Below are 86,374 nucleotides of genomic sequence, written 5' to 3'. Positions count from 1 at the left end.
CCACCACGGTCTCGGGCGGCACGCTGACCAATGATGGCGACGGCGACTTGCAGGGCGACGTGACGGTGGCCTCCGGCGGCGCGCTTGCGACCAGCGGCACGGCCGGGTCGGTGGACAACAGCGGCGACGTGACCGTCTCGGGCGGCACTGTGGCGGATCTGGACAACCTGTCGGGCGGCGACGTGACTGTCTCTGGCGGCACGGTGGCCGATCTGGACAATGACGGTGAGGCCACCCTATCCGGCGGTACTTTAACTCAGGTCCGCAATACCGGCAGTGCCACGCTGACCGTATCGGGCGGAACCGTGTATGAGGTGGTGAACGGCGCCACAATGTCGATGTCCGACGGCTCCGTGACGGAGCTGAGCAATAGTGGCGGCAGCGCCAGCATTTCGGATGGCACCGTGGGAAGCATTGACAACAACGGCGGAGCTACGCTGGTGGTTGGTGCGGATGCCTCCGTGTCGACGGTTGCGAACACCGGGAGCAGCACGGTAACAAGCGCCGGTACCATCGGCAGCCTGACCACGAGCGGCAGCGGGGTAATCACCAATACGGGCAACATCACCGGCACAGTCGGCCTGACCGGCAGTTCGCAAATGGACAACGACGGTGGTGTGATCGGCGGCGATGTCACGGTTGTGGGGAGCGGGACGCTGACCAACAGCGGCACCATTCAGGGCACAATCTCGGGCGCCGGTGCCAATACGATCACCAACAGCGGTGTCGTGGTCGACGCGGTGACCGTGTCCTCCGACACCACCTTCACCACCAGCGGCACCGCCGGGACCGTGACCAACCACGGCAGCACCCATGTGACAGATGGCAATGTGTCGGATCTGGAGAATAGCACCGACGGCACGCTGGAGATTGCGTCCGGCGCGACTGTTGCGACCGTGACCAATGCGGGCAGCGGCACCAGCGCGGGCGCTATTGGCAGCTTGACCAACACCGGCGGCAGCTTCACCACCAGCGGGGATGTGACCGGCACCACCACGGTGTCGGGCGGCTCTGTCACCAATGACGGTGGCAGCTTTCAGGGCGATGTCACCGTGGCGGATGGGGCAACGCTGGTGACCAGCGGCACCGCCGGCACGGTCAGCAATGCGGGCAGCACCTCGGTCACGGGCGGATCGGTGGATGATCTCGACAACAGCACCAGCGGCACGGTGTCGGTGTCCGCGGGCGCCAGCGTCGCAAGCCTGAGCAATGCGGGCACGGGGTCGAGCGCGGGCGAGGTGGGGACGCTGACGCAGACCGCCGGCAGCTTTACAAACACCGGCGATGTCACCGGCACCACCACAATCACCGGCGGCACCGTGAGCAACGATGGCGGCGACCTGCAAGGCGCGGTGAGCGTGGCCGCGGGCGCGACGCTGGAGACCAGCGGCAGCGCCGATGAAGTGACCAGCGCGGGCACCGTCGCGATCAATGGCGGAACGGTTGCGGAGCTGACCAACAGTGGCGCGGTGACAATTGCCGCCGCAGGAACGCTTGGCGCGCTGACGACCTCTGCCGGCAGCGTCGACAACAGCGGCGCCATCAGCGGTGACGTGGCCATTGCCGGTGGCACGGTGACCAGCAGCGGCTCCATTGGTGGCGCGGTGACGCTGAGCGGCGGATCGCTGGAGACGAGCGGCAGTATCGGCGGGGCGCTGACCAATACCGCCTCTCTGGTCTCGACCGGGTCCATCGGCGGCGATCTGGTGAACCAGGGCAGCGCGACGGCAAGCCTGAGCGGCAGCCTCAGCGGCACCCTGAGCACCGCGGACAGCGCCGCCGTGACCATCTCCGGGGATCTGAGCGGGCTGGCGGGGATCACCCACGACAGTTCCGAGGATTTTGTCGTCGAGGGCGGCACGACGGTCCTGGCGGCGGATGCCTCCGTTGCCAACGCGGGGACCTTTGTCATCTCCGGGGCCAGCCTGAACGGATCCGGCACCGGCAGTTTTGTCAATGCCGCCTCCGCCAGCCTGAGCGTCGGCAGCGGCGGCGGGTTGGGGCTGGACCTCAGCAATTCCGGCAGCGTCGAGGTCGTCGCGGGCGGCACCGTGACCGGCACGATCACCAACGCGTCGGGCGCGACGCTGGATCTGGACGGCAGCGTCGGCGGCGACGTCAGCAACGCCGGCGTCATGGCGCTGGCGGGCGACATCAGCGGCGGGCTGTCCAATACCGGGACCCTGACCGTGGATGGCACCGCCGAGGTGGGCGGTCAGTTCAGCAACACCGGCACGCTGACGGTGAGCGGAAGCCTTGCCCATGGCGTGTTCAACAATACCGGCAGCGATAGCGCCGAGGGCACGCCGATCTGGTCTGCGGAGATGGCCGTTTCGGACGCGGTGTTGCAGGTCGCCAGCAGCGGTGCGCTGACCTCGGGCACCCTGAACAACGCCTCCACGCTCGGGCTCAACGACGGGGCCAGCGTCACATCGGCGGTGGTCAACAGCGGCACCATCTTTGCCGATGGCAGCGTCACCGGGGCCGGCAGCTTGACCCATGAGACCGGCGCCATCATCGACCTGGCGGATGGCGACAGCGATGATGTGTTCACGGTGACCGGCGATGCGGTCCTGAACGGCACCTTCGAGGTCGACATCGTTCTGGAGGGCGAGGAGCTGACCGGAGACCAGATCGCGGTTGCGGGGGCGGTTTCGGGCCATGCAACCTTTAACCTCAACCTGTCGGATGATGATCCGAACGACCTGCTCGGCAGTGTCGATGTGCTGACCTATGGCAGCGGGGCGCTGGACAGTGTGACGGTGAACGGCCTGCCCAATTCCGGTGCGGCGGTGTTTGCGCTGGTGAACAATACCGACACCGGATCCTATCAGCTGCAGAGCGGCGCCAACCCGGCGATCGGCGGCCTGGCCACGGGGCTGGCGCTGACGCAATCGCTGATCGGCAGCGTTGTGAACCGCCCCACCAGCCCCTTTGTCACCGGGCTTGCGGTGCCGGGGGAGGAGCCTTGCGGGTTCGGCACCTGGAGCCGCGCCACCGGCGGTACGGCCACCGCGTCGGGGTCGTCGGAAACCGCGTTGGGCACCTATGAAAGCGAACTGTCGGCGGATTATCACGGCTTGCAGATCGGTGCGGATTACTCCTGCTTCGGCGGCGCCTTCAACGGCTGGGATCTGAGCTTTGGCGGCATCCTGGGCTACAACGGTGGCAGCACCAACCAGCCGGTCTACTTCTTCGATGCCAGCACCGGCGAAGTGAACACCGACATCCTGACCAGCACCAACCGCACCAGCTTTACCCAGACCTACGGCAGCGCCTATATCGCGGCATCGCGCAGCTTTGCCGACAGCGGGCGGGTGTTGTTTGCGGACCTGCAGGTGCGCACCGACAAGACCGGGTTCGATCTGGACAACACGGTGAACGGGGCGGCGCTGGATGCGGTGCGCACCCTCAGCGATGATCCGACCCTGACCCTCGAAGACCTCAGCTTTGGCGTCCGGGATCAGTCCTATGACAGCACCGGCGTGACCATTGGCGGCTCTGCCGGTCTGTCGATCCCGATCAACGAAGCCAAGGATCTGCGCATCGTGCCGACGCTGGGCTTCTCGCTGGCCAATATTGAGACCGACACGCTGTTCTTCGACAATGGCGAGCTGGAAATCGAGGAGATCGAAAGCCGCGTCGGGTTTGCCGGGCTGACCATCGCCAAGACCAAGATCGCCCCCTCCGGCACCGCGGCCTTCAACTATTTCGCCACGGCGACGGTCTATCACGATTTCGGATCACCGGCGGTGTCGAACTTCTACCTCTATGACAGCGACACCGGAGAACGGAACGGCGAGGTCCTGAGCAGCACCAGCAGCAACCTGGGCACCTATGGGGAATTGAGCGTGGGGATGAACTTTACCAAGATCCTTCAGGCCGGCAGCGCCTTGCCCGCCCGGCAGCTCGATACATCGGTCCGCCTCGACAGCCGGTTCAGCGATAAGCTGGACAGCTGGGGCCTGACGGCGCAGGTGCGGCTTCAGTTCTAGAATAATCCACCACAACGTGTTGACCGCAGGGAGGGAGGCCTTAAAGGTTGTATCGTTTCCACAAGGGGCTGCGGTCCTTGTACTACAGAAGCGATTGAACAGCATATGTCGAATTTCAGCAAAGTCGCGTGGAAAGAAGGTCTCTTTCTTCAGCCACATCATCTTCAGCAGGCGGACCGGTATCTGGAGCACCAGCTGCGCGAACGGACCGCAACCATTTCGCCCTATCCCTGGGGGGTGAGCGAGCTGCGGTTTGATCGCGACCTGGCGCAGCAGGGCAAGATCGGATTGCGCGCGGTGGCGGGGATCATGCCCGACGGCATGGCCTTTGACGCGCCAGGGTCGGTGCCGCTGCCGGTGCCGGTGGCCGTGCCCGAGGACGAGGCGCAGGGGCTGGAGGTGTGGCTGACGCTGCCCGACGCCAGTGTCAGCGGTCTCGATGTGTCGCCCGCGGCGGCCGATGCGGCGACGCGCTACGTGCTGGATGCGGAAACGGTGGTCAACAATGCCTCTGCCAGCCGCTCGGAACATCTGGTGGAAATCGCCCAGCCGCGGCTGGAACTGGTGCTGCGCAAGACGCCGCGCCCCGGTTATCAGAACATCCGGCTGGGGCGGATCATCGAGATGCGCGACGGCATCGTCACCCTCGATGAGACGGTGCCGCCGGTGGGTCTGGTGACCCGGGTGCATCCCGCCTATGAAGGCTACCTGAGCCGGGTGATCGGCTGGATGGAGGCCAAGCTGGACACGCTCGCGCGCTTTGCCTCCGATCCCAGTTCCGGCGGCGGCATGCAGGCCACCGACTATCTGATGCTGATGGTGCTGAACCGGGAATTGCCGGTGCTGCGGCATTTGCAGGGGCTGGCCAATCTGCATCCCGAACGCCTGTATGAAAAACTGCTGGCGCTGGCGGGCGAATTGTCGACCTTTGACAATGGCGCGCGCAAAGCGCCGGACTATGCGCGCTACGATCACCACGCCAGCCGCGATGCCTTTACCGCGCTGGTGCAGGACATCCAGCAATTGCTGGCACGGGACGTGGGCCGGGCGGTGCGCCTGCCGCTCAACGAGGTGCGCGCCAATTCCTATGCCGCGCTGGTCAACGATCGCAGCCTCTTTGCCAAGGCGACATTTGTAATCGAAGTGTCCTCGGGGTTGCCTCTGACGCAGGTCCAGCAAGAGTTCCCGCGGCTGTGCAAGGTGGGTCCTTCCACCGCGATGAAGCAGATCGTCAGCAACAACCTGCCGGGCATCGGCCTGGTGCATCTGCCCAATCCGCCGCGCCAGATCCGGGTGGTGTCGACCAGCGTCTATTTCCTGTTGGACAAATCCACCGAGCTGTGGCGGGAGTTTTCCACCGCGCCGGCGATCGGCATGCATTTTGCCGGCAACTGGCCTGACATGAAACTGGAATGCTGGGCCGTGCCGGAGGGTGCCTGATGTCGGATGATGACGACAAGACAGTCTTTGGCCAGCCGATTTCCCCGGTCTCTCCGCCGCAGCCGGGCGCGCCTCAGCCACCGGAGAAAACCGTGTTTGGCCAGCCGGTGCCGCCGCAGCCGCCGGGCGGAGGGTATGCGCCTGCGGCGCAGCCGCCGGCCGATGACACCTGGCATCGCGGCCCCCTAGCGCCGCAACCCTCCCCGGCGGCCCCGGCACCGCCGCCGGCACAGCCGCGACCCCCGGTGCAGCAGCCCTACTACGCGCCCGGCACCGGCCAGGCGGCGGGCAATGGCATCTTTCCCGAGATCGGTCAGGCGGCCCAGCCGCAGGCCGCCCAGCAACAGCCCCGGATTGCGCTTGCCGATGCGTTGAAGGCGCGGGGCAGCGGCGCGGGGCAGTCCTCCAACCCGCTGATTGCGGCCGCCGCGGATCTGCTGGTGCTGCTTGGTCGGCTGCGCACCGGGCTGGTCGAGATGCAGGCCGGACCGCTGATCGACCATGTCACCCGCGAAATCGACGGGTTCGAACGCCGCGCCCAGGACGCGGGCCTGCCGGCGCAGGACGTGATGGATGCCAAATACGCGCTATCGGCCACGGCGGATGACATCGTGCAGAACCTGCCCGGTGCCAATCGGGGCATGTGGCAGGAATATTCGATGGCGGCGCGGTTCTTCGGCGACCGGTCCTCGGGCGTGGGGTTCTTTCAGAAGATGGACGAAGCCATGCGTGCGCCCGGCCAGCGGTTTCACCTGCTGGAGCTGATGCTCACCTGCCTGTCGCTGGGGTTCGAGGGCCAGTATCGCGCCATGCCCAACGGGGCGGTGGACTGCGCCCGTATCCGCACCGCGATCTACGAGACCCTGCGCCGGGTTCAACCCCGCCCCGACGATGACATCTCGCCGCGCTGGAGCGCCGTGCCGATGGGCGGGCGCCGCAACCAGGGCAAGCTGCCGCTGTGGATCGTGCTCAGCCTCGGGGCGGTGATGGTGACGGGCATGTTTGCCACCCTGTCGACGGTGCTGACACAGCAGAGCACGCAGGTCCGGGACGGCATCCTGGCGCTGCATCGCGGCCAGCCCAGCATTGCCATCGAACGCACCCAGCCGGTGGTGCGCCCCTACGAGCCGCCCCCGAGCACCCAGATGGAGCGTCTCACCGGCGCCTTGCAGGACGAGCTGGAAACCGGCCAGATCGAGCTGGACCGCACCAATGACTGGGTGCTGATCCGGGTCAGCGAGGCGCTGCGGTTCCGCTCCGGGTCCGAAGAGCTGACCAGCGACATCTCGGCGCTGGTGGGCGCGGCGGCCCGGGCGCTGGACGAAGAACGCGGCCCGGTGCGGGTCGTCGGCCATACCGACAGCGTGCCGATGTCCGGCCGGGGCCGGTTCAAGACCAACGAACAGCTGTCCGAGGCGCGCGCCCAGACCGTTGCCGACCTGTTGGCGCAGGACCTCGCCAACCCCGACCGGATTTCGGTCGAGGGCAAGGGCGCGGTTGATCCGATCGCCGACAATTCCACCCGCGAAGGACGCGCCCGCAACCGGCGCGTCGAAATCCTGATCCCGAGAGAGAACTGACATGTACGGGCTCATCAATCTGTTTAGCCGGATGTTCCGCTGGATGAAAAAGCCCTGGGCGCGGGTGGTCTTTGCCATTCTGGGCGTGGTGGCGCTGGTGGCCGCGATCTGGTTCGGCCTGCCGATGACCGGCTTTGCGCTGGCGGCGACGATCTGGTTCCGGCTGACGCTGATCGGCCTGTTCCTGGGCATTCTGGCTCTGGTCTACGGGCTGCGCTGGCGCCGCCGCCGCCGCCGCGCGCAGGAGCTGGAAGACAGCCTGTTGCACGAACCGGTGGGCGATGCCTCGGTGCTGGCGGAACGCATGCAGGAGGCGCTTGCCAAGCTGAAGAAAGCGGGCGGCAAGAACTATCTCTACGATCTGCCGTGGTATGTCATCATCGGCCCGCCGGCAGCGGGCAAGACCACCGCGCTGACAAATGCCGGGATCGAGTTTCCGGGGCAGGAGGCGCTGCCCGACAAGGCGCAGGGCTTTGGCGGTACCCGCAACTGCGATTTCTGGTTTGCCGAGGATGCGGTGCTGATCGACACTGCCGGGCGCTATACCATGCACGACAGCGATGCGGCGGCGGACAAGGCCAGCTGGGACGCCTTCCTCGGCCTGTTGAAAAAGGGCCGCCCGGATCAGCCGGTGAACGGCGTGATCCTTGCGTTCTCGATCGAGGACATGATGGCAGGCTCCAGCGAGAGCATTGCCGCCCACGCCGCCACCGTGCGGGCGCGGCTGGCAGAGATCCACGAGGTCTTGCGCATCGACTTCCCGGTCTATGTGCTGTTCACCAAGGCCGATCTGGTGGCGGGCTTCCGCGAGTATTTCTCCAGCTTCAGCCAGAGCCGGCGCAAGGCCGCCTGGGGGGTGACCTTCCAGACCAAGGACCGCCAGCTTGAGACCTACAAACAGGCGGGGACGGAATATGACCAGCTGCTGAGCCGGCTGTCGGACGAGGTCATCGACCGCATGAACGAGGAACCGGACGGGGCCAGCCGCATCGCGATCTTTGGCCTGCCGGGGCAGATGGGCATGCTGCGCGACAACATCTGCGAGTTCCTGCGGGTGGTGTTCGAGCCGACCCGCTACAAGACCAATGCGATCCTGCGCGGGTTCTATTTCACCTCCGGCACCCAGGAGGGCACGCCGGTCGATCAAGTGCTGGGCGAGATGTCCCGCAACAGCGACAGTTCCGGCATGTTCCAGCCCGCCTTCATGTCGGGCAAGGGCAAATCGTTCTTCCTGCATGATCTGATCAAGAAGGTGATCTTTGAAGAGCGCGACTGGGTCGGCTACGACCGGGTCGCGATGCGGCGCACGGCGGTGCTGCGCAGTGCTGCGCTGATCTCCATCGTGCTGGCGACGCTCGGCTCCGTCAGCGCCTTTGGCTACAGCTACTGGCAGAACGCGACCCTGACCCGGAGCGCGGAACAGGATGCGGTGGCGTTCTTTGACGCGGCGCGCAATGAGCTGTCGCGCTCGGTGATCAATGACAGCGACCCGTCGGTGGTGATGCCCTATCTGCAGGACCTGCGCGACATGACCACCGGCTATGGCGATACGCAGGAGCCCGGCTTTTGGGAAGGACTGGGCCTGTCGCGGTATCAGGAACTGGCGGGCGCAACCCGCCGGGCCTATTCCGACGGGCTGGAGCGGATGCTGCGCCCGCGCCTGATCCTGCACATGGAAAACGCCATCCCGCAGTTGATCGCGGATGAGGAAACCGCCGAGGTCTATCGCGCGCTCAAGGTCTATCTGCTGCTCGGCGGCGAGGGGCAGGGGGACCACGCCGCCAATGATGCCGCCGTTGTCAGCTATTTCGAGACCCTCTGGCGCGGCCAGTTCAACGCCACCGGCCAGTTCGACGAGCGCGCTCAGCTGAAGGCGCATCTGACCGCGATGCTGGAAATGGACGGCGACCGGCGGCCGGAAATCGGGATCGACCCGGAAATCCTGCGCAAGGCGCGCGAGGTGATCGTCAACCTGCCGCTGGCGGATCAGGCCTATGCCTCGATCAAGGAACGTGCGGCGACGTCCGGCATTGCCGATTTCAACCTGGCCGAACGTCTGTCCGGGCAGGTGGATCAGGTGCTGGAGACCACCGATGGCACGCCGCTGGCCTCCGTCGGGGTGCCGGCGCTTTACACCTTCGAAGGCTACTGGGGGTTCTTCCTGGAAGAGCTGACATCGGCCCGCAGCCGCCTGCGCGAGGATCAATGGGTGCTGGGCGAGGCCGCAACGCGGGTCAGCTATGACACCCAGCTGGCCGGGCTGGAGGGCGAATTGCACCGGATGTACCGGCTGGAGTTCACCGCCGCCTGGAAGGAGATGCTGTCGCGCATTGCGCTTTCGGACATGTCCGAAGATCCGCCGCAATACGCGGCCCTGGCGGCGGCGGCCTCGCCGGTGGCTTCGCCGCTTTTGAACCTCGTGCAGGCGATCGAGGCCGAGACCCGTCTGGTGCGGCTCTACGATCAGCTCGAAAACCTCGATCCGGCGGCTGTGGCGGCCTCCGGCGGCGATCTCAGCGCCAATATGGGCGATGCGGTGTTCAGCCGGATCTACAGCCAGTCCGGCGTGTTCCAGCGGGTCGCGATGGACAGTTTCCGCAACAGCAGCAAGGTGCAGACCCAGGCCGGGGCCGCGGGCCAGGCCCATGGCGAGGATCTGCAACGGCGCCAGGTGGAGCGGATTTCCAACGATTTTGCTCAGTGGCACAGCCTGCTGAACGGAGAGCCGGGACAGCGGCCGATCGACATCGTGCTCGCCTCGCTGGGGGATCTGCGGGAAAATCGCCGGCAGGCCGCCGTGGCGCCGACCCCGGCGGATGAGGTGATGCTGAACGAGACGCTGCTGGCGCTGACCATGAACAACACCGCGCTGCCCGAACCGCTGGCGCGGCTGCTGAACGAGGCGGAAACCGAGTTCCGCTCCGAGGCGCAGGATGCCTCCATGGCGCAGTTGAACCGGGCGCTCAACGATGATGTCAGCCAGTTCTGCCGCGACTTCATCGCGCCGCTCTATCCCTTTGGGGGCGGGCGGCATGTGTCGCCCGCGGTGTTTGGCCAGTTCTTCGGTCCCGGCGGGCGGATGGATCGCTATTACAGCTCCTATCTGCAACCGCATGTGATCCGCACCCCGGAGGGGCTGCGTCCGGCGCCGGGCAGCGCCATCGGCCAGCGCCTGTCGCCGCAGGCCCTGCGCCAGTTCGACAATGCCCAGGCGATCCAGCTGGCGTTCTTTGCCACTGGCGCGCCGGAACCGGAGGTGGGCATGTCGGTGATCCACACCGATTCCTCGCCCTCGGTCGAATTGGCGGTGCTGTCGGTCAATGGCGCTTCGGTGCGCACGCAACCGGGCAGCAGCCCGGCGGCCCTGTCCTGGCCCGGGCAGTCCTCGGGCGTGTCGGTGCAGCTGTTCCCCGAGAAACGGCAGCGCCAGTCGACGCTCAGCTTTGCCGAGGGGCGCTGGGACATTGTCAGTTTCCTGCGGCGTGGACGCGCCCGGGTGACCGGCAACGTGGTGGACGTGCGCCACGAGATCGGCGGCCGCTCGATCAACTACCGGATCGAGTTCGACAGCACCACGGTGCCCTTCCTGATGCCGGAGCTGGCGGATTTCGCCTGCCCGGTGACGCTGGAGTAACGGTGATGACAGCAGAGATCGGCCTCTTTGGGAAACATCCGGGCTATGGAGATTTCCTGCGCGCCAATGTGGACCCTGCGGTCGGCGACCATCTGGAGACCTGGCTTGACCGGGCGCTGTCCGACATCCGCGACCAGCAGGGGCAGGCCTGGCCGACCTTCTGGCAGCAGGCGCAGGATCTGCGGTTCTGGATCGGGCGCGGGGTGCTGGGCCGCAGCCTGATGGGGGTGATGCGCTGTTCTCGTGACCGGGGGGGGCGGCGCTACCCGCTGGTGCTGATCGCGCAGGGGGCGGCGGTTCCGGCGCCGGTGCGCGATGGCGATCAGGCCCCCTATGCAGCGCTGACGGCGCATTTTTCCGCCATGCAGCCCGGGCAGGGCGGTGCCGCGCTGCTGGACGGGTTGCAGTTGCAACTGCCGCGCGAGGCCGAGGCCGAGGCCCGGATCGGCGATACGCTCTGGGCGCATCAGCCCAACGGCGATCTGGCGGCGCTGCTGGATGCGGCGCGCGGGGCGGATGCGGAGCGGGCGCTGCTCACACGCAGCTACTGGTGGTCGCCGGCGACCGAGACCCGGGCTGCGATCTGGCTCGGCTGTGCGGGCTTGCCCAGCACCGCGGCGCTGCACTGGCTGCTGGCCGGCACGCCGCTTGCGACCGGGCTTCCAACCGGGGAGGAGGCGTGATGGAGGGAGACATGGCCCTTGGGTTCGAGACCGGGCAGGCCACCGATGTGGGCTGCCGGCGCCAGATCAACGAGGATGCGTTGCTGGCGCGGCCGGATCTCGGGATGTGGGTGGTGGCGGATGGCATGGGCGGCCATGCGGCCGGGGATTTTGCCAGCCAGACCATCGTTGCGCAGCTTGATACGGTGGGTTGTGCGGTCTCGACCGAAGACCTGCTGGCCCGCAGCCTGGAGCGGTTGCAACGGGCCAACGACATGATCCGCACCCGCAGTGGCGAGCTGGGCGGCAGCACCGTTGGCGCCACCGTGGTGGCGGTGCTGGCGCATGGTCCGACCTTTGCCTGTCTCTGGGCTGGTGACAGCCGGGTTTATCTCTTTCGAAAGGGTCAGCTGGTACAGCAGACCCGGGATCACACGGAGGTAAACGCATTGCTGGCAGCCGGCACCATCACCCAGGCGGAGGCGGACACCTGGCCACGCAAAAATGTGATCACCCGTGCCATCGGAGTGGACGCCGCAGTGGCTTGCGATCAGGTGCAGGGCACTCTAGAGCAGGATGACGTGCTGCTCTTGTGCTCGGACGGTTTGACCGAACATTTGCAAGACCATGAAATTGCAGCCTGTCTGGGTAATTTGCCGCCGCAGCAGGCCTGTGATGCGCTGATCCGCGAAACCCTGGCCCGGGGGGCACGGGACAATGTGACGGTGGTGGCTGTCAGATGCGCGCCGCCCTTTGACGGGGCGCGCGCCAGTGAGGACGATATCTTGGATGATCTCGCATGACTGAGTCGGAAAGCCCGCGCGGAGGCGCAGAACGGCAGGCGTCTGACGCGGATGAAGACCGCACCAGACTGATCTCTCCCGAAGAGGCGCTGAAGCGTCCGCGTGAGGGCTCGGCGCGACCCGGTCCGCTGCCCGATCAGCAACCTGCGGCGGAGGCGGAGCAACACTCCTCCGCGCCGACGGAAATCGCCCCCTCCGCAGCTGAGGCCGCCCCAGCGGACCCCTCGCACGCGACCCCGGACCAAGCAACTCCGGCCCCCGCAGCCCCGACCGGTGGCGCCCAGACCGAACTGGCGGCAGGCACGGTCATTAACAACAACTACCGCATTCAGACCGCCCTCAAGAGTGGCGGCATGGGAGAGGTCTATCGCGGCGTCGAGGTCGGCACCGAAGACCCGGTGGCGATCAAGGCCATTCGCCCGGACCTCATCCGCGATGCGCAGGCCAGCGACATGTTCCGGCGCGAGGCACGCACGCTGCGGCTGCTGCATGATGATGCCATCGTGCGGTACTACAATTACGTGCATGACCGGGACCTGGACCGCTATTTCCTGGTGATGGAGTTCATCGACGGCATCCCGCTGTCGGATCACATCCGCCAGTACGGCGCCTTGCCGGTCGATGCCGGGCGTACCCTGCTGACCCGACTGGCCAAGGGGCTGGCCAAGGCCCATGCCAAGGGCGTGGTGCACCGCGACCTGTCGCCGGACAACGTGATGCTGGCCAGCGGCATCATCAGCGAGGCGCGGCTGATCGATTTCGGCATCGCCAAATCGCAGACCATTGCCGAAGGCACCATCGCCGGTCAGTTCGCGGGCAAGTTCAAATATGTCGCCCCGGAACAGCTTGGCCATTTTGGTGGCGAAATGGGGCCTGCGGTCGACATCTACGGGCTGGCCCTGCTGATGGCGGCGGCCCTGCGCGGCAAGCCGCTCGACATGGGCGGCTCCATCGTCGAGGCCGTGGAGGCGCGGCGTTCGATTCCCGACCTGAGCCAGGTCCCGGCAGAGTTCCGCCCCTTGCTGTCGCATATGCTGGAGCCGGATCCGAAACAGCGGCCCGGCACCATGCGCGATGTGCTGCACCTGCTGGACAACCCGGCTGCGCTGCCGGTGCATTACTATCAGGACGGGTTTGCCCCGCATGAGGTGACCCAGGGCAATCGCGGCTCGGCCTCGCCACTGTCGCTGCCGCCGCAACCCTCGCTGGCGAACCTTCAGGTGCCCAACACGGCACGCCCGGCGCATATCCCCAGTTTCCCGCCCGCCCAGCCGTCAGCGCCGCCGCCGCAACCGGTGCGCGAAACACGCGGCAGCGGCGGGCTGCTGTGGGGGCTGTTCGCCTGTCTCGCCCTGGCGGGCGGTGGGGGCTGGTACGGCTGGCAGGCAGGCTGGATACCGGGAGGTGCCGGCGCTGATCTGGCCGCACAGACGGGTCCTGACGCCAGCCCGCCCGAAGGCGAGCTGCCCATGATCAACACCGACACCCGAGAGGGGTATCTGGCCATGTTCGACACCGGCCCGTGCAGCCTGTCGACGCGCCTGTCCGCCGGACGCAATGCCGGGCGGATCGAAACCTATGCCGCCAGCGACGGCGGCTTCGAGGGGCTGCCGGTGGCCTATGAAGAACGCTTTGGCGCGCGTCCGTCGCTGCTTCACCGGGTGGTGTCCCCCGATCAATGCGCAGCCGTCGATTTTGCCCGCAGCCTTCAGGGACGCTGGCCCGATCCGGTCAGCATGTCGCTCTCTGCCGATCAGGCCGCCAGCGGAGATGCCTTGCAGGCCCGGCTGCGCAGCCAGCCCGGGCAATCGCTGTGGACGGTGCTCATCACGCCGACCGGCGGGGTGTACAACCTGACGCAGCGGCTCAAGGGCGGCAGCAACGGAGCCTATACGCTTGATTTCGGACTGACCCTGTCGTCGGAGGCGGAGGCTGCCCCCCAGCTGGTGCTGGCGGTTGCCAGCGACACGCCGCTTGCGCGTGCGGCGATCCTGCGGGACGGCGCGCAGGCGGCCAAGGTGCTGCCGGACATCCTGCAGGAGATCCGCGACAAGGGCACCGCTGCCAGTGCCGCGCTCGCCTATGTGTTGCTGTCTCCGGCAGAGACTGGACAAGACGGCGATGAAGCCGAAAACTGAGTGCCAGTGCCAGTGCCAGTGCCAGTGCAACGCGCAATAGCGCCTCTGCGGGACGGGTGATCGCTCGCAAGCACAGCGTGATACAGTCGACCCGTTTGGGACGAGTGGCGCTGGCTGGCACTACGCTGCGCAGGCCGACCGGGGCAGGGCGGCTGACAGATGAGGACGATTTTTGATGAACGACTTTCCCAAGATCTGGTTTCTGCGCCATGGTGAAACCGAATGGAATGCCGAGGGCCGAATCCAAGGGCAGCTGGAGTCGGATCTGACAGAGGCAGGCCTGCAACAGGCCCGCCGCCAGGCGGAACTGATCGACACGGTTCTTGATGCCGAAACGGTGCAAACACCTGCTATCGTCTCGCCGCTGCGGCGGGCCCAGCAGACGGCGCGTATCGCGCTTGGGGGGCGGCGGTTTGTCACCGATGCGCGTCTGGCCGAGGTGCAGGCCGGTGTGTTTCAGGGGCTGACCCGCCACGACATCGCGCAGCGCTATCCGCAGATCCACGCGCGGGCGGAAACCAATCTCGACCTGTTCTGCTCGGCACCGGAGGGCGAGGGCTATGGAGGCCTGCATGCCCGGGTTCTGGACCTGCTGCGCGCGCTCGAAGCGCCCACCGTGCTGGTCGCCCACGGCCTCTGGGGGCAGGTGTTGCGCGGGATAATCTGTGGTCTTGATTACGAGGAGATGGCGGCGCTGCCCAATGAGCAGGGCTGCATCTACGTGCTCGATAAGGGCGCGGAAACGGTGCTGCGATAGGCAGTGTCGTAATTTCCGAAAAAACCCGCTATAGCCCTCTTGCACTTTCTCTGCGCTTTGACTAAATCCCCGCTCACCGGGTCGTTAGCTCAGTTGGTAGAGCGCTTCGTTTACACCGAAGATGTCGGGAGTTCGAGCCTCTCACGACCCACCATTCTGCCCCGAAAACACGTCAAATAGTCGCGCGGACGCAGCTTGTATTGTGTGCAAGTTTCCCATTTTGCGCAGCGGGTTTCCCAAAACCAGGTAACAGTAGCACGGACTCGGTGTTGGTTTGTTCCGTGATCGCATGCCGTGCGTAGTGCTCTGACATTCGCTTGGATCGGTGGCCGAGCATCGACCGGACGCGCTCAATGCCGCCGTAAAACTCGGGCGACTTCGCCACCGCATTGGCGATCAACGTTGCATTGGTCGTGCGGCAGCCCTGAAATGTCTGTCGTGGTTCAACGGCATGGAGATTGAGGGGGACCCGCTCTTTCTTCCATGATGCCCCAAAGCCGCTACCCCGAGGCGCCTCTCTGGAACTCTTCAAGATCGGCACACTCGGATCTACGCGGTTTCTTTCTCGCATCCACTCGTTATGTTCTTACGCTTCACTGCACGCCACAATTTGCGCGCCCGTGTAGGGAACGGTTCTTCGCCCAAATATCCTCTATTTCTTTATGCAGATACACCTGCGAGCGCGGACGCTGCACAAAGAAAAAGACATTCATACGTTCTTTCTAGAGTATTGTTTTGGTCTGAAGGGCATCTGTGTCAATAAACGGTTCTGGATCAGTTGGTTTCGGAGATTGTGGGACTGATACTGGAAGTGGATAGGTGCAGGCGTTGTCGGACAAGGATCACACCAACCAACCCCAAGAGCAGGAGATCGCCAGCCGCCCAGGCCAGCCACACTCCAACTTCGCCCGTGACCAAGGGCAGTAGAAAAATCAGGGGGATCACAAACAGATAAGGTTTGGATAGACCGAGCAACAGTGACGTTCGCGCATCCCCGATGGCCTGTAAGTGAGCGCCAATGACAATCAATGGGCCAGTGAGAAAGAACGTTAGAAACGCAAGCGGCAGGATGGCGCTTAGTTCTGCGACGACCGACGGATCCGAAACGAATGCAAATCCGATCTCTTCCCTGAAATGGATCAAGCATGCTTGCAAGGTCACAGCAAAGACAAACGCCGAGCAAAGTGCAAAACGTAGGCTTATGATCACGCGATCATGGAGGTTTGCGCCATAATTGTTTCCTGTGATCGATTGCATCGCCTGGCTCAGCCCCAAAAGAGGCACGAACACGAATATCTGCAAACGCGTAATGATGCCGTAGGCAGAGACAGTTGTTGCGTAATCTCTCACGGCCAAGTGTTGCACCATCGCAATGATCGCCACTGATGCGATGGAAACGCTCAACAGACCCAGGCTCTGCGAAGCGCCAAGCGCAAAGATGTTACGCCATGCTGTAAACAGACGACCATCGAGCGCGTCGGAAATGCGCAGGCGAGTACTTTTGGAGAGCCCCCAAACATAGACGATCACCAGACCAATGGTCTGGGCGGCCGCCGTTCCAAGTGCAGCCCCCGCGACTCCAAGGCCGAGACTGACGATAAAGACGTAGTTGAACACGATATTCGCCAAAGAAACGAACAGGCTCATCATCGTCATGAAGCGGATGCGCCCTTGGTTTTGCAGCGCCCTGGCGTGAAGCGAAAGCAGGAAGGCAGGAAGAGCGGTTGAGACGGTGATCTGCAGATAGGGTATGGCAAGTCTCGCCAGGTCGTCGTCGCCTTTGGCCGCCATTTGCACAGCGGCTTCGCCGAACAAGGCAAAAAGCAGCACGAGACCTGCGCAAAGAGCCGAGGATAAACCGGTTGCGCCAGCGAAAAGGTCGCGCGCTTTTTCCAAAGCGCCTGCGCCCAGATGCCGAGCCATCACGCTGGACATGCCCGCCGAAACCAGTGTTGAGAGGGCCGCAACCCCCATGTAGAATGGGAAGATCAGCGTGACGGCTGCAAGCGCCTCGGGCCCGACGAAACGGCCGAGAAACCAAGCATCTGCGATACTGATGAAACCGTGCACCGCCAATAGTAGGATGATCGGCAAGGCGGTGCGGGCGTAGAGCGCCCCCATGCCAAGGGTCAGAAAAGGGTTCTTCGGCGTCTCCGTCATGAACAAGACACCTCGGACCCTTCTCCCGTGCCGTCGTCAAGATAGTGGCGAACGGTGAAGCCTTCGTCTGCAACAGGCGCTGCGAAATGGCCGGTCACGACGCGAAACTGTTCGTCGGTCACCGCGAACGGGTGATTACCGGCGGCGTTTCTTGCATGCAGCCTCGACAGGCACACATCGTCTGAGACGTCGAGGAAATGCAGGACGTGGGGTACGCTGGCAGCCTCGGCGATGGCTTTCAGCCATCTGCGCTGATCGCGCGTGTTTGCATGAAAGTCGAGCACGACGGAGACACCCGTCTCTAGCACCGAGATGACATGCGGCCGCACAATGTCCCGTAGCTTGGCGGAGCATCGTACGTAATCCTTCAGGGTCTGCATCTGATCGGCAAAGAGGGTCTTGAGCCAGATGTCTTCCGAAATCCGGATCGTTCCCGGTTGCGCGGCGAGCCTCTCCGCAAGGGTCGATTTTCCTGCAGCAACCTTTCCACAAAGCAGGTGCAGCGTTGGCGTATTCACGGTCATGTGCATGAGTTCCGAGTGTTTGGGTATCCGTTTGGCCAATGAGATGGGATCAAAGCGGGGGAGCAAGAAGGCGCTCCATCCAATCGCGGAGCCAGGCCTCTAGACCGAGCTGATCGGCGATGAGAAACAACGTTGGTACCGGCGCGACTGCGACCGCCGCGCAGAGGAGAAACTCTTTGAACGCAAGGGTTCGGCTATAGCCAACGGCCATCGCGATACCGCCACCGCCCCCCACGACCGTGTTGCCCGGCATATTGATCATGGCAATGAGAGACAGCCCCCGGAATCGCAGAATGCGCCGCAGGATTGGCCGGTCGCGAAACCTCTCGTGTAGAATGGCGATTGCAGGCGTGGGTTCCATGGCGTCGTCCTTGACGTTGCTGCGCCGGTACACATGCGCCTGTCGCCCCGCGGTGAACGCGATGGTCAGGCCCAGGATGGTTGCTACATAGACCGGCAGCGCCATGGAGGGTCCCAAGACAAGCAGGATGGCGAGGCCCATTTCGGCGCTTGGTACAAACGGGATTGCCAGCAACAGGACGTAGCCCAGCAAAAGGATCCAGGTTATTGATGCTGATGGCGTGCCGGTTTTGAACTCTGCCATGACCGTGGAAGGCAGCTCCAGCCAGCGGAGTAAGAGGCATACCGCACCCCCCACCAGGAATGCCAAGCCGATCACGCAAAAACGTCTTATCACGAGGGGTGCTTTGCCTGTCCGAGTGGTGGGCGCGGCAGGGGCGAGGCAGGTCATGACTGAACTTGTTTGTTTGCCGTGCCAAGTGACGCCCAAGCGATCCACGAAATTGAAGCCAGCGCAAGGAATGCGAGCGAGAAGTGCAGTACGTCGTCGAGGTCGGTCGGCGGCGCTAGGATCGCTGGGCCGGCCGTGAACACCACCGCAACAGCGGTCGCCGGACGAAGCCAGCGTGGCTCAAGCAGAAGCGACAGGAGGACCATTGAAATCGGCACAAGCGCCAAAAAACCACCAAGCAGCATCAACTCATCTGTGATCAGCGTGCCGTCGTAGTATCCGGTCAGGAGCATCTCGAGGTGCGATTTCAGAACGAACTGGTGAATGTCGCGAAAGATGATGTTCAGCAGGATGAACAGCCAGAGCGATGACAGCAGCGTGTGAGGATCGAGTTTGCGCATATCGGTATCTTCGTAATCTGGGTCTGAGGGCGTCAGGCTTGGGACGATGCCCGACGCGAGACGGCCACAGGAAATGTGCGAGTCGCCGAGGTGCGGCGGATCAAGAACTCCGCGGCCACGAGGTTGGCCCCCCACGCCGCGATCATGATCAGATCCCGCACGAGACCAAGTGGCTCGACACCGGATAGTGCCATAGCCATGATGAGGAGCATCGTTTGTGTCGAGGCCCCCTGGCCGATGGCGTAGGACCGAAGCATTGCGGCGCGGTGTCCTGCGACATTGCGGGCGCGGATCGCGAGCACCGCCCAGACAAGGGACGCAAACATAGCAAGGCTCAGAAAGACGCGTGCCCAATAGAGCAGGGGACCCTGGAGCGCTTGGGGGAAGACGTAGGACACAGTCATCCAAAGCCCGGTCAACGCGCTGATTGAGCCGGTTGCCACCACGATGCGGCCAAGGCTTCTGTGAAAGGCGGGGCGGGTCCGCCGTAAGCTCGGCAGAAACTGCACCGCGCCGGCAAGACAGAAGATCGAGCTTGCCAGGATGTGGAGGATGATCGGAACCGGGGCGATGACCGCGCGCGGATTGGGTGGCACAAGCGGTGGCGCGCCCAAAAGTTCGGGTATCCGGACAAGGGCCAGGACTGCCGGAATGAAAGAGTAGACGAGCACGATCGCTAGAAATACCCATTCGGATTTGGTGAGGCTGCGCATTATCGGATACCGGTTGTGTTGACGCGCGCTGTCGAAAGGAGGGCGCGAAAGGTGCGGAGCGAGGTCAGCGCGGACTGCTGATATCGACAATCGAGCCGTCCAAATCATGCAAAAGTACACGCATCTGGCCGTATGGCGTCAGGGTCGGCGTTTCAATGATCCTGGCGTCGAGAGCCGTCGCGCGTTCGAGAACGGCCTCGAGGTCAGCGACAACAAACGTCAGTACGACGCCTGAGGGAACCGCACGGCATGCGGCAGGCACTGTTTCATGATCTCGGCTTAGAATACCGAATTCGAAGCCCGGAAAGTCTGGGTGCGTCAGGAGGACGAACCAGTCGGAATCGAAATGACGGACGAGGCCGAGCAGTGTTTGGTAGAAGGTGGCGGCCTTGTCGGGGTCCCCGCTCAGGATGTTCGTGAATGCGCGGTACATCTTGCTGTCTTCCATGCGTTTCGCCCGGGATCGGCGCCAGAGTCGTTGGTTGGATTAATTTGGTAAGTGTGCCCATGCATCTGCGATTGGTCGATTGCCGAATACCGTTCATCTGCTATACGCAGGTGTATGAACTGGCAGGCGATCTCCTTTGACTGGAACCAAGTGCGCGCATTTCTTGCAACCGCCGAGAAGGGCTCATTCAGTGCTGCAGCCCGGGCTCTGAAGACGAGCCAACCGACAATCGGCCGACAGATCGGTGCATTGGAAGATGCGCTTGGCGTGACGCTCGTCGAACGCAGTGTGCGCGGTTTGAAGCTGACCGAAGCTGGTCGCAACCTTCTTGGCCATGTGCGTGCCATGGGCGAAGCGGCGACCCTGATCTCGATGGTGGCCGATGGCAGCTCTCAGGAGATCACGGGAGAAGTCACGGTGACCGGTACAGATTTGCTGTCAACATTTGTACTGCCAGGTGTGCTCTTGCCACTGCGGGAGGCAGCACCTGGGGTTCGTGTTCGTATTCTTCCATCGAGCGAGCAGAAAAATTTGGCAGAACGCGACGCTGACATCGCAATCCGTCACATCCGGCCAGATCAGCCGGACCTAATTGCAAGGCACCTTGGCGATTTTCGCGCCAACCTGTTTGCAACCTCGGCCTATCTTGATCGGGTGGGGCGTCCAGAGCGGTTGCGCGACATTGCCGACTTCGATTTCGTCGGCAACGCAGACCCCGAACGCCTGATGGCACCGCTGCACAACATGGGCATACCGGTGCGCCCCGAGAGCTTTGTCATGTCCAGCGCGAATGGTGTCGTGGCGTGGGAATTGCTGAAGGCCGGATATGGTGTGTCGATGCAGCCCGAAGCGCTCGCCGATGCGGAACCGACTCTTGAAAGGGTTATTGCTGATTTCCCGACGCTAAAGTTTCCGATCTGGCTCGTCACGCACCGGGAACTGCAAACGAGCCGGCGTATCCGCATCGTGTTCGACACCTTGGCGCGAGGGCTCGCGGAACGCCTGGCGAGACAAAGGCCGTCGGGCCTTTCGTCCTAAACACTCTCTCCTAGCGATGGCGTTGAATAGGTGGAGCTCGTTGGTGGTGGAGGTCTGCAGCCCATAGTGTGACCAGAAGATGAGGTCACTGAAGGAGGCGGGAAAGGGTAACCGTCACGGGGGTGGAGCCGAGCCAGACGATGACGCCTGCGGCCAGGACGAGGGCGGTACCCAGTTCCAGAACGAATTCCTGTGGGGGCTGCTTATCCCTTTTTGTTAACCGTCTACAGGCTCTGTCTGGCAAGGCGCGACCAGTTCACCCAATGGCCTTGCAGGTGAGTGTGGCGGGCATCCGGAGATGCTTGCTCGTCCTACAAGGAGGCCGACAGGATCTGGTGCATGGAAGGGCCGAATTTCTAGCGTGCGGCGCGGCGTCTCAATTGGTGGCAACGTTCCTTCGATGCGTCGTTTGCCCGGCGTTGCATTTCGTTCCTCGAAGCTTGGCCGTCGCAGCCTGATCTAAGCGGTGTACCTCATACCTGTCAGGTCATCGCCATGCGCGGGCGGTATGTTATGAGGTGCTCTCAGCGTCGGGATTGCCTCAGTTCACGACCCGATGCACGCGACAGTGAGGGTATGAAACCAGTCAAAGTCGGCCCCCTCACGAGGCTTTTGTTTTGCTTCGTGTACGAAACTGGACCGAAGCATAAACTGATACCTGTAACCAAACATAGATACCACGCTGGCAAGGAGGCAATGACCCGATAGGTTCAGCTTGGTGAAATTTCCGAGGTTTCATGCATTGGTGTATAGCTGATGTGTGAAACTGGGCAATCGACCAATCAGCAGCGCATATGCTTCTTTCACGCAACAGGGGTCTAGTACCTGAGTGTTATGAACTGAGGCAAAACCATGCAGAGCCTTTTCTTGGATGTGCTCGTGATTGGCTGCGGCGCTACATTGGTCATGGATACCGTGGCTTTTATCCTGAAACGTGCCTTTGGCGTTCAACCACTGGACTATGGGCTTGTGGGCCGGTGGGTCCACTGTCAACTTCGCGGCAAGGGGGCGCCGCGCCCGATCTCACAAGTCCCACCTTTCCGGTACGAGAGGTCCTTCGGGTGGTTTCTGCACTACCTTATCGGTGTCGTGTTCGCCCTTGTGTTTTTGACGTTGATGGGTCCCGGATGGGCGGCAACGCCAAGCTTGCTACCGGCATTGATCTTCGGCGCGCTCACAGTCGCTGCGCCATTCTTCATCCTGCAGCCCGCGTTCGGTGCGGGCGTTGCCGCACGTCGTACACCCAAGCCGGGTCTCGCACGCGCGAAGAGCCTTATGGCTCACTTAAGCTTCGGGGCAGGGATCTGGCTAGCGGCGGTGCTTTGGGCATCGCTCAAGTGACGGATCGAGCGGCACTTGCTTCTAGGTGCTCCTGCGCCCGGTGTATTGTTCGCCTCGAAATGGTGAGGGAATGTTGATTATCAACCCCTACAAGCCAGTCGATGCAGCCGCTCTGACGGAGCTCCAGTATGGGGGTGTCCACTCCACTGAGGCGCGAAACGAGGCTCCCGCAGAGAGGCCCCTCTACACCGCGCATCGATCCACGAATATGCCATGGCTCTTCGGAAAGTACGTCGAAGCCGGGCCATTTGCTCGTCAGTCTGCCAGAAAAGATTGCTCATCACGCCCCCTAAAGTTTGGGAGCTTGAAGCAAGATCGCCGGCGAACGGCAACCAAATTAATGGGTCCAGAGCCGAATATGTAGATCGCTATTGGAGCCACGAAACACTGCCAGTACCTTGGATGTTTTTTTGGGTTTGTCGTGTCACAGGTGCCCCATCTCGGTCGTCATCTTAGTGCAATGAACTGGACGAATGCATGAGAGACACCACTGAAACCCTGCGGCCGTTGCGCGATGACCATCTGGCACAGACGCCCCGGGAAATGGCCAAGCTGAATCTCGCTCTGACACCTTCCACACTCATCGAGTTGCGGGTGTCACAGAACAATCAGCACGAGTTGTTTAACAAGATGCGTCTTTCACGCCCCGCAAGACCGGTGGGACGCAGGACAAGCTCAATCTGGTTTTCTTGGGGGCGGGACGTGGCGAACACTTCTTCTTCGACGCCGAACGCGCCGTAGTGGCGGGGATAGGAAGAGTAACCGATCTCGATCTTGGAGGCGTTTGCGCAGCACGCGACAAAGATCGCCAATGTCACCTCAAGCCTGTGAAAGCCGAAAGATCCCGATGAAACGATCACTTCATTCCGTAGAAAAGATCCCCTTACCAATGGGTTCATTGCTCGAGCAATATGTTATGGGGGAGGATTTTCTGGACAGCTATGCCGTCAGCGCTCATGTGCCTGTGCGACAGGCTGCGGAAGAAATTGTGCGCTTTCCCGGCTGGGCTCGCTTGCTCGTCGGTCTGCGGAATGTTCTGACAGCACCATTTGGCCTGTCAGCCAACGGGCCCGAGGCGCCGGATAAGCTAGGCGTTTTCCCCGTCGAAGCAGAAACGAGTGATGAGATAATCGCCGGTTTCGATGATCGGCATCTGAACTTTCGCGTATCGGTACTATCGCGCGACGGCAGCGTGACTTTGTCCACATGGGTACGTCCGCACAATGCCGCTGGGCGACTATATCTCTGCGCGATTTTACCATTTCATATCGCCATCGCTCGTGACGCAGTCAGGCGTGTGGCGCGAATGGCCGATGTCACCCCACCATGAAGCTATGCTCTATCAGGGCTTTTAATGGAATGAAGCGTTCTATGCGTTCAGTCCCGGCATTTGATCGTTCACGTCAGGGTCTTCCTTTTGGCAATCACCCTGAAAGCCGTGGTCATATGCTGGAAATTATTCCTGGTCCTTAGATCTTGGTCATTGAAATCACACCTTAGGCTAAAAGTTTGCAAAGGAACTTTCTAATGGAATATGAAACAACAATTACCGTATCCTCCGCAGAAGAACTCACCAATGCGCTTAATTCCGCAACAGGTGGTGAAACGATTCTGTTGGAACCCGGCGATTACGGAGATCTCGATATCTCTCCCAAGAGTTTGGATAACTCACATGGTGTATATGACAGCACCGTCACCATTCGTTCCGCAAACCCAGATGATCCAGCTGTGTTTTCGAGCGTTGGAATCGCAGGTGGGCAGAACATCCACTTTGCGGATTTGGAATTTGAACTGACCCCAACTGAAGAAACCACCACGACGACCCGCTTGTTCAATGTGCGCAACTGGTCGCCTGATGGTCGCGACGCCAGCAACATCACGGTTGAGAATTCAAAGTTTACCGGGCAGCCCGTCCCCGAGGAGCTGGGCGGCGATCCGCTGGACCACGAAGATGTCGCGGCGCATGGTGGTAATGTTGCGGGTATGAGCACCGGGATCGCGTTTTCGGCGCGTGGTGCTGAAAATGTCACGTTTGTTGGCAATGAAATCGACGGTTTTTTTCGGGGTGCGGTGTTTACCCAAATCGATAATCTGGATGTTTCAAACAACTATGTGCATGATCTTCGTTCTGACGGCTTCGATTTCGTTGAGGTCACAAATGTCCTGATCGAAGGCAATGAGATCCGCGACATGACCCCCTGGCGTCACGAGGATGCACCCGGCCGTGGCGACCACGCGGATTTGATCCAGTTTTGGACCGCCGGCACAGATTCCCCATCGGAGAACATTATCATCCGGGGTAATATCCTTATGGCCACGGATGGAGATGGATCCCAGTCGGTCTTCCTGCGCAATGAACAGGTCGACAGAGGTTTGGCTGGCGAGGAAATGTTCTATCGCAATATTCTGATCGAAGACAATGTGGTCTACAACGCGGTGGCCAATTCCATCGTTGTGGGCGCAACGCATGGTTTGGAGATTAATAACAATACAGTCATCCAGAATCTTGATCGTGATTATGGAAGCGTGACGGTCCCATCCATCAGGCTGTCCCCTGCGTCTGTAGATGTCGCGATCCAGAACAATATCGTGCCGCGTATCGCCAACATGGAAGAATTGTTGGAGAGCGGATACACGATCTCGGGCAATTTGATTACTCAGAATACAAACCCCGGTGGGGAAATCTATGTTGGCAACATTTTCGTAGATGCGCTTTCGGGGATGTATTCTTCAATATCTGATTTACAATTTCTGCCCGATTCTGAATATGCGGGCCAAAACCTGGGGGCATCGCTCACGCAGTTTGATGCAACGCCAGACGCATTGACCCCGCTTGCCGTGGTCAGCTCGGGTGAGTTCACCGGCAACGATTTTGCCTTTTCGTTTGATGCGGGCCTGACCGCGGATGCGCAGGGCTTCACCGATGAGCGGGCAACATATGTCTGGGATTTCGGCGACGGTACCCAAGCTTCGGGGCAGGCGGTGAACCACACCTATGCCGCGCCTGGTAACTACGTGGTAACCCTCACAGTGACGGGCGAGGATGGAACGGTTGCGGTCAACGAGATCCGGGCAAACGTGGACGAGCCGACCTTGTTTGAATTGGAACTGACTGCCGATGGCCCCGTGGATGGCTCCTCCTATGGGGTGGGTCTGAGCGGCGAAGGACTGGCAGATGCGGTTGTAACATTGGAGGATGGCAGCCTTGCGTATCATCTGAACAATGACACGACGATCACGTTGGATCGCACCGCAGAGCACCTCTATAGCCAAGACCAGTTTACCTTCAGCTTGGATCTCAAACGAGACATGGACAGCGATGGTGGCGGCTATCTAATGATGTGGATTAGCTCTATGCGCTTGCGCATGAACGATGATGGCTTCCTCACGTTTGATTTCTGGAATGCTGATGAGGAGCACTATGAGCTGGTGTCCGACATCGCGATCAGTGACACCGATTGGCACAATGTCGCCATCAGCTACAATTCACACAATGAACAGGCCGTGATGTATCTGGACGGCGAAGAAATCGGCAGCGCGCATATGGAGGGGCTGACCGATGTTCAGGAAAGCTGGGGCATGCAACTCGGCTATACATTCCAAGACAACTTCGAGGGTCTGATCCGGGATGTGCGTTATTTGAACGAAGCGACAGATGGTTCTGTGCCAGAGCCCGAAGGTCCGGAAGAACCGCTCCCTGAAAATGTGATTGAACTCGAAGCGACTGGAGAAATACAGAGCGGCACCTTAGACGCGGATCTAATCCTGGGTACAGAGGTGGACGACATTGCCAAGGGGCTTGGCGGCGATGACGTTATCTACATGGGCGAGGGCAATGACCTTGTGAACGCCGGAGACGGTGATGACACGATGTACGGCGGCGCCGGCAACGACACGTTGCGTGGTTTCGAGGGCGAAGACATCGCATTCGGCGGCGAGGGGGATGACCTGATTTACGCCGATGTCGCTTTTGGTGAAGGAGGCAACGACACGTTGCGGGGCGGCTCCGGCGCAGACAGCCTGTCAGGTGGCGAAGGCCGCGACGCAATCATCGGGGGCGCGGGCGATGACGTTCTCTCCGGTGGCAATGGTGTTGATCGCCTGGCCGGCGGAACGGGCGACGATGTTCTGATCGCTGATATGGAAGATGCGCGCCTCAGTGGCGGCAGAGGCTTTGACGTCGTTGTTTTTGCAGAGGCTGCAGATGTATTTGAATTCACGGGCAGGCGCGTCGACGGTATCGAAGCCATGGACTTCACCAATGGTCTGGAGAACACGCTAAATATCACCCGCTGGTATGATATCCGGCAGTCCAATCTAAATGAACTCGCAGTGTCTGGTGATCTGGGTGATGTTGTGAACATTAGCCTTGAAATGGAGAGCGACGGTCAAGAAGAGCGCGATGGTGTCACCTATGATCGCTATATCGACGCAACGGGTGAGACCACTCTGTTGCTAGACGAAGATCTGACCGTCAACTGGTTGCTCTAGTCGGTCCAGCCTTTGAATGACGCCGGCTCTCACAGAGGTGAGGGCCGGTGTTATGTGTTATTTGGATTCGGTCACATCGACGTACGCGCATGGCCTCTGACCTGCTCCATATAGAGGCCGCGCTCATAAGTTCGCTCTGTTCAGGTTTGATGTGCTACCCAACGGACCCGCGGCCGTTGTTAGAATTTCCGCGGTTCCATCAGGTTCACGGGCCGGTGTCGTGAACTGATTTCATCAGGTCTGCCGGGGCCTTTTTCCCGATAGCCCCGTGCGGGCGTTCTTCATTGTAGGCTCTACGCCAAACCTCGAACTGTTTGGCTACATCTTCAAGGCTCATGAACCAGTGCGCGTTCATGCGTTTCCGCTCCTCTCCCAACCAGGGGTTCTCTGCGGAAACCTATAGTCAAAACCGGGGGCGTTTTCTGGGATCACATCACAGGTCATGAGGCATCTGCCTTCGGTAAAACCGGGGCGGTTCACTTACCCGACAGTGTTCTAGCTGACGTATTGGCGCACAAGATCTATTCAGACCGTTTTCATACGACTGAAGAACTTTCGCCGGTGCGCGCAGACAGATATCCCACCCGACCGCAATATGGAGAAATATCCATATGTTTGCCTCCGCCGGCTGTCGCTATCAAACGCTGACCAAACGTCAAACAGGTAACCGACCATGAAATTCACGACCATTCTAGCTGCCCTTGCGCTGACGCTATCCGCACCTGCCTTTGCGCAGGACGCCAAAGGTACCGAAAAATAAAGCGCGCCTGCATCCGCTGCGGACACCCAGGAACGCGGCACTAATCTCGGCAGAGCTGACAAAGGGACCGTTGGGGACGGCCCCAGCAGGGCCGAGCTTCTGTAGCCAATGGTTTGCTGCGCAGGTCGGCGCCAACAGGTGCAATTATCTGCCTCGTTTGCACCTGACGGACGTCGCCTGCGCGCAAAGCAACGTTAGTAGCGAGTAACCTGTTCACCTGACTTCGGGTTCGCCCCAACCGAACAGAGGCTACCAAATTCAAAAAAAACCTTTGAGAACCTGAGCCTCGCCAAATGAAAATCCATCTGAATGAGCCTAATCGCCTCATCCTGAGGGGGACAACCAGCGTCATTTCGGCCGTGTTGTGCAGTATTCTTCTTGTTGTCGTTGGGCTCAGCCTGAGCGCAGCCGTGGCCGGTTACACCGCGGGCTGGGGCGTTGCTGCTGGAGCTGTTTGCATCGGTGGAGGTATTCTATGGCTGGTCTACCACAAAACAGAAGTTGTGTTTGATCGCGCCAGCAACCTACTGACCCTACGAAAAACAATGCTGCATGGCACGCGCGAGGACATCATCACGCTGGAAAACGTGAAGCAGGCTGATGTTGATCTGAAGCGCAATGAACGTAGCAACAACCGGCTGCATGCCAGCTATTCCTACCGGCTGTGCGTGGTGACAGGCGCTGCCCAGAACCGGCATCGTGTTGCGCTGTCCCATGGTTACACAACGAGCAGGCGCCATCTTGTGACGGCGCAGAAAATCAACGACTGGCTGGGCGTCCCCGATGCGCCGATCGCCGTTGGGCCCAGCATGGCAGATGTTGCCGAAGTCATCAAAACCTTGGGTTTTGGCAAAAGCACCTGACCCGCGTATCCAGAAATTTCAAAGGTTTAAATCGTGTCTCAGTTCACGGAAACAACGCAAGTTGGCCTGTTTGCCCGGCTGAAAAACGCCATCAAAGGCATAGGGCTTGGAATCAGCTTTATCGGTATCGCTGTGTATTTTCTGTTTTGGAACGAAGGCAATGCCGTGCGTACAGCTCGGGCGCTTGCCGAAGGGGCCAACCAGGTTGTGTCGGTAGACCACAGAGTAATTGATCCGCAAAACGAAGATCGCCTTCTGCATATAAGCGGCCCGCTTGCGCTTGAGGTGCCGCTGGCGGATGTGGCGCTGGGGATGGTCGCGTCTGCACAAACCGTGCGTCTTGAACGCAAGGTAGAGCAATTTGCCTGGATCGAAGACAAGCAAACCAAGACGGAGACAAAACTAGGTGGCGGGCAGGAAAAGACCACGCGATACACCTATCGTCAGGATTGGACGGATGCGCCAGCCAGTGGAGCAGAGTTTCGGGTTCCCGAAGGACATATGAACCCGCCGATGCCAATCGCATCGAAAGTGATCCGACAGCCAGAGGGCACAATTGGTGCTTTTACCGTAGATGATGAGATTTCAGATCTGGGCGGTTCAACACCGATGCTGTTGGACGCACAGCAAGCGGAGGATGTCGCGCGCGCCCTCTCGCTGGAGCAACCGGCCAAACTGGTCGCGGGGCGGGTCGTTTTTGGTGCGGATGTCACGGCTCCGCAGCTTGGTGATATCCGGGTGAGCTATCACGCGTCTGAAATCGAGGAGGCAAGCGTGGTCGGTGTACAGCGCGGCGACACGTTGGTGCCCTACACTGCCCAAAATGGACGCAAGGTCTACTTGGTGGAAGAAGGACTGAAGACCGCGGACGAGATGTTCCAGACAGCTGTTTCCAACAACACCTTCAAAACCTGGATGTTGCGCACTGGTCTCATGGTCCTGCTGTTTTTGGGCTTCAAGGCGCTGTTCGGGGTGGTGGACGTGATTGCCAGCATTCTGCCTTTTCTGGGATGGATCACGGCCTCTGTTACCTCGTTGATCAGCGTCGCTCTTACGCTGGTTGTCGGTGGCACCACGATAGCGATTGCCTGGGTCTATTTCCGGCCTGTTCTGGCGCTCCTCATCATTGCTGTCGCTTTCGCCGGAGCTGCCGCCAGCGCCTATTGGCTGCGTAAATCAGCGCCCGAGACACCCGAGACACCCTAAATTTCCAACCTATTCCGCGTGACAGGACACAATATGAAACAGATATACCTTTCGATTGGGCTGATGTTTGGCGCAGGCGCGCTTCAAGCCGGGCAATTCTGCGAACTTGACGGCACCGAAATGTTCACCTGCACGCTGAAGGGCGGGATGCGCGGCGTCGAGGTCTGCAATGCGGTCTGGGCAGATGGCACCAAGGCGGCCTACGGGTTCTTCAAATCCAACGGGGCGGTGGAAAAAGAGATCCTGCAGGACATGGCCACGATCACCGCGTCGCCCTGGAATGGCATGGGGAATTTCATGAGCGAGTCCGTGACCTTTGATGGTGGCGGTGGCTACGCCTATGAGGTCTGGTGGGGCAGCGAACGCGCGGCAGATGCCACCGAAATGGGCGGGGTCAATGTTCTGAAAGACGGCGCGCTGATCGCCGATCTCCCTTGCGACGCAGGCAGCGTGAACAGCGACCTTTCTTCGCTCATCGAGCTGATCGAAGCGGCGCAATAAGGGCTGTTATGATGCTGCCAAGAACTCTGTCAGCGGTTGCCATTTTGATGGTGACCGGGTGGTCCGGCACAGCCAACGCACAATCTGTTTGCGGTGGCGAGGTGCTGTTTCAATGTGCAACGGACAACGCCGACTTTCGCGAGCAGATTACCGTCTGCGCAAAGGATCACAGCTATATGCTGACACGTCACGCGTTGGCGTCGGGCGAAATGTACTATGACACGCCGCTGATCGCCGATGCGAATACAACGTGGTTCAGCTGGTCCGAGGACGATCAAGTACGGCTGGAAATCGGGTTCTGGAGCACCGATCTGGCAGAGCCCGTGACCCTGCATGCGGCGGTGCCATGGGACGACATGGAGGAAACGCTTGCAGCGACCGGCGAGTACAGCATGTGGCTGCAATCGCCGCATTGGCGCGCGCAAGTCGATCAGACACTATGCACGCCGGAAACGATCTATGCCGACCCCGAGGTACTGTGGGGCGCTCAGGATACCCGCGGCCCGATTGCCGCGTTCTTTTCCCAGGATGAGATCATCCCGCGCGTAAATACGGTTGGGGTGGCACGGGTGGCTGACACATCTGGCCACCCCGAGGGCCTGCCAGTCTATGCCGCTGCACGCCCCTCGGCCGCAACCCCGATCTGGTGGATGCTACAGCCCGGCGACACCGTTGATATCATTGATCGTGAAAATGATTTCGTCGCCGTTGCCATCCCGACACTGGGCCTGACGGGGTGCTTCTTGCGGCCCGAAGCCCTTGGCCAGCCCTATAACGGGCCCTGCGCCACAGGTTGGGTCGATGGCGCCTATCTTCAGCCAATACAATAACACCGCAGGCATGTGGCGCGTGGTTCCATTTGTCCCAAGCCAGGCCCACGCCCCACACTTGTTTAAGGAGAATACAATGAAAGCACTGGTTCTAACTGCAGCCCTGACCTGCACTGCGGGCACTGCAAGTGCCTTGTGTGAGGACGCGTGGTATTTGCGGAATATGGCCTTCGACAGAGCAGGTTATTGCTTTGGCTCTGCCCTGGGTAAGTCGGTTTTTAGTGCTGAGTGTTCGACGAAATCTCCCAGCCTGAATGACTGGGATCAGCGAATGGTCAGCGCACATAAACAACTGGAAGCCAGCTATAGCTGTAAGATTAATACCAAAGCTCGCCATTTGGCCTCTTCGTTGATCGGTAAGCTGGATGATGTAGACCTCTTGCCGACGCTGTCACAGTTTGAATCCTCCTGTGTTGGGTACACTGGCGCGCCGGTCACATTGACCAGCGGGATTGGCATGCGTGACAGTTATCCTATCGGCACCATAGAGGGCGGCGCGACGGTGTATTTCCGTTTTGAACCTTGGGGCGGGTTTGAGTTCGTTGAGACGAAGACGGGAGCGGGCTGGATTCCCGAAGGATCGGTCAGCCCCGATGACTGCACTGCTTTTGCAGGGTGAGCGGGCTCATGCGTTCTAAGTTGCTTTGTCTCTTGGCCTTTGCGCCTGTCGTTGGTCATGCGGAGTGCCTGCCGCCTGAAACCCAGGCCCTATCATGCGCCTTGCCGAGTGGAGGGCGTCTGGAACTTTGCTGGACGCCGCAAGACGCCCGATTGGCGTTTGAAAAAGAGCCGGGCCTTCCCGCCGAAGTCAGCGTTCCTTTAGGGGATGTGACAGGTCTCACCGCGAATGACTGGGCGTCCTCCACACTGCGCGGCGTGGGGGCGAGCTATGAAGTTTACGTATCCGGACAGGTTGCAGGCATGAACCTGATCCGGGACGGCGGTGGAACCTCTTCATATACCTGCGCAACCGGCACAGTGAATGGATCGCTTGCGGAGCTGAACGAAGCGGCACTTTACGCCCCAGCCTCAAAGGAGAACTAAACGTGCGGTCGTTTTTGACAATATTCGGGGTCAGCCTACTGAGCTCTGCCGGAGTGGCACAGGCCTTTTGCGACGACATTCTGGCGACACAGGTGCTGTGCCTTACTGAGGATGCAGATGAAATCAAAGTCTGCAGCAGTCAGCATCCTGAAACAGGAGATCCTGTGTTTGAACTCCACGTGACGCCTCAGATCTCGGATGGTCCGATCTATCGGCTTGCCGCCGATGTACCTTTCGGCATGACGCCGGGTACGGGTGGATTCCCGTGGGATGTGCATGAGTTTTCTTTTCTGCATGAGGGCGGGCGCGCTGTACTCAGTGTGAAAACACCCATGGATACTGACGACACCTCTGGTGCGGAAATTTGGCTGGATCTATTTGGACGCGGAACCGCCCCGGATCGCAGCCTCTCTTGTATGCAGCCGGCCCTGAGTGCGGAAATCGACAACCTCTTGGCGTTGCGTCGTGTCTCAATCAATACCATGCGGACGGGGCCAAGCGCCGACAGCGCTCCGTTTTACCAGCCGAGCAAGCCCATCCCCGGAGCCACGCCCCATGGCAGCTATAACTGTCGAGAGGTCGCCGGGGTGTTGAGCAATGAAGGCACCGAAAACGGACAGATCGCGCTCTATGCGGCACCAGCGGAGGAGGCCGCGATCCTTGGCTATGCCTTTCCCTCCGATCTTGGCTCCGCTTTTGAATGCGTCTCTGAGGACGACTATTCTGGCATAATCTGGATAGATCCCAACAAAGGCGACGGTGCCGGTGGCTATATGGCCCAGCTCGATTTTGAGGCACGTCTGGCTGCCTGCTCCATGACGCCCGATGATTGGCCGCCGAACATGGCTTACTGGGGCAATTGCTCCAGCGCGTGGGTGAAGCAAGGCAATATTGCCGGGTTTGGGGGCTAACGCAGATGAAGCGCTACTTAATCGCGGTGAGTTTCGCCGCCTGTGCAGCTCCGGCCTTTGCCGGCTGTGAGGGCGGCGGGACACAGGTATTCTATTGTGACACGGAGAATGCCTCTCGCGTCCAGGTGTGCCTGCAAAATGAAACCGTTCAGTTTCTCGGCGGTCCAGACCTGTCTGACCCAGTCTATGACCTGTCCATGCCAGTGCGGTTCATGCCCTACCTTTCAACTGGTCTCGCGCAATCCGAAGAAGATTTCAGCTACATCCGTTTTTATGAAGGAAAACGGGTTTTCACTGTGGGCGTCGATCGGGATCTGGAATTCGCCTCCGTGTCTCTGGGACTGGCACATGATTTCCTGCCTGCGAACGAGGAGGCCTGTAACCCGGATTCTATTGTCGATAACTTCCACATGCTTGACCAGTTTGCTCATACTACGGGCCGGGTCGCTCCGGTTGTATCCGTTCCCGAGGTGTCACCGGACTGTGGGTCGATCCATGCACTGCGGCCTGCGGAGTGGATGGAGGACAAGGATGTCAGTCCGATCCACCTCGGGCCTGAGGAGGTCACAACCGAGGTCATCCCGGTGGATCAGAAAGTGCGCGTTTGTGGCGCTCCGGTTGAGGGCTGGCAGGGGGTACGGTTCCAGTCATATGGGTTTGAGTGCGATTTGAACGCACCGGATGCAATCGGCGCCGTGTGTAGCTCCGGCTATGTGCGCCTGTCTCAACTTGCAGAGAGCTCTGGCCCAGAGTCCGAGCTTTCCCGCCCGCAAGCGCTTGCCTGTCAGGCTGGTGGCTTTCGGTTTGTGATGGCGCGCGCCGATACCGGGGCCGTCACAATCGAAAACGATCAGCTGCGTTTGACCCTGTCACCGGGATCGGGGCTACAGACCACCACCGGCACCGGGTCTGAGCAGGTCATGCGCTTGAACGACAAGCTAACCCTTTCGGTCTCTTACGAGACGCTTGAACTCAATGTGTCCCACAGCGAGCAGGGCCAGCAATCCGGCATCTGCGTACCTGTAGATCTGAGCGAAGTGTCAAAATGATCTGAGATTTGCCCCTGCTGCGGGTTAACCCATGGCAGGACTTTGTTTTTCAAACCAGTTTTCAGGAATACCTTGATGATCTACAATCATGCTCTTGCGACAACCGTCGCATTGATCCTGTCGCATAGCGCAGCGTCTGCCGCAGATCTGGCAACCATTGGCAGCGCCAATTTTTCCCAATCTTCCGCCCAAATTCGCGCGAGTTTCGAGGCGGAGGGCTATCGCTGTGAACGCTTGGACGTGATGGAACCTGACGATGGAAAACTTGACGAAAAAGGCTGCGCACTTTGGAAGGACGAGTTTTCCTTTTCTAGCTCGGATACGCGCGTGATGTGGACGATGCGCTATCAAAAAGACAACGAGATGCGGATCCTCGTCCTTGGTGAGCAGCAAGACCTGGATCGCGTGTTGATGCTTGGCCAGGCCACGTTTTTCGAAGATGCGGCCATCGAGATGTCCTCCTCGGAATTCCTGGAGGATAGGCTTGCTGTATTGTTCGAGGTCACACCGACATTCGGCACCTTCGATACCTCCGAGGATGCGTTAGATCTGTGCTTCCTGATGACGGAAGATGCCACTGTCGTGACCCCTGAGGACTTGCCGAGTTCTGCATTGGAGGAAAACCAGAGGTTTCTTGGCTCTCCAATCAGTCCGGCAGCCATCCTCTGCGAACGTTGGATGAACCACAAACGCGATGCGGTTGTCGATTTTGCCCGATCAGATGCAGGTCCCGCCTATGCGCGTAAGATCGTGTATTACGCCGAGGGCGGCAAACCTCAACAGTACATGGATATGTTGTGGAACGTTCAGGCAACTGTGGACTGGAACAGTGGAAGCGTTCCTACTTCGGACAAATAGCATTTTGTAGCAAACAAAAGGTCACTGGCCATGAAAGGTTCCGTTCGCCGTTGAACCTTTCATGGCAATCCTCTTGTGGGTCATGCTCTTTCAGAGCGCAGCCAAGTTGACCAGCGCCCAAACCGTAGAAGGATATGCCCGGCGAGGAAACAGTGCAGAGGTGGCGGGGTGTTGCTCTCACGGCTAGAAAATTCCCCTTAACTCCTTAATAAAGATTGATATCTCGGATTTTGAATTTAATCTTGTGGCACTTCAAAATCTGTGAGATCAAACTATGAACGCCCCCTTCGACCTGATGGTGGATATAACCGAAGCGCCTTCTCTTGATGCAAAGTATGAGATTTTTTCGAGCTTCATTGAGGCGGAGTATGGCTACATCGGTGTCAACTACGTCCTTTTCACAGATACGCGGTCGCTACAGGGCATTCACAGCAACCATGTCTCAAAACGGTCGGGTCTCCCTGATGAATGGCGTGAGATCTATCAGCGAAACAACTATGCTCGGGACGACCTTGGCATGCGGATGGGTGCTTTGGCCCATCAACCCATACTCCAATCGAGCTTTTACCGTCTATTGCAGGAGGAGAAGCTGCCCCAAAATTTAGCCCGTGTGGTGGGCGGGGTGCGCGATTTCGTGTCCTCTGGAGTGGTAATCCCACTTGAGGCCAATGGTGTCAGAGCAGTCGTGGGACTTTATGATACCTCAGGAAAAATTGCCAACCATGACGCGCGTTTTGAAAGGGACAGGACGATCATCCAAACGCTCGCAACTCATCTTCACATGTGCAGTGATTGGTCGGACGACATAATACTCCAGATGGGCTTGAGCGATATGAACCTAAAGGTGCTGCGTTTGAAAGCGCAAGGCTTGCGGGTGAAGGAAATCCTATATGAAATCAAACGCGACAACCCCAAAACTGTCGATAATCACATGCAACGGGTTCGCAAGGCGTTGGGTACACGCAATGACATGGAGACTATTCAGCGTGCGGCGAAGCTTGGGTTGCTCCAAGAGGATAGCCTTCACGCTTACCAGGTTAGCCCCCAGCTTTATGACGCGCTGAGGCTACGGTGAAATCGGATCGGGACATCGTTTGTGTCAGAGATTTCATGAATCTCTCCACTGGAATGCCAAAGGTCCTGTTGGGTCTGTGAGCCGATCGGTATGCCTTGGGGATCATGACGTGCAGCACAATCGCCGCGTCGGTGCTGGTCTTTGGGAGACAGCGACCGAAGGTCCGGAACGTGCTGGCAGCCTCCTTGTGCCTGCCGCGGAGTCTGCCGCGCGCGGCGCACGACAGTCCCGCATATCTCCAAACCCCGAACGGCGACCACGTCCGCGTGCGGCCGTTGCTGCGCGACAATCGTTTCTTCACCTCTTTGACTAGGAGTAACGGTAGCAAGCAGAGGGTGACCACATTGACTGATTTAGAAAAGTGTAAGGCTTGTCGCAACGGTAAGGGGTTCGAGATCCCCATTTCGATGGCGTTTCAGCCGATCGTTTCGCTCGGGGCTGGCAAGGTTTTTGCCTATGAGGCTCTTGTGCGGGGACAAGACGGGTCCGGCGCCGGGCAAGTGTTCGAACAGGTAAACGAAGACAACCTCTATGCCTTCGATCAGACATGTCGAAAAACCGCGATCGAACATGCCAGCCGCCTGGACCTCGGGGACAGCGGGGCGCTTCTTTCGATCAACTTCCTGCCCAACGCGGTCTACGATCCAAATGCTTGCATTCGCCTGACGTTGGAAACAGCCAAAAAGACAGGCTTTCCGCTTACTCAGATCATGTTTGAGTTCACCGAAGTCGAACGGATCTCCGTACCGCATCTTCTCAATATTCTCAGCACGTATCGCCGCCTCGGTTTCCTGACTGCAATTGACGATTTCGGGTCAGGCTATGCCGGCCTCGACCTGCTGTCGCGCTTCCAGCCCGATGTGGTGAAGCTCGATGCCGGTCTGATCAGAGACATTGACGACTCAAACGTCAAACAAACCATTGTTCGGCACGTGGTCAGGATGTTGGAGCAGCTTGGTATCATCGTCGTCGCTGAAGGTATCGAGACCGAGGGAGAGTTCTCCTGTCTCTATGACCTGGGCATCGACTTGATGCAGGGCTGGCTGTTCGCCAAGCCAGGTTTTGAAAGCCTGCCCGGAGTAAAATGGCCGCAAGCCCTTGTGGAGCCGCTGAATAGCCGCCCGGCATGATTTACCCGCTGTAACGCCCATCCAGCGCTATCACATTTCACAGAAAACTGCGGGGGTTGCGCCGCGTCGCATGTGGCAGGCTGCACGCGCTATTGCGTCGCGCGGGTGCGTCGTTCCTCGGCAGAAATGGCTTCGGCCAGATGCAGGAAACTTGCCGGGTTGCCGCTGGACACGCGCCAGGCCAGGCCGACCTGCCGGTCGAGGCCGGGTTTCAGGGCGACGACGCTGACATCCCCTTTGCGGTTGTCGATTTCCGATTGCGTGTAGGATCGCGGCATCAGCGTCACCCCCATGCCGAGCGCAACCATCTGCCGGATCGCGTCCAGGCTGGTCCCGTCGATGTCATCCCGCATTCGGGCGCCGACTGATTGCGCCAAGGTCTCGACCTGTTGGCGCAGCGAATAGGCCGGGTTCAGGCTCAGAAGCTGTTCCTGCTCCAGCTCGCGCCTGTGCACCGTGCCAGCGTCAGCCAGCGGGTGGTCGCGCGGCACCACCAGATGCAATGGTTCCCGGAACATGGGGTGAAAGCAGATGTCATCCCGCAGGATTGGCGCCTGGGTGAGGATCAGGTCATGTTTGCCCGCGGCAAGGTCGTCCAGCAGGTCGCGCGAGGGGCCGTCCCGGATGATCAGTTTGAACTCCGGATAGGTTTCATGCAGGCGCTTCAGAACCAGCGGCAGAATATAGGGGCCAATGGTCGGCGACGACCCCAGTCGCAGGGTGCCGGTCAGGGTGTCATGCCGTGTTGCCGAGGCATTCACCAGCAGGTCGCAATCCGCAAGAATGCGTTCCGCCTTGGCGGCGATATCGCGGCCGGCTGCGGTCAGGATCAGCCCGTTGCGCCGCCGTTCGACCAGCGATGTTCCGACGATCTCCTCCAGCGCCGCGATCTGCAGGCTGAGCGAGGGTTGGCTGATGCCCAGCTGTCGCGCGGCGCGGCAATACTGCAGGGCGCGGCTCAGGACCACAAAATAGCGCAGGTGGCGCAAGCTGAGTTCAGGCATTCCGCCCTCCTGAATGTGGGTCCAGTAGAATAGGTAATTCCTATGCTAATCCATATTAGAATTGTATTGCTTGTGGTCAATGCCCTCCCCACATGACCTGTACCTGCATAGCAAGCACGCAGGATTGTTCGGTAAATAGGAGGTTCGAGATGAAAGACAGCCCCAAGGTCAAAGCGTTTTCCTTGGAGGTTCGGTTGACGAAACTGCGCCTGAAGCACCAAACGCTCAAAGCGAGGATCGCGCGTGAAATGAAACGCCCGTCCCCCTGCAGTGCGAGCCTGCAGATGCTGAAACGTCAGCGGTTGCGGATCAAGGACGAGATCGTCAGCTGCGCCAAACGGCTGCAGTCTCTGGGGCACACGACCTTGGCCCAGCGGGAATGGATATAGGGAGCCGCCGATGTTTCTGATGATCCCTCTCACCCACACGGCGTCGCCGCATTGGCGCAGCGGCGACCTCGACGATATGCGCCGCGCCATTCTGGACGAGGATGAAGACTGCGACGGACCCGACGGAGGCTGTCCCGATGTCATCCCCTTGACCGTTGCGTCAAGGTCCAGAACCTAGCCGGCTGCCGCTCCCCTCACGGACATGGGAGCACGGACCCCCGATCACCGTCGCCGCGTTTGCGGGCGGTGATCGGGGGTATCACCGTATCTCCGAAACACTACAGCGCGCGCCCCTCTCTGGCTTCAGCCGCGCAAGCGGGGGCGTGTTGCGCAATCAGGCAGGTGCAATGGCGCGTTCAATAGTGGCCACGTCGATCCGTGACATCTGCATCATGGCCTCAAAAGCCCGTTGCGCAGGAGCGCCTCCAGTCTCCATCGCCTCCATCAGCACCCGTGGGGTGATTTGCCAGGAAATGCCCCAGCGATCACGGCACCAACCGCAGGCGCTCTCTTCGCCGCCATTGGTGACAATGGTGTCCCAGTAGTGGTCGGTTTCCGCCTGATCTTCGGTCGAGACCTGAAAGGAAAACGCCTCGCTATGGGAAAAGCGGGTGCCACCGTTCAGGCCAAGGCAGGGGAGGCCCAAGACGGTGAAGGACACGGTCAGCACCGTGCCCGCCGTACCCCCCGGATAATCGGCGGGCGCGCGGTTGACCGCGTGCACCGCGCTGTCGGGAAAGGTCTCGGCATAGAACCGTGCGGCGGCTTCAGCCTCGGTCTCATACCAGAGGCAGATGGTGTTCTTTGCAAGTGGCAAAGTGGGACCTCCTGCTGTGAGGGTCTGGCATGGTGCGCTGTCAAAGCGGGCGCGCGGGGCAGGGGGCGTCAACTGCGCGCGCTGCAATCGAGCAGGGGCTCAAACCCGCCCCACATCATGCGCATGCCGTCAAAGGGCATGTCGGGAATGTCGGGGGCATCCTGTTTTTCGTCCATCAGCTTGATGGCCTGCAAATAGGTCTCCCGGTCGGGCCAGGTGGTCCAGCCGATGACCGGAACCTCACCGTCTTGTGCCTTGGTTGCACGGAAGAAATCGGTCTGTTTGCCCTTGGGGATATCGGTGCCCCAGGCTTCGGTGATGCTGCTGGCACCGCCGCTTTGGAACATCTGCCAGATTGGTTCGATCATGGCCTCGTATTGCGATTTGTTGTCTTCGGGCACGGCGAGCAGGAAGCCCTGATAATAGCCGGTGTCGGGCGTGTCTCCGGCAGAAAAGAGCGGGGAGAAGCCGCCAAAGATCATGCGGGCGCCATCAAAGGGCATCTCCGGCAGATCTTTCATGGCGGGGTCGTTTTCCATCTTCTGCCAGGAGGCATCCGCGGTCGCCTTGTCGGGCCATTCCATCCAGGAAAACACCACCGTTTCATCGTCCTGCGCGACCACGGCCTGATAGAAATCGGTGACTTTTCCAGTTGGCACATCGCTGCCCCAGGTCTCCACCATGCGCAAGGCGCCATAGGAGCGAAACAGCGGCCAGGCGGCCTTGGCATGGTGCAGGTACTTGTCCTTGTTGGCGGTTGGAACGGCAGCCAGGGCGCCTGTGAAATAACTCATGATGTATCACCTCGCAAAAAAGAACAGGCAGGCGAATCCCTGCTTGCAGCATCAGCGTGCCAGCGGTAGTATGAAAAAACAACTGAAAGTACCAAAAAGTGACTAAACAGGCAAAGCCCAAACGACCGCGCTACGACGAAGGCTGCCTTGCGGCGCATGCGCTGAACCTGATCGGCGACCGCTGGGCGTTGCTTGTGGTGCGCGAATTGATGTTCACGCCCAAACGGTTCCAGATGATCCGCGCCGGTCTGCCGGGGATCACCGCAAGCGTGCTCACCGGGCGTTTGACGCAACTGGTGGAAATCGGCGTGGTGCTGCATGACACGCGGCTTGGGGTCTATTCCCTGAGCGGGCAGGGGCGGGGCCTGCTGCCGGTGCTGGAATCCCTGTGTCGATGGGCGCTGATCATGCCGGGACATGATCCGTCGCGGTTCATCAGCCCGTCTGCCCTGATGATCTCCATGGGGGTGAACCTGATCCGGGAACGCGCCACGGGGTGCCGTCTGACTGCAGGCTTTGATTTCACCGATGAGGCGTTTGAGATGCGTCTGGACGGCGCGGCTCTTGAAACCCGCTTTGTGATCCCGCCGCAGGCCCCGTTTGTGATCACCGGGACGGGGAACACAATGGCGGCTGCGGTCTACGGTGCAAGGCCGCTGTCGGACCTTGTGGCGGCCAATATGGTCACCGTCAGCGGCGACATGGCGGCGGCGCAGGAGTTTCTGGCGCTGTTCCAGCTCGCAAAGACCTGATTGCGGGGTATTCTCGAGGATTTTCAGGCTCTTATTCAAAAGAGCCATTTTTTTCAGTGGAAAGCCCGGAAAATGGCATTTCTGCGCTTGACGCCCCCCGCGACCTGCGAATATTACACCCCAACGTTCAGCCACGGTGCTGGACGCAACAGCAAGCGGTTGTAGCTCAGTTGGTTAGAGTGCCGGCCTGTCACGCCGGAGGTCGCGGGTTCGAGCCCCGTCAACCGCGCCACTGTTGCCCTGCCTGAGGGGCCTCTTAGGAGGATCAGGACCGTCCCGGAGGGAACACGCTGACCGAGGTCAGCAATGAAAGTGCGGTTGTAGCTCAGTTGGTTAGAGTACCGGCCTGTCACGCCGGGGGTCGCGGGTTCGAGCCCCGTCAACCGCGCCACTTTCACCCCGCCTGTGGGGCCTGTCACAAGGCATCAGGACCGTCCCGGAGGGAACCCGCTGGCTGAGGTCAGCACTGAAAATGCGCGGTTGTAGCTCAGTTGGTTAGAGTACCGGCCTGTCACGCCGGGGGTCGCGGGTTCGAGCCCCGTCAACCGCGCCACTTTCACCCTTTCTCGTTAAAGCTCTCAAAACACAGGCATTTGACGCGCCGTGGCGCGATCACTGCGGTTTTGCCTTTTCCTGTGCGGGCGCTGGCGACACAGTGGGGATGACCCCAGCCATCCGTTGACAGATGAGAGCCAGCCCATGTCTTTGCCAGAAAGCCCCCCTGAAACCCAACCCACAATCCGCGTGATTGCGATGCCGACCGACACCAACCCGGCGGGCGATATCTTTGGCGGTTGGTTGATGAGCCAGATGGACCTTGCCGCAGGCACCATTGCCTCGCGAGTGTCAAAAGGACGGGCCTCAACCGTGTCGGTCGAAGAGATCCAGTTTCACCGCCCGGTTCTGGTTGGTGATGAGGTCTCGCTTTATGCGGAAATGCTAAAGATCGGGCGGACCTCGATGCGAATACGGGTCCGTGCGTGGCGGCGGGCCCGTCATCAGGAAGAGACCCAGCAGGTGACCGAAGCGATCTTTACCTTCGTGGCGCTGGATGACCACGCGCGCCCAAGACCGGTGCTGCGCGCGGAGGAATAAGAGCAGCGCTTATTTTAATGAACTTAGCCGTCCGATCATTAGGTTGGACAGCCCCCACCCTAGGTCGGCGGCTGTCCTTGTGGCTTAGACGGGGGCGCTGAATGCCCCCGGGACGCTTTATGCCTTGCTCAACGCGTCCAAGACACGCGCCCAGGAGCGGATACCCTTGTGAAAGCTCTCCAGGTCGTATTTCTCGTTCGGAGAGTGGATCGCGTCATCCTCATTGGCAAAGCCGATCAGCATTGCGTCCATTCCGAGGATCGACTTGAAATAGCCGGCCACCGGGATAGACCCGCCCATGCCGGAGAACACCGCCTCGCGGTTCCATTCGTCGGTCAGCGCGCCACGGGCGGCTTCAAACTCGGGGCGGGTGGTGTCGATCACATAGGCAGGCGCCCCATCCAGATCGAGATCCCATTTCACGGTGCAATCCGTGGGCAGGCGATCCTCGACATGTTTGCGGATCTTCTTGCGCAGGTCTGTCGGGTCCATGTCGCCCACCAGACGGCAGGTGATCTTGCAATGGGCCTCGGACGGAATCACCGTCTTGGTGCCCGCACCCTGATAGCCGCCCCACAGACCGTTGATCTCCAGCGTCGGGCGCGCCCATTGCTGTTCCAGCACGGAATATTTCTTCTCGCCATGCGCCTCGGTGTAGCCGGCATTGGACAGGTAGTCTTTTTCGTCAAAGCCGCAGCCTTCCCACTGGCGCAGGATATCGGCGGGCACCTCATGCACTCCTTCATAGAACCCCTCCACGGCGACGGCACCGGTTTCGGTGTCGTGGAAAGAGGCGATGATGTGGGAGATCTCGCGCAGCGGGTTGAGGCCGGGGCCGCCGTAATGACCGGAATGCAGGTCGATCTTGGGGCCGATCAGGGTGAACTCATCCTTCATCATGCCGCGCAGTTGCGACGCCACCGACGGCACCCCGCGCGCCACCATCGACGTGTCGCAGATCAGCGCAATATCCGCCGACAGCTCCTCCTTGGCCGCATTGAGGAAGGGGATCAGTGAGGGCGAGCCGGATTCCTCTTCACCCTCAAAGAAGAAGGTGATGCGGCAGGGCAGGGTGCCATGCACCGCCTGCCAGGCGCGGCAGGCCTCCACAAAGGTCATCAGCTGGCCCTTGTCATCCGATGCCCCACGGCCCCGGATCACTGTGCCATTGGCGGTCTCTTCGAGCTTCGGCTCAAAGGGCGGCGTGTTCCACAGGTTCAGCGGATCCACCGGTTGCACGTCGTAATGGCCGTAAAACAGCAGATGCGGGCCGTCGGTGTTTTCTTCGCCCACATGGCCCACCACCATGGGGTGGCCCGGTGTTTCGCGCTTTTCGGCCTTGATGCCGATGGAATTCAGATCCTTCACCAGCCAGTCAGCGGCGGCGTCGCAGTCGGCCTTATAGGCGGGGTCGGTGGAAATGGAGGGAATACGCAAAAGCTCCAGCAGCCGGTCGGTGGCGGCGGAAATATCGGAATCGATCTTATCGAGAACCGGGGTAAGGGACATGGGTCGCTCCTGAAAATAGTGCCTGCCCGCACCGGGCGCGATCACACATCGACAGGGCCGGGCGGGTCTCGGGGCGGAGCCTAGCAGCGCACTCTGACAAGGGCCAGTCGCACGATTGTATCAGAACATCGCGGGCGGTTTTCGGCGGGTGCGGTGCTTTTCAAACACCGTGTGCACGCAAAACCCGTTGCAGAACAAAGGTTTCCGATCCGCAACATCGCCCACCCCCTGCGGCGTTTTGCGCGCCGGGTGCATGGCGGCTTTGATGGTCGGCATGCTTGCCCGAAATCCAGAATGGTTCTAAAACCCCTGAAAGGTTTATTTGACCTGTATCAAGGATGGTGGGGGCCGTGACACTCTATCACGTTGATGAGGACAAGGGTGCCGGTTAAATACCGCGACAAGGATTGCGGCGGTTGCTGCCCCAGGGGGCAGGTCGGGATCAAGACGCAGCCAGGCCGGAGTGGCACCGGCAGACAGCTATGGAGATGACGGTGGACTATACCGCACAACTCGACGCAGCGATTGAACGCCTTCACGAGGAAGGCCGCTATCGGACGTTCATTGATATCGAACGCCGTCGCGGTCAGTTCCCGCATGCGGTCTGGACCCGCCCCGATGGCAGCGAGCAGGACATCACCGTCTGGTGCGGCAATGACTACCTCGGCATGGGCCAGCACCCGGTTGTGCTGAAGGCGATGCGCGAGGCAATCGACGCCACCGGTGCGGGCTCCGGCGGGACGCGCAATATCTCCGGCACCACGGTCTACCACAAGGAACTGGAACACGAGCTGGCCGATCTGCATGGCAAGGAGGCAGCGCTCCTGTTCACCTCCGCTTATATTGCCAATGACGCGACCCTGTCGACGCTGCCCAAGCTGCTGCCGGGGCTCATCATCTATTCCGACGCGCTGAACCATGCCTCGATGATCGAGGGCGTGCGCCGCAACGGCGGCGCCAAGCGGGTCTTCCGCCACAATGACGTCGCCCATCTGCGCGAGTTGCTGGAGGCTGACGATCCCGCCGCGCCCAAGCTCATCGCCTTTGAGAGCATCTACTCCATGGACGGTGATTTTGGTCCGATCGAGGAAATCTGCGATCTCGCCGATGAGTTCAACGCGCTGACCTATATCGACGAGGTGCATGCGGTGGGGATGTATGGCCCGCGCGGCGGTGGCGTGACCGAACGTGACAACCTCGCGCATCGCATCGACATCATCAACGGCACCCTCGCCAAGGCCTATGGGGTCATGGGCGGCTATATCGCGGCGTCGGAAAAGATGTGCGACGCGATCCGCTCCTATGCGCCGGGGTTCATCTTCACCACCTCGCTGGCGCCGTCGCTGGCGGCCGGGGCTGCGGCCTCCGTGCGCTATCTGAAGACCGCGCAGGAGCTGCGCGACAAACATCAGGAACAGGCGCGCATCCTGAAAACCCGGCTCAAGATGATGGGGCTTCCGATCATCGACCATGGCAGCCACATCGTGCCAGTGATGGTCGGCAACCCGGTGCACACCAAGAAACTGTCGGACATGCTGCTGGCGGATTACGGGATCTACGTGCAGCCGATCAATTTCCCCACCGTGCCGCGCGGCACCGAACGGCTGCGTTTCACGCCCTCTCCGGTGCATGGGGGCGGGGAAATGGATCACCTTGTACGTGCAATGGACAGTCTGTGGTCGCATTGTGCGCTAAATCGCGCCGAATTGGCCGGTTAATCCACAGCGAAGTGTTCTGTAAACGGAATCGTGTTATCGTTTCATCAATGAAACCTCGCTGACGAATCGGGAATCGGTTGATACAGCGGGGAATGTCGCAAAACGGCAGGTATCGATGGGACAGCAGGCATGATCGGGCGCCTTACGCAGCGCACATCCAAACGTCGTGAAGACACGTCAGAAGCCCCCCGCGGTTTTGACGATTTCGAGTTGCGACTTGGTGACATGATGCGCGGCGAACGCGCCACCATGGGCAAATCGCTCCTGGACGTGCAGCGCGAGTTGCGGATCAAGGCCTCCTACATCGACGCCATCGAGAATTGCGACCCTTCCGTCTTTGACACGCCGGGCTTCATCGCCGGCTATGTCCGGTCCTATGCCCGCTATCTGGGCATGGATTCCGAGCGCGCGTTTGAGGCCTTCTGTGCCGAAAGCGGCTTCTCCGTGGCCCATGGCATGTCGTCCGAGGCCTCCGTGCGCAAGCGCCAGGATCTGCCCGCCGCAAGTCCCAAAGGGCTGGGCGGCGATGCCTTTGCAACCTCCACGACCCCCTTTGTGCCTGTGTCCGACGGGATCTGGTCGCAGATCGAACCCCGGGCGATCGGGTCGTTGCTGGTGCTGTTCATGGTGATCGGATGTCTGGGCTACGGCGGCTGGCTGGTGCTGCGCGAGGTGCAGCAGGTGACCTTTGCGCCGGTCGACCAGACACCGGAAGTGCTGGCGGAGCTGGATCCGCTGGCCTCTGCCGCGCTCACCACAGCGGGGGCAACCACGGAAGACCCCGCCGCAGAGGCGCTGGACCGGCTCTATCGCCCGCAGGCGCTGGACGTGCCGGTGCTGGTGGCGCGCGATGCGCCGATTTCCACCCTCGATCCGCGCGCCCAGGGCAACTTTGCCGCGCCGGAGCAGCCGGGGGTTGTGCTGGCCGAAGCGCGATTGCCCGCAGATGCAGCGTCCGAAACGCAGGTGCCGCAGGTGCTTGAACCGGAGACCCCCTCGGTCGAGATGCTGGCGGTGCGCCCTTCCTGGGTCCAGGTCAAGGCCGCCGACGGCAGCGTGATCTATGAAACCATCATGGAGCCGGGTCAGACCTTCTCGGTGCCGTTGACCGAGGATGCGCCGCGCCTGCGCACCGGCGAGAGCAGCGCCATCTACTTTGCGGTGAATGGCCAGCACTACGGCCCCGTTGGCGGCCGCGGGCAGGTGACCAAGAATGTGGTTCTGTCGCCGGATGCGCTGAGCGAACGCTTCCAGGTTGCAGATCTGGACGCCGAGCAGAACCAGGCCCTGGCCACCATGGTCGCCCAGCTGCGCGCCGCCACCCAGCCGGTGCCCGGCACCGATTGACCCGCGCGGTTTGGTGCGCGCGCACCGATCAACTCTTTGACCGAGGCCCCGGACAGCCATTGCAGGCCCCGGGGCCTCGGCCTATTTAAGGCGCAAGCGACACGCAGGACGAGGCAGCCCATGTCCATGAACCACATCCGCCCCTGGCGGAACATCGAACGCCGCAAGAGCCGCCAGATCCACGTGGGCAATGTGCCCATCGGGGGCGATGCGCCCATTGCGGTGCAGACGATGACCAACACGTTGACCACCGATATCAAAGGCACCATCGCCCAGGTGCAGGCCGCCGCAGAGGCGGGCGCGGATATCGTGCGCGTCTCGGTGCCGGACGAACCCTCGGCCCGGGCGCTCAGGGAAATCGTCAAGGAAAGCCCGGTTCCGATCGTTGCCGACATCCATTTCCACTACAAACGCGGCATCGAGGCCGCCGAGGCGGGCGCTGCCTGCCTGCGCATCAACCCCGGCAATATCGGCGATGAAAAACGCGTCGCCGAGGTCATCCGCGCCGCCCGCGACCACAATTGCTCCATCCGCATCGGGGTGAACGCGGGCAGCCTGGAAAAACACCTGCTGGAAAAATACGGCGAGCCCTGTCCCGATGCGATGGTCGAAAGCGGCATGGATCACATCAAGATCCTGCAAGATCACGATTTCCACGAGTTCAAGATCTCGGTAAAGGCGTCCGACGTCTTCATGTCAGCCGCCGCCTATCAGATGCTGGCGGAGGCCACCGACGCCCCCATTCACCTCGGCATCACCGAGGCCGGCGGACTGATGTCCGGCACCATCAAATCCGCCATCGGCCTTGGCCAGCTGTTGTGGATGGGCATCGGCGACACCCTGCGCGTCAGCCTCTCGGCGGACCCGGTCGAAGAGGTCAAGGTCGGCTTTGAAATCCTCAAATCCCTCGGGCTGCGGCACCGGGGTGTCAATATCATCTCCTGCCCGAGCTGCGCGCGGCAGGGCTTTGACGTCATCAAGACGGTCGAAACGCTGGAAGAACGGCTCGAACACATCAAGACCCCGATGAGCCTGTCGATCATCGGCTGCGTCGTGAACGGGCCCGGCGAGGCGCTGATGACCGACGTGGGCTTCACCGGCGGTGGCGCAGGCTCCGGCATGGTCTATCTGGCGGGCAAGGCCAGCCACAAGATGTCCAACGACCAGATGATCGACCACATTGTCGAAGAGGTCGAAAAGAAAGCCGCCGCCCTCGATGCTGAGGCGGCGGCGGTGGAGCAGGCGGCAGAGTAACCGCCGCCCTTCATCTTTTCATAAATATCTCGGGGGTTTGGGGGCAGAGCCCCCATGTTCTCGGGAAATTGCCGGGACGCGCCGCCGCGGAGGTCACAGCGGTCGGGCGCGTCGACGGTCACATCCCTCAGCTGCGCCCGGCGCGGATCTCCTCGATCATGATCTGGATCTGATCGGCGGGCAGGTAGCCCCGCAGCATGTCCTGTTCCAGCACAAAGGTCGGGGTGCCCGAAATCGACAGGGTCTGCGCCAGGCGCCGGGTGCGTTGCAGCTGTTCTGTCACCTCCGGCGCGTCCATCTTGGCAAAGATCGCATCCGCATCCAGCGACAGCCCCTCGGCCATCCGCCGCATCGCCACCTCGTTGGGCTCGCCCTGAAAGGCGATCAGCGTATCATGGATGTCCTTGTAGGCGTCGTCCCCGGCCACCAGCCGGGTGGCAATGGCAAAGCGCGAGGACAGTACCGAGGCTTCGCCCAGAATGGGGAATTCCTTGATGACAAAGCGAATATTGTCATCCGCCGCCAGCAGCGCCTCGATCTCGGGCGCGGCCTTGCGGCAATAGCCACACCGGTAGTCCATGAATTCCACCAGGGTGATGTCCCCCTCGGGGTTGCCGCCGACCCAGGAGTAGCCGTCGTCCTGCAATTCCTGCAGGTTTGCGGTCACAAGCGCGTCGTCGCGGGCGGCATCGGCCTGGGCCTGCTGCTGTTCCAGCACATCCACCGCTTCGAGGATCACCTCGGGGTTTTCCAGAAGATAGCTGCGCACGGCGGCGCCAAAGGCCTCCTGTTCGGCGGGGCTCATATTGTCGAGGTCAAGCGCCCGGGCCGCCGGAGCGGTGAGAGAGAGCGCACAGGCCGCAATCATGGCCATGCGGGACGGGGCAATCATTTTCGTTTCCTTTTCTCGTCTTGTTCAAATGCGATCAGCACATCCTCGGCCCGTCGCCACGCGGGCGACCCTTTGGGCAGAATGGCCACCGCACGTTTTGCATGTGGGCCGGCGTCTTTCAGGCGCCCGCTCAGGGCATAGCGTTCGGCCGTGACCAGGGCGGCCATGCCGGTCTGTTTGGTCTGGGCATAGGCCAGGGACATATCGCGAAGCAAGGTTGCATTGCGAAAATCGAGACCACGGGCCTTTTCCATCGTGGCAAGTGCTGCCTTGGCATCTCCGGCCGCCAATTGCGCCCGTCCGAGGCTGGCCAGGATCAGCGGTTCGTTCGGCGCCAATTGCGCGGCGGTGCGATAGGCGGCAACGGCGGCGTCCCAGCGGCGGTTCTCATAGAGCATCTGGCCCCAGAGTTCATGATAATAGGCATCCTGCGGGCGCGCGGCCAGCAGCGCCTGCATGGTCTTCTGCGCGCCGGAAAACGCGTGCTGGCGGTGTTGTGCAACCGCCAGGCGCATCTGCTTCACATCCGCAAACGCCTCGGACGTGGCCCGCCGTTTGGTCCAGCTGGGGGCCCGGGTGAAGGCGGAGAGTTTGCCCTGCACCCGCGCCAGCCAATAGGCGGCCTCGGGGCGGGTTGCGGGACCTTCTCCGGCGCTCGCGACAAAGGCTTCGGCGGCACGCATCCGGTCACGGGACAGCGGATGTGATCGCATGTAAGGATCCTGCGAGGCGCGGCTCAGCACCTCTTGCCCGGCAAAGATCCGGTGCAGCTCGACCATGCCCTTGGGGTTGATCCCGGCGGCCGTCAGAAAACCGATGGCGGACCGGTCGGCAGAGGCTTCCTCGGCGCGGGTGTGCGACAGGAAGCTGCGCAGCGCGGAGGATTGCGCGCCAATGGCCAAGCCCGCGCCCGCGCGCCCGCCACCTGCCGCCGCCGCAAGCATGCCAAGCGCCGTCCCGAACCCCGCCGCCGTGCTGGCGGACCGCATGTTCTGGATGCGGCGCCCGATATGGCCATTGGCGATGTGGGCGGCCTCATGCGCCAGCACCGCCTGCAGCATCTCCGGCGTTTCCGCTTTGAGGATCAGCCCGTAGTTGACGAAGATCGCGCGGTGATCGATCACGAACGCGTTGAAACTGCTGTCATCAACAACAAGAATGCGCACCCGTTTCGGGCTCAGCCCGGCCGCGGCGAGGATCGGGCGCGCCAGTTCCGACAGCCCGTGTTCAATATCGGCATCGCGCAGCAGTCGGATGGATCGGGCCTGCGCGGTGATCGGCGCAAGGGTCAGCGCGGCCACCAGCACCAGACCCTGCACCTGCACAAGGCCGCGAGAGCCCCTGACCGCGCGGGACAGAAGTCGAAACAGGCGTGCACACGGGATTGACGCCAGAGAGAATACGCGGTCAAAACTCATGGCCGCACCATGGGAGATCAACATGCGAAACTCAAGCCGGTCCAAGGTCGATCCCTTCATTGTGATGGATGTGATGGAAGCCGCCCGCAAAGCGGAGGAGCAGGGCCGTCATATCATTCACATGGAAGTGGGCCAGCCCTCTACTGGCGCGCCAGAAGCCGCGCGGCGGGCGCTTGCCGAGGCGCTTGATACAGACGCCATGGGCTATACCGTGGCGCTTGGCTTGCCGGCGCTGCGCCGTCGCATCGCGCAGCTTTATGGCGAATGGTACAATGTCGATCTGAACCCGGAGCGGGTGGTGATCACTCCCGGCTCCTCGGGGGCGTTCACCCTCAGTTTCACGTCGCTCTTTGACAGTGGCGACCGGGTCGGCATCGGCGCGCCGGGCTATCCGTCCTATCGCCAGATCCTGAGCGCCCTTGGCATGCAGCCCGTCGACATCCAGACCGCGCCGGAGCATCGCCTGCAACCGGTGGCGGAGGATATTCGCGACCAGAACCTGGCCGGTCTGATGGTGGCCAGCCCCGCCAACCCCACCGGCACCATGCTCGACAAACCGGCGCTGGCGGCGCTGATGGAGGCGGCACAGGCCGAGGGCGCCAGCTTTATCTCTGACGAGATCTATCACGGGCTGGAATATGAGGCGAAGGCGGTTACGGCGCTGGAAATCTCGGACGAGGCCTATGTCATCAATTCCTTTTCCAAGTATTTCTCGATGACCGGCTGGCGCGTCGGCTGGATGGTGGTGCCCGAGGATCATATCCGCACGGTGGAACGGATCGCGCAAAACATGTTCATCTGCGCCCCGCACGCCAGTCAGGTCGCGGCCCTCGCCGCGATGGATTGCCACAAAGAGCTGGAGGCCAACCTTGCGGTCTATGCCAGGAATCGCGCCCTGATGCTGGAGGGGCTGCCCAAGGCGGGGTTCACCAAAATCGCTCCGCCGGACGGGGCATTCTATGTCTATGCGGATGTTTCGGGCCTCACCGACGACAGCCGCAGCTTTGCCGCAGAAATACTTGAAAACGCGGGGGTTGCGGTGACGCCGGGGCTGGATTTCGACCCGGTGCGTGGCGCTACCACGCTGCGGTTCTCCTATGCCCGCTCGACCGCGGACATCGAGGAAGGGCTGGCGCGGCTGAAGACCTTTATGGAGGCGCGAGGTTGATGCGACTGATTGTGGCCCGGGTCCTGACCTGCCTGATCCTGTCCTGTGTGGCGCTGTCGCCCGGGGCTGCGCAGGCGCAGGGGTTTTCCGCCCTGGCGCGTGTCCTGCCGGAGCAGAGTCGTCTGGAAGATTCCGGCGCCGGGGTGGCGCTGCAACTGGGACTCAGCCAGGGCGTGCCCTACCGGATCTTTGCGCTGGATGATCCCTATCGGCTGGTGCTGGATTTTCAGGAGGTGGACTGGACCGGGTTGCAGGCGGAGACCTTCGACCGGTCAGAGGCGATCGCGCGCGCCCGGTTTGGGAGCTATGTGCCCGGCTGGTCGCGGATGGTGCTGGAGCTGACCGGCCCCATGCAGCTGCGCACCGCCGCGATGGAAATCGACCCCGAGACCAGCGCGGCCACCCTTTCGGCGACCCTGGCGCCCACGGATGCGGAGACCTTTGCCGCGACGGCTGGCGCTCCTTATGATCCGCGTCTGGACCTGCCCCCGCCGAAGAAATTCGAACCCGCCACCCCCCGCGACGCGGACGCACCGCTGGTGGTGATGCTGGACCCGGGCCATGGCGGCCTTGACCCTGGCGCCGAGGCCGACGGCGGCATCGCCGAAAAGGACCTGATGCTGGCCTTTGCCTATGATCTGGGCGAGCGGCTGGTGCGCTCCGGCGCGTTCGAGGTGCTGCTGACGCGTGAGGGCGACTATTTCGTCTCGCTCGAACGTCGCATCGCGATGGCGCATCAGCAGGGGGCGGATCTGTTCATCTCGCTGCACGCGGATGCGGTGACCGAGGGCATGGCCCATGGCACGGTGGTCTACACCCTGTCCGATTCCGCCTCCGATGTGGCGTCCGCCAAGCTGGCCGAGCGTCACGACCGCGCCGATCTCCTGTCCGGCAGCGATCTGAGCGCCGCCGACGATGTGGTCACCGACGTCATGCTGGACCTGGCGCGGCAGGAAACCCATCCGCGCAGCACCGCGCTGGCGCGTGCCGTGATCGAGTCGCTGATGGAGCAGGGCGGCCCGGTCAACCGCCGCCCGCTGCGCACCGCCGGGTTCTCGGTGCTGAAGTCCGCCGACATCCCCTCGGTGCTGATCGAGCTGGGCTTCATGTCGAGCCCGCGGGATCTGGAACTGCTCACCGATCCCGACTGGCAGGCGCGGACCGCCCAGGGCATCCTCAATGCCTTGCTGGCCTGGCGCGACGCGGATGCTGCCCGCCGGGCGCTGGTGCGGCAATGAGGCGGGGCGGCATCAGGAATGAGCCGGGCCGCCGGTCTCTCCCCTTGCCAACCACCGCGCCCGCTGGTTTTTGCCGGTTGCGGACACACATCGGATTGTGAGCATACAGCCCCGCGCGGGTCTGCTATGCTGTCCGCCACCCCATCCGCCGGTGCGTCTTTGCGCGCCTGCGATCACGTTTTGACCCTTGTCATGTTGGCGCCTATATAGGGCGCACCGTGCGAGAGAGGCCCACACTGTGCTTAGATTCATACTGTCCATCCTTGGAGCGATTTTCAGTACCATTACCCTTGGAATCGGGGTCATGGCGCTGTCGATCGGGGCGATCTTCTGGGTCTACGGGCGCGATCTGCCAAGCCATGAGTCGCTGGCACAGTACCAGCCGCCGACCATCAGCCGGATCTATTCCGGCGAGGGGCAGCTGATCGACGAATTTGCCAAGGAACGCCGGCTGTTCACCCCCTCGAACGAGATCCCGGCGCTGGTGAAACAGGCGTTCATCTCGGCAGAGGACAAGAATTTCTACTCCCACGCGGGCTATGACGCGCGCGGCATCCTTGCGGCGGGGATCGAGGCGGTGAGATCGCGCGGGCAGAACGTGCGCGGTGCCTCCACCATCACCCAGCAGGTGATGAAGAACTTCCTCTTGTCCGGCGACCGCCGCGCCGAGCGCAAGATCAAGGAGATCATCCTCGCCACGAGGCTTGAGGAGACGCTCACCAAGGACAAGATCCTGGAGCTCTATCTGAACGAGATCTTCCTCGGGCAGAACTCCTACGGGGTGACGGCGGCGGCGCAGACCTATTTCAACAAGACCCTGGGCGAGCTGGAACCGCATGAGGCGGCGACCCTGGCCGCGATGCCCAAGGCGCCCTCCGACTATCACCCGGTGCGTGAGCGCGAACGGCTGCTTGATCGTCGCAACTACGTGCTGCGCGAGATGAAAGAGAACGGCTATATCTCGCAGGCGGTCTATGAGGTGGAGCGCGACCAGCCGCTGCGCTCGGTGCAGAACGGCGATTTCGACGCCTTCCGCACGGCGCTGCCGCCGCGGGATTACTTCACCGACGAGATCCGCCGCCAGCTGTCGGTCGATTTTGGCGAGGGTGAGTTCTTTACCGGGGGCTTCACCATCCGCGCCACCATCGACGCAGAGATGCAGGACGAAGCCGCCCGGGCCATGCGCAAGGGGCTGGAGAAATTCGACCGCTCCACCGGCATCTGGCGCGGCACCGATGTGACCCTGCCGCAAGAGGCGCTGGCGGATGAGGCCAGCTGGCGCGCGGCCCTGAGCGAAAGCGATGTGGCCCGTGACATCCTGACTGAAGAGGGCGCCTGGCTGCCCGCTGTGGTGCTGGAAGTGGCAGACAATGCCCTGACCCTCGGGATCGAGAGCGTCGAAGGCACGGGCACCGTGCCGCGCGCCGACATCAAATGGCTGAAGGGCAATTTCTTCGACAATTTCGAGGTCGGCGACGTCATTCATGCCATGGCGGTGCGCGATGGCGATGCGGTGTCGCATTGGTCGGTGCGGCAGGTGCCCGAGGTGCAGGGCGGTTTTGTCGCCATGGACGTGAACTCGGGCCGGGTGCTGGCGATGCAGGGGGGCTTTTCCTATCAGCATTCGGTGTTCAACCGCGCCACCCAGGCGCAGCGCCAGCCGGGGTCGAGCTTCAAACCCTTCGTCTATGCCGCGGCGCTGGACAGCGGCTACAGCCCGGCGACGATCGTGATCGACGCGCCGATCGAGATCAACACGCCGCAGGGGGTCTGGCGGCCGAAGAACTCCACCCACAAGTTCTATGGCCCGACGCCGCTGCGCACCGGCATCGAGATGAGCCGGAACCTGATGACCATCCGCCTGGCACAGGAGGTCGGCATGCCGGTTGTGGCGGGCTATGCGGAACGGTTTGGCGTCTATGACAACATGGGCACCTTCCTTGCGAACTCGCTGGGGTCGGAGGAAACCACGCTCTACAAGATGGTGGCAGCCTATGCGATGTTTGCCAACGGCGGCGAGCGGGTGGAGCCGACGCTGGTGGACCGGATTCAGGATCGGCTCGGCCAGACTATCTATCGTCATGACGATCGCGACTGCGTCGATTGCAGCTATACGGAACTGGAACCCGGACGTGCGCCCCAGATCGTGACCAATCGCGAACAGGTGATGGATCCGATCACCGCCTATCAGCTGACCTCGATGCTGAAAGGGGTGGTGGATCGCGGCACCGCGTCGAGTGTCATCAACCTGCCGGTGCCCGCCGCGGGCAAGACCGGCACCACCAATGACGCGCGCGATGCCTGGTTCGTGGGCTTCACCTCCAATATCGTGGCGGGGTGCTACATCGGCTATGACAACCCGCGTCCGATGAAGGGCGGGCGGGGCTACGGCGGCACCCTCTGCGGGCCGGTGTTCCAGCAGTTCATGACCAAGGCGACCGAAAAATACGGCGGCGGTCCCTTTGACGTGCCCCCCGGCGGCCACTTCATCAAGATCGACCGCTACACCGGCGGGCGGCTGCCCAATGATGCCAGCGGCGCCTATGTGGTGGCGGAGTATTTCCGCGATGGCGAGGAGCCGATCTTTGGTCTGACCTATGACGGCGGCTTTGGCATGGGATCGAACCTGCCGCTTATCGAGGAAGTCACCGAGTCCGGTCGCCAGGTCACCACCTCCAGCGGTGGCACGGCGGTGCTTGGACCCAAGGCCACCTTTGGGGATGTCTCCTCCGGCGGGCTTTACTGACACAACCGGTTTGCGCGTCGGGCAGGCGGGGGCGTTCCCGCTTGCCCGCGCTCTTGTAGTGGTCCCGGACGTGCGGTATCACCCACTCTCAAACAAGATTTCAAGGAATGTCCATGCGCGCCGAGATCCAGACCATCGTGGCCGATATCGAAAAATCGCTCGACCTGCTTGCCCAGCGGATGAACTGGGAGACGGCGGAATTCCGGCTGGAGGAATTCAACGCGCGGGTCGAGGATCCCAACCTCTGGGATGATCCCGCAGCGGCGCAGAAACTGATGCGGGATCGCCAGTCTCTGGTTGATGCGATCGACACCTACAAGGCGATCAAACAGGATCTCGACGACAGCGTCGAACTGATCGAACTCGGCGAGATGGAAGAGGACGAGGAAGTCGTCGCCGACGCCGAGGAGACCCTGAAGGCGCTGAAGGAAAAAGCCGCCAAGAAGGAACTTGAAGCGCTTCTGGATGGCGAGACCGACCCCAATGACGCCTTTCTGGAGATCAAGGCCGGCGCCGGCGGCACCGAGGCCTGCGACTGGGCGTCGATGCTGGCGCGGATGTATGTGCGCTGGGCCGAGAGCCGGGGCTTTACCGTCGACTTGCAGGAAGAGCAGGCCGGTGCCGAGGCGGGTATCAAATCCGCCACCTACCAGATCAAGGGCCACAACGCCTATGGCTGGCTGAAATCCGAAAGCGGCACCCACCGGTTGGTGCGGATTTCGCCCTTTGGTAAAGGCACGCGCGAAACATCCTTTGCCGCCGTGGGCGCCTATCCGGTGATCGACGACAATATCGAGATCGAGGTCAACCCGGCCGACATCCGCATCGACACGTATCGGTCGTCCGGTGCAGGTGGTCAGCACGTCAACACCACCGACTCTGCGGTGCGGATCACCCACGAACCGACAGGCATCGTGGTGACCTCATCCGAGAAATCGCAGCACCAGAACCGTGACATCGCCATGAAGGCGCTGAAATCGCGGCTCTATCAGCTGGAGCTCGACCGTCGCAACGCCGAGGTGAACGCCCTGCACGAGGCCAAGGGCGACGCCGGCTGGGGCAACCAGATCCGCTCCTATGTGATGCAGCCTTACCAGATGGTCAAAGACCTGCGCACCAACCATGAGACCGCCGACACCAAAGGGGTGCTGGATGGTGACCTCGACGGGTTTATGGCGGCAACGCTTGCGATGAAGGTGGCCGGCAAGAGCCGCGCCGACGCCCAGGGCGAAGACTGACGCCATGCGGAGATCTGCTCGGAAGCTGGCCACACTCACATGCTTGCTTCTGGCAGGCGGTCTTCCGGCAGTGGCACAGGATCGTGCCCCCCCTCCGGAGACAGAAGATGCGGCACTGTTGACCTTCCTTGGGGGGGATGGCTGCGTGATCGGCCCGCATAGCGCGGGCGCTGCGACGGCGGCGGGGTTTGACGGGGACGCACTGACGGCCCTCGGCGCGCGGCTTCTGGCAGACGGATCTGCAGAGAAACAAGGCGACTGGATTGTGCTCGGCCCGGAGGTCTGCACGATCCGTATTCCTGATGTCACTCCAGAGCTGACGCTGAACAGTGCCGAGGTTCAAGCCACCTTCCGACGAGACTTGTGGGTGCCTTCGCTGGCGTACCTTCAAGATTCTCCTGAGACGACAGAAACGCTTCGTGAGCGGGGCTTGTCGTTGCGTGATTTTCAGGAAGAAGGAATATCGGCTGACGAGCTGCGCGAGGTTGGCATAGACCCGGATGCCCTCGCCGAGCATAAGACACGCCCTCTTTGCGTTTCCGGGGGGGGACCTGCTTTGATCGAAGAATTGGTAGAAAGCCGTGGTTTGTCGCAAGACCAGAGCTTCCATATGGCGATGGAGTTCTTCGCAGCAGGTCTAAGTGATGGGAAAATCACGTTTTTCTCTGACAGCTTACTCGCAACCCCACCCGGTTTCATGTTGACGGTGCCCGCATGCTGGACGCCGGAGGAGCAGGCTGCGATCACCCGCAGTCATGCCATTCTGGAGCAGCATTTTGGCAGGTTCGTCAGGGCGCGCGGCGCGGAAACCTCTTGCGATACGACGAATGAGGTATCTGACGCTCTGATGGGCAGGGACGCGCATCTGCTTTGGACGCAGTTGGCCGGTCGCGAGCCTGAAAATGCCTGGATCGGATTTGAGGTGTTTTTGATCGCTCTTGGCGCCGGATGGTTCGAAGGCGCGTCAGCAACTGAAAAGGGCAGGCCGCGTCCGCCGTTGTGCCGTCTCTAGGCAGCGCGGTCCGTCGGGTGTTTCCGGCCATTGGCGCTACGTTGGCCTGACGGCCACGCCCCTTGCTGGCGCGCAGGGCTCCCGCCCCCGGTGCAGGCATCACAGATGCCCTTCCGGCGTTGGGCGTGGCAGCCCGCCCTGCGGGCGGGCTGCGGGCGCGCGGGGAGATCGGACATCCGACAGGACCCGGGGTTGGCCCGGAGAGTTTCGGGGCTTTCCAGATGGTTATCCGCACCCTAGGCTTGGTTTTGGCAGGATCAGGAGGCCAGGATCAGGAGGCCAGGATCAGGAGGAGAGTGCGATCATGCTTTGCGACAGGACGGCCAGCGCGCTTGTGCAGGACTTGCAAAACGGGGCGCTGCGGGCCGAGACACTCATGGAGGCGACGCTAGCGCGGATTTCCGAACGCAATCCGGAGCTGAACGCCATCGTCGCGCTGCGTCCGGCCGAGGATCTGATGGCAGAGGCCCGGGCGGCGGACGCGGTGCCGGTGGCAGAGCGCGGCGCGCTGCACGGTATCCCGATGGCGATCAAGGATCTGGCCAACGCACGGGGGCTGGTCACCTCTCAGGGATCGCCGATCCTGGCCGGGCAGGTGGCGGAGACGGACGACATCTTTGTCGCGCGGCTCCGGGCGGCCGGGGTGATCGTCATCGGCAAGACAAACACTCCGGAGTTTGGCCTCGGGTCGCATACCTACAATCCGGTCTATGGCCCGACCCGCAACGTGATCGATCCGACGCGGTCGGCAGGCGGGTCCTCGGGCGGGGCGGCGGTGGCGCTGGCAGCGGGGATGGTGCCGCTGGCGGATGGCTCCGACATGATGGGGTCGCTGCGCAATCCGGCCGGTTGGAACGCGGTCTACGGCCTGCGTCCGACCTGGGGCTGGGTGCCGTCGGAGCCCGCGGGAGACATGTTCCTGCATCCGCTGTCCACCAACGGCCCGATGGCGCGCACCCCGGAGGATCTGGCGCTGTTGCTGGATGTGATGGCGGGCGGGGACGCCAGATTGCCGCTGCACAGAGGGGCGCGGCCTGTGCAGCCCTTGCACGATGACGCGCCGCTGCGGCTGGGCTGGCTGGGAGACTGGGGCGGGGCCTACCCGATGGAGCCCGGGGTGCTGGAGACCTGCGAGGCGGCGCTGGCGCGGTTCGAAGCACTGGGGCACAGCGTCACGCGGGTTGCACCGCCGTTTCCGGCCGAGAAGCTCTGGCAGAGCTGGACCACGCTGCGCTCCTTTGCGGTGGCGGCCGGGCTGCGACCGCTGCTGGCGCAGCGCGACCAGTTGAAAGCGGCCGCCCGCTGGGAGCTGGAGCGCGGGATGTCCTTTGCGGCAGCAGAGATCCAGGCGGCGTCGGATCTGCGTGCGGCATGGACGCGCGCCGCGGCCCGGATGTTCGCGCAGTATGACGCGATGCTGCTGCCCACGGCCCAGTGCTGGCCGTTTCCCGTTGACTGGAGCCATCCGCAGCAGATTGCCGGGGTGGAGATGGACAGCTACCATCGCTGGATGGAGGTTGTGGTGCCGGCAAGCCTGATCGGACTGCCGGCCCTGGCTGTGCCCGCAGGCCGGGGGGCGGCGGGCCTGCCCATGGGGATGCAGATCATCGGCCCGCACAACAGCGACGCACAACTATTGGGACTTGCTGCGGCCTATCATGCCGCGGCATCCTGACAGGGACCGAGGGCTAAGCGTGCGGCATCAGCAACGGGCGGAGGCAAGAATGACAGAAACAACCGGAGCAGTTCAGACCGACCCGCGGCCAGCGGGGGTGCCGGCGCTTGGGCCGGTGACCAAAGCAACCCTGCGCCAGGCCCTGGTCAGCGGCTGGACGGATTTCCGCAGCTGCCCCCGGTACGGGCTGATGTTTGCGGGGGTCTATGTGCTTGCCGGCTGGGTCATGGCCTGGATCACGCTGCAGACCGAAACCAGCTACTGGCTGGTGCTGGCGGCGATCGGCTTTCCTCTGATCGGGCCCTTTGCTGCGGTGGGGCTCTACGAGGTCTCGCACCGTCTGGAGCAGGGGCAGGCGCTGGATGCGCGGGGTATCTTTGGCGTCATTCTGGCGCAGAGCGGGCGGCAGCTGCCCTCGATCTGTGCCATAATCGTGGTGGTCTTCATGTTCTGGTTCTTTCTGGGACACATGATCTTTGCGCTGTTCCTTGGCCATATGCCGATGGTCAATGTCTCCACCTCGATGGAGGTGTTCCTGACGTTTCAGGGGCTGACGATGCTGGCGGCGGGAACCGCGATCGGTGCCTTGTTTGCGCTGTTGATCTACATGATCACGGTGCTGGGGCTGCCGCTGCTGCTGGATCGGGAGATCGATTTTGTTACCGCGATGATCACCAGTTTCACCTATGTGCAGGCCTATCCGGTGCAGATGCTGGGCTGGGCGGTGCTGGTGGCGGTGCTGACGTTCCTGGCGCTCTTGCCCGGGTTTCTGGGGCTGCTGCTGGTGCTGCCATGGCTCGGGCACTCCAGCTGGCATCTCTATCGGCTGCTGCGCGACAGCGCCGCGTGACGCATCAGCGAAACGGCGTGCCCAGCTGCAACAGCCGCTTGTGGAAGGGAATGATGTCCGGCGCGCTGGTAAAGCCGCATCCGCGCGCGGCGGCAATGGCGGTGCTGACGTCATTGCCAAGATATTCATAGATCATCCGCAGCACCCGTTCGCCGCTCTCGCTTTCGCGGATGGTGCGGGCGACATAGCCGGTCCAGAGACTGTTTTCGGCGGCAGAGACGCGGGCGAGGTAGTTGAAGGAATAGGTCAGCGTGTTGCGGCGGCTGAGCACAAAGGCCACGCCGTCCTCGTGACAGGTCATGTAGCCGCGGTATTCGCGGGTGGGGCCGTAGGTGGACAGCCCCTGAAAGCGCATGCCGGCGCGCGGCTCATAGCCCTTCACATAGGTGATCCCGTCGATGCGGTGCACATGGACGATGCCCAGAACAAAGCTCTCTTCGCTGATGAAGCTGCGGCGGGTGAACCGGTAGAAGCCGGAGGGGAAGACATCCTCGGTGACGCGGGTGATGCCGGTGTCGAAGAAGTCCTTCAGGTAATCGCTGTGGACCACATTGCCCTGCGGCGGGGCAAGGGCCTGCACGGGATCGAGCAGGATACGGGCGTCGACATCGAAAAAACTACAGATCCGGTCCAGCACGTCCGGCCGCGGGAAGCTCTCGCCCGACAGGTAGCGATTAAACTGTGTGCGATTGATCCCCAGCCTGCGTGAAAGTTCCGAAATCGACGGGTAGTCGCGGGACAGGCTGCGCAGATTGTCCCCGAACACTGTCCTCAATTCGGCGGGAGATCGGTTATGTTTCAACATGTTTGTTCCGCAAAGTGCTGGCTGGCCCTGAACTGCATCAAGATGTGACGCGAATTGGATGCAAATGAGTTCTATGTGACGCTTAATAGTATCAATGCAGACACAAATTGCAATTCCCTATTCGACAGTTTGGGATGTTTGAGACTTCCGAATTGACGCACAATGGAGTCGGAAAAGCATGGGGAATGCTATGATCGGGGTTGTCGTCTGGGCCGATACCGCCAAGAACAAGGCGGTTATCTGGTGTGAAGATCAAAGAGATTTGGCGTATTACCTGCGTCCGTCGGAGGCGCGGGAGGGCTGTGTTCCGAACAAGGGAGACCTTGTGGAATTCGAGACCCACTACGAGGGTAATATGCGTATTGCGGAGAATGTGATGGTTCTGGAAGCCCAGACCCAGAGCACGCTTGCGGATGCCCTGCAGGCCGGAGAGCGATGGAACCGACGCGACAGCAATGGCTATCGCGGTGCACAGGTTGCGACCCTCTCGGTGCCAGAGCGTGGGGAGCGGTCCGAACTGCGCCGCAAGCCGGCACAGCGGCAGGAGCGCGAAAGCGCCACAATCCTGTCCTTCCCGGATCGCATGCGGGCCTGAGGCCTGAAGCGCTGTTCCCGGCGCAACCGTCGCGCTGCCAGAGTGCGGGGCAACCCGCTCCGCCTGTGCCATCCGGTCCCTATCGGGTAGTGACGAGGGGTGCGTGACGCGGCACAGCGACAGTCGTACCCGGAGCAGTGTCATGACCCCGACCGGGAGGCGCATTGGCGCTATCCCAGCCAATCGCGGGACGTTGGTAACGAGCATAGGCTGCAAGTCAGCGCCGCGCTAGTCGCCACCGTTCTGTCGCGAGGGCTTGGCCATCAACAGACGGGTCAAAGTGACCTCAGCCCAATGGGACGCATTTCGGAGACCAAAATGGAAAAAGCGCATCAAAGGATGCGCCTTTTTCAGGTTTTAGCCTTGGTCTGAGGCGACCAAGGCCGGTGGGGCAGGCCGCGGATGTTGGCCGCCCGGGAGAAGGGGCGTTATTCGCCGCGCAACAGCGCCGCCACGCCGGTTCGCGCGATCTTGGTCAGGCCAAGCGGGCGCATCAGATCGGCAAAGGCATCGATCTTGTCCGGGGTGCCGGTGATCTCAAAAATAAAGCTGTTGAGCGTGGTATCCACCACTTTGGCGCGGAAGATATCGGCAAGCCGCATGGCTTCGACGCGTTTTTCGCCTTCGCCGACCACTTTGACGATGGCCAGTTCACGCTCCACAAAGGGGCCCGCCACGGTGAGGTCGGTGACCTCATGCACGGGCACGATGCGGCCGAGCTGCGCCTTGATCTGTTCGATCACCTGCGGCGTGCCGGTGGTGACCACGGTGATGCGGCTCAGATGCCCGGTGTGGTCGACCTCGGCCACGGTGAGGCTGTCGATGTTGTAGCCACGGCCCGAAAACAGCCCGATGACGCGCGCCAGTACGCCGGGTTCGTTTTCCACCAGCACGGTGATCGTGTGCCGCTCCTGCACGTCGGAGAAATTCGGGCGCAGGTTATAGGCGGAGTGCTTGGTAGCACCTTTTTTGATGTGTAGGGCAGACATGTCAGTCCCTTTCCTCGAAATATCGGGGCGAGGCGCGAGCGGCGCGCCTCGCAAGCAAACCTCAGATGATCAGACCAGAACCGCGCCGCCGGACTGGATCACGCCCTGCGTTTCCGCAGCGCCCAGCAGCATTTCGTTATGCGCCTTGCCCGAGGGGATCATCGGGAAGCAGTTCTCGTGTTTTTCCACCAGGCAGTCAAAGATCACCGGCCCGTCATACTCGATCATTTCCATCAGGGCATCATCCAGATCCGCCGGATCGGAGCAGACAATCCCTTTGGCGCCAAAGGCTTCGGCGAGTTTCACGAAGTCGGGCAGCGCTTCGGACCAGCTGTGGGAATAGCGCTCGCCATGCAGCAGCTCCTGCCACTGGCGCACCATGCCGAGGCGTTCGTTGTTGAGGATGAACTGTTTCACCGGCAGGCGGTACTGGGTCGCGGTGCCCATTTCCTGCATGTTCATCAGCCAGGAGGCTTCGCCCGCCACGTTGATCACCAGCGCATCCGGATGGGCGATCTGCACGCCGATCGACGCCGGTGTGCCATAGCCCATGGTGCCGAGGCCGCCGGAGGTCATCCAGCGGTTGGGGTCTTCAAAGCCCAGGAACTGCGCCGCCCACATCTGGTGCTGGCCCACCTCGGTGGTGATGTAGCGATCCCGGCCCTTGGTCAGCGCTTCGAGGCGCTCCAGGGCATATTGCGGCTTGATGGTCTTTTGAGAGCCGGCGTAGGTCAGGCAGTTCACCGCGCGCCATTCCGAGATCTGGCCCTGCCATTTCTCAAGCGCGGCCCGGTTGGTCTTGCGCCCGCGGCTCTTCCAGACCTTGAGGATGTCCTCGAGCACATGGGCCACGTCGCCGACGATCGGGATGTCGACGCGGATCACCTTGTTGATCGAGGAGGGATCAATATCGATGTGCGCCTTTTTCGAGTTGGGCGAGAAAGCGTCGATGCGGCCGGTGATCCGGTCGTCGAAGCGGGCGCCGATGTTGATCATTAGGTCGCAGTCATGCATCGCCATATTGGCCTCGTAGAGACCATGCATGCCGAGCATGCCGAGCCATTGCTCCCCGGACGCGGGATAGGCGCCCAGCCCCATCAGGGTCGAGGTGATCGGAAAGCCGGTGGCCTCCACCAGTTCGCGCAGCAGCTGGCTCGCGGCCGGGCCGGAGTTGATCACGCCGCCGCCGGTGTAGAACACCGGGCGTTCGGCCTTCTCGATGGCGGCGACCAGCTCGGTGATCTCCTCCATGTCGCCCTTGACCACCGGCTGGTAGTGCGAGGCGGAGGGTTTTGGCGGCTGGTAGCTGCCGGTGGCGAACTGCACGTCCTTGGGCACGTCGATCAGCACCGGGCCGGGGCGGCCGGAGGTGGCGACGTGAAAGCCCTCGTGGATGGTGGCGGCCAGGGCATCGGTGTCCTTCACCAGCCAGTTGTGCTTGGTGCAGGGGCGGGTGATGCCGACGGTGTCGGCCTCCTGGAAGGCATCCGAGCCGATCATGAAGGTGGGCACCTGGCCGGTCAGCACGACCAGCGGAATGGAATCCAGCAGCGCATCGGTCAGGCCCGTCACCGCATTGGTGGCGCCGGGACCGGAGGTCACCAGCACGACGCCGGGCTTGCCGGTCGAGCGGGCATAGCCCTCGGCGGCATGCACCGCGCCCTGTTCGTGGCGCACCAGCACGTGGCGAATGTCATTTTGCAAGAAGATTTCATCGTAAATGGGTAGGACAGCGCCGCCGGGGTAGCCGAATACCGTGTCCACGCCCTGATCCTTGAGGGCTTGAACAACCATTTTTGCGCCGGTCATTTCACGTGTCATCTGCTTTGCTCCAGTTCACGACATCGTCTTTCGTCTGTGTCGCCCCGAGGCCGATCTTGATGGCGTCGGGCGCGGCGGGTTTGGCATAAAAAAGCCCCCGATTTTGAGGATCGGAGGCGCATGGGTTTGATTATGGTCTACCGTCACCGGCCCATGCGCGTGTGTCCTACGATTACGACTAGCTGTGCCATCGTCAGAGGCTCCTTCATGCGTTCCGGGGCGACATTATGGGCGGCGGCGCGGAGGGTCAACCGCAAAAATGCCAATTTGGAGGCGTGGTGTGGCGTTTTGTTTCTCTGCGGTGGGGATTTCGGACATTTTTGCCAAGAACGGGCCGGGGATTTGAAACGCTGGCGGGGCGACGGTTGCTCAGCGGGGCGCCTGCAGCGCACAGGTTCAGCAGCGCCTGTGCGCTGCCGGTTGCGAGGCGCTGCCTCGCGCTCCGAGGTTTTTGGGAAAAGGCGAAGGGACGGGCGCAGGGGCCGCCGGGCGGCAGCCCGGCGCCGGGCCCAACGGGAGCGGATCGGCCACGCCGGTCCGGCGACGGGCGGGAGCGCCCCCGTTTCGGGACGCGCTGCCGCCTGCGCCGATACCGGGCTCAGATGCCGCGTCCGGTGCCCTGCAATACGCCGTGTTCCAGTGCATAGCGGGTGAGGCCGGCGGTGGAGGAGATCCCGAGCTTGCGCTTGATGTTCTTGCGATGGGTTTCCACCGTGCGCACCGATATGTCGAGCGCTATTGCAACTTCCTTGTTGGATTTGCCCTGCGCCAGTTCCAGCAGGATGGTCTGTTCGCGCCCCGTGAGCGCCTCGCGGTTGCTGCCGGTGCCGGGCGAGAGCGATCCGGCGGCGCCGGTGCACAGGTACTGTTCGCCGCGCATGACCGCGTCGATGGCGGTCTTGATCTCTTCGGGCTGCACGTCCTTCAGCACGTAGCCCACCGCGCCATGGCTGAGGGCGGTGGAGATGTATTCCGGGCTGTCATGCATCGACAGGATCAGCACCCGGGTTTCGGGGCGGCGTTCAAGGATGATCTCGGTGGCGCTGAGGCCGCCGACATCGGGCATGTTGAGGTCCATCAGGATCACATCCGGGGACAGATCCTCGGCCCGGGCGATCGCCTCGCGGCCGCCGGAGACCGCACCGACCACATCGATGTCGGCATAGCTTTCCAGGATCGACTGAATGCCTTCGGCGACCATCGGGTGATCGTCGACGATCAGGATGCGGGTGATGTTCTGCATGGTAAGTTCCTCGCTCCCGGTCTGGACCGCGTCAGGGCAGGCGGTGAGCCGCGACCTCGTCGCCGGGGGGCAGCAGGTGGCTCAGCGGCAGGCTGGCCTCGATCACCGTGCCGCTGCCGCTCTTGCCGAGGGTCTTGCCCGGACCGGCGTTGCGAGATGACAGAATGCGCAGGGTGCCGTCAAGCTGTTCCATCCGTTCCTGCATGTTGCGCAACCCGATCCCGGCGCCGCTGCGGGCCTGCTCCGGGGGCAGTCCGCTGCCGTTGTCGGTGATTCGCATGGTCGCGCCCTTGGCATGACCGCGCAGATCCATGGTGACGCGGGTGGCTCCGGAATGGCGTTCGATATTGGTGAGCGCCTCCTGCGCGACGCGGTAGAGGGCGATCTTTGCTTCCTGGTCCAGACGGTTGCGGAACACCACCGTGGTGAACTCGGTGTCGATGCCGGTGCGGGTGGCGAAGTCATCGGTCAGCGCCTTCAGCGCCGGGCCGAGGCCGAGGTCATCCAGCACGCCGGGGCGCAGGTCGCGGCTGATGCGGCGCACTTCGGTGATCGCGGTGGCCAGCCCGTCGACGCCGCGATCCAATGGCTGCGCCACCGCGTCATGTTCGCCGCGCGAAATCCGGCGTTTCACGGTCTCCAGCGCGTAGCGCACCCCGACCAGCAGCTGGCTGATGGAATCGTGCAGTTCGCGCGCCACCCGGCCACGCTCCTCTTCCTGGGCGTCAAACACCCGCTGGGTCAGCTCCTTCAGCTTGGCATCTGCCAGACGGCGCTCGCGAATGTTCAGCAGCATGCCGGAGGCAAAGACCAGGATCAGCGCCACCAGGGTGATCGCCCCGATATAGAGAAAGGTGCGCCGCACGCGGTTTTCGACCTCCTGGCGCGAGCTGGCAATCGAGGCGAGGACATCGTCGATGAACACGCCGGTGCCGACGGCCCATTGCCAGTCCTGCAGCCCGACCACATAGGCGATCATCTGCGCTTCTTCGCCGGTGGAGGGTTTCTCCCACATGAAACTGTGCCAGCCTGCGCCCTGGCGGGCGATGTCGATGAAGGTGTCGACGATGGGCACGCCATTGCCGTCGGTCAGCCCCGACCAGTTGCGGTTGATGAACTCGGTCTGGCGCGGGCTGACAAGATTGGTGCCGTCGTAGTCATAGACAAAGAAGAACCCGTCCTTGCCATAGATCATCGCGCTCAGGGTCTGGGTCACCTTTTCCTTGGCGGCCTGGTCATCGGGGGCGGCGGGGCCGTAGATATGCATGAAGCCGTTGCGGGCCTGGGTGACATAATTGCGCAGCTCGGCCTTCTTGGCCTCGATCAGCTGCCGCTCCAGCACCTGGATTTCGCGCTCGGCCATCGAGCGGGACTGTATCGCCACCAGCGCGGCGATGCACAGGCCCGCCACGATCAGGGGCAGGGTGGCCAGCAGTGACAGCTTTTGTGCGTAGTTCGGACGAAACAGGCGCCGGATCATCGTGTGGTCCCGAATATGGCTCTTTGGGCGGGCGTGCGGGGTGCGTTTCGAATCGTTACGGCACTGGCGCGCGGAATCAAAGCCCGGAAACCTGTCGGCCCTGTGTGATCGCCCCGAACGGGCGCGTCCAAGATGTGAATGACAGCGATCCGAGTGAAAAAATCGCCGTTTCTACGTAGTACTTGGTATTCACATGTTTCACGGGCAGGGTAGGGTTGTGCCACTTCAAGAAGGCCGCGCGAGGAAGGGCGCACAATCGTGTGTCGGAGCGGCCAATACGTTTTGGGAGGAAAAGAACATGGATCGTCGATCCTTTCTGAAGACATCTGCTATGGGCGGCTCCGCTGCTGCCGCATCCGCCGCGCTGGCGGCTCCGGCCTATGCGCAGGGCAACCGCACCCTGACCATGGTCACCACCTGGGGCCGTGGCCTTGCCGGCGTGCATGACTCCGCACAGCGTGTGGCCGACAGCATCACCGCAATGACCGACGGCGCGCTGACCGTTGACCTCAAGGCCGCAGGCGAACTCGTCGGCGCGTTCGAGGTGTTTGACGCCGTGACCGCCGGTCAGGCCGACATGTATCACGGTGCCGACTACTACTTTGTCGGTCAGCACCCCGCCTATGCGTTCTTCACCGCCGTGCCGTTTGGCATGACCGCGCAGGAACTGGCGAACTGGTACTATCAGGACGGCGGCATGGAGCTGCACGACGAGCTGGGTCAGATCTTTGGTCTGAAATCCTTCCTCGGCGGCAACACCGGCGCGCAGGCCGGTGGCTGGTACTCCAAGGAGATCAACAGCCCCGACGACTTCAACGGCCTCAAGTTCCGCATGCCGGGTCTTGGCGGCAAGGCGCTGGGTAAACTGGGCGCCTCCGTTCAGAACATCCCGGGCTCCGAAGTGTATCAGGCGCTGTCCTCCGGTGCGATCGACGGCACCGAGTGGATCGGCCCCTGGGCGGACGAAAAAGCCGGTTTCCAGGAAATCACCAAGACCTACTACACCGCGGGCTTCCACGAGCCGGGTGCGGGTCTGTCCGTGGCGACCAACCGCGACGTGTTCGAGAGCCTGTTGCCGGCGCATCAGAAGGTGATCGAGATCGCCTCCGCCGAAGCGCACCAGTGGAACCTGAGCCAGTTCCTCGCCAACAACGGTGCGGCGCTGCAGCGTCTGCAGGCCGGTGGCGTCAAGGTCATGGAATTCCCCGACAGCGTCTGGGATGCCTTCGGCAAGGCGTCGATGGAAGTGCATCAGGAAAACATGGGCGACGATCTCTACAAGAAGATCTACGACAGCGCCATGGCGTCGATGAAATCCTCCTCCGCGTGGATCAACACATCGTCCGGCACCTATGTGGCACAGCGCGACCGCGTTCTGGGCTAAGGTCCCACGACACGCCTGAAACGGATCCCCCGCGTCTGATGCGGGGGATCTCTTTTGCACTCGCGGTCTGATGCGCCGCGTCGCCGGACCTGTCCGATGAAAGACGCGCCCGACCGCCTGCCTGACCTTCCGGGGGAGCCATGCAGGACGACATGAGTATTTCCTTTTTCGGCGCGATCGGCGGCTTCCTTTGGTGGCTCGCCTCGAATGTTTTTGGCGCCTTCTACAATCTCGGCTATGCCATCACCCATCCCGAGCTGTGGCTCGACTGGCTGACCTGGGCGGGCACCACCGAGGACAAGCAAGCGGTGATGCGCTTTGTCTACTACGGGGGCTCGGTCGAGTTCTTCTTTGTGGTATTCACCACCTTCCTGGTGCTGACAGGCGTCGGGATCTATTTCCGCGGCTTCATGTGGGGCATGGTGCGCGCGCTTGAGGGCTTTGCCAACGGTCTGGGTCGTTTCTTTGCCTGGGCCGGGCTGTTGATGGTGGTTCAGCAGATCATCATCGTGTTCATGCAGCGCGTCTTTGCCCGCCCGGACATGAGCTTTGGTCTCGGGATTGCGCTGGAAAAAGACATCTCCTGGTTCGCCGAAGAGCTGAAGCTCTATAACGCGCTCGTGGTGTGTTTCTGTGTCACCTACACCTTTGTGCAGGGCGGCCATGTGCGGGTGGACCTCGTCTATGCCGGGATTTCGCATCGGGCCAAACGCGTGGTCGATATGGTCGGCTCGCTGATCTTCATGATGCCGGTTGCGGTTCTGACGTGGATGTACGGCTGGTTCTTCCTGTGGCGTCACCTGATCGTGCCGAACCCCTCGGCCTCTGATGCCCTGGACCGTCTGGTGATGAAGGCCCGCGCGCTGCGCTGGAACGTTGAAACCATCGGGTTCTCGCCCAACGGCTTTGACGGCTATTTCCTCTTCAAGATCCTGCTGGTCGCCTTTGCGGGCCTCGTGTTCCTGCATGCGGTGGCGTTCTTCTACCGCTCTTTCCTCGAGTTCATCGAGGGTGAGGAGTCGGAAGGGAAATACCTCGACAAGGACAGCCTTGGCGCAGGCGAAGAAGCCTATGAAGGCGCTCATTAACTAAGGGACAGCACCCATGCTATTCGGACTTGATGGCGTCGAAATCGGCCTGATCATCGTCTTTCTCTGCCTCTTCGGGGGCATTCTCTCGGGCTTTCCGGTGGCCTTTGCCATCGGCGGCGCCGGGGTCATCTCCTTCGGGATCATCGCCGCACTGGACAGTGCTGGTCTGCTGATCCACCAGGCCATTGACACCTCCAGTCAGGCCTACCGCGATATCGTCAATTCCGGCGTGAAGCCGGATGTGATTTCCGTGTTCCGATACCCGGAGTTGCCACGGATCGGCGAACCCGTGTTCCCGCAGGGCTGGGAAGTTGCGATGGACCGCAACGTGTCCTTCATCGTGAACCGGATCAATGAGCGGGTTCTGGCAGGCGCATCCATTGAAACGCTGCTGGCGGTGTTGATGTTCGTCCTGATGGGCATCACGCTGGAACGCTCCAAGATCGCAAACGATCTGCTGACCACCATGGCGCGCGTCTTTGGCCCGCTTCCGGGCGGTCTGGCCGTGTCCATCGTGGTTGTGGGCGCGTTTCTTGCAGCCTCCACCGGGATCGTGGGCGCGACCGTTGTGACCATGGGGCTCCTGGCCTTGCCGACGATGTTGCGCAACAACTACTCGCCGGAACTGGCGACGGGTGTGATCGCAGCGTCAGGCACCCTGGGGCAGATCATTCCGCCTTCCATCGTGATCGTGCTTCTGGGCACGCTGGCCGGTGATCTCTATTCCACCGCGCAGGAAAACCGCGCACAGGAGGCAGGCTGTACGGACGCGCTGACCTATCTCGGTGAGCCTGCGGTGGTTTCCGTTGGCACGCTGTTCCAGGCGGCCCTGCTGCCGGGCATCATGCTGGCGCTTCTCTATGCGCTTTATGCCTTTGGCTATGCGCTCCTTAATCCGCACAAGGCACCTGCGGTGCAGATGGGTGCGGCCAATGAGGAGCCGATCACCCGCGGCGAAAGCCTCACCTGGTTCCTCGGCGTTCCGGCAGCCCTGATTGTCGGCACCGTGCTCCTGAGCAGCATGAATATCGTCGGCAGCCAGAACATCACCGTCTCGGCCTTCTCCGACGCGGGGCAGACTGCAAGCCTGCGTACCAATGTGGGGCCGGAATGTCAGGCGGCGATGATCGACCTGCATGGTCAGGCGGCCTGGGATGCGGCCGTGGCGGAACAGGCCGAAATCGACGCCGCCGGCGGCGTGGAAGAGGCGCATAAGCTGTCGGAAGAAGAGCTGACCACCGCGCTGGAGCATAAGATCGGCAATGCAGCCCCCATTGGCTCCGGCATTGCGACGATGATCGTGCTTCTGGGTCTGACGCTGGCGGTGGGCCGTGGGGTTGCCCCCTCGCGCGATGCCAAGCCGCTGATCCTCGGCGCCATTGGCCTCTTGCTGCTGGCGCTGGTGGATGTGCTGGCGATTTCGCCGACCACCTCGGCCTCGGCCACGGTGGCGTGGATGCTGTTGCCGACATTGCTTGCGCTTTACGGCTGCAAGGAAGCGGCGGCGCGCTGTGCCCGCAATGATCTGATCCGGGTGGTGTTCCCGCCGCTGGTTCTGATCGTCGCGGTGCTGGGATCGATCCTGGGCGGGATCACCAACCCGACGCCGGCTGCGGCGCTTGGAGCCGGTGGGGCGATCATGCTGGCGGCCTATCGTCGTCTGAAGGACGAGGGCCAATCCGGCAATATCATCATCTGGGCCACCTTCGCGGTGATCCTCGCGATCCTGACCGGCGTGAATTTCGATCTGCGCATCAATCAGGACGTGGTGCCGGCAGAAAGCTATGCGGCGTTCTTCTTTGCCTATGCCTGCTACCTGTTTGCGCTCTTTGGTCTGCTCTACGGGATCTGGGTGCTGTTCCGGGGCGGGGTGATGACGCCGATCGTGCGCGAAACGGCCAAGGTCACCTCGATGGTGTTCACCATCCTGATCGGCTCGCAGCTGTTGAACCTCGTGGTGATCTCCTTTGGCGGCGAACACTACATCCAGCAGTTCCTGAAGAGCTTTGACAATGAGCTGACGGTGTTCCTGATCGTGATGATCGTCCTGTTCATCCTCGGCTTTGTGCTCGATTTTCTGGAGATCATCTACATCGTGATCCCCATTGTCGGGCCGGTGATCTATGGCGGCTCGTTCGACCCCAAATGGGTGACGATCATGGTGGCGGTGAACCTGCAGACCTCCTTCCTGACGCCGCCCTTCGGCTTTGCGCTGTTCTACCTGCGTGGGGTGGCGCCCAAGGAGGTCACCACCGGGCATATCTATCGTGGGGTGCTGCCCTTCGTGCTGATCCAGGTGGTGGGGCTGTCGATCCTGTGGTTCTTCCCGTCGATCGTGACCCTGGTGCCGGCGCTGATCCCGAACTGATCGGACATTCCAACCAAACGGAAAAAGGCCCCGCTGCGGCGGGGCCTTTTGCTGTTCTGAGCCAGGCTCGGGGCGGTGCCCCTCGCGGCCGGCCGCTGCCGTTGCGGATCTGCGGGCGGCGGCGCGGTTCGGGGTCAGGTGAACTGGATCAGGTCCCAGCGGTTGCCGAAGGGATCCCGCCAAACTGCAACGGTGCCGTAGGGCTCATGCCGAGGCGTTTCTTCGAAGCGCACGCCTGCGCGTTGCATGGCGGCATGGTCGCGGGCAAAATTGTCCGTGGCGAGGAACAGGCCGACGCGGCCGCCGAACTGGTTGCCGATGGCGGCCTGTTGCTGATCCCCGTCGGCGCGGGCCAGGATCAGGCTGCCTTGCCTGTGATCGGCTGTGGTGCCGGGGGGCTGGATGCGCACCCAGCGTTTATGGCCCTGATCCACATCCTCCACCAACTGCCAGCCAAGCGTGCCACAGTAAAAGGCAATGGCCGCGTCATAGTCCGGTACGACGAGGGAGACAGCGTGGAGATATTGCAGGGGGTTACCTCTTGGAGGGGTGTTTGCCTTGCGGCAGCTGGATATTGGCCACCTGTTCGGCAATCGGCGCCGTGCACAGCGGGTGCTCCTGTGCGGCGAATGTTTCGGGGTCCTTCAGCGGCACCCATTCGCCGCCGAAATAGACCTCCAGCCCCGAGAAATTGGCCTTGTAGCCCATCTTCTGGCTGCCGGGCACCCAGTAGCCGAGGTAGATATAGGGCAGTCCCGCCTCGCGCGCGATCTCGATATGGTCGAGCACCATGAAGGTGCCGAGCGAATTCTGCGGCAGGTCGGGCGTGTAGAAGGAATAGACCATGCTGAGCCCGTCATCGAGCACATCGGTGAGCGCCACCGCGATCAGGGCATTGGTGTCGGGATCGGTGTATTCGACCACACGTGTCCGCACCGGGGTTTCCTCGACCATGGCGGCATATTCGAACACATCCATATCCGCCATGCCGCCATCCGCGTGGCGCTGATCCAGATACTGACGGAACAGCGCGTATTGATCTTCGGTGGCCCAGGGCGAGGTGGCGCGCCGTTCCAGGTGGCGGCTGCGGTTCAGGGTCTTGCGCTGGCTGCGGGTGGCGCGAAAGGCCTCGACATTGATGCGCGCGGACATGCAAGCGGAACAGTCGGAACAGGAGGGGCGATACAGCACATTCTGCGAACGCCGAAACCCCTGCTGGCTGAGCGAGTTGTTCAGCTGCTCCACCCCGTCGCCTTGCAGCGCGGTGAACAGCTTGCGCTCCATCCGACCCTCCAGATAAGGGCAGGGCTGCGGAGCCGTCACATAGAACTGGGGGGCGATCGGAAGGGTGTGGCGCATGCGGGAGGTCGTGGGCTTTCTGGTCTGTTCTGGTGTGAGACTGTCGTGATTGAAATGGGTTGGACCGGTCCGGGGGGCTGATAGCACCTCGGGTATTTATGCGATGATAACAACAGCCTCGTTCCAGACAAGTGGCGATGTGAAAAATGGATTAACGCGAATGGCCCCCACACGCGCGCGGACGGCGGGGGAGGCAGCGGCGGGCCTGCGGCGCAGACCTGCCATGACGCAGCGTGATCCTAGGCGCGCCGCTTCAGCATCACGGTTCCCAGCATGTGATCGCTGAGCCCCTGGCCCCGGGCGGTTGTCAGCATCAGCAGGATGGAAATGATCTGCAGCACCGGCACCGCCATCGACACCGTATAGCCCACCGTATGCAAGAGCGCGCTGCCGCCATCGAGGCGCGCGCCGGAGTATTCGCGCAACTCGATGCCGCAGAACCGCATGCCCAAGGTCGCCGAGCCATTGGCCAGCGTCGCCACCCGGTAGACAAACCCCACCGTCAGATAGAGCGCCGGCCAGACCAGCAGGCCGACAAAGGCGGTAAAGGGCACGATCACGGCGGCCATGGCAAAAATCAGAACGGAATCGATCAGGAAGGCAAACAGGCGCTTTGGCGCGACGCCAGAGTAGAACTCGGCCTGGATGTCAGGATCGGGGAGGGCGGTCATACGGGGCTCCTGCAAGATCTCAGAGGGAAAGGGCCCGGCCCCGGAGGTGGGGCAGGGCGATGATGTCGATCAGGCCTGGCTGGTCGGGCGCGTGGCCGCGTCGTCGTCTGTGGCCTCATCCTCGGACTCGTCGCCGGCATGGCGGGCGCGCTCATCCATGAACTGGTCGAACTCGGCCTTGTCCTTGGCGGCGCGCAGCCGGGCGAGGAAGGCTTCGAAATCGCTCTGTTCCTGCTCCAGACGGGCCAGCGTGTCGGCCTTGTAGGCGTCAAACGCGCTGTTACCACTAGATTTCATCGCGTGAAAGCCGCGATGCATATGATGGGACCGTTTGCGGCAAGAGGATTTGAACATGCGTTTGCTCCAGATCATATAGGCAAGAAGGGCGAGGCCAACAGGCCAGAAGAAGATGAAACCGAGAACCATCGCTGCGATCCAGGCGCCCTTGCCCTTGGAATCCAGCCAGGCTTCGCTTTTGGCCAGCCACCCCTGATGCGGGGTCGGCGGCAGGTTGGTCGTGTAACTCGTCATCTGTCTCTCCACGGTGCTGGGGTGATGTTGTGTATGTAAACATCATTTACATCACCGATATGTGCAGTCGGGTGGTCGCCTTCAAGGGCGTATGTAAATGTTTTTCACATTTACTTTGAATTTGCGCGCGCGCAGCCGGACAGAGTGCCTGGCGCCGGCTGCGTCAATCCCATGTGCATTTGATTTTATATATATTTTTCAGGGAGATGTGCTGTCGTTCTCAAGCGGATCACTCGGTCGAGGCCACCAGTCCCATTTCTGCGGCGAGGGCACGATAGGTGCTGCTCACCTGGTCTCCGGGTGACAGCGGGGCGGTGGAATAGGGAAACCAGGGCCCGTTCAGACCGCCGGTGGTCGACCACATGGTGCCCTTGCGATCAACGCGGAACCGGGTGCAGGTCTTGACGCGGCTGCGTTCGACGCCGAAATCCTGGCGCCAGGCCCAATCGGCCTCGTAGCACATGCGGCCGCGGTTGGTGGCATACCAGCGCCCGGCGCCAATGCTGCCTTCCGCCTGGTTGACCGCCACAAAACGACCGTCCGGCGCCCAGTAGGCCCCGGATCCGCCGCCCCAGTCGGCGGATTTCCCGGCAAACATGCGATAGACATAGTCCGGTGCAAGCGGCGCCGAGTTGTCCGGGTCCGGCATCTCGGCACGGGTGTCGGTGGCAGAGAGCACAAGGCTCCCCACCACCAGCAAAGAGGCACTCAAAACGGCATTCGGGATACTCATCAACCATCCTCCAAACAGCGCCTGTATGGAAAACAATAGACAATGCTCCTCTCGTCACATGGCGCGTGAAATACGACGCATGTGCCGCGAAACCTGCTCCGTTTCGCGCCCGCCAGTGACATGAAACCCGAGAACGTCATGCAGCTGGAGATTTGGGAGATCTTGTTTTGAGCGTGGCACAAAACCAATGTAAAATCAACAATAACAGTTTGAAAACAAACAAGGAGGGCAGGGCGGTGGCTGCAGGCATGCGGCGGAGGCATTGCCCCTATTGCAGGGCGGAGAGGCGCGGTCCGCGGCTGCGGATCGCCTTCAGATAGGCCGCCCCCACCGGGGTGGGCTGCAAGGTGTCGCTGACCAGGTTGATTTCGGGAACCCGTCCGTTCCAGGGGTAGGGGTTGGCGGCGAACCAGGCGTAGCGTTCGACAAAGGCAAGCCCGTCCATCATCCGGCTGGCCTCGCGGGCAAAGCGGGCATTCTGGCGATAGCTGGCGCGGGCGGGTTGGCGCCAGTCGATATGGGCAAATTCGGTTACCCAGATCGGGCGGCCATAGGTGCGATGCACCGCGATCAGCCAGTCGCGGAACGCCCGCACGTCGCCGTCGGTGGAATAGTAATGCACCGCCATGAAATCGACGCGCAGCCCGCGGGCCTCCACCTGTTGCATGAACCGCTGCTGCCAGCTGCCCGCGCCCAGGGTCTGGCCCTGGGTGGTGGCGGGGCTGCCCAGACGCAGGCCGTGCGCTTCGAGCCGGGGCCAGAGACGGAGCGCGCGTTTGACGCTCAGTTTCGCCTGATGCGCACCGCTGCCGCCGTCCGGTTCATTGAACCCCAGCAGGGCGCGGGGCCGGGGCTGGCTGCGAATGGGGTCACCGACGTTCTTTGCGCTGTGGATCATCGGCACGAATTCCACGGATCGCGGAACGGGCGCGGGCGTCCAGAGCGGATCCGCCCGCCAGTTGTAATACCATTGCAAGCCCGGCTGCCGCTCGATCCAGGACATCATGCCGTAATCGGAGTTCTCCCAGGCGCCGATCCCGGCCTGTTGCGCCCGTGACGCGCTGGGGCTGGCCGCCATCATGACCAGCGCGACCAGCAGCAGGCCAGCCATGTGCGAACAGCGCGCCACAACAGCGGACTGGCGCAGAGAGAGCCGGGGAGCGTATCGCATATCCTGTTTCGCGCGTAATGGCCGACGCCGGATCAGTTGGCGTAGCAGCGGGAGCGCTGCCCGAAACCGGCGGCAGAGCAGATATAGCTGCCGCTGCCGACCTGACGCACGGGGCGGGTGGTCTTTGTCGGTTTGCGCGGCGGGCTGCTCAACAGGTTCAGATTTGCCGTCGCCACACGGATCTGCTGTGGCGCGGCCTCGCCCTTGGCGGAGTTTGCCTGCGCCCCGGTCGGGGCGAGGATCGCAGCGCCGACCGCGAGCAGCGCCGGAGCGATGCCCTTGCGGACCAGATGCCGGGCGGATGTGGAAAAGAAGAATGCGCGTGAGGTCACGCACGCAAATGCGAGTCTTGCCATGTTCACTGCCTCTTTATGCCCGGTTCCGGGCGTTATGCTGCCTTCGGGGTCGAACCCTGGGCGCAGATTAGCAAACTGGAAAAGGGCCGACAAAACCATTGTCGCCGCAGCAGGCTAATATCGCGTTAACCCAGATGAACGGGAGCGGGAAGGCGCCAGCCCTGTCTGCATTCCGGTGCCGGTCCGCGTCGGGGCCTTGGCTAAGTGCCTGAAACACGAAGACCCGCCAGGGGCGGGTCCTCATGGGGGGTTGGGGCAGGTCCATGTGCGGAAACCTGCCGATGTTCGGGGTGAGGCGTCACTCTCCCAGCGCGGCCTGCACCTCGCCCAGGGTGTTTTGCGGGAACCGCCAGTCCGGCAGGCCATAGCCATCGGGCCAGGGGTAGACCTCTTTTTGGTTGAAATAGACCACGGCCTGGAGTTCCGGATAGTCCTCCAGATCCTGGCGCACGGTCTCGTTCCAATCCGTCACATAGTCCGCATCGCCCACATAGCCGAGTTCGGCAACCACGATCGGCAGGTCGAATTGCAGCGCCCGCTCGTAGCGGGGCTTGAAGATGTCGTGAAAGCTTTGCTCCGCGCCGAGGATTTCCTGTTCCCAGGCTTGCAGCCCAAAGACCGACAGGCCGATGACATCGACGTAATCATCCCCGGGATAGAACTCGGCCAGCGTCTCGAAGCCGAGGGGCGACCACATGAAGTCAAATCGATCCGAGGTCTCCCGGCAGATGTCGACGACGCGCTGATAGGCGGCGATATAGGTCTCCGGCCGCCATTGCGCCCAGATGAACTGGCCCGAGGTGTCATCCATTTCCTGCGCCCAGCGGATGGTGACCGGAGAGTCGAAATCCGCCAATGTGCCGCAGATGGCGCGCAGGTTGCTGTCATAGCTGCCGTCAAAGATCCCCTCGATCAGCGCCGTGGCGGTGTTGCGCTCGCTGCGGCTCCAGGTCCAGGGCTCGATGGTGACAAGAACCGACCGGCCGCGTTCCTGTGCATAGGCGTCAGCCTCCAGAAGCGACGGCAGGAAGATGTCCTCCCAGGGCAGGAACAGATGTTCGATCTGCACGTCCGGGTCATCGGAAAATCCGCCGGTTGGATCATAGGCGCCGAACGGCAGGTCGCCGGGCGGGGCTGCGGCTGCCACCAGCGGCAGCACGGCCAGCGCCGCGCCGCCGACGACAGCGCCGAGAACGCCGCGATGCATCGGGCTTTGCTTTGGCTGGGTCATCTCACTCCTCCGGGGTCAATGTGTGGCTGCGATCCCGCCAATGGGGATCAAAGATCAGGATGGGATCGCCGGGCGCGCCAAGCCCGGCACCTGCGACGGCATATTGCACGCGGATCAGCGACAGGGGCTCCAGCCCGGTGCTCAGCGCATGGGTGCTTTCAAGTCCGCGGGCGGATACGGCGGCCATCAGCACCCCGGCGAGCCCGTAGGGCAGCAGGGTCTTGGCCGCATCGCGCAGGTCAAAAGGCTCTGACCGGGCGCTGGCACCGCGGTAGTGGTGAAACACCATGACGCCGGTGATCACCGTGTAAATCATACCATTGATTGCCGACAAAAGGTAGAAGCCCTGCGCCTGCGCCACATCGTCGACCAGCAGCACCGGCACCAGACAACCAAGCGCCAGCGCCGCATAGGTCAGCACGATGCGCCAGGGCAGGCTGGACTGCGCGGCCTCTCCCTTCGGGGTGATGCGAAAATCGACAAATCCGCCGCTCAGCGTGTCGCGCAGCGCCATCACGCAGCCGCACAGCACCCAGGGCCATTGCAGCACCAGGAACAGGGCTTTCTCCCAGGCGATCACCTTGCCATCGGCGGGGCGCAGATAGCCGTCGCCCTTCAGCAGATAGACCAGCAGTGTCAGCACCAGCGCCTGCGGCGCCAGATGACCAATAAAGGCGGGAAAGGTGACTTCGGCGTAGCGGATGTCAAAGAGGATCGCCACGATCGGCATCAGGTAGAACAGGGTCATGAAGCCGGCAATCAGCGGGTAGAGCAACTGGCAAAACAGGAATTGCAGCTTCAGCCGCAGCGGCAACTGCGCCAGGTAGCGCGGCGTGTATTGCAACAGCAGCGTCACCAGACTGCGCGACCACTGGAACTCCTGGGTGCAGAGATCGGCGATATTGGCCGGGCCATCGCCCACCGCGATCGCGTCAAGCGCATGCACGCCGCGCCAGCCGCCCGCGTTCATTAGCAGGGTGGTGGAGTGGTCCTCCGCCAGCTCCGGCCCCAGCCCGCCGATGTCCCGCAGCGCCCGGGTGCGCACCGCGTAATGCGAGCCGATGCACATCGGCGCCAGGATCGCCGCATAGCCGGACTGGAAAATCCCGTGAAAGCTCGCCTCGGTATAAAGACGCGTGCGTGCGGCCCAGCTTTGATGTGCGTTCTTGGCGCAGATGCTCGGCGCGCTCACATAGCCCACAGTCGGGTCGGCGAACCCGCGCAGGATCTCCGCCAGATAGGTGGGGCGCGGCACGTGATCGGCATCCAGCTGAGAGACGAAATCATAGCGCGCATAGCCATAGGTGTCGTAGAAATAGGCCAGGTTGCCCTCTTTGCAGCGGGTGCGGCGTGGCCAGGTCTTGCGATGATAGTCGGGGCGGTTCTGCCGGCTGGAGATCCGCACGCCATTGGCCTCGCACCAGGCGATGGTTTCGGCGTCCGGGGCCTCATCCGCCAGCCAGGTGTCATGCGGATAGGTCTGATGCAGCATCGCCATCAAGGTGGGTTTCAGCACCGACAGCGGCTCCGACGGGGTCTTGGTCACCACCATGGCAACCCGGGTGCGATCCGCATCCGGCACGGGACCGGTCGGTTTGCTGGCCCGCGGGAACACCGCGATAAAGAAACATTGCAGAAAGCTCAGCCACGCCAGTGCCAGGGTGGCCAGCCAGTATTGCGGCCCGCTGGCGGCGTGCTCCGGGCGCAGCCACCAGCTCCAGAAGAACACCAGCCCCATTGCCCAGAGCAGGATCATCACCCGGTTGCGCCACCGCTGGCGCTGCGACCACAGCGATGTCAGGCTGCGATCCGGTGGCCCCGGCTGCGCCGCCCCCGGCACGCGCGGGCCAGAGGCGGCGAGGGGGGCGATCCTGTCAGGCCGGGATGTCATCACGCACCTCCAGTCCAAAGCTGGCCGCCGCATCGCGCAGGATCGTGGGCAAGGTGGAGCGCTGCGCCACAAACCCAAGCCGGGCGCGGGCCAGGCCGGGATCGGCCACCAGCACCGGCGGATCGCCGGCGCGTCGCGGCGCCGCCTGCCAGCGCGGCTTGCGCCGGCTGAGGCGCTCGATCGCGCTGAGGATGTCGAGGATCGAGTGCCCGTGGCCGGTGCCCAGGTTCACCGTCAGATCCTGGCGCCCCTCCAGCAGCCACCGCGTCGCAGCGACATGGGCGTCGGCCAGGTCGCTGACATGGATGTAGTCGCGCACGCAGGTCCCGTCGGGCGTGTCGTAGTCGGTGCCAAAGACCTTAAGGCCCGGACCGGTGCCCGCCGCCGCCATCAGCGCCAACGGGATCAGATGTGTTTCCGGGTCGTGGCGCTCGTGCAGCTCGCCCTCGGGGTCGGCGCCGCAGGCGTTGAAGTAGCGCAGCATCGCAAAGCGCAGCCCGGTGGCCGCGGCGGTGTCGCGGATGATCTGCTCGCAGATCAGCTTGCTGCGCCCATAGGGGTTGATCGGCGCCTGCGGCTGGTCTTCGCGGATCGGTTGCCGGGTCGGGATGCCGTAGGTGGCGCAGCTGGAGGAAAAGACGATCTGGCCGACGCCGCAATCCTGCATCGCCGCCAGCAGCGCCACGGTGCCGCAGACGTTGTTGTCATAGTAAAAGCCGGGCTTTTGCATCGACTCGCCGACATAGGCGGCGGCGGCGAAATGCATCACCAATCGCACCCGATACCGACGCAGCACGTCGCGCAGGGCGCGGCGATCACGGATGTCGGCCACTTCCAGCGGCCCCCATTTCACCGCCCTGCGGTGACCGGTGCGCAGATTGTCCTGCGCCACCGGAAGATACCCGGCCGCGGCCAACGCTTTGCAGGCGTGGCTGCCGATGAACCCGGCGCCGCCGGTGACCAGGATTGCGGGCCTGTCACTCATATCGCCACCTGGCTCTTGCGCCCGTCAAGCGGTGCGGTGGTGCGGAAATAGGCCAGGGTTTGCTTCAGCCCCTCCGCCAGTGAGACCCGGGGCTGCCAGTTTAACTGCGCGCGTGCGGTGCTGATGTCAGGGCAGCGCTGGCAGGGGTCATCCTGCGGCAGCGGCATATAGCTGATCCGCGAGCGCGCACCGGTCAGCGCCAGCACTTTTTCGGCCAGCGCCGCGATGGTGAATTCCTCCGGGTTGCCGATGTTCACCGGCGCGCTGAGACCCCGGGGGCAGTGCATCAGGGCAATCAGCCCCTCCACCAGATCGTCCCGGTAGCAGAACGACCGGGTCTGCGCGCCGGTGCCGTAGATGGTGATCGGCGCCCCGCGCAGGGCCTGGGTGATGAAGTTCGACACCACGCGCCCGTCGTCGGGGTCCATGCCCGGCCCGTAGGTGTTGAAGATCCGCGCAATGCGGATGTCGACCCCCCGGCACAGGTGGTAGTCGTGGAACAGGGTCTCCGCCGCCCGTTTGCCCTCGTCGTAGCAGGAGCGCGGCCCGATGGTATTGACGTTGCCGTGATAGCTCTCTTGCTGCGGGCTGATGGCCGGGTCGCCATAGACCTCCGAAGTGGAGGCCTGGAGGATGCGCGCCCCATGGGTCAGGGCCAGTTCCAGCAGGTTGATGGCACCGCTGACGCTGGTGCGCATGGTCTGGATCGGATCGGCTTGGTACCGCGGCGGCGAGGCCGGGCAGGCCATGTTGTAGATCAGCGAGACCGGGCCCGGCAGGCTGACCGGCCGCACCACATCATGTTTGATGAAGTGAAAGCGGGCATGCGGGATCAAATCCGCCACATTGGCCATGCGCCCCGTCGACAGGTTGTCCAGGCAATAGACCCGATAGCCCTTCTCGATGTAGCGATGGCACAGCCATGACCCGAGAAACCCCGCGCCGCCGGTAATCAGAACCGATGCTTGTCGTTTTGGCTGGGACGCGTCAGGTGCAAACGGGTGATACCCTTCACTGACGTCACTTATATAGTTCACAACGAGTGCTCCTCTGCACAAGGGCAGGAATTCGTCATGCACTACTCGAAATGGCCAAATGTCTCGGCTGCAAATAACCTTTGCAAATGGCCGCATGTTGGGGGCTCACGGCCCCTTCTTACTCTTTATCCGCCCACTCTTTACGCGACTGGTACAAATTTGGGTTAGAAAAGCTTCTCCTACGTATAATCATCGTAAGCTGCTCAAAGTTTAGTCAAGCTTGCATTGAATTATATTCACAATTTTCAATTCTTGATGTAGACAGGACGCGGATCTTGCAGCCCCCGGTTGTCGGTGGCGGTGTTGGACTTCCGAAAAACACGAGACGCATGCGCTTTCCGACAGAATCAGTCTGCCCCGCAAATCCGGTGGATTCGGATCTGCGTTTACGGATTCGGTCGTCGCTCAGGTGGGAGGGCAGGGCGCGCTGCGTCGTCGGCCGGTCCGGTCGCCTCCCGGCCAGACGGCGCGAGGTTGCCTGTCCACCTGCCGGTTCTGGCGCAGGGGCGCGATGCATCTGTTGACAGGGAGGAGGGTGCGGTCACGCGGCCGAGTCTTAACAGATCAGGAGCAAGGTCAGGCACGCCGATGCGCCGGGACTTCGCCGGTCGCGGCGCGTGGGGCACCGGCGGTGAGGCGTGTCACCTGGGTCAGGATCACAGGATATCCGTCGAAAAACAGGCGGAAAAACGCAGCGCAAACAGCGAGGGCTGAGCCAATGCGATCCCAAGGCGCGCGACAGTGTCTGGTGAAGGAAGGCCAAGGATGCGGTCACGCTCCCAAAACCACGTGTTAACCTTTACGCTAAATCCGGACTGTCGCCCGGCAATCCAAGCAAAGACTGTGCCTGGACATTTGTACTGTTTACCTGAATCACTCGGTCCCCGAAACAGGAACGTGACCACGTTACCATAATATCGCATTTCTGCATTCGTGGAAGTGGGCAGTGCGCCGGAATTTGGTAAGGAATACCTCCTTTTATGCGACATTTTGTCGTTTTTAATCCTCCCCAGCCTTTTCCGGCCTCCGTGCTCGGCCAGCGCATTTGGGAAAGTCAAATCTGCCACCGGAGTGATCCGGGCTTTGGCGCGAGATTGGGATTGACCCTCCCGGCTGCGCGCCACAGTCTCTCGCCATGACGACCTCGCTGACGATACATCGCTGTCCCCGCCCGCTGGACCCGGAGATCGGGACCGAGGCGGTTGCCGGTCTTGCGCATCTGGCACCCGATGCCAGGGCCGTGCTCCTGGGGGCCGCCGGCAGCAGCCCCTACCTGAAGACGCTGATCCAATCCGAGCGCGACTGGATCGAGGCGGCCCTGTCCGATCCCGAAGGCGCGCGCGACGCGGTGTTTCAAACCTGCCGCGCCGCTGCCCCGGATCAGGTGAAATCCGTGTTGCGCGCGGGCAAACGCCGGATCGCACTGCTCTGTGCAGTGTGCGATCTTTCGGGCCATTGGCCGCTCGAAGAGGTCACCGGCACGCTCACCCGGTTTGGTGAATTGGCGGTGGATGTGGCGCTGAAGGCGGAAATCGCGCTGCTGATCAAACGGCGCAAGCTGCCGGGGATGAGCGAGGACGACATCGCCACCGCAGGCGGGATGAGTGTCTTTGCCATGGGTAAGATGGGCGCCTACGAGCTGAACTACAGCTCCGACATCGACCTCATCTGCCTCTTTGATGAAACCCGATTTGAACGGTATGATTTTCTTGAGGCCCGTCAGGCCATGGTGCGCGCCACCCGCAATATGAGCGCGGCGCTGAATGACCGCACCGCCGAGGGCTATGTCTTTCGTACCGATCTCAGGCTGCGCCCGGACCCGTCAGTGACGCCGGTGGCGCTGGCGATGGCGGCGGCGGAACAGTATTACGAGAGCCTTGGCCGCACTTGGGAGCGGGCCGCCTATATCAAGGCGCGCACATGTGCGGGGGATATCGCGGCGGGCGAGAAGTTCCTCAAGACGCTGACGCCCTTCGTGTGGCGGCGGCATCTGGATTTCGCCGCCATTGAAGACGCCCACAACATGCGCCTGCGCATCCGCGAGAACAAAGGCACCGGTGGCCCGATCACGGTTCTAGGGCACGATATGAAGCTCGGGCGCGGCGGCATTCGCGAGATTGAGTTCTTCACCCAGACCCGCCAGCTGATTGCGGGGGGGCGCGATCCGTCGCTGCGGGTGCGTGGCACGGTCGAAGGGTTGCAGGCGCTATCGCGCGCCGAGTGGATCTCGGCGGAGGTGTCCGACACGCTGGCGCGTCACTACCGCGACCACCGCGAGATCGAGCATCGCATCCAGATGGTCCATGATGCCCAGACCCACCGCATGCCCACCTCCGAGGAAGGGCTGTCGCGCGTGGCCTGCCTGATGGACGTGGAGCCGGAGGCCTTTATCGCGGATCTGCGCGAGCGACTGGAAGAGGTTCATCGCCTGACCGAGGATTTCTTTGCCCCCGGCACCAGCGCCAAACCGGCAGAGCCGCTGCCGGAGGATCTTGACCAATCGGTGATTGCGCGCTGGCCCAGCTATCCGGCGCTGCGCTCTGATCGCGGTGCGCGGATTTTTGAACGTCTGAAACCGGAGCTGCTGAGCCGCCTGTCGCGCACTGCCAACCCGGGCGAGGCGCTGTTGGCGCTGGATGGGTTTCTGGCCGGGATGCCCGCCGGGGTGCAGCTGTTTTCCCTCTTTGAGGCCAACCCGCAACTGATTGATCTTCTGGTCGATATTGTGGGCACCTCGCCGGCGCTCGCCAATTACCTGTCACGAAATTCTTCGGTGTTTGACGCGGTGCTCGATGGTGGCTTTTTTGCCGACTGGCCCGGACGTGAGGCGCTGATTGCGGACCTCAAGGAGGCATTGGACAGTGAAAGCGACTATGAACGCCAGCTTGACCTGACCCGACGCTGGCACCGCGAATGGCACTTTCGCACCGGGGTGCATCACCTGCGCGGTCTGATCGATGCCGATACCGCCGGTCAGCAATATGCCGATCTCGCCGATGCGGTGATCATTGGCCTGCTGCCCAAGGTCGCCGCGCAATTTGCCGCCAAACACGGGCCGATGCCGGGGCGCGGCTGCGTGATCCTCGGGATGGGGTCGCTTGGGGCAGGGCGGCTGACGGCGACCTCCGATCTGGATCTGATCATGATCTACGATCCGCTTGAGGAGGAGAGTTCCGATGGCAAGCGCCCGCTGGCGGTGCGGCCCTACTATGCGCGGCTGACCCAGGCGATGGTGACCGCCCTGACCGCCCCCATGGCGGAGGGGCGTCTCTACGAGGTCGACATGCGCCTGCGCCCCTCCGGCAATCAGGGGCCGGTGGCCACCAGCTGGCAAAGCTTCACGCAGTATCAGGAAAACGACGCCTGGGTCTGGGAGCATCTGGCGCTGACGCGGGCGCGTGTGGTGGCCGGAGAGGACACACTCGCGCGGGACCTGGAAAAATTCCGCTGCGATTTCCTCGCCCGTCCCCGGGATCGCACCGATGTCCTGCGCGAGGTGGCCGAGATGCGCCGCAGGCTTGCGGCCGCAAAATCGCCCGACGGGCCGTGGGACGCCAAAACCGGCCCGGGCCGGATGCTCGATATCGAATTGGTGGCACAGGCCGGAACGCTCTTGGCCGGGCAGCCCACGCGCGCGGTGCAGGACGGGCTGACCGCCGGGGTCGCCTCCGGGTGGCTGGATGACGCGGATGCGCAGGCGCTGGGCGCCGCCTATCAGCTATGCTGGGCGGTACAAAGTGCGGCGCGGCTGATTGCGGGCAAGGGATCGGATGGTGCGGTGCGGGGTGAGGGGGGCTCGGCCTTCCTGCTGCGCAGCACCGGTTACGATACCATCGGGCTGTTGCAGCAGGCCCTTGAGGACGCCTATGCAAGCGCGGCCGTGCGGATCGACGCGGGCGTGCGCCAGTTCGCGGCAGAAGAAACGGAGATCAAGACGGATGACGACACAGACCTCTGAGCTTCAGGAACTAGACCCGAAGGGGCTGATCCGCGAATCCTATCGCATCGAGGGCATCGACCCCAGCCAGTGCCGCAGCATCTTTTTTGACTGGGCGCTGTCGATGCCGGTGGACACCGACACCGAGGCGGCGCTCTCGGTGCTGCTCGACCATTACGGCGCGGCCCATCCCGATCATCCGATGACCGTGGTCTTGCGCGACGGGCTCGCCGGGGGGCAGCAGCGTCCCAAACGGCGCGGCGGCTGGCGCTCCCGTCCACGGGATCCGGCGTCCTGATCCGCGCACTGGCGCGGTATCTCGGCGACGCAGGCTGACAGCGGGCTCGGACAGCACTGCGCTGGATTGTGGTTAACAACTCCTTAAAATGTTCCGGTTCCGTCGAATTCCTGCCCTCTTTGCACGACAAAACCCTGCCAAGCAGACAGAAAGAGTGCGCGCAAAGGCGGCACGAAGGAGGGTTCCATGGGTTTTATGCGTTTTCTGGCAGTCCTCGCGTTGGGCGGATCGCTTGCCGCATGCGGGGCGGTGGATGTACCGTCGCGGAATGCGACTCTGGCGCCTCTGGGCAGCGTTGCCCCGGCGATCGCCCCGATGCCTTCGGACAACAGCCCACATTGGGCGACGGCTGGTGGCTGGTGAGCAGAGGCAGCACCTG

The 86,374-nt window shown here is 62.2% G+C and carries 72 protein-coding genes, 4 tRNA genes and 1 pseudogene; 47 read left to right on the top strand and 30 right to left on the bottom strand.

From position 1 onward, the window contains the following. The 9 genes from MHM97_RS09160 to MHM97_RS09115 form a co-directional block, all read left to right on the top strand. A partial coding sequence (locus MHM97_RS09160) for a beta strand repeat-containing protein (protein WP_239322026.1) occupies positions 1 to 3,995 on the top strand: 3,995 nt, incomplete at its 5' end. A 105-nt stretch (positions 3,996 to 4,100) separates the two neighbouring features. Beyond that, on the top strand, positions 4,101 to 5,435 hold the full coding sequence (gene tssK, locus MHM97_RS09155) for a type VI secretion system baseplate subunit TssK (protein ID WP_239322024.1): 1,335 nt from the start codon (positions 4,101 to 4,103) through the stop codon (positions 5,433 to 5,435). Next, complete coding sequence (gene icmH / locus MHM97_RS09150; protein WP_305037468.1) at positions 5,435 to 7,015, top strand: type IVB secretion system protein IcmH/DotU; 1,581 nt, start codon at positions 5,435 to 5,437, stop codon at positions 7,013 to 7,015. The genes tssK and icmH overlap by 1 nt, the downstream gene beginning before the upstream one ends. 1 nt (position 7,016) lies before the next feature. Continuing rightward, positions 7,017 to 10,649: a type VI secretion system membrane subunit TssM gene (gene tssM, locus MHM97_RS09140; protein ID WP_239322022.1), complete on the top strand. Its 3,633-nt coding sequence runs from the start codon at positions 7,017 to 7,019 to the stop codon at positions 10,647 to 10,649. A 5-nt stretch (positions 10,650 to 10,654) separates the two neighbouring features. Continuing rightward, the gene (tagF, locus tag MHM97_RS09135) at positions 10,655 to 11,332 is read left to right on the top strand and encodes a type VI secretion system-associated protein TagF (protein WP_239322020.1); all 678 of its coding nucleotides are present in this window, start codon (positions 10,655 to 10,657) and stop codon (positions 11,330 to 11,332) included. An 11-nt stretch (positions 11,333 to 11,343) separates the two neighbouring features. Then, positions 11,344 to 12,114, top strand: coding sequence for a PP2C family protein-serine/threonine phosphatase (locus MHM97_RS09130; protein ID WP_239322018.1), 771 nt, complete (start codon positions 11,344 to 11,346; stop codon positions 12,112 to 12,114). After that, the gene (locus MHM97_RS09125; protein WP_239322017.1) at positions 12,111 to 14,252 is read left to right on the top strand and encodes a serine/threonine-protein kinase; all 2,142 of its coding nucleotides are present in this window, start codon (positions 12,111 to 12,113) and stop codon (positions 14,250 to 14,252) included. The genes MHM97_RS09130 and MHM97_RS09125 overlap by 4 nt, the downstream gene beginning before the upstream one ends. Positions 14,253 to 14,427: 175 nt before the next feature. Then, positions 14,428 to 15,009 carry a histidine phosphatase family protein gene (locus MHM97_RS09120; protein WP_239322015.1) on the top strand — a complete coding sequence of 194 codons (582 nt, stop codon included), beginning with the start codon at positions 14,428 to 14,430 and terminating at the stop codon, positions 15,007 to 15,009. Between the two features lie 78 nt (positions 15,010 to 15,087). After that, a tRNA-Val gene (locus tag MHM97_RS09115) sits at positions 15,088 to 15,163 on the top strand. 620 nt (positions 15,164 to 15,783) lie between these two features. Here the strand turns inward: MHM97_RS09115 and MHM97_RS09110 are convergent. From MHM97_RS09110 to MHM97_RS09085, 6 genes are all read right to left on the bottom strand, one after another. After that, positions 15,784 to 17,169: an MATE family efflux transporter gene (locus MHM97_RS09110; protein WP_239322013.1), complete on the bottom strand. Its 1,386-nt coding sequence runs from the start codon at positions 17,167 to 17,169 to the stop codon at positions 15,784 to 15,786. After that, positions 17,166 to 17,693: an AAA family ATPase gene (locus MHM97_RS09105; RefSeq protein ID WP_239322011.1), complete on the bottom strand. Its 528-nt coding sequence runs from the start codon at positions 17,691 to 17,693 to the stop codon at positions 17,166 to 17,168. Before MHM97_RS09105 ends, MHM97_RS09110 begins: the two co-directional genes overlap by 4 nt. Before the next feature lie 49 nt (positions 17,694 to 17,742). Next, positions 17,743 to 18,372 carry a hypothetical protein gene (locus MHM97_RS09100; RefSeq protein WP_239322009.1) on the bottom strand — a complete coding sequence of 210 codons (630 nt, stop codon included), beginning with the start codon at positions 18,370 to 18,372 and terminating at the stop codon, positions 17,743 to 17,745. Between the two features lie 68 nt (positions 18,373 to 18,440). Next, a complete protein-coding gene (locus MHM97_RS09095; RefSeq protein ID WP_239322007.1) occupies positions 18,441 to 18,845 on the bottom strand; it encodes a DUF6326 family protein in 405 nt (134 codons plus the stop codon). Between the two features lie 32 nt (positions 18,846 to 18,877). Further along, the gene (locus MHM97_RS09090; protein ID WP_239322005.1) at positions 18,878 to 19,558 is read right to left on the bottom strand and encodes a DUF2306 domain-containing protein; all 681 of its coding nucleotides are present in this window, start codon (positions 19,556 to 19,558) and stop codon (positions 18,878 to 18,880) included. 64 nt (positions 19,559 to 19,622) lie between these two features. Then, a complete protein-coding gene (locus MHM97_RS09085) occupies positions 19,623 to 20,006 on the bottom strand; it encodes a VOC family protein (RefSeq protein WP_239322003.1) in 384 nt (127 codons plus the stop codon). A gap of 114 nt (positions 20,007 to 20,120) precedes the next feature. On the opposite strand from MHM97_RS09085, the gene MHM97_RS09080 reads away from it, so the two are divergent. Both MHM97_RS09080 and MHM97_RS09075 read left to right on the top strand, forming a co-directional pair. Beyond that, positions 20,121 to 21,044 carry a LysR family transcriptional regulator gene (locus MHM97_RS09080; RefSeq protein ID WP_239322001.1) on the top strand — a complete coding sequence of 308 codons (924 nt, stop codon included), beginning with the start codon at positions 20,121 to 20,123 and terminating at the stop codon, positions 21,042 to 21,044. Positions 21,045 to 21,896: 852 nt separating this feature from the next. Further along, positions 21,897 to 22,385 (top strand): DUF2938 domain-containing protein, encoded by a 489-nt coding sequence (locus MHM97_RS09075; RefSeq protein ID WP_239321999.1) that lies wholly within the window; start codon positions 21,897 to 21,899, stop codon positions 22,383 to 22,385. A gap of 608 nt (positions 22,386 to 22,993) precedes the next feature. Here the strand turns inward: MHM97_RS09075 and MHM97_RS09070 are convergent. Continuing rightward, positions 22,994 to 23,197 (bottom strand): hypothetical protein, encoded by a 204-nt coding sequence (locus MHM97_RS09070; protein WP_239321997.1) that lies wholly within the window; start codon positions 23,195 to 23,197, stop codon positions 22,994 to 22,996. Between the two features lie 35 nt (positions 23,198 to 23,232). On the opposite strand from MHM97_RS09070, the gene MHM97_RS09065 reads away from it, so the two are divergent. Together MHM97_RS09065 and MHM97_RS09060 are read left to right on the top strand one after the other, a co-directional pair. Next, on the top strand, positions 23,233 to 23,715 hold the full coding sequence (locus tag MHM97_RS09065) for a DUF2867 domain-containing protein (protein ID WP_239321995.1): 483 nt from the start codon (positions 23,233 to 23,235) through the stop codon (positions 23,713 to 23,715). A gap of 197 nt (positions 23,716 to 23,912) precedes the next feature. Further along, positions 23,913 to 26,876 carry a PKD domain-containing protein gene (locus tag MHM97_RS09060; RefSeq protein WP_239321993.1) on the top strand — a complete coding sequence of 988 codons (2,964 nt, stop codon included), beginning with the start codon at positions 23,913 to 23,915 and terminating at the stop codon, positions 26,874 to 26,876. Positions 26,877 to 27,081: 205 nt separating this feature from the next. Here the strand turns inward: MHM97_RS09060 and MHM97_RS09055 are convergent. Continuing rightward, a pseudogene (locus MHM97_RS09055) lies at positions 27,082 to 27,231 on the bottom strand (integrase core domain-containing protein); the annotation flags it as partial. 698 nt (positions 27,232 to 27,929) lie between these two features. Here MHM97_RS09055 and MHM97_RS09050 point away from each other — a divergent pair. The 11 genes from MHM97_RS09050 to MHM97_RS09000 all read left to right on the top strand — a co-directional run bounded on the left by MHM97_RS09050 (position 27,930) and on the right by MHM97_RS09000 (position 37,103). Next, complete coding sequence (locus MHM97_RS09050) at positions 27,930 to 28,499, top strand: hypothetical protein (protein WP_239321991.1); 570 nt, start codon at positions 27,930 to 27,932, stop codon at positions 28,497 to 28,499. Between the two features lie 33 nt (positions 28,500 to 28,532). Continuing rightward, positions 28,533 to 29,705, top strand: a complete 1,173-nt coding sequence (locus tag MHM97_RS09045; RefSeq protein ID WP_239321989.1) for a TMEM43 family protein — start codon at positions 28,533 to 28,535, stop codon at positions 29,703 to 29,705. Between the two features lie 33 nt (positions 29,706 to 29,738). Then, on the top strand, positions 29,739 to 30,206 hold the full coding sequence (locus MHM97_RS09040; protein ID WP_239321987.1) for a hypothetical protein: 468 nt from the start codon (positions 29,739 to 29,741) through the stop codon (positions 30,204 to 30,206). Positions 30,207 to 30,382: 176 nt separating this feature from the next. Further along, positions 30,383 to 31,036 carry a hypothetical protein gene (locus tag MHM97_RS09035; RefSeq protein WP_239321986.1) on the top strand — a complete coding sequence of 218 codons (654 nt, stop codon included), beginning with the start codon at positions 30,383 to 30,385 and terminating at the stop codon, positions 31,034 to 31,036. A 76-nt stretch (positions 31,037 to 31,112) separates the two neighbouring features. After that, positions 31,113 to 31,655: a DUF4453 domain-containing protein gene (locus MHM97_RS09030; RefSeq protein WP_239321984.1), complete on the top strand. Its 543-nt coding sequence runs from the start codon at positions 31,113 to 31,115 to the stop codon at positions 31,653 to 31,655. Positions 31,656 to 31,807: 152 nt separating this feature from the next. After that, entirely contained in the window at positions 31,808 to 32,080 is a 273-nt protein-coding gene (locus MHM97_RS09025) for a hypothetical protein (protein WP_239321982.1), read from the top strand. A gap of 53 nt (positions 32,081 to 32,133) precedes the next feature. Then, positions 32,134 to 32,991: a hypothetical protein gene (locus MHM97_RS09020; protein WP_239321980.1), complete on the top strand. Its 858-nt coding sequence runs from the start codon at positions 32,134 to 32,136 to the stop codon at positions 32,989 to 32,991. Then, positions 32,910 to 34,040 (top strand): hypothetical protein, encoded by a 1,131-nt coding sequence (locus MHM97_RS09015; protein ID WP_239321979.1) that lies wholly within the window; start codon positions 32,910 to 32,912, stop codon positions 34,038 to 34,040. Before MHM97_RS09020 ends, MHM97_RS09015 begins: the two co-directional genes overlap by 82 nt. Positions 34,041 to 34,115: 75 nt before the next feature. Continuing rightward, a complete protein-coding gene (locus tag MHM97_RS09010; RefSeq protein WP_239321977.1) occupies positions 34,116 to 34,898 on the top strand; it encodes a hypothetical protein in 783 nt (260 codons plus the stop codon). Between the two features lie 274 nt (positions 34,899 to 35,172). Beyond that, a complete protein-coding gene (locus MHM97_RS09005) occupies positions 35,173 to 35,973 on the top strand; it encodes an autoinducer binding domain-containing protein (protein WP_239321975.1) in 801 nt (266 codons plus the stop codon). A gap of 170 nt (positions 35,974 to 36,143) precedes the next feature. Beyond that, positions 36,144 to 37,103, top strand: a complete 960-nt coding sequence (locus MHM97_RS09000; protein WP_239321973.1) for an EAL domain-containing protein — start codon at positions 36,144 to 36,146, stop codon at positions 37,101 to 37,103. A gap of 89 nt (positions 37,104 to 37,192) precedes the next feature. Here MHM97_RS09000 and MHM97_RS08995 read toward each other — a convergent pair whose 3' ends face one another. Next, positions 37,193 to 38,107, bottom strand: coding sequence for a hydrogen peroxide-inducible genes activator (locus tag MHM97_RS08995; RefSeq protein WP_239321971.1), 915 nt, complete (start codon positions 38,105 to 38,107; stop codon positions 37,193 to 37,195). Between the two features lie 149 nt (positions 38,108 to 38,256). Here MHM97_RS08995 and MHM97_RS08990 point away from each other — a divergent pair, with 149 nt between their 5' ends. Next, complete coding sequence (locus tag MHM97_RS08990) at positions 38,257 to 38,496, top strand: YdcH family protein (RefSeq protein WP_239321969.1); 240 nt, start codon at positions 38,257 to 38,259, stop codon at positions 38,494 to 38,496. Between the two features lie 334 nt (positions 38,497 to 38,830). On the opposite strand, the gene MHM97_RS08985 is transcribed toward MHM97_RS08990, so the two are convergent. Together MHM97_RS08985 and MHM97_RS08980 are read right to left on the bottom strand one after the other, a co-directional pair. Then, positions 38,831 to 39,313 carry a VOC family protein gene (locus MHM97_RS08985; RefSeq protein ID WP_239321967.1) on the bottom strand — a complete coding sequence of 161 codons (483 nt, stop codon included), beginning with the start codon at positions 39,311 to 39,313 and terminating at the stop codon, positions 38,831 to 38,833. Between the two features lie 68 nt (positions 39,314 to 39,381). Then, positions 39,382 to 40,107 (bottom strand): DUF1428 domain-containing protein, encoded by a 726-nt coding sequence (locus MHM97_RS08980; RefSeq protein WP_239321966.1) that lies wholly within the window; start codon positions 40,105 to 40,107, stop codon positions 39,382 to 39,384. 98 nt (positions 40,108 to 40,205) lie between these two features. Here MHM97_RS08980 and MHM97_RS08975 point away from each other — a divergent pair, with 98 nt between their 5' ends. The 5 genes from MHM97_RS08975 (at position 40,206) to MHM97_RS08955 (ending at position 41,954) form a co-directional block, all read left to right on the top strand. After that, positions 40,206 to 40,859 (top strand): winged helix-turn-helix transcriptional regulator, encoded by a 654-nt coding sequence (locus tag MHM97_RS08975; protein WP_239321964.1) that lies wholly within the window; start codon positions 40,206 to 40,208, stop codon positions 40,857 to 40,859. A gap of 155 nt (positions 40,860 to 41,014) precedes the next feature. Further along, positions 41,015 to 41,091, top strand: a tRNA-Asp gene (locus tag MHM97_RS08970). Positions 41,092 to 41,173: 82 nt separating this feature from the next. Further along, positions 41,174 to 41,250 (top strand) — tRNA-Asp (locus tag MHM97_RS08965). A gap of 85 nt (positions 41,251 to 41,335) precedes the next feature. After that, positions 41,336 to 41,412, top strand: a tRNA-Asp gene (locus MHM97_RS08960). A gap of 146 nt (positions 41,413 to 41,558) precedes the next feature. After that, positions 41,559 to 41,954 carry an acyl-CoA thioesterase gene (locus MHM97_RS08955; protein ID WP_239321962.1) on the top strand — a complete coding sequence of 132 codons (396 nt, stop codon included), beginning with the start codon at positions 41,559 to 41,561 and terminating at the stop codon, positions 41,952 to 41,954. Between the two features lie 117 nt (positions 41,955 to 42,071). Here MHM97_RS08955 and MHM97_RS08950 read toward each other — a convergent pair whose 3' ends face one another. Beyond that, positions 42,072 to 43,463: a dipeptidase gene (locus tag MHM97_RS08950; RefSeq protein ID WP_239321960.1), complete on the bottom strand. Its 1,392-nt coding sequence runs from the start codon at positions 43,461 to 43,463 to the stop codon at positions 42,072 to 42,074. A gap of 482 nt (positions 43,464 to 43,945) precedes the next feature. Here MHM97_RS08950 and hemA point away from each other — a divergent pair, with 482 nt between their 5' ends. The 3 genes from hemA (at position 43,946) to ispG (ending at position 47,782) form a co-directional block, all read left to right on the top strand. After that, positions 43,946 to 45,181, top strand: coding sequence for a 5-aminolevulinate synthase (gene hemA, locus MHM97_RS08945; protein ID WP_239321958.1), 1,236 nt, complete (start codon positions 43,946 to 43,948; stop codon positions 45,179 to 45,181). Positions 45,182 to 45,310: 129 nt separating this feature from the next. After that, positions 45,311 to 46,528 (top strand): helix-turn-helix domain-containing protein, encoded by a 1,218-nt coding sequence (locus tag MHM97_RS08940; protein WP_239321956.1) that lies wholly within the window; start codon positions 45,311 to 45,313, stop codon positions 46,526 to 46,528. Positions 46,529 to 46,648: 120 nt separating this feature from the next. Continuing rightward, positions 46,649 to 47,782, top strand: a complete 1,134-nt coding sequence (gene ispG, locus MHM97_RS08935; RefSeq protein ID WP_239321954.1) for a flavodoxin-dependent (E)-4-hydroxy-3-methylbut-2-enyl-diphosphate synthase — start codon at positions 46,649 to 46,651, stop codon at positions 47,780 to 47,782. A gap of 127 nt (positions 47,783 to 47,909) precedes the next feature. Here ispG and MHM97_RS08930 read toward each other — a convergent pair whose 3' ends face one another. Beyond that, a complete protein-coding gene (locus MHM97_RS08930; RefSeq protein ID WP_239321952.1) occupies positions 47,910 to 48,674 on the bottom strand; it encodes a DsbA family protein in 765 nt (254 codons plus the stop codon). Beyond that, complete coding sequence (locus tag MHM97_RS08925; protein WP_239321950.1) at positions 48,671 to 50,092, bottom strand: M48 family metalloprotease; 1,422 nt, start codon at positions 50,090 to 50,092, stop codon at positions 48,671 to 48,673. The genes MHM97_RS08930 and MHM97_RS08925 overlap by 4 nt, the downstream gene beginning before the upstream one ends. 22 nt (positions 50,093 to 50,114) lie before the next feature. On the opposite strand from MHM97_RS08925, the gene MHM97_RS08920 reads away from it, so the two are divergent. The 7 genes from MHM97_RS08920 to MHM97_RS08890 all read left to right on the top strand — a co-directional run bounded on the left by MHM97_RS08920 (position 50,115) and on the right by MHM97_RS08890 (position 60,019). Then, on the top strand, positions 50,115 to 51,260 hold the full coding sequence (locus MHM97_RS08920; RefSeq protein WP_239321948.1) for a pyridoxal phosphate-dependent aminotransferase: 1,146 nt from the start codon (positions 50,115 to 50,117) through the stop codon (positions 51,258 to 51,260). Next, positions 51,260 to 52,498 carry an N-acetylmuramoyl-L-alanine amidase gene (locus tag MHM97_RS08915; protein WP_239321947.1) on the top strand — a complete coding sequence of 413 codons (1,239 nt, stop codon included), beginning with the start codon at positions 51,260 to 51,262 and terminating at the stop codon, positions 52,496 to 52,498. The genes MHM97_RS08920 and MHM97_RS08915 overlap by 1 nt, the downstream gene beginning before the upstream one ends. Before the next feature lie 238 nt (positions 52,499 to 52,736). Then, positions 52,737 to 55,244: a penicillin-binding protein 1A gene (locus MHM97_RS08910; protein ID WP_239321945.1), complete on the top strand. Its 2,508-nt coding sequence runs from the start codon at positions 52,737 to 52,739 to the stop codon at positions 55,242 to 55,244. A gap of 113 nt (positions 55,245 to 55,357) precedes the next feature. Beyond that, positions 55,358 to 56,482 carry a peptide chain release factor 2 gene (gene prfB, locus MHM97_RS08905; RefSeq protein WP_239321943.1) on the top strand — a complete coding sequence of 375 codons (1,125 nt, stop codon included), beginning with the start codon at positions 55,358 to 55,360 and terminating at the stop codon, positions 56,480 to 56,482. Positions 56,483 to 56,627: 145 nt separating this feature from the next. Continuing rightward, entirely contained in the window at positions 56,628 to 57,494 is an 867-nt protein-coding gene (locus MHM97_RS08900; protein ID WP_239321941.1) for a hypothetical protein, read from the top strand. A gap of 304 nt (positions 57,495 to 57,798) precedes the next feature. After that, positions 57,799 to 59,169, top strand: a complete 1,371-nt coding sequence (locus tag MHM97_RS08895; protein WP_239321939.1) for an amidase — start codon at positions 57,799 to 57,801, stop codon at positions 59,167 to 59,169. A 49-nt stretch (positions 59,170 to 59,218) separates the two neighbouring features. Next, a complete protein-coding gene (locus MHM97_RS08890) occupies positions 59,219 to 60,019 on the top strand; it encodes a DUF2189 domain-containing protein (protein WP_239321937.1) in 801 nt (266 codons plus the stop codon). 4 nt (positions 60,020 to 60,023) lie between these two features. On the opposite strand, the gene MHM97_RS08885 is transcribed toward MHM97_RS08890, so the two are convergent. Beyond that, a complete protein-coding gene (locus MHM97_RS08885; protein WP_239321935.1) occupies positions 60,024 to 60,824 on the bottom strand; it encodes a helix-turn-helix domain-containing protein in 801 nt (266 codons plus the stop codon). Positions 60,825 to 61,002: 178 nt separating this feature from the next. Between MHM97_RS08885 and MHM97_RS08880 the strand changes: the two genes are divergently transcribed. Next, complete coding sequence (locus MHM97_RS08880; protein ID WP_239321933.1) at positions 61,003 to 61,419, top strand: hypothetical protein; 417 nt, start codon at positions 61,003 to 61,005, stop codon at positions 61,417 to 61,419. 428 nt (positions 61,420 to 61,847) lie between these two features. Here MHM97_RS08880 and ilvN read toward each other — a convergent pair whose 3' ends face one another. The 4 genes from ilvN to MHM97_RS08860 all read right to left on the bottom strand — a co-directional run bounded on the left by ilvN (position 61,848) and on the right by MHM97_RS08860 (position 66,952). Next, on the bottom strand, positions 61,848 to 62,408 hold the full coding sequence (gene ilvN / locus MHM97_RS08875) for an acetolactate synthase small subunit (protein WP_239321931.1): 561 nt from the start codon (positions 62,406 to 62,408) through the stop codon (positions 61,848 to 61,850). Between the two features lie 69 nt (positions 62,409 to 62,477). Beyond that, entirely contained in the window at positions 62,478 to 64,229 is a 1,752-nt protein-coding gene (locus tag MHM97_RS08870) for an acetolactate synthase 3 large subunit (RefSeq protein WP_239321929.1), read from the bottom strand. Between the two features lie 598 nt (positions 64,230 to 64,827). Beyond that, complete coding sequence (locus MHM97_RS08865) at positions 64,828 to 65,472, bottom strand: response regulator transcription factor (protein WP_239321927.1); 645 nt, start codon at positions 65,470 to 65,472, stop codon at positions 64,828 to 64,830. A gap of 31 nt (positions 65,473 to 65,503) precedes the next feature. Further along, complete coding sequence (locus tag MHM97_RS08860) at positions 65,504 to 66,952, bottom strand: cache domain-containing protein (RefSeq protein ID WP_239321925.1); 1,449 nt, start codon at positions 66,950 to 66,952, stop codon at positions 65,504 to 65,506. A gap of 298 nt (positions 66,953 to 67,250) precedes the next feature. Here MHM97_RS08860 and MHM97_RS08855 point away from each other — a divergent pair, with 298 nt between their 5' ends. The 3 genes from MHM97_RS08855 (at position 67,251) to MHM97_RS08845 (ending at position 71,795) form a co-directional block, all read left to right on the top strand. After that, the gene (locus MHM97_RS08855; protein WP_239321923.1) at positions 67,251 to 68,336 is read left to right on the top strand and encodes a TRAP transporter substrate-binding protein; all 1,086 of its coding nucleotides are present in this window, start codon (positions 67,251 to 67,253) and stop codon (positions 68,334 to 68,336) included. Positions 68,337 to 68,476: 140 nt separating this feature from the next. Then, positions 68,477 to 69,424, top strand: coding sequence for a TRAP transporter small permease subunit (locus MHM97_RS08850; protein ID WP_239321922.1), 948 nt, complete (start codon positions 68,477 to 68,479; stop codon positions 69,422 to 69,424). Positions 69,425 to 69,440: 16 nt separating this feature from the next. After that, entirely contained in the window at positions 69,441 to 71,795 is a 2,355-nt protein-coding gene (locus MHM97_RS08845; protein WP_239321920.1) for a TRAP transporter large permease, read from the top strand. A 134-nt stretch (positions 71,796 to 71,929) separates the two neighbouring features. On the opposite strand, the gene MHM97_RS08840 is transcribed toward MHM97_RS08845, so the two are convergent. The 11 genes from MHM97_RS08840 to MHM97_RS08790 all read right to left on the bottom strand — a co-directional run bounded on the left by MHM97_RS08840 (position 71,930) and on the right by MHM97_RS08790 (position 81,760). Further along, on the bottom strand, positions 71,930 to 72,325 hold the full coding sequence (locus MHM97_RS08840; protein ID WP_239322046.1) for a VOC family protein: 396 nt from the start codon (positions 72,323 to 72,325) through the stop codon (positions 71,930 to 71,932). A gap of 4 nt (positions 72,326 to 72,329) precedes the next feature. Next, positions 72,330 to 73,154, bottom strand: coding sequence for an arginyltransferase (locus MHM97_RS08835; RefSeq protein WP_239321918.1), 825 nt, complete (start codon positions 73,152 to 73,154; stop codon positions 72,330 to 72,332). 239 nt (positions 73,155 to 73,393) lie between these two features. Continuing rightward, the gene (locus MHM97_RS08830) at positions 73,394 to 73,825 is read right to left on the bottom strand and encodes an RDD family protein (RefSeq protein WP_239321916.1); all 432 of its coding nucleotides are present in this window, start codon (positions 73,823 to 73,825) and stop codon (positions 73,394 to 73,396) included. A 69-nt stretch (positions 73,826 to 73,894) separates the two neighbouring features. Beyond that, a complete protein-coding gene (locus tag MHM97_RS08825) occupies positions 73,895 to 74,356 on the bottom strand; it encodes a DUF2852 domain-containing protein (RefSeq protein ID WP_239321914.1) in 462 nt (153 codons plus the stop codon). 229 nt (positions 74,357 to 74,585) lie between these two features. Next, on the bottom strand, positions 74,586 to 75,089 hold the full coding sequence (locus MHM97_RS08820) for a DUF995 domain-containing protein (RefSeq protein WP_239321912.1): 504 nt from the start codon (positions 75,087 to 75,089) through the stop codon (positions 74,586 to 74,588). Between the two features lie 268 nt (positions 75,090 to 75,357). Then, positions 75,358 to 76,200, bottom strand: coding sequence for a glycosyl hydrolase (locus tag MHM97_RS08815; protein ID WP_239321910.1), 843 nt, complete (start codon positions 76,198 to 76,200; stop codon positions 75,358 to 75,360). 92 nt (positions 76,201 to 76,292) lie between these two features. Further along, complete coding sequence (locus tag MHM97_RS08810) at positions 76,293 to 76,616, bottom strand: hypothetical protein (RefSeq protein ID WP_239321908.1); 324 nt, start codon at positions 76,614 to 76,616, stop codon at positions 76,293 to 76,295. A gap of 298 nt (positions 76,617 to 76,914) precedes the next feature. Beyond that, the gene (locus MHM97_RS08805) at positions 76,915 to 77,847 is read right to left on the bottom strand and encodes a glycoside hydrolase family 26 protein (RefSeq protein ID WP_239321906.1); all 933 of its coding nucleotides are present in this window, start codon (positions 77,845 to 77,847) and stop codon (positions 76,915 to 76,917) included. A gap of 1 nt (position 77,848) precedes the next feature. After that, the gene (locus tag MHM97_RS08800) at positions 77,849 to 79,738 is read right to left on the bottom strand and encodes a glycosyltransferase family 2 protein (RefSeq protein ID WP_370645702.1); all 1,890 of its coding nucleotides are present in this window, start codon (positions 79,736 to 79,738) and stop codon (positions 77,849 to 77,851) included. After that, positions 79,722 to 80,723 (bottom strand): UDP-glucose 4-epimerase GalE, encoded by a 1,002-nt coding sequence (gene galE, locus MHM97_RS08795; RefSeq protein WP_239321904.1) that lies wholly within the window; start codon positions 80,721 to 80,723, stop codon positions 79,722 to 79,724. The genes MHM97_RS08800 and galE overlap by 17 nt, the downstream gene beginning before the upstream one ends. Further along, entirely contained in the window at positions 80,720 to 81,760 is a 1,041-nt protein-coding gene (locus MHM97_RS08790; RefSeq protein WP_441316272.1) for a UDP-glucuronic acid decarboxylase family protein, read from the bottom strand. Before MHM97_RS08790 ends, galE begins: the two co-directional genes overlap by 4 nt. A gap of 1,135 nt (positions 81,761 to 82,895) precedes the next feature. Here MHM97_RS08790 and MHM97_RS08785 point away from each other — a divergent pair. From MHM97_RS08785 to MHM97_RS08775, 3 genes are all read left to right on the top strand, one after another. Then, the gene (locus MHM97_RS08785; RefSeq protein WP_239321902.1) at positions 82,896 to 85,718 is read left to right on the top strand and encodes a glutamine-synthetase adenylyltransferase; all 2,823 of its coding nucleotides are present in this window, start codon (positions 82,896 to 82,898) and stop codon (positions 85,716 to 85,718) included. Next, entirely contained in the window at positions 85,699 to 85,995 is a 297-nt protein-coding gene (locus MHM97_RS08780) for a hypothetical protein (RefSeq protein ID WP_239321900.1), read from the top strand. Before MHM97_RS08785 ends, MHM97_RS08780 begins: the two co-directional genes overlap by 20 nt. Positions 85,996 to 86,181: 186 nt before the next feature. After that, positions 86,182 to 86,358, top strand: coding sequence for a hypothetical protein (locus MHM97_RS08775; protein ID WP_239321898.1), 177 nt, complete (start codon positions 86,182 to 86,184; stop codon positions 86,356 to 86,358). Positions 86,359 to 86,374 lie beyond the last annotated feature (16 nt).

The sequence above is a fragment of the Epibacterium sp. Ofav1-8 genome (genome assembly GCF_022348185.1).
Classification (GTDB): Bacteria; Pseudomonadota; Alphaproteobacteria; order Rhodobacterales; family Rhodobacteraceae; genus Epibacterium.
The sequence above is the reverse complement of the archived record's forward strand: the minus strand, read 5'-3'. Positions and strand labels throughout refer to the sequence as shown.

Coding starts and splice junctions, on each gene's coding strand:
- tssK (WP_239322024.1), top strand. CDS start 4,101: ATGTCGAATTTCAGCAAAGTCGCGTGGAAAGAAGGTCTCTTTCTTCAG.
- icmH (WP_305037468.1), top strand. CDS start 5,435: ATGTCGGATGATGACGACAAGACAGTCTTTGGCCAGCCGATTTCCCCG.
- tssM (WP_239322022.1), top strand. CDS start 7,017: ATGTACGGGCTCATCAATCTGTTTAGCCGGATGTTCCGCTGGATGAAA.
- tagF (WP_239322020.1), top strand. CDS start 10,655: ATGACAGCAGAGATCGGCCTCTTTGGGAAACATCCGGGCTATGGAGAT.
- MHM97_RS09130 (WP_239322018.1), top strand. CDS start 11,344: ATGGCCCTTGGGTTCGAGACCGGGCAGGCCACCGATGTGGGCTGCCGG.
- MHM97_RS09125 (WP_239322017.1), top strand. CDS start 12,111: ATGACTGAGTCGGAAAGCCCGCGCGGAGGCGCAGAACGGCAGGCGTCT.
- MHM97_RS09120 (WP_239322015.1), top strand. CDS start 14,428: ATGAACGACTTTCCCAAGATCTGGTTTCTGCGCCATGGTGAAACCGAA.
- MHM97_RS09110 (WP_239322013.1), bottom strand. CDS start 17,169: ATGACGGAGACGCCGAAGAACCCTTTTCTGACCCTTGGCATGGGGGCG.
- MHM97_RS09105 (WP_239322011.1), bottom strand. CDS start 17,693: ATGACCGTGAATACGCCAACGCTGCACCTGCTTTGTGGAAAGGTTGCT.
- MHM97_RS09095 (WP_239322007.1), bottom strand. CDS start 18,845: ATGCGCAAACTCGATCCTCACACGCTGCTGTCATCGCTCTGGCTGTTC.
- MHM97_RS09090 (WP_239322005.1), bottom strand. CDS start 19,558: ATGCGCAGCCTCACCAAATCCGAATGGGTATTTCTAGCGATCGTGCTC.
- MHM97_RS09085 (WP_239322003.1), bottom strand. CDS start 20,006: ATGGAAGACAGCAAGATGTACCGCGCATTCACGAACATCCTGAGCGGG.
- MHM97_RS09080 (WP_239322001.1), top strand. CDS start 20,121: ATGAACTGGCAGGCGATCTCCTTTGACTGGAACCAAGTGCGCGCATTT.
- MHM97_RS09075 (WP_239321999.1), top strand. CDS start 21,897: ATGCAGAGCCTTTTCTTGGATGTGCTCGTGATTGGCTGCGGCGCTACA.
- MHM97_RS09065 (WP_239321995.1), top strand. CDS start 23,233: ATGAAACGATCACTTCATTCCGTAGAAAAGATCCCCTTACCAATGGGT.
- MHM97_RS09060 (WP_239321993.1), top strand. CDS start 23,913: ATGGAATATGAAACAACAATTACCGTATCCTCCGCAGAAGAACTCACC.
- MHM97_RS09050 (WP_239321991.1), top strand. CDS start 27,930: ATGAAAATCCATCTGAATGAGCCTAATCGCCTCATCCTGAGGGGGACA.
- MHM97_RS09040 (WP_239321987.1), top strand. CDS start 29,739: ATGAAACAGATATACCTTTCGATTGGGCTGATGTTTGGCGCAGGCGCG.
- MHM97_RS09035 (WP_239321986.1), top strand. CDS start 30,383: ATGCTGACACGTCACGCGTTGGCGTCGGGCGAAATGTACTATGACACG.
- MHM97_RS09030 (WP_239321984.1), top strand. CDS start 31,113: ATGAAAGCACTGGTTCTAACTGCAGCCCTGACCTGCACTGCGGGCACT.
- MHM97_RS09010 (WP_239321977.1), top strand. CDS start 34,116: ATGATCTACAATCATGCTCTTGCGACAACCGTCGCATTGATCCTGTCG.
- MHM97_RS09005 (WP_239321975.1), top strand. CDS start 35,173: ATGAACGCCCCCTTCGACCTGATGGTGGATATAACCGAAGCGCCTTCT.
- MHM97_RS08995 (WP_239321971.1), bottom strand. CDS start 38,107: ATGCCTGAACTCAGCTTGCGCCACCTGCGCTATTTTGTGGTCCTGAGC.
- MHM97_RS08990 (WP_239321969.1), top strand. CDS start 38,257: ATGAAAGACAGCCCCAAGGTCAAAGCGTTTTCCTTGGAGGTTCGGTTG.
- MHM97_RS08980 (WP_239321966.1), bottom strand. CDS start 40,107: ATGAGTTATTTCACAGGCGCCCTGGCTGCCGTTCCAACCGCCAACAAG.
- MHM97_RS08955 (WP_239321962.1), top strand. CDS start 41,559: ATGTCTTTGCCAGAAAGCCCCCCTGAAACCCAACCCACAATCCGCGTG.
- MHM97_RS08950 (WP_239321960.1), bottom strand. CDS start 43,463: ATGTCCCTTACCCCGGTTCTCGATAAGATCGATTCCGATATTTCCGCC.
- hemA (WP_239321958.1), top strand. CDS start 43,946: ATGGAGATGACGGTGGACTATACCGCACAACTCGACGCAGCGATTGAA.
- MHM97_RS08940 (WP_239321956.1), top strand. CDS start 45,311: ATGATCGGGCGCCTTACGCAGCGCACATCCAAACGTCGTGAAGACACG.
- ispG (WP_239321954.1), top strand. CDS start 46,649: ATGTCCATGAACCACATCCGCCCCTGGCGGAACATCGAACGCCGCAAG.
- MHM97_RS08930 (WP_239321952.1), bottom strand. CDS start 48,674: ATGATTGCCCCGTCCCGCATGGCCATGATTGCGGCCTGTGCGCTCTCT.
- MHM97_RS08925 (WP_239321950.1), bottom strand. CDS start 50,092: ATGAGTTTTGACCGCGTATTCTCTCTGGCGTCAATCCCGTGTGCACGC.
- MHM97_RS08920 (WP_239321948.1), top strand. CDS start 50,115: ATGCGAAACTCAAGCCGGTCCAAGGTCGATCCCTTCATTGTGATGGAT.
- MHM97_RS08915 (WP_239321947.1), top strand. CDS start 51,260: ATGCGACTGATTGTGGCCCGGGTCCTGACCTGCCTGATCCTGTCCTGT.
- prfB (WP_239321943.1), top strand. CDS start 55,358: ATGCGCGCCGAGATCCAGACCATCGTGGCCGATATCGAAAAATCGCTC.
- MHM97_RS08895 (WP_239321939.1), top strand. CDS start 57,799: ATGCTTTGCGACAGGACGGCCAGCGCGCTTGTGCAGGACTTGCAAAAC.
- MHM97_RS08890 (WP_239321937.1), top strand. CDS start 59,219: ATGACAGAAACAACCGGAGCAGTTCAGACCGACCCGCGGCCAGCGGGG.
- MHM97_RS08885 (WP_239321935.1), bottom strand. CDS start 60,824: ATGTTGAAACATAACCGATCTCCCGCCGAATTGAGGACAGTGTTCGGG.
- MHM97_RS08880 (WP_239321933.1), top strand. CDS start 61,003: ATGGGGAATGCTATGATCGGGGTTGTCGTCTGGGCCGATACCGCCAAG.
- ilvN (WP_239321931.1), bottom strand. CDS start 62,408: ATGTCTGCCCTACACATCAAAAAAGGTGCTACCAAGCACTCCGCCTAT.
- MHM97_RS08870 (WP_239321929.1), bottom strand. CDS start 64,229: ATGACACGTGAAATGACCGGCGCAAAAATGGTTGTTCAAGCCCTCAAG.
- MHM97_RS08865 (WP_239321927.1), bottom strand. CDS start 65,472: ATGCAGAACATCACCCGCATCCTGATCGTCGACGATCACCCGATGGTC.
- MHM97_RS08860 (WP_239321925.1), bottom strand. CDS start 66,952: ATGATCCGGCGCCTGTTTCGTCCGAACTACGCACAAAAGCTGTCACTG.
- MHM97_RS08855 (WP_239321923.1), top strand. CDS start 67,251: ATGGATCGTCGATCCTTTCTGAAGACATCTGCTATGGGCGGCTCCGCT.
- MHM97_RS08850 (WP_239321922.1), top strand. CDS start 68,477: ATGCAGGACGACATGAGTATTTCCTTTTTCGGCGCGATCGGCGGCTTC.
- MHM97_RS08845 (WP_239321920.1), top strand. CDS start 69,441: ATGCTATTCGGACTTGATGGCGTCGAAATCGGCCTGATCATCGTCTTT.
- MHM97_RS08835 (WP_239321918.1), bottom strand. CDS start 73,154: ATGCGCCACACCCTTCCGATCGCCCCCCAGTTCTATGTGACGGCTCCG.
- MHM97_RS08830 (WP_239321916.1), bottom strand. CDS start 73,825: ATGACCGCCCTCCCCGATCCTGACATCCAGGCCGAGTTCTACTCTGGC.
- MHM97_RS08825 (WP_239321914.1), bottom strand. CDS start 74,356: ATGACGAGTTACACGACCAACCTGCCGCCGACCCCGCATCAGGGGTGG.
- MHM97_RS08820 (WP_239321912.1), bottom strand. CDS start 75,089: ATGAGTATCCCGAATGCCGTTTTGAGTGCCTCTTTGCTGGTGGTGGGG.
- MHM97_RS08815 (WP_239321910.1), bottom strand. CDS start 76,200: ATGGCTGGCCTGCTGCTGGTCGCGCTGGTCATGATGGCGGCCAGCCCC.
- MHM97_RS08810 (WP_239321908.1), bottom strand. CDS start 76,616: ATGGCAAGACTCGCATTTGCGTGCGTGACCTCACGCGCATTCTTCTTT.
- MHM97_RS08805 (WP_239321906.1), bottom strand. CDS start 77,847: ATGACCCAGCCAAAGCAAAGCCCGATGCATCGCGGCGTTCTCGGCGCT.
- MHM97_RS08800 (WP_370645702.1), bottom strand. CDS start 79,738: ATGACATCCCGGCCTGACAGGATCGCCCCCCTCGCCGCCTCTGGCCCG.
- galE (WP_239321904.1), bottom strand. CDS start 80,723: ATGAGTGACAGGCCCGCAATCCTGGTCACCGGCGGCGCCGGGTTCATC.
- MHM97_RS08785 (WP_239321902.1), top strand. CDS start 82,896: ATGACGACCTCGCTGACGATACATCGCTGTCCCCGCCCGCTGGACCCG.
- MHM97_RS08780 (WP_239321900.1), top strand. CDS start 85,699: ATGACGACACAGACCTCTGAGCTTCAGGAACTAGACCCGAAGGGGCTG.
- MHM97_RS08775 (WP_239321898.1), top strand. CDS start 86,182: ATGGGTTTTATGCGTTTTCTGGCAGTCCTCGCGTTGGGCGGATCGCTT.